The organism is Kribbella qitaiheensis (assembly GCF_042657745.1).
GTDB lineage: Bacteria > Actinomycetota > Actinomycetes > Propionibacteriales > Kribbellaceae > Kribbella > Kribbella qitaiheensis.
Genome location: NZ_JBHSKE010000080.1, coordinates 1 through 115,343 on the forward strand (window position 1 = coordinate 1; position 115,343 = coordinate 115,343).

Consider the following 115,343-nt stretch of genomic DNA (forward strand, 5'->3'; position numbering starts at 1 on the left):
GGGAACCCACGAGGAGCGGAGGCCCCGCTCCTTCATCGCATCAAGAGTCGGAACTTGTTCCGATCCCGCAGGGACGCCGAAGGCGCTCTTGACGCACACCGGCCCGACTAGCACCATCACGCAGCCCGGGGACGCAACCACCTCCACTGATGCCGGAAGCAACCACTCCAGCTGTTGCCGGAGGCGGCCACCCGCACTGATGCCGGAGCAACCACCGCAGCTGTTACTGGACGCCACCTGCGCTGGTGCGGAAGCAACCACCCGCGCTTGTTTCGACCCCACCTCGTCCCTCGAGAATCCGCCTGAGCGCCGCGGTCACGGTGCGGGCCGGGGGTTGAACCTGCTGGCTGGTCAGGGCTCGAGGAAGCTCTCGACGGCCTGGAGCCAGAGTTCTGGTTGATCGATGTGGGCCATGTGGCCGGCCTCTTCGAGGATGACCGGGGTTGCGGTGGGGATGAGAGCTGCGGCCTGGTCGGTGAGGTGGGCTGGGAAGGTCATGTCCTGGCGGCCGTGGAGGAGGAGCATCGGCAGGCCGAGGGTGGCGAAGCGCTCGGGGGCGTCGGGGTAGCGCGGCGAGGGGAGGATGCCGGCCAGATATGGAGCGTCCCAGTCGTCGGTGAAGTGGACCTGGTCGATCCGCTCGAGGTAGTCGTCCACGACATCGTCCCTCCACACGCCAGTGCGAGCGCCCGCGACCGCCTCGGCGCGATTGCGGTCTGGGCCTTGAAGATCGGCGGGGAGCAGGGCGGCAGCCTCCAGGTTGCGGGCGTCGCGTTCCGCCCAGCCTGAGAAGGCGTCGGCTGGGACCGGCAGGACGCTGCTGGAGGCAACGATCAGTCGCCGTACCCGGCCGGTCTTCAGCGCGAGGCGTTGCGCAATCATCCCGCCGTACGAGAAGCCGAGGACGTCGGCCTGCTCGAGTTCCAGGTGGTCGAGCAGGCCGACGAGGTCGTCGATGACCAGGTCCGGGGTGTAGCGGTCGGAGCCGAGGCCGCCAGTGGAGCGGCCGCAGCCGCGGAGGTCCGGGAAGACGAGTTGGTGATGAGGCGCCAGGCGGATGAGTGGTTCGCGGAGGTAGGTGTGGTCCCAGCAAGGGCCGCCGTGGATCACCAGCAGAGTGCGGTCGCGCGGACCGGGGGAGCGGGCGACGAACAACTCGACCTCGGCGGATACCCGGATGCGATCCTCACTCAGCACCCGGGTGAGTCTGGCATCGTCAGCCGACAGTTTCCTTCATCAGCCCGGCGGATTGAGCTTCCAGCCAGGGGAGAGCGGCCTGGCGGGACCAGCGGTTGACCTCGGTGGCGAGGGCTGCGGAGGCGGAGGGGTTGCCTTCGTCCTTCGCAAGTACTGCGAGGAGGGTTTGCTGCGCGAGGGTGCCTAGGAGGTGGCCGACCTTCTGGCGGAGTTCGGTGGAGCGTTCCCACTGGGTGCGGGCGAGGGAGAGGTTGCCGGCGGTGTGGGCGTGGTCGCCCAGGTGGCGAAGGGCCAGCGAGACGAGGAGGTCGTCGCCGGATCGCTCGCCGAGAACGAGTGCGGAGGTGTAGGCGGCGAAGGCGTCGGCGGGGAGCTCACGGAGGTTGTCGGCGATCACGCCTGCATAGAAGGCGGCGTGCCCGGCGCGCGCGTCGTCGGGTGCGGTATCGCGAAGTTGCTCGACGCGCTTCGCTAGGGCTTCGGCGTCAGCGCGCTTCGCGGGAGCTTCGGCGTCCGCGCGCTTCGCGAGGTCTTCGGCGGGAACGCGGTCATCTGTCCCGGACTGGACTTCCTCGCCGCCGGTGAGCAGCGCCGTCCCGTAGTCCTCCCGGAGGCGGAGGAAGTCGAGATCCCAGCCGAAGATCGCGTCGGGAGATCCAGCGAGCGCTTCCTCTAGTACTGCGAGGGCGTGGTCGGCGTTGGTGGTCTGCTGGGCGAAGTCCTGGTCGACGGCGACTTCGGCGAGAGCGGCGGCGATCGCCAGGCGTTCGGCGGGAGTGGCCGGGGTGACGGCCTGCAGCAAGGTGGTTGCCGTGCTCCACCTGCCTGCTCGCATCAGGGCGGTGCTGGACTCGAGTACGGGGGAGAGCGCGATCTCTGCCATCGGTCTGGCCTCACTTTCGACTCGGAGAATCACTGACGACTTGGAGAGCTGCAGAGTATTTCGACATCGAAACTTTTGACAACAAACCTTCAGCCGCTGAATAATCCAGTGCGTGAAGGACTCGATCGACGCGCACGTCGAGCTCTGGGCCCAGGAGCTCCCCGGGATGGATCTCCGGGTGGAAGGGATCGCGACCCGCCTGCAGGCGCTGGCGAAGTACCTCGACCGCCGGCGGGACGCAGTACTGGCTGAGCATGGGCTGCAGTGGTGGGAGTTCAAGACGTTGCACATGTTGCGGCGGGGCGGAGCGCCGTACCAGGCCACGCCCGGGCAGCTGGCAACTCAGCTCGGCCTCTCACCAGCTGCGATGACGAACCGCGTCGACGCTCTCGAGCGCCACGGCTACGTGGAACGCCACCACGATCGCGACGACCGGCGCAAGGTCGTCGCCACGCTCACGCCATCAGGACTCGAGCTCTGGCAGCAAGCACTCGGCGACATCACCCAAGTAGAGGTCGACCTGGTCGGCCAACTCTCGACCACCGACCAGGACAGCCTCATCACCCTCCTCCGCGGTCTGATGTTGGCGACCGAACCAGGGCCTCGCTGACAGCCGCAGCAGCCTCGCTGAAATTCGTAGCCCAGAAAATGTAAAGGCAAGCGAGCCGGCTCCGACGTACCTGTGAAAGCGCCCGAGAGGGAGGCGCCCACAGGGAGGAGTGCGGAGTCATGGAAGCGCTGAGTGTGATCGTGAACAGCAAGATCGTCGCCGACGACACCCGTCGGTCCGTGGCTGGGGACCTGCCGTTCGAGCGGCCGAGGCGTCACCCGTTGCGCGCTCTCCGGCGGAAGCTCAGCCGCCGCGCACTACCGGCGCAGCAGGGAGCCGGTCGCCCCCGGCTCGTGGCACAGTCCTCTGGTGACTGAACAAACGAGTGATGACCAGGTAGCTGTCCTGCTCGCGGCGTACGACGAGCAGCTCCGTGGCGGGAGTGAAGCCGCGGACGTGCCGACGAGTACCGATGGACCGCTGATCCGGGTGGAGTACCCAGGGCGCGGGTTCGTCAGCTATCGCTCTCTCGAGGGGATCGACGGGGCTGAGCTGGACGCGCTGATCGCTCGCCAGCGGGACTACTTCGCCGCCAAGGGCGAGCCCGTCGAGTGGAAGACACGGGGACACGACCAACCGGCTGATCTGATCGAACGGCTGGTCGCGGCCGGCTTCGTGCCGGAGGAGCGGGAAACGGTCGTGATCGCGGAGAGCGCTCACGTCGTGGAGCGCCTGAGCGGTCGCGACTCCGTGGAAGGCGTCACCATCCGCCGAACCACCGAGCGAGTCGACTTCGAGCGCATCGCCGCGATGGAGTCGACCGTCTGGCACCAGGACTGGTCCTGGCTCGCCGACGACCTCGTACGCCGGCAGGCCACCGGGCTGACCGACATCTTCGTGGCGGAGGCGGACGGCGAGGTGGTCTCGGCCGCCTGGGCGGTCTACAAGAAGAACACCGACTTCACCGGCCTGTGGGGCGGGTCCGCCCTCGCCGAGTGGCGGGGCAAGGGCATCTACAAAGCACTCGTCGCGGTCCGCGCCGCGCGGGCCGTGGAACTCGGCTACCGGTACCTCCAGGTGGACGCATCCGACGACAGTTCGCCGATCCTCCAGCGCCTGGGATTCGTCGCGGTCACCACCACTACGCCGTACGTTCACACGCCTGATAGCTGATACACAGGTGCCATGCACCAACTCCGCGCGCTGGGCATCTCCGCCGAGGCCGAGGCGATCTACGTCGACCTGATGGCGCGCGGAGCGCTGAGTGTCGAGGAGGTCGCTGACGGTACGGCGGGGTCGGTCGACGGGCCGTTGGACGAGCTGGCCGCGGTCGGTCTGATCGAGCGGTCCGACGGCAAGGTGCTGCCGCATCCTCCGCATCTCGCGATGGAGGCACTCGCCCAGCGGCATACGAAGGAGGCCGATCTCGCCCGGGAGAGCGCTGCCTTGCTCTCCGAGCTGTGGACAGCAGGCATCGGACAGCAGACGTACGTCGAGTTGCTGCCGTCGGCAGAGGCGGCGTGGTCGGTGCTCGGCAACGTGCAGGTCGATGCCCGTGAGCGGGTGCGGGCGATGACCGTGGGCAATCAGGCGTCGACGCAGCACCGGATCGTGGACGGCTTGTTCGACGCACTCGGCCGCGGCGTGACGTACGAGGTCATCTACGGCACCCAGGTGCTCCAGCATTCGGAGGCGCTGCGGATGGTGCAGCTGTGCGTCGACGCGGGGGAGCAGGCGCGGGTCTTCCCGCAGGTGCCGCTGAACCTGACCATCGTCGACGACCGCTGGGCCTTGCTCTCCGCGCGGACGACGGTCGGCGGGATCACCAGTACCGCGGCGATGGTGGTGCACCACTCGCCATTCCTGACCGGACTTGTCGGGGTGTTCGACGCGTTCTGGCGGATGGCGGTCCCGATCACCAGCGGGACCGAGCCGAGCGACATGACGGGTGCGCCCTCGCTGGAGACGAAGCGGTTGCTGACCTACTTGAGCGCGGGGCTGACCGACGAGTCGATCGCCCGCGAGTTCGGAGTCAGCGAACGGACCATCGCCCGCCGGATCAGCCGCCTGCAGGAGACCCTGGGCGCCCAGACCCGCTTCCAGCTCGGAGTACAGGCCTCTCGTCAGCAGTGGCTGTAGTTCAGATCTGGTGGTTGGGTGGGCCGTGTCGAGATCGGGAAGGCGGCTCCGACGTTGCTGATAGGCGACCCCGGTATGGAGTCGTAACGACGGATCAGAGGGAGCGGGATCGATGAAGTACATGCTGCTGATGCACGCGAACAAGCAGGGCTGGGACGACATGCCGAAGACCTGGTCGCAGCAGGACCTCGAGGTGATGGTCAAGTACATGCACGAGCTGGACCAGGACCTGAGAGACTCCGGCGAACTGGTCGAGACGCGCGGCCTGGCCGGCCCTGACCAGATGAAGACCCTGCAGGCCCAGGAGGATGGCGAGCCGATCATCACCGACGGCCCCTTCGGCGAGACGAAGGAGGTGTTGGCCGGCTACTGGGTCGTCGACGTCGCCTCGGAGGCGCGCGTCCTGGAACTGGCCGAACACATCTCCCGCACCCCCGGCCCCGGCGGTCGCCCGGTCAACCAGGCCGTAGAAATCCACCCCGAAGGCGTGGCCCCCGCCTGACCACTCACCTAGTCGAGCGCCCCTACCTCGCTACGCCCGTACGCCGGCGAGGTGGGCGGCGCGCCTCCGTGAGATTGAACTGGAGCCCGCGGAGAGCGCTCCCTGGCGGTCCTACTCGGAGCGGAGTTTCTGCAGGATCAGGTCGGCGACGGCAGCCATTCCGGCTGCGTTCGGATGGTACGGCGCTGCGCCTGGGCGCAGGGCGAATCCGGTGGTCCACGGTTCAACCGAACCGATCGCGTGCTCCCTGCTCGCGGCCGATGCGGCGATCAGGTCAGCGCCGGTCTTCTCGGCGGCGGTCGCGAAGGCCTGAGCTAGCCCGTCCGCGATGAAGCCGATGCTCGGGAGTTGCTCCTCGTTCAGCGGTACGTCGAGCCGCGGCCGAGTAGCCGGCCCCACCAGCGTCAGGTAGTCGACCAGCAGGATCCGGCTCTGAGGAGCGCGTTCCTGGACCTTCGTCACGACCTCCGTCAGCGAGGCGGCAGCCGCGTCGTACTCCGACTGCGCCTTGAGATAGCTGACCCGCGCCCGGATCCGGTTGGCGACGCGGCGGCCCAGCAGCATTGCCGGCTTGGCGAGGGTGTTCATCATGCTGCCGCGAAGGAAGGTGCCGATGTACTCGAGATCGTTGCCCCCGGCAGTGATGGTGACCAGCCGGGTCTCGGGCGCGACTGCCTCGATCTGTGGAGCGGCCCCGTTCTGCGGCTCGGACAGGAGGTTCGCCGTCGTCGCGCCGGAGTACGTGACATCCACCAACCGCAGGTCGAGCGCCGCGGCCACCAGATGCGCGTAGTTCCGCTCCGAACGCCCGGCGGCCTTGTCGACCAACGGCTTGATGCCGGGACCCGCCGCAAACGAACTGCCCATCGCGACATAGACACTGCCAGGTGAGATCACCGAACAGAACCTATCCCGCCCCACCACGATGAGCGAACGCCCCTCACAGCCGAACGACCTTCACAGCCGAACGACCCTGACGAGAACGGCACCTCCATACGTGGCGTTCGCGGGCCGGCTGACCGGCCTCGGCGGCCTGTCGTCAGCTCACCGGGCGGGGACGGCATACTCGCGGGGTGACTGATGTGTTTGGGAGTGGTGGGATTCGGGAGCGAGTGCTGGCCGGGTGGGTGGCGGCGCCTGTTCGGTTCCGGGAGGATGCCAACGCCGAGGAGGATCTGGCGCTCGGTGGATATCTGGACCGGGTGGTGGTCGAGCTCGCCCAGAACGCGGCGGATGCGGCCGCGCGGGCCGGCGTGCCCGGGCGGGTGCGGTTCTCGTTCCGGGACGGCACGCTCGTCGTCGCGAACACCGGTACGCCGTTGTCGGCCGAGGGGGTCGAGTCGCTGGCCACCTTGCGGGCGTCGGCCAAGCGGGACGACGCGGAGAGCGCTGTCGGGCGGTTCGGGGTCGGGTTCTCGGCCGTGCTGGCGGTGACCGACGAGCCGGTCATCCTGTCCCGCACCGGTGGCGTCCGGTTCTCGCGCGCCGACACCGCCGCTTCCGTTACCGAAGCCGGCCGGCAATCGCCTGGCCTCGAGACGGAACTCCGCCGTCGCGACGGCCAAGTGCCCGTACTGCGCCTCCCGTTCACGGCGGACGGCGAGCCGCCGGAGGGCTACGACACCGCGGTGATCCTGCCGCTGCGCGATGAGGCCGCCGCGGAGCTGGTCCGGCGGTTGCTCGACGAGGCGGATGACGCGCTGCTGCTCGCACTGCCCGGTCTCGACCGGATCGAGATCGAGGTGGACGGTTCGGTTCGCGCTCTCACGGACGCGGAGTCGCGGTGGTACGTGCAGCGGGCCGCCGGGATCCTCGACGAGAACGACAGAGAGCGCTTGCTCGCGGACCGCCCGACCGAGGAACGCTCCCGGCCGTTCTGGTCGGTGCTCTGGGCGCTCCCGCGGGACGCCGACACTCAACCGCCGCGGACCGTCCACGCGCCGACGCCCACCGATGAACCGCTGTCGCTGCCGGCGTTGCTGTTGGCAACTTTCCCGCTCGACCCCTCGCGCCGGCACGTCGCCCAGGGTCCGCTGACCGACCGGCTCGTCCAGGAGGCCGCGTCCGCCTATGCCGAGCTCCTGCGCACCCGCGCCGAAGACGGTGCCGATGTCCTCCCACTGGTTCCCACCGGCCTCGCCGCTGGTGCACTCGACCGGGCTCTCCGCGAGCTGATCCTGACCGAGCTCCCCAATACTCCGCTGCTGCCCGCCGTCGAGGACGGCACGCTGCTCAAGCCGCGCGACGCCGTGGTGGTCGAAGGCTCCGACGATGCGTTCAACACCGTTCTCGCCCCGATCGTCGGAGGCCTGGTCAGGTCGGCCCGTCAAGACCGGACCGCCCTGGACGCTTTGGCCGTCCGTCGCCTCGAGCTTGCGGACCTGGTCGATCAGCTCGGCACCGTCGCAGAAGCCGAATCGCCCGAGTGGTGGCGTGGGGTCTATGCCGCGCTCTCAGCCATGGTCATGGATCCCTTGCTCCGTGAGGCTCTCGGTACTCTGCCCGTCCCGTTGGCGGACGGCCGACTCGTCCGTGGAGTCCGTGGCCTGCTCCTGCCCGGCCACGAACTGCCGCCCGGAGTACTGGCGACCTTCGGCGAATACGGCGTACGGGTCGTGCATCCGGATGCGGTGCACCCGTCGCTGGAGAGGCTGGGAGCGCTCTCCATGTCCCCGCGGGCGTTGCTCGATGACAGCGCGGTTCGGACCGCGGTCGAGCATTCCGGCGAGGCCGACGACCCGGACGCGATCGCCGAAGCTGTCCTGGCCGTGGTCGCCGCCGACCCTTCCCATGCCGACGGCCTGTGGTGGCTCTCAGACCTCGTACTGCGCGACGCCGACGGCGAGCTGGTCCCAGCGAACGCGCTGGTGATTCCCGGGTCGGACGCCGAGTCTGTGCTCGACGAGGAGGAGGTTGCGCCGATCGATCGCGCGATCGTCGACCGGTTCGGCATCCCCGCGCTCGAGGCTGTCGGTGTACTGCGCTCGCTGGGAACGGTGTCGGCCTCCGACGTCGCGCTCGACGAGTTGCCAGAGGCCATGGCGGACCTGGACGGGATCCAGGACTGGGCGTACGACGTGGCGCCGGACGGGTCACGGTTCGGCGCGACCGTGGGGGAAGTGGCGGCCGTACGCGACCTCGACTGGATCGTCGACGATGCCTGGCCGCGAGTGCTCGAGATCCTCGGCTCGTCCCCGGAACTGCGTCGCGCTCTGGTCGAACCGGTGCGCGTGGTCGGCCCGGACGACCGGCCGCACGGCGCTCCGTCGTACACGGCGTGGTGGATCAGAGAGCGCGTTCTGCTGCCGGACGGTGAACCGCTGGCTGGTCGGGCGGATCCCGAGGCTGATCCCGTGCTCGCAAACTTCCTCGACCGGGCGCCGGAGTGGAGCGCACGGCTGGACCCGGCCGTTCGCACGGCAGTGGGTCTCGTCAAGGAGGTCGGCGACCTCGATTCCGAAGGAGTCGGGCTGCTGCTCGAACGGCTCGCGGATCCGGAGCGGGTGGTCGAGGAGAGCGCGATCTTGCGTCTCTGGAGCCAGCTCGGCTCGCTGACGGCGTACCCCGCGCAGACGCCGGAGCGAGTCCGCGTGCTCGGCGCCGGGGGAGCGACCCGCGTGGTCGCAGCCGGTGACGCGGTGGTCGCGGATGCGCCGATGTGGTTGCAGCGTGAGGATCTCGGCGGATTCGTGGTGGCGTCCGGGGTGGTCGCCGACGGGCTGAGCGATCTGCTCGACGTGCCGATGGCGCAGGAAGTTGCCGCAGGCAAGATCGACGGCGAGGGGACCGCGGCCGACGTACCGGAGATCGTGCGTGAACTGGTGCCTGAGGTCCCGGACGTTTGGTGGGAGCACGAGGAGCTGACCGTCGACGGCGCCGAGGTCTCCTGGTGGGTCGACGAGGAGGGCGAACCGCACGCCGCGACCTTCAACGGTCTGGCGAAGGCGCTGGCCTGGTCAGCCGGTCGCTGGGACCAGCGCCACGCGATCCTTGCCATCCTCAACGATCCCGCCCGCGCCTCCGAACTCCGCATCGACGCCACCTTCGACCACCCGGCCACTCCACCCGACTGATCCGGCAGGGTCAGTCGGCGAGCGGACGACCGTAGGTGATCTCCTTGAGGACCGCGGGCGGAGCGACCGACCTGTACTCCGCGTCCGGCCGCGCGCCGAGCGCGTCGTTGATCGTGGAGAACGCGATCCGCAGCGCCACGAACGCGGTGATCGCGAAGATCTGCCGGTCGGTCCACCCGGTATCCCGCAGCGCGCGCACGTCCGGAGCCGAAGTGCCGTTGGGATCACGAGCCACCTTCCGGGCCCACTCGGCGAGTGCGTGTTCGGCGGGGGACAGACCGAAGTCGTCCCCGCGCAGTACACCGGCCGCCAGATCCTCGTTCGCCACCCCGGCGAGCTTGGTGCCCCAGGCAACGGAACAGTACGAGTCGCCCAGCGCCGAAGCGCACGCGGTGACGAGGATCCCGCGCTCACGGTAGCTCAACCCGTGCTCGTGGACCAACTGGCGCAGGAGCTCGAACATCCCCTCATGCAGCGCCGGCTGATAAGCCCACAACCTCGACGCGTTCATCACGAACCCCACCTCCTCGAGGTCATCCGCGAACATCGCCTCGGACTTGGCGGTCGGCTCCGGCCAGTCGATCAGGCTCATCACCTACCCGCCTTCCGTGCCAGATACGCGGTCACCGCGAGCTCGGCCCGCAGCGGAAGCCCATCGCGCACCCGCTCCTGAGCCTGAGCAACCGCTCTCGCCAGGAACTCGGCCTCTCCTACGTTCTGGATCGCCTCGTACGCCGGTCCGGTGGACGCCAGCGCGCGGGCATAAAGCTCGGGATCGGCGAACTCCCAGGCGAACGGCAGGCTGACCCGTTCCACCTCGACGAATCCGAACCGCGGGAGCAGTTCCTCGCCGACCCCGGGCCGCCCGAGGGACACCATGTTCGCCTGGTTCTGCACCTTCGCCGTCGACGCGAGCCGGAACGGCTGCAGTGCCCACACCCCAGGGGACTTCTTGAGATGTCCCCAGACACTCAGTCCGACGCGGCCACCCGGTGCGAGCACCCGGTAGATCTCGGCCAGCGCGGCCGGCGTCGTACCCCAGACTCCGCGGAAGCTGGTGACGACGTCGAAACTGCCGTCATCCCAGGGCAGCGCGTGCATGTCGCCCACCCGTACGTCGGAGCCCGGGTTCCGGTCCTTGGCGACGGCAACGAGTCGAGGAGCCGCGTCGATGCCCGCGCAGCGAGCACCGCGAGCCCGAGCGAGTTCAATCGAAAGCCCTGCCCCACAAGCGATATCGAGCAACCTGTCGCCATCGGTGACGCCGAGCCGGTGGTGCAGAGCGACGTACTCCCGGCAGTTCGCGGGCTCGCTCAAAGTCGCGAAGTCGACTGCCCGACGGCCCCAGCCCTCGTCGACCAGCCTCCAGGCCGCCGCAGCGGTACTGGTGGTCATGGTGTCTCCCAAGATCAATGAAGTAGTGCGGTGAGGGCGGGATTGTCGATGCCGGCGGCAAGGAGCCGGGCGGAGCCGGCGGCCTGCTCATCGCCGAGGTTGGCCTGGTGCAACTTGGCCCGAACCACGAGCTCCCGCATGTCGCAACGCGCCGCCAAAGCAGCCAGCTGAGTCACCAGCGGCTTGGCCCGTACGTCGTCGTCGCGATCCAGCGCGGTCGTGATCGCCGCGTCGAGCACGTGCGCGTGGATCCATTGGTAGCGGTCGGGTTCGCGGCTGGACCGGCTGGCTGCTTGGTCGAGCCACTCGGTCGCGCCCGCGTGATCGCCGCGGCCGGCGCTGAGCATGCCGAGCCCGCGACCCGCCATACCTTCCCAGCAAGGGTCATTGAGCTGGCAGCCCAGCACCCACGCCTGCTCGAATCCGTCGACCGCGGCGTCGACGTCACCCGCCACCAGATCGAGCTCGGCCTTGAGCGCTTGCGGCCAAGGCAGGAAGGCGATCCAGCGTTCCTGCCGGACGAGATCGAGCGACTCCCGGACGATCGTGTTCGCCTGACTGTGTTCAGCCCGCAGCAGGTGTGCCCGCCCCAGCAACGACAGGGACCACGCTTGCTGGCGGCGATCCCCGCACCCACCGGCGAGCTCGGCGGACTCGGTGAGCTCCTCGAGTGCGGCCGGGTAGTCCCCGACGTCCGAAGAGTTCATCCCTCGTACTCCGAGGATCGCCGCTTGCTCCTCATCCGTCTCGGCCAGCGCCTGGGCTTTCGCCAGCCAGGTGGCCGCAGTACCGCGTCGGCCGGCCTGGACCTCCACGAAGCCCAGCTCGCGATGGGCGGTCACCGAGGTGACCCGGTCACCTGCCTGATCGGCGACCAGGATCGCTTCGTGCAGGACGATCGCGCCCTCTTCGTCATGACCGCGGATCGCGTGGACGAGGGCACCGCCGAGAGCGGCGAGAGCGCGACCTCGGAGGACGGTGTCGCGGCAGTGATCAGCCTCGGCGACCGCTCTCCGCAGACACTGCACCCCGGCGTCGACCGCACCCGCCACGATCGCCGCCCGGCCGGCCTCCAACTGGCTTGCCGCGGCGGCTCGGCCACTCAGTGGCGGACCCGACAGGGAGCCTGGTCCAACTGACGAAGCCTCTTTGAGAGTGGCAGAAGCAGACACCCCGAGCTCTCGCCGGAACAGGTCCTCGCAGACCGCGATCTGCCGCAGCGCGCCCTGCCGATTGCCTGAGATCGCGAGGCTCCGGACGAGCAGTTCATGGTTGCCCTGCTCGAGCGGATTGATCTCCACTGCCTTCGACGCATAGGGAATCGCGTCCTTCGCCCGCCCGCAGGCGACCAGCGAGACCGCCGTCTCCCGCAGCCGTGCCTCGATCGCGGCAGAGAGCCGCTGCCGCTCCACCAGCAACCACGAGGCGAATTCGGGGCACGAGGCAACTTCCACCCCTTCGAGAAGTTCCCCGCCCAACGTCAGCAGCGGCTCCGGATCGGCCGACTCCGCGGTGACCAGCAAGACATCCACGCTCGTCCGGTCGTCGAGTGTCGCGACGACCGGATCCCCGGTCAGGACGTCGTGCGCGTCCAGCGCGCGGCGAAGCTCGGCCAGCGTCCAGCGCAACGCGCCCAACGGATCGTCCGCGTCCGCGAACAGCAACTCGGCCAGCTTCTTGCGGCTCGGTGGGCGATCCGCCAGCAACAGGTAGGCGAGCAGAGCCCAGGCCTTGCGGCCGCGGGGCGGACGAACCGGACTGCCGGCATGCTCGATCGTCGGCGGTCCCAGCAGCCGGATCGTCCCCATGGTCACCCTCCCCCTGAATTTCCTCAGTGTGACCCGTCAGTGCCTGATGCCGACAGCTTCGAGGTACTCCGCGCGGGCGGCGACCGTGCCGTCGTCGGCCTTGTTGAACGCGCGCGGCACCTCGGCGAGATCGGCCGCGAACTTGGCCAGGTCGTCACCGGACAAGGTGCCCGCGAGCTTCGTGATCGGGCCGTAGAACTGCCGGAACCACTCGGAGAAGTGGTCGAGCGAGCGGTACCTGAAGACATACTCGCGCTTGGTCAGGCCGACCCACTCGACCCGGTCGCCGAAGAGCGACGCCAGGTGTTCCTCGGTTCCCCACAGCGTGGCGGGCTGGACGCCCGCCGGCGGCGGTGCCCACTTCGACACCGTCTTGAACAACTGACCGACCATCCCGGCCGGCGTCCAGCTGGCCAGCGCGATCTTGCCGCCCGGCGCGGTGACCCGCACGAGCTCGTCCGCGGCCTGCTGGTGGTTCGGTGCGAACATCACCCCGACCGTGCTGAGCACCAGGTCGAACTCCTTGTCCGGCACCGGCAGCTGCTCGGCATCGCCCTCGAGGAACGTGACCGGCAGATGCTCGGCGGCCGCCCGGTCACGACCCTGGGCGAGCAGGTTGGCCGCGTAGTCGACACCCGTCGCGTCGGCGAAGCGTCGCGCGGCGGCCATCGCGGCGTTGCCCTGACCGCAGGCGACGTCCAGGACCTTCTGGTCCGCGCGGACGTCGGCGGCTTCGACCAGCAGCTCGGCGATGATCTGCAGCGTGTTGCCGACTCGGGGATAGTCCCCGGTCTCCCAGCCGGCGCGCTGCTTGTCCTTGATGGCCTCGAAATCGACAGCCGTGCTCGTCATGCGTTTCCCCCTACCGATGTTGGTGCGTCCCCCAGCAACGCCACCGCCCCTTGCGGCGTTGGCTCGATCCAACCAGCTGGACGTGTGATCGACCGTGTGACGGCAGAGGCGAATCCATCGTCACAGAGAGCAAGGCAGCGTTGTCAGGGGTTGATATATCGACTGACCAGCGGGTTAGGCGCACAGATTGCAACGTTGGAGCCAAAGTCTTGCCAACGTTGTCATCGCTACTTATAGTCCGAGGAACATTCCGGGCCGTAGTCAGAGCCGAGGAGCAAGTGAAATGGAGGTGGCTTCCATCACACAGGTCGGCGCGCGAGGAAGCGCCGGGTGAGGGCGCGAAAAAGCGCCGAGTGAGGAGAGTCCCGCGGGGGACTCGGAACCGAAGGGATCCACATCGTGACCGATGCGCCGCGCCCACAGTTCGAAGACGTAGCAGACGTCCTCCGCCACCAGTTGAGCCGCCAGTTGAGCAGGCGCCTGGTGGTCGGTGGCGGAACAGCCGGCCTGGCCGCCTTCCTGGCCGCCTGTTCCGGTAACGGAGGGTCGTACTCCGACAAGCCCGCCAACCAACCCGCCGCGACCAAGTCGATCCAGATCGGCAAGGCCAACATCCCGACCCCACGGGACCAGACGGTCATCGTCGGCCAGGTCGAGTACACGGTCTTCGACAGTTTCAACGGGATGATCCCGAACGGCACGCCAGGCGGCGCCGGCGTGGAGCTGAGCACCGAGCCGATGTTCTTCCTCAGCTTCGCCACGGGCAAGCTGACGCCGTGGCTGGCGACGGAGTACAAGTACAACGACAGCCACACCGAGCTGACCATGAAGTTCGACCCCAAGGCGCACTGGAACGACGGCCGGCCGCTGGGCGCGAACGACTTCAAGTTCACCGTCATGCTGCTGAAGGATCGTCCTGACCTGTTCGGCGGCGGCGGTGACTTGAAGGAGTTCGTGAAGGACGTCGAGGTGACCGACGACCACACCGCGGTGGTCAAGTTGCTCAAGCCGACGCCGCGGCTGCACTACAACTTCATCGCCGCGATCGCCGGCGCGCCGATCAACCTCATGCCCGAGCACGTGTGGAAGTCGCAGGACCCGACGAAGTACAAGGACAACCCGCCGGCCCGGTCCGGACCGTACAAGCTGAAGCAGGCGATCCGGAACCAGAAGATGTTCATCTGGGAGAAGGACCCGAACTACTGGAACAAGGACAAGCTCGACCCCAAGCCGCAGTACGTGATCTTCCAGAGCACGTCGAAGCAGCTCGACCAGGCGTCGCTGGCGTTCGAGCGCGCCGAGTTCGACGTCGGCTCGGTCGACGAGCAGCACGCCAAGCAGTTGCGCAACACCGGGTACCCGAATCTGGTCACGACCCAGTTCCACGACCCGAACCCGCGGGTGATGTGGCTGAACTGCGACCCGGCCCGGGGCGTGGTCTCGGAGCCGAAGATGCGCTCGGTGATCAACTACTGCCTGGACCGGGAGAAGATCGGCAAGTCGATCTGGCCGATCCAGGTGCCGCCGGCCCAGTACCCGTGGGCGGACTACCCGACCAACGACAAGTGGAAGAACGACGAGCTGGCGAACAAGTACAAGTTCGAGTTCAACCTGGACAAGGCGACCGAGCTGCTCGACGAGATCGCGCCGAAGAACGCCGCCGGCAAGCGCACGTACAAGGGCAAGGAGATCAACCTCGAGATCATCACGGTCTCGCCGGTCGACGGACCCGAGTACGCGATGGCGAACGTGCTGAAGTCGGACCTCGCGAAGGTCGGCGTACCGGCCACCCTGCGCAGCCTGTCCGGCAGTGTGCACGACGAGAAGTTCCAGCGCGGTGAGTACGACATCGACTCGAACTGGGCCGGCTTCGCCATCGACCCCGAGCAGCTGTACTCCGACTGGGAGAGCGGCAAGGCGCAGCCGATCGGCAAGAACGCCGCCCAGAAGAACAAGATGCGGTTCCGGAACGCCGAGTTCGACGCGGTGTCGGCGCAGCTGGCCCAACTCGACCCGGAGTCCCCGGAGGCCAAGCCGCTGCTCGACAAGGCGCTGGAGATCTACTTCCAGCAACTGCCGTTGCTGCCGGTGATCCAGACCGGCTACCCGTCGTACTTCAACACGGCGTTCTGGACCGGCTGGCCGACCGACGACGATCTGTACGAGGTGCCGCTGAACTGGTGGCCGCATTTCATCTTCGTGCTCGCCAAGATCAAGGCCACCGGGCAGAAAGGACCGGCGTGACGGCGGAAGCGCCGCCGGTCGAAGCTGTCGACAGGCCGCGGGACTCCGCACCCTCGACGGGGGTGCGGGCCCGGCTGTCGCGGCATCCGCTCGCGGCGTACGCGATCCGCCGGTTCGGGCTCTACCTGGTCGAGCTGTGGGGCGCGCTCACCATCGCGTTCTTCTTCTTCCGGCTGATGCCGGGTGACCCGATCCAGACCCTGATCCAGACCCTGCAGCAGAACTACATCTACAACCAGCAGGCCAGTGCCGAGATCATCGCCCGGTACCAGCACGAGTTCGGCCTCGACGGCAACATCTTCTCCCAGTACCTCAAGTACATGGAGAAGCTGGTCCTGCACGGCGACCTGGGGCCGTCGTTGATCAACTACCCGACGCCGGCGCAGGACGTGATCCTGCGGGCGTTGCCCTGGACCATCGGTCTGCTCGGGATCTCCGCCGTCCTGGCCTGGGTGTTCGGCATCATCATCGGCGCGATCGCCGGCTGGCGGCGCGGCAGGCTCGGATCGTCGATCGCGACCAACCTGTCCATCGCGCTGTCACACGTGCCGTACTTCTTCGTCGCGCTGATCCTGGTCTACATCTTCGCCTACTCACTCGGGATGCTCCCGGCCAGATCGGCGTACGACTCCCGGATCGAGCCCGGACTCAACCTGGACTTCATCGGCAGCGTACTGAAGTACGGCCTGTTGCCGGGGTTGTCGATCGTGATCATCGGGACCTTCAGCTGGATCCTGTCCACCCGGATGCTGATGGTGCCGGTGCTCGGCGAGGACTACCTGGTGTACGCCGAGGCCAAGGGCCTGAAGGGATGGCGGATCCTGACCCGCTACGCGCTGCGGAACTGCTACCTGCCGCAGATCACCGCGTTCGGCATCTCGCTCGGCTTCATCTTCAACGGCAACGTGCTGGTCGAGCAGCTGTTCAACTATCCGGGTCTCGGGACGACGCTCGTCACGGCGATCCAGCAGCTCGACTTCAACACGATCCTCGGGGTGACGAACATCGCGATCTTCTCGGTACTGACCGCGGTCCTGATCCTCGACCTCCTGCTCCCGTTGCTTGACCCTCGCGTCAAGTACTGGAAGTGATCGCGATGAGATTTCTGGAAGCGGTGCTGCGAACGGTCCGGCACAGCCGGCGGCTGGCGATCGGACTGATGATCCTCGGGCTGATGGTGCTGCTGGCCGTGCTCAGTCCGTTGATCGTGAAGGCGATCGGTGGCAGCACCGATCCGCTCGAGCTGGCGGCGTACGAACGCTGGCTGGTACCGGGGCCCGGCCATCTTCTCGGCACGGACCAGTTCGGCCGGGACGTGTTCGCGATGGTGGTCAGTGCACTGGCGGTGTCGCTGCAGATCGGCGCGATCGCCGGCATCATCTCGACCGTCGTCGGTGTGCTCGTGGCGTTCGTGGCCGGGTACAAGGGCGGCTGGATCGACGGGGTGCTGTCGACGTTCACCGGGATCCTGCTGGTGATCCCGACGTTCCCGTTGCTGATCGCGCTGTCGGCGTACGCCAAGAACGTCACCCTGTTCCAGGTCGGGGTGATGATCTCGATCTTCAGCTGGCCGTTCGCGGCCAAGACGATCCGTTCGCAGGTGCTCAGCCTGCGCTCGCGGCCGTACGTCGACCTGGCCCGGGTGAACAAGGCCCGGGACCTGGAGATCATCGGCACCGAACTGCTGCCGAACCTGCTGCCGTTCATCGGCGTCGGGTTCGCGTCGTCGGCGCTCGGCGCGATCTTCGGGCTGGTCGGGCTGGAGGTGATCGGTCTCGGCCCCGGTGGCGTGATCGACCTCGGCCAGATCATCTTCAACGCGATCAACACCGGCGCCCTGACCCTCGGGGCCTGGCCGATGTTCGTCGTACCGATCGTGCTGCTGACGCTGCTGTTCGCCGCGCTCAACATGATCAACATCGGGTTGGAAGAGGTCTACAACCCACGGCTGAGAGGAGTGGCCGGTGAGTGAGCAGACCGTGCTGGAGGTGTCCGGCCTCGAGGTGACGTACTCGACGAACCGCGGCGACGTGTGCGCGGTGGAAGCCCTCGACCTGTCCGTACGCCGGGGCGAGATCCTCGGGGTCGCTGGGGAGTCGGGGAGCGGCAAGAGCACGCTCGCCGTTGCGCTGCTCAGGTTGCTCAAGCCACCGGGCAAGGTGACGGCCGGCTCCGCGATCTTCCATCCGAAGGGCAGGTCGCCGGTCGACCTGCTGAAGGTGCAGGGCGAGGAACTCCGGGTACTGCGGTGGAGCGCTCTCTCCTATCTGCCGCAGGGGTCGCAGAGCTCGCTCAACCCGGTGATGCGGGTCGAGGATCAGTTCAGGGACGTCATCCTGGAGCACGCGCCAGGACGCAAGGAAGCGCTCTCCGAGCTGATCCATCGGATGCTCGCGCAGGTCGGGCTGGATCCCCGGGTGGCCCGGATGTACCCGCACGAGTTGTCGGGCGGGATGAAGCAGCGCGTGCTGATGGCGATCTGCGTCGCGCTCGAACCCGACCTGGTGATCGCCGACGAGCCGACCACCGCGCTGGACGTGACGATCCAGCGGGTGATCCTGCAGAGCCTCGCGGACCTGCGGGACGACTTCGGCGTCACGCTGATGGTCATCTCGCACGACATGGGGGTGCACGCGCAACTGGCCGACCGGGTCGCCGTGATGTACGAGGGCCGGCTGGTCGAGGTCGGGAACGTGCACCAGGTCTTCAAGGACCCGCGGCACGAGTACACGCGGCAGTTGATCGAGTCGATCCCGCGGGTCGGAAGGAGAGCGTCATGACCGACGACAAGGTGATCGAGCTCCGGGGTGTTCAGCAACGGTTCCACGCCCGCGGCACCCCGGACGGCTACCTGACCGCGGTCCAGGACGCCAGTTTCACGCTGGCGGCCGACCCGCCGCAGGTGGTCAGCCTCGTCGGTCAGAGCGGCAGCGGGAAGAGCACGATCGCCCGCAACGTGCTGGGTCTGCAGAAGCCGACCGCCGGCACGGTGACGTATGGCGGCAAGGACATCTTCAAGCTCGACCGCGCCGGGTACGACGAGTACCGCAAGAACGTGCAGCCCGTCTTCCAGGACCCGTACTCGATCTTCAACCCCTTCTACCGAGTCGATCGGGTGCTCTGGAAGGCGGTGAAGAAGTTCTCGCTCGCGTCCACCCGGGCGGCGGGGGAGGCGCTGATCGAGGAGTCGCTCAAGGCGGTCAGCCTGGATCCGGGTCGCGTGCTCGGCAGGTATCCGCACCAGTTGTCCGGCGGGCAGCGGCAGCGGATCATGCTCGCCCGGATCCACATGCTGCGCCCGGCGTTCGTGATCGCCGACGAACCGGTCTCGATGCTGGACGCCCAGATCCGCAAGATGTTCCTGGACATCCTGCTGGACTTCCAGCGCGAGCACCGGATGACGACCCTGTTCATCACCCACGACCTGTCGACCGTCTACTACCTGGGCGGCCAGGTGATGGTGATCACCAAGGGAGTTATCGTCGAACGCGGCCCGGTCTCGTCGGTGATGCACGAGCCCAGTCACCCCTACACCCGCCTGCTGCTCGACTCCATCCCCCAACCCGACCCCGCGAACCGCTGGACCACCCGCATCAAGGTCGACGAGTCACCCGACGCGGACACCATCGCGGCCGAGGCTCCGGAACCACGACCGCTGCTCTAGGTGTTCAGGGCCGGACTCCCAGGCCATCAATCGCACGACGGCCGGCCTCGTGGACGGCTGGCTGGGCGCCTGCTCGGAGGTGCCGAGCGTCGATTGATGTACTGGAAGTCCGGCTCTCGGGTCAGTCGGTGATGATCGCGGGGTCGCTGAGGCCGGGGTCGCCGGTCTCGACGTGGCCGGCGAGCCTTCGGAGGAAGGCGTCGGCGGTCACCACCACGTCGTACCAGCGGCGGCTGTGGGCGAGGTCGACGGTGTACTTCGCATGGCTGCCGGCCCGGAGCTTGAGGGTCTTGGCCTTGCCGCCGTAGGTGTTCGTGATGGTGACCGTCGTGGTGGCGTCGCCGTTGTTGGTGATCGTCAGGTCGAGGTCGCCGCTGCGGGCGTTGTGCTTGGCGGTCACCTCGAGACCGGCGACGGGCTTGCCGTGGAAGGTGCGGAGGAACCCGTTCGGGCCGTGCACGGTCAGGTCGTACAGGCCGCCGGAGTACGCGGTGTTCCAGGTGTCGGAGATCGACTTGCCGGCCTCGGTCGTGTAGGTCCAGGGGCCGTCGGAGCGGTTCCCGGAGGTGACCAGGAACTGCCCGCCGGCCGCCGTACCGGACCGGAACGTCAGGCCGAACTTGCCACCGGCAACCACCTTGCCGTCCACGGTCGGTGCGTAGGGCAACGGCCTGGTACGCCGGGCGCCGCGTTCCTGGCCCGGCACGCTCCCGACCGCGGGAGGCGTCGGCCGGTAGTCCGGGTGCCGCTCGTTGTCCGGCGGCTCGTAGGCCGACGTGTCGGGCAGGCGCTCGGGGCGGTTCTCCTCGCGGCTGAAGTCGAAGGCCGACGTCAGGTCACCGCAGACCGCGCGGCGCCAGGGCGAGATGTTCGGCTCGTGTACGCCGAACCGGCGCTCCATGAACCGGATGATCGAGGTGTGGTCGAAGACCTCGGAGCAGGTGTAGCCACCCGTGCTCCACGGCGAGACCACCAGCATCGGCACCCGCGGACCGAGGCCGTACGGCCCGGCGGCGTACCGCGGTCCACCCGGGTAGAGGTCGGGGGCGACGTCGGTCGTGGACAGCCCCTGTGCCGCCGACGACGGCGGGTACGGCGGTACGACGTGGTCGAAGAAGCCGTCGTTCTCGTCGTAGGTGATGAAGAAGGCGGTCTTGCTCCAGACGTCCGGGTCCGACGTGAGCGCGTCGAGCACCTGCGAGATGTACCAGGCGCCGTAGTTCGACGGGAAGTTCGAGTGCTCGGTGAACGCCTCGGGCGCCGCGATCCAGGAGATCTGCGGGAGGTTGCCGCTCTTGACATCCGCGCGGAGGTGGTCGAACAGGCCGTCACCGGCCTTCGCGTTCGTGCCGGTCCGGGCCTTGTCGTAGAGCGGGTTGCCGGGGGAGGCGTTGCGGTACTGGTTGAAGTACAGCAGCGAGTTGTCGCCGTAGTTCCCGCGGTACGCGTCCTCGATCCAGCCCCAGCTCCCGTCGGCGTTCAGGCCGTCGCCGATGTCCTGGTAGATCTTCCAGGACACCCCGGCCTGCTCGAGCCGCTCCGGGTAGGTGGTCCAGCCGTAGCCGAGTTCGTCGTTGCCGAGCACCGGGCCGCCGCCCGTGCCGTCGTTGCCGGTGTACCCGGTCCACATGTAGTACCGGTTCGGGTCGGTGGCGCCGATGAAGGAGCAGTGGTACGAGTCGCAGATGGTGAACTTGTCCGCCAGCGCGTAGTGGAAGGGGATGTCGTCACGGGTGAGGTAGGCCATCGTCGGCGCGGTCTTGGCCGGCACCCACTGGTCGTACTTGCCGCTGTTGATCGCCTGGTGACCGTCCGGCCAGCTGTGCGCGAGGCCCTGCAGGAACTGCATGCCGAGATCGTCGGCCTCGGGGTGGAAGGGCAGAACCTCCTTGCCGCCGCCGGTCTGGTGGAAGACCGACTTGCCGCTCGGCAGCGTCACCGGCCGCGGGTCGCCGAAACCGCGGACCCCCTTGAGCGAACCGAAGTAGTGGTCGAAGGACCGGTTTTCCTGCATCAGAACGACGATGTGCTCGACGTCCTTGATGTTCCCGTGGCGTCGATGGGCCGGGATCGCGGCAGCTTGCTCGATGCTGTTCGACATCGCTGCGAAGGCCGCGGTACCACCGGCCAGCTGGAGGAACCTCCGGCGATTGAGCTCTGGCATGACTGGGTCTCCTCATCGGGGCGGACGGGTGGAGCGTTCAACACCAGCACTGCATCGCAGGCACCCTAACCGGAACACCCGATGGACGGATCATGAAGTTTCATGTTCACTACCCCCGACCTCCAAGCCGTACTGCGCGATGCTGTCCAGTCGTCCTCAGCTCGGAGGTGACCGCGTGTTGTCGGGGTCCGGCATCGGCGGCACACTCGGAAAGGGGGTCGCCGGTTTGTCCGGCGGTGGGAGGACACGATGGCCGAGCAGGCGCCGGCTGGGGGCGCCGTCACCGCAGTGGAGCACGAGCGGCTCCAACGGGATTTCACGGCCTTGACCGACCAGTTCGCCGCCGCCAACGAGGTGCTGTCCGCGATCGGCCGGTCGGCCGGTGACCCTGACAGACTACTGACCACCATCGTCGATAGCGCCCGCCGCTTGTGCCGATCGCAGGCCGCCCACCTCTACCTCCTCGAGAACGGCGTCTACCGGTTGATCAAGGGGGTCGGGCTGTCCGAGGAGTCGATCCGCTTCATCACCGAGCATCCGATGCCGATCGATCGCCAGACTCTGATCGGCCGCGTCGGCCTGGACCACACCACTCAGCAGATCGCCGACGTCCTCGCCGACCCCGACTTCGGCCGCCAGGACCTCCAACGGGTCGCCGGCTTCCGCACCACGATGGGCGCACCGATGCTGGTCGACGACGAGGTCGTCGGCGCCCTGACCGTCTGGCGCAACGAGGTCAACCCCTTCGATGACCGCGAGCAGGCCATTGTCACCGCCTTCGCCGGCCAGGCAGCGATGGCAGTCAACGGCGTGAAGCTGGTCCGTCAGCTCGAGGCCCGGGGTGCTGAGCTGTCGCGAAGGGTCGGGGAATTGGAGGCGCTCCGTGAGGTCGGCGAGGCGGTCAACTCCAGCCTCGACGTCGCCAACGTGCTCTCGACCATCGCCAAGCACGCGGTCAGGCTGTCTGCGACCGACGGTGGTTCGATCATGGAGTACGCCGAGGACGAGCGTTGCTTCCTGGTGCGTGGTGTCTACCGGACCGAGCCGAGCGTGGTCGAGCGTCTTCGGTCCACTCGGATCCACCTCGACGAGACGCTCGTCGGCCGGGCCGCCAAGCTCGGACGACCACTGGTGCTCGAAGACCTCAGCGCGGCCGACCTCGATCCACATCTCCAGGTTCTCTACGACGCCGGCTGGCGGTCTGTCGTCGCCGTACCGATGCTCCGAGAGGGGCAGATCGTCGGCGCCCTGGTGGTACGGCGTAAGCAGCCCGGCGAGTTCTCCGAGGAGTCGCTCGTCCTGCTGGAGATGTTCGCCGATCAGTCGGCGCTCGCCCTGCTCAACGCGCAGCTGTACCGCGAGCTGGAGGAGCGCAGCGCGGAGCTCGAGGTGGCCAGCCGTCACAAGTCGGAGTTCCTGGCGAGCATGTCCCACGAGCTGCGGACGCCGCTGAACGCGGTACTCGGCTTCTCCGAGGTGCTGCTGGAGCAGATGTTCGGCGAGGTCAACGAACGCCAGGAGGAATACCTGCGCGACATTCACAGCTCAGGCAAGCACCTGCTGGAACTGCTGAACGAGATCCTCGACCTGTCGAAGGTCGAGGCAGGGCGGATGGAACTGGCGTACTCGACCTTCGAACTGCACGCGCTGCTGGACAACACGGCCTCGATGCTGCGCGAGCGAGCGGCCTTGCACGGGATCGACGTCCGCGTGGAGGTCGGTACCGACGTCGGGCTCGTGTACGCGGACGAGCTTCGGCTGAAGCAGGTGGTGCTGAATCTGATGACGAACGCGGTGAAGTTCACCAGGGACGGCGGCTCGGTGGTGGTCCGTGCATCCCGAACCGGTTCCGAGATCGAGATCACCGTCACCGACACGGGGATCGGCGTACCGCTGGAGGACCGCGAGCGGATCTTCGAGTCGTTCCAGCAGGGCGGTCGGGGACCGTCGCAGGAGGAGGGCACGGGGCTCGGCCTGACTCTGTCCCGCCGCATTGTCGAGCTGCTCGGCGGCAAGATGTGGCTGGAGAGCGAGGTCGGCATCGGAAGCACCTTCGGGTTCTCGCTGCGAAGCCGCGAGGTCGTGGACCGGCCAGGCCCGACGCGTCAACCGGTCGGGGATGTCGTCGTGATCGAGGACGACCGGCCGTCGTTGGACCTGATGACGGCCTACTTGGCCGGTGCCGACCTCCAAGTCACTACGGCCGGGGATGGTCAGACCGGTCTCGACGCGGTTCGCCGGGTACGTCCGGCGGCTGTACTGCTGGACATCCGGCTGCCGGGCATCGACGGCTGGGCGGTGCTTCAGGCACTGAAGACCGAGCCCGAGACAAGGAGAATCCCGGTGATCGTAGTGTCGATCGTCGACGAGCAAGCTCGCGGTGCCGCGCTGGGAGCGGCCGCCTACCTGGTCAAACCGGTCAGCCGCGACGCGTTGCTGAACGCCCTCGTAGCCACGGGCGTCCTGGGCTCGGCCGAACCCGGGATCGAGGGGCCGCCGTCATGAGTCCCGGCCGGATTCTGGTGGTCGAGGACAACCCCAAGAACCTCAAGCTGGTCAGAGACGTGCTGCAGTACTCCGGGTACGAGGTGCTCGAGGCGACCTCAGGCGAGGAGGGGGTACGGCTGGCCGTGGAGGAGTCGCCTGACCTGATCCTGATGGATCTGCAACTCCCTGGGATCGACGGCGTCGAGGCGCTCCGGCAGATCAGGGCGAGCGACAGGACCCGCGGCGTACCCGTGGTCGCGGTGACGGCGTTCGCGATGGACCACGACCGCGAGCGCGCCTTCGACTCCGGCTTCTCCGGCTACGTCGAGAAGCCGATCAGTGTGCGTCGCCTTCCTCAGCAGATTCGCGATTTTCTCAGGCTCGGAGGCGTGACATGACCACTGCCAACTCCACGGTGCTCGTGGTCGACGACCAACCGCCCAACGTCCGGCTGCTCGAGGCGATCCTCGCCCCACGCGGGTACGACGTACGGACGGCGTCGTCGGGCGACGAGGCGCTGCGGAAGATCGCCGCGGACGACATCGACCTGGTCCTGCTCGACATCGTGATGCCGGGGATGGACGGATACGAGGTCTGCCGGCGGATCCGGGAGCAGGTTGACACCGCCTATCTGCCCGTCGTGATGGTGACCGCCAGCGGGGACGAGCAGAAGGTGAAGGCACTCGAAGCCGGAGCGGACGACTTTCTGACCAAGCCGGTCAACCAGAGCGAGTTGCTGGCACGGGTCGCCTCGCTGGCCCGGATCAAGCGCTACCAGGACACCATCAAGCGGCAGGCCGGGGAGTTGGCGGAGTGGAACCAGGAGTTGGAGTCTCGGGTCGAGACCCAGGTGACTCAGCTGCAGCGGATGAGCCGGCTGCGGCGGTTCCTCTCGCCGCAACTGGCCGAGCTGATCGTGGACTCCGGCGACGAGTCGTTCCTCGAGAGCCACCGGCGCGAGATCGTGGTCGTCTTCTGCGACCTGCGTGGCTTCACCACGTTCGCCGAGGCGAGTGAGCCGGAAGAGGTGATGGGCGTGCTGAAGGAGTACCACCAGGCGCTCGGCGACCTGATCTTCCGGTTCGAGGGCACCCTGGAGCGGTTCGCCGGCGATGGCCTGATGGTGTTCTTCAACGACCCGGTGCGTTGCGAGGACGGACCGCTGCGTGCCATCCGGATGAGCGTGGCGATGCGGACCCGGGTACGCGGGTTGGCGGAAGCCTGGCGCCGGCGCGGGCATGATCTGGGGCTGGGGATCGGGATCGCCCAGGGCTACGCCACCCTCGGCAAGATCGGCTTCGACAGCCGGCTCGACTACGCCGCGATCGGGAGCGTGACGAACCTCGCGGCCCGGCTGTGCGCCGATGCGGACCCGTGGCAGATCCTGGTGACCGAGCGGGTCTACTCAGCGGCGGGCGACCTGGTCGTCGGCGAGGACAGCGGCAACCGCGAGGTGCGTGGCTTCAGCCGGACCGTTCATGCCTTCAGCGTCAGGGGCATCGACAGTGCCAGGACCGTGTCATGACCGGCGACTTGTGGACCGCGGAGCCGGCCGCCGCGGTCACGCTTTCCGCACTCAGCGAGCAGGATCGTTACCGGTACTTCGACCGCCTGCAGGCGCGGATGGCCTCGGTGTGGGACGTGATGAAGCTCAACTACGAGGACGAGTCGGTCGTCATCATCCCGTCGATCTCACTGGACAAGGCGGAGACGGTCGGGACCGGGACGATCATGGAGGCCTATGAGGAGAGGTTCCTCTTCTTACTCATGCTGCTGCGTGAACCGCGGCTGCGGATGGTCTACGTGACCTCGATGCCGGTCGCTGCGGAGATCGTCGAGTACTACCTCAGCCTGCTGCCCGGAGTGATCCCAAGTCACGCACGAGCGCGGCTGTCGCTGATCGCGGTGAACGACGCCTCGCCGGTCCCGCTGAGCGAGAAGCTGCTGGACCGGCCCCGGCTGATGCAGCGCATCAGGGCGCTCATCCCGAATCCCGCGCGTTCCCATCTGGTGCCCTACAACACCACCGAGCTGGAGCGTGACGTGGCGCTGAGCCTCGGTATTCCGATGTACGGCGCGGATCCGCGGCTGGCGGATCTCGGGTCCAAGTCCGGGTGCCGCCGGTTGTTCGCCGAGGTCGGTGTGCCTCATCCGCTGGGCGCGGAGAATCTGCGCACTCTCGATGACATCGCGGACGCCTTGGTACGGATGCGGGCCGACCGGCCGTCGATGGACAGCGCGATCGTGAAGCTCAACGAAGGCGTCTCCGGGGAAGGGAACGCGGTGGTCCGGCTGAACGGGCTGCCTGCGCCGGGCTCGACGGATGAGCGGGCCGAGGTGATGAAGCGGCTGCAGGCGATGGAGCTGGAGTCGCAGACCACCCCACTCGAGGCCTACCTCGCCAAGTTCGCCGAGAACGGCGGAATCGTGGAAGAACGCATCGTGGGGGAGGAACTCCGCAGCCCGAGCGTTCAGCTGCGCGTTCTGCCGTCCGGCGAGGTCGAGCTCTTGTCCACCCATGACCAGTTGCTCGGCGGCGCCAGCGGGCAGAGCTACCTGGGCTGCGTGTTCCCCGCGGCCGCCGAGTACGCGCGCTTGATCACCGAGCACGCCGAGGCGATCGGGCAACGCGTCGCCCGCGAAGGCGCGCTCGGCCGGTTCGCGGTGGACTTCGTCGTAGTACGGGGCTCCGGCGGCGTGTGGACGCCGTACGCGATCGAGCTCAATCTGCGCAAGGGTGGCACAACGCATCCGTTCCTCACCCTGCAGTTCCTGACCGATGGCCGATACGACCCCGTTACCGCGCTCTTCATGACGCCGGGGGGACACGAGAAACACCTGGTGGCCACCGACCATCTCGAGTCCGACCTGTTACGGGGGCTGGTGCCGGCCGATCTGTTCGACATCGTCGCGCGGCATCGGCTGCATTTCGACCAGTCGCGCCAGGTGGGCATCGTCTTCCACATGATCAGCTGCCTGACCGAACTCGGCCGGGTCGGCCTGACGGCCGTGGGCGACACCCCGGCTGACGCGGATCGTCGCTACCGTGATGCCTCACGCATTCTTCTGGACGAGGCCCGCCTGGCCTTCGACGAACGTCCCCTACCGGTCTGAGAGGCTCGATGCAGCGAGTCTGGTACGTCGCCTACGGGTCGAACCTGGCACTCGAGCGGTTTCGTTGTTACCTCGCGGGCGGCCGTCCCGCGGGTGGGAGGCGGGAGTATCCCGGTTGCCGCGACAAGCGAGACCCCGAGCGGGTGGTGAGTCTCGACGTACCGGGTGGGCTGATGTTCGCGGGCGAGTCGCGGGCGTGGGGTGGCGGAATGGCCTTCTACGACGTGAAGGGCGCCGGGCTGGTCGCCTGCAGGGCATATCTGCTGAGTGGGGAGCAGCTGGGGGATGTGGCCGCGCAGGAGATGCGGCGGGAACCAGGCGGGGAGTTCGCGCGGGACCTAGCCGGGTTGCTGGGTGACGTCGAGTCAGTTCACACGATGGGCCCGGGCCGGTACGAGACGGTTGCGCGGCTGGGGACTCGGGACGGCTTACCGATGTTCACCGTGACCCACGGCGACGTGTCCGAGTTGGAGCCGGCCGCCCCGAGCGCGACGTACGTGGGCTGGATCGCCACCGGGCTACGCGAGGCCCACGGCTGGTCCTCAACCCAGATCGCCGACTACTTGCTGGCAGCACCAGGAGTGAGCAAGACCTGGACCAGAGACGAACTCACGACCCTGGCCGGAGAGGACTGACAGGCCGGGTTGCGACGAGAAGGAAGTCGTACTGCGCCGACCGGGGATAAACCGGTCGGCGCAGTACCTCAAGAGCGGGCATGCAGTTCTACAACAGCAGGCATGCAGCCCGTTCTTCGAACTCGACCCATCAGCAGCAAACGAATTTCGACTACTTCGCGATGGCGACGCAGGTGGTGGTGGACTTCTTGGTGGGGTCGCTTTCGGAGGTGGCGGTGAGGGTTACTCGGGCTACCTTCGCGGCCTCGGGGGTGGCTTTGGCCTGGACCGGGATCTTGATGGTCGAGCCTGCCTTGGCGGTGGCCAGGGCGTTCGGGAGGGCGACCGACCAGCCACGGCCGTCGATCTTGGCCGCGACGCGGTAGACGTCACCGTTCAGGTACTGCGTGACGTCCTCCGGGTGGCCGCCTGCGGGGGCGGTCTTCCCAGTGTTGGTGAGCGGGAAGGCGCAGGTGGAGACGCCGTCACCACCGGGCAGGCCGACGGTTGGCAGCATCCGGACGCCGCGCTTCTGGGGCCCGGCTCCGTCGAGGGACCGGACCGCCACCGTGTACGAAAGAACGCCGACCTTGTCGCGGCGCACGTTCGTCACGTAGAAATGCAGCCTGTTCGCCGCGTCGACGTACTCGAACTCGCTGCCGGAGTTGGTGCCGGCGTGGAAAAGCGCGTCCGACAGTTGGCGGTAGTCGCCGACCGTGATCGGGACCTCGGTGCCGTCGGGCAGCACGTAGTCGGTCATCCCGATGTCCTGCGGGTTCGCGTCGATGACCCACTCGAAGGGTGCCTGGTCCTGGTTCTTGGTCTTGGCCAGCAGGACGCCGGAGTCCGGAGTGAACGAGTCGGTGCCGACCCGGTCGACGACCTCGAGCGTGTAGTTGTTGTAACCGCCGCCGTCGCAAAGTGGGTCTGTGGTGGTGTTGCAGGCCGGGGACAGATCACCTGTGCCGAGCACGATGTTGATGCCCGACAGGCCGTTCGGCCCGGGCTGGTTCACCCGCGCGGTCACGTCGGCTATCACCACACCGGACTCGGCGAGGCCCTCGCGCGACAGCCGGAGTACGTTCTGCTCGTCGACCATCTGCAGCTTGATCTTGTTGCGCAGCATGTGTTGCGCGCCCATCGAGGCGCCACCCGTCGCCGGGATCATCCAGCGACTGTGTGGACCACCCGGGCCGTTGAACGTACCGCGGCTGAGCATCTCCCAGATCCCGCTGTACGCGCGGCGGGGCGGTACGCCGTACGGGTTGTTGTAGTTGTCGCCGATGCCGAGCACGTGGCTCAGTTCGTGCGCGAAGACCGACATGCCGGAACTCTCGGCCTGCGTGGTCGAACCGCCGCCGGCGTTCGGCCAGAGGGTCGAACCCGACGCCCAGGAGGTCCACTCGACGTACCGGGTGCGGGTCCAGTTCGGCAGGGCCGGGTCCGGCGGGCCGAAGGTGTCGGAGACGTCCTCCTTGGTCGGGAACTTCATCGGCCCGAACTCCTGCCAGGTGGACGATTCGTCCTGGCCGGCGCTCAGGTAGAAGACGAAGTCGAACCCGGCGGGCACCTCCGCTCCGACGTCGGCGACCCAGGCGGCTCGTGCGTCGGTGCGCAGGTTCTTGTTGCAGGAGTCGCCGGCCGGGCAGCCGGTGCCGGCCTGGAACTCCATCGCGTACTCGTACGACTTGCCGGGCATCTGGTAGGCGCCGAACGAGGTGAGGTCGACGCCGTACCGGCCGCCGGAGTCCTCCATCCAGTACTCGTGGATGGTGTGGCCGCGGTTCAGCGCGCCGGGCTTGTTCAGGAAGTCGCGGTAGAAGTCGGCGACCTGGTCCCGCGGTACTCCGTTGGCCTCGGCGCTCGGGTTGCCGAACGGGGTGGAGCCCTTCGGCTGGGTGATCACGAACGGCTGGTTCGCGTAGTCGACCAGCACGAGCGCGCCCTTGAAGGTCCGGACCGAGCCCTTCTTCGAGGGGTCGGCCCAGTTGGTTCCAGGAGGCTTCTTGTAGTCGGCCCACGTCATGTGGTCCGGATTGACCCAGTTCTGCGGGTCGATGGGCGCGCCGAAGCCGGGCTGGGCGAGCCGGTTCGCGATGAGCGGGGACGACTGCTGCCACGGCTGGGTCTGCGGCCAATGGTCGTACTGCCACGGGTTGGCCGGGTCGGGCTGGGCGGAGGCCGGCGCCGGATCGGCGGCGGCCGTGATCGGGGCGGGAGCGGCGAGTGCGACTCCGGCGATGGCGGCTGAACCCAGTACTGCGGCCAGCCTCAGGGCAAGGCGGGACTTCCGTTGAACGGGCACGGGCGGTATCCGATCGACGATGGGCGGACTTTCGTGCCCCCCAGCATGCCCCTCCGGTCAGCCGTGAAGCGACGGTTTTCCCCTGTCCGCTTCTGGCCACTACCGGCCAACGCCTGTCATCACCGCGCTGGACGAGGCAGTAAGAAAATTCCTGAGGTTGACGCAGGGTGGTGCATATATCACGGAGCGAGAGTACAACTGAAAGGACATGGGTCGATCCGCCCTGAGACCTAGGAGGAATTGTCATGGCTGGAGTGAACGGCGAGGTTTCGTGGTTCTGTTGCGGTAATTCGTGGGGCCCGTGCGGCAGCACGGGAAGAGGTGCCTGTGGCACCTGTCATTCAGGCAACTTCCAGCACGCGTGGCCGAACACGTCGGACGCGTGCTACTCGATCACCAGGCCGGACCGCTGTGGGGTCACCGCGATGTCGCGGCGGACCTGCGGGTTCCGGCACTCGACCACCAACCTGTGCAACGGCGCCCGGGTGGTCACCTCGATCGCGGACTGCGGTCCGCAGACGGATCTGTTCTGCGGCGAGCGGGCCTGCTGCGGCGGCACCTGCGCGTCGAACCGGATCATCGATCTGACGCCCGCGGCCTTCAGCGCGATCGCGAGCCTGAACGCCGGTCTGATCCCGTGCTCGGTCAACGTGGGTTGAGGGGAGTGACGGAGATGACTGGAACGATCGGACGTCGCACTCTGCTCACCAGCGCGGTGCTCGGCACCAGCGCAACGCTCGTCGGCGCGACCGCGATGGGCTCGCTTGCCCCCGAAACGGCCTTCGCCGCAAGGGCGCAACTGCCCGAGCCCGGCCAGCCGGATCCGAACTTCGCCGAAGGTCGCGTCGTCAGCCGCGACGGCAGTGTGGTGATGGCGTCCGGCTCGGACGGCCGCCTGCACCGGATCCAGCTCACCGGCGGGACCAGCGTCTGGAAGCTGCGGCCCACCACGGTCGACCAGGTGCTCGTCGGCGACGGCCTGTACGCCCGCGGCGTGCTGATGCCCGGCGGTCTGCTCGCCGCCGAGTCGGTCTGGGTGAACATCGTCAACCTCAAGGTGCACATCACCGCGATCGGCAAGAACGTGCTGCACCTGGACCACAACGGCCAGAAGGTGGTCGGCCACGTGGTGCCCGGTACCAGCGCGGCCGTCTACAACGGAACCGCGGCGATCTCGGACCTGTCGATGCTGAAGGTCGGCAAGCACGCCCAGGTGATCGGTGCCTGGCGCCCGGACACCAACGAGGTCGATCTCGCCACCATCTACGCGGCCGCCTGACCGGGGATTCGCAGATGCTGGGACAACTCGCGGCCGTCCAGCCGCTGGTGATCGGCCTGCTGCTGGCGTGGTCGTCGTACGGGAAACTCCATGGGCCGCACGTCGCCGCCAAGGCACGGCGTACGGCTCTGTCGAACCTGGTCGGCGATCGGTACGCCGCTCCGGCGTACCGCGCGGTCGGCGGAATCGAACTGGTGATCGCCGTGGCCTTGCTGCTGCCGCCTGTGTGGATGGTGGAAGCGCTGGCCGCGGTGGCACTCGCGGCGGGCTTCGTCGGCTATGTCGTTTATGCGCGCGTGGTCGTGCCCGAGTCGTCGTGCGGTTGCATGGGTTCGGCCGCTACGCCCGTGAGGTGGAGAGCCATCGCCCGAGCCGGGGTGCTGCTTGCCGCGGCGCTGGTGGCGCTCACTGCTGACATCGGCTGGTGGTCCGTTGAGCCGTGGTCGATCGCGCTGGTGGTCGTCGAGGGGATGGTGTTCGTCGGCTTGTCGGCCGAGCTGGACCGGTACTGGCTGATGCCGCTGCGACGCCTGCGCGTCCGGCTCACGCATCCGCTGGCCGGCACGGCGTCGTACGACGTACCGCTGGCGGCGACGCAGCAGCAGTTGCTGCGGAGCACCGCCTACCAGTCCGTCAACCCGTTCCTGCGATCGGACATCCGCGATCACTGGGACGAAGGCGACTGGCGCTTCGTCAGCTACACCGCGGCATATGGCGAACGCCCGGCGACGGCGGTCTTCGCAGTACCGAGGCTGAGGTACGAACCCGACGAGGTACGAGTCGCGATCGTCGACGAGTTGTCGGGGGAGACCCTCTACCGCCCGGCAACTCCGCTCGCATTGGTCGACTGAGACCTGTGGGGCCGGCCGCCCGCGCGGTCGGCCCTACGCGTGGAAGTCCTTGGCAGGGGAGACGTCGGCGAACCAGGACTCGGTCTCCTCCGGGGACAGCACCCGCTCGAGTGTCAGGGACCCGCGCATGCCGGGGAAGAACCGCCCCGCGTCCCAGCCGCGGCTGTACGGAGGTTTGTCCAGTACTACGAGCCGGGTGCCCCGGACGGGGGTGATGTCGCTAGGTGTGCCCTCGTTCCAGATCCAGGTCCCGTCGGCGGCGACCAGGTTGAAGGCGCCAGTCGTCTGGGTGAACCCGGGCGCGTCGCGGCAGACAGCAACAGCTTGCGCGCTGGGCGCGTCGCCCGGCACGTAACCTCGGCCGACCAGTTCACCGGCCAGCAGAGTCTGGGATCCCCGGGGTCGGAAGGTGGCTGAGGGTGAGATGAGTGTATACAGTATGTACCGTAGCGGTTAGCCTGTTCGCTTGCGCACTGTCGTAGAGAACGGAGGACTCGTCCCCCATGTACGCAGTCACCAACCCGGCGACGGGTGAACTCATCGAGCAGATCGAGAACGCGACCGACGAGGAGGTCCGCGCCGCGATCGATCGCGTGCACCGCGGCTACGACTCCTGGCGGCGTCGCACGGTCGCCGACCGCGCGAAGGTCGTCTCCCGGGCGGCCGAGCTGTTCGCCGAACGGGCCGACGAACTGGCCGCCATCATGACCCTGGAGATGGGCAAACGGATCAATGAGGGCCGCGGTGAGATCGGCATCGTGGTCGACATCTTCAACTACTACGCGGACAACGGCCCGGACCTGCTGGCCGACGAGCCGATGACGATCAAGGGCGGCGAGGCGGTCATCACCAAGGGCCCGATCGGCCCGCTGCTGGGCGTCATGCCCTGGAACTTCCCGATCTACCAGGTGGCCCGTTTCGTCGCGCCGAACCTGGTGCTGGGCAACACGATCCTGCTGAAGCACGCCTCGATCTGCCCGCGTTCGGCCGTCGCGATCGAGTCCGTACTGCGGGACGCCGGCGTACCGGACGACGTGTACGTGAACACGTTCGCGTCCTCGTCGCAGATCCCGGCGATCCTGGCCGACCTGCGGATCCAGGGCGTCTCCCTGACCGGCAGCGAGCAGGCGGGCATCTCCGTCGCCGCCGAGGCCGGCCGGAACCTCAAGAAGACCGTGCTCGAGCTGGGCGGGTCCGACCCGCTGATCGTGCTCGACACCGACGACCTGGACGAGACCGTCAAGGCGACGGCGACCGCGCGGATGCGCAACTGCGGCCAGTCCTGCAACGCGCCGAAGCGGATGATCGTGCTGGCCGACCTCTACGACGAGTTCGTCGATCGGCTGACCAAACGCGTGGCGGACTTCTACCTGCCCGGCGACCCGGCGGACCCCGAGACGAAGCTGCCGCCGCTCGCCTCCATCGCGGCGGCCGACGAGGTGGCCGCGCAGGTCGAGAAGGCCGTCGAACAAGGCGCCACCCTGCGCACCGGCGGCCGCCGGATCGGCCCCGGCGCCTTCCTCGAAGCCACCGTGCTGACGGACGTGACGCCGGAGATGGACGCGTACTACGATGAGATCTTCGGCCCGGTCGCGATCGTCTTCCGGGCGGAGACCGAGGAGCAGGCGATCGCCATCGCGAACGACAGCCCCTTCGGCCTCGGCGCCAGCGTCTTCGGCACCGACCGGGAACGCTCCAGCCGGGTCGCCCGCCAGATCGAGGCCGGCATGGTCTACCTCAACAGCGCCGGCGGCTCGCAGGCAGACCTCCCCTTCGGCGGCATCAAGCGCTCCGGCATGGGCCGCGAACTCGGCCCGGCCGGCATCGAGGAGTTCATGAACAAGAAGTCCATCCGGCTCTGACCGGCCCCTGGTACGGAGCCCGGCCGCGGGCTCAGTACCAGCGGGAAGGAATCCGGCGGTTGTGTTGCTGATCGTTGGTGGACCATTCAACGACCCGCGGGAGACCCCTGATGACCAAGCAAGCCGACCAGACCATCCAGGTACTGCGTGCCGGGCACGACGACCTCGACAGGCTGGTGGCGAAGTTCCGGGCGGAGGACCTCACTCGTGGGTCCGCCGCGTCGGAGTGGACGGTGGCGCAGGTCCTGAGTCACCTGGGCAGCGGCGCCGAGATCCACCTCGCCACCCTCGAGGGCGCGCTCGCCGGCACCGGCGCACCGGGCGGCGACTTCAACAAGGCGACCTGGGCTCGCTGGGACGCGATGTCGCCTGGGGAGCAGGCGGCCGGCTTCCGCGCTGCCAACGAGAAGCTGCTGCAGTTCTACGAGGGCCTGGACGAGCGTCAGCACAAGGACCTTCGGATCGACTTCGGCTTCCTGCCCGAGCCGGTTGACGTCGACACTGCCGCCCGGATGCGGCTCAGCGAGTTCACCTTGCACAGTTGGGATGTACGCGTCGCTTTCGACCCGGCCGCGGTGCTCGCCCCGGACGCGACGGAGGCATTGCTCGACGGCATCGGTCAGACGCTCGCCTGGGTCGGCAAGGCTGACCAGCTCGACGGCGCCGTCCGGATCGCCGTGAACACCGTCGAACCGGACCGGGCTTTCGGTCTGCTCATCGACGACACCGTCCGCCTGGCCGAGGTGCCGCAGCCCGCGGACGCCGTACTCACGGCACCGGCCGAGTACTTCGTTCGCCTGGTCACCGGCCGGCACGCGGCGCAGTACACGCCGGCCGCGGTGGAGTTCACCAGCGAGCGGCTGACCCTGGACGACCTGCGCAAGGTCTTCCCCGGCTTCTGACCGCGACGACCCGGTACGCCGCTACGGCGTACCGGGGATCCCGTCCGCGGCTGCCGGCGCGCAGTATTCGGTGTCAGTAGCCGGTGGGTGGGCGGGGGCTGTAGGAGTCCTCGAGGGCGGTGATCTCGTCAGGAGTGAGGTCGAGGTCGAGGGCGGCGACGGCGTCCGGCAGGTGGTTGGGCTTGGTCGGGCCGACGATCGGCGCGGTCACGACGGGGTTCTTCAGCACCCAGGCGAGGGCGACGTGCGCCATCGGGACGCCACGGGCCTCGGCGATGCGCTGGACGGCATTGGCGATCGGCTGGTCGTTGGCGGCGAAGAAGCGCTGACCGACGGGATCGGTGTCGGCGCGGTGGGTCTGGGTGCCCCACGGGCGGGCGAGCCGGCCCTTGGCGAGCGGGCTCCACGGGATGCTCCCCACGCCCTGGTCGGCGAGCAGCCCGAACATCTCGCGCTCCTCCTCGCGCTGCATCAGGCTGTACTGGTTCTGCATGGAGACGAAGCGGGTCCAGCCATGCAGGTCGGCGGTGTACTGGAGCTTGGAGAACTGCCAGGCCCACATCGACGAGGCGCCGAGGTACCGGGCCTTGCCGGCCTTGACGACGTCGTGCAGAGCCTCCATCGTCTCCTCGACCGGCGTCTCGGGGTCGAAGCGGTGGATCTGGTAGAGGTCGACGTAGTCGGTCCCGAGCCGCGAGAGCGAGGCGTCGATGTTCTCCATGATGGCCTTGCGCGACAGTCCCGAACCGCCCGGCCCGTCGTGCATCCTGAAGTACACCTTGGTCGCCAGCACGATGTCGTCGCGCTTGGTGTACTTGCCGATCGCCCGCCCGACGATCTCCTCGGAACTCCCGAACCCGTACACGTTGGCCGTGTCCCAGAAGTTGATCCCGAGCTCGACCGCCTGCCGGAAGATCGGCTCGGCCGCCGCGTCGTCGAGCGCCCACTCGCTGAACCCTCGCGACGTGTCCCCGAAACTCATACAACCCAGCGCGATCCGGCTGACCTTCAGCCCCGACCTGCCAAGACGTACATACTCCATCAGTAACTCCCGTGTCGCGTGGTCGGAAAGAAACAACATTTCAGTCGCGGGGCACAAGCCGCAGCGTCCCGGCGGCAGCCCGGTCTCCCACAACGGTACCGACGATCTGAGGCCCGTAGCGGTCGTACTTCGTGTGGTAGGCCGCATCGATCGCTGGATGAACCTGGCTCCCGGCCTCGGCGAACGTCACCCCGCGTTCGAACCGACCCGCGCGGATCCGGCCCGCTCCGCTCGCCTTGGCCCGGCGGTACCAGGGATTGTCGGTGCCGTAGGCGGATCGCACGTACAGCTCGTCCCCGACCCGGACGAGCCAGATGGTGACGTAGGGGCGAACTGTCCCGTCCGGTCGCTCGGAACTGACCTGTACCTCCGTCGAACCACCGATGCGCTGAAGCTCCTCAGTTGTCCAGGCTCTGGTCATTGGTCGGGATCGTCCTCGGGTGAGAACAGTTCCTTGGCGAGGACGATGGCGGACATGGCCTTGGGCCAGCCGGCGTAGAAGGCCAGGTGGATGATGACCTCCTTGAGCTCGGTCTCGGTGAGGCCGTTGTCCTTGGCCCGGGTCAGGTGGCCGCGGAGTTGCTCGGTGTTGCCGCCGGTGATGAGGCTGGCGACGGTGATGAGACTCCGGTCCCGCGGTGACAGCTCGGGCCGGGCCCAGACGTCCCCGAAGAGCGTGTCGTCGGTGAGGGAGACGAGCTTCGGTGCGAAGTCGCCGATGAGCTTCTGGGCCGGGGTCATTTGATCATCACCTTCAGGGCTTGGCGGGTATCCATGGCCTCGTACGCGGCCGGGGTGTCTTCGAGGGAGACAGTTCGGTCGAAGACCTTGCCGGGGTTGACCTTGCCGTCGAGGACGCCAGGCAGCAGGCGCTCGATGTAGGCACGGGCCGGCGCCGGTCCACCGGTGAGCGTGATGTTCTGGCCGAACAGGCTGCCGAAGCCGACCGGCGCCTCGTCGTACTGCGGTACGCCGACCCGGCTGATCACGCCGCCCGGGCGGATCACCCCGAGAGCCTGTTCGTAAGCAGGCATGTGACCGACAGCCTCGAGTACTACGTGGGTCCCGTCGCCGCGGGTGAGCTCGCGGACCTTGGTGATCCCTTCCTCGCCACGCTCGGCCACGACCTGGGTCGCGCCGAACTCGATCCCCAGGTCGGTGCGGTCCTTGTGCCGGCCCATCAGGATGATCTGATCGGCCCCGAGTTGCCTGGCCGACAGGACAGCCATGAGCCCGACGGCGCCGTCGCCGATCACGGTGACCGTCGTTCGCGGGCTGACTCCACCCTTGAGCGCGGCGTGGTAGCCGGTGCCGTAGACGTCCGACAGGGTCAGCAGCGACGGCAGCAGTTCGGAATCCTCGCCGACAGGTGCCTTGACCAGGGTGCCGTCGGCCAACGGCACGCGGATCGCCTCGGCCTGACCGCCACCGATGCCGTTGCCCGCCCAGAACCCGCCGTGTCGGCAGGAGGTCTGCAGGCCTTCGAGACACAGGTCGCACGTCCCGTCGGACCAGGCGAACGGCGAGATGACGAAGTCGCCCTTCGTCAGCGTCGAGACCTCGGCACCGATCTCCTCCACGACGCCGACGAACTCGTGGCCCATCGGCTTGCCCTCGGGCAGCACGGGCAGGTTGTGGTACGGGTGCAGGTCGCTGCCGCAGACGCAGGCGCCGACCACCCGGACCAAGGCGTCGGTCGGTTGCTGGATCACCGGGTCGGGTACGTCGATCACCCGTACGTCGCCGGCGCCGTACATGTAAGTGGCTCGCATGTACTCCAGTGAACGGGGTCGGAGGCAGGTATGGGAGTGCCTGGTGTTCCAGGTAATGCCAGTGCCTCCTTCGCCACCGGGGGCCGCCGTACGGTGGTAGGCATGGACCGACGAGCCGAGATCCGCGAGTTCCTCAGCTCCCGGCGTGCCCGTATCACCCCGGAGCAGGCCGGGCTCCCGGCGTACGGGGGTAATCGGCGGGTGACCGGACTGCGGCGCGAGGAGGTCGCGATGCTGGCGGGTGTCTCGGTTGACTACTACGTGCGGCTCGAGCGCGGGAACCTGGCCGGCGCCTCCGAGACCGTGCTCGACTCACTGGCCAGGGCGCTGCAACTCGACGAGGCCGAGTGCTCGCACCTGTTCGCGCTCGCCCGCGAGGCCACGCCTGGTCCGGCCTCCCGGCGGCGGAGCTCCACGGCGAAGCAGGTGCGCCCGGTCATCCAGCAGATCCTCGACGCGATCACGGACGCACCCGCCTGGGTCCGCAACGGGCGGCACGACCTGCTCGCCGCGAACCGGCTGGCCCGCGCCATGTACGCGCCGATGCTCGCCGATCCGCGTCGTCCGGCGAACACGGCGCGCTTCGTGTACCTCGATCCGGCGTCGCAGGAGTTCTTCGTCGACTGGGAGCGGGCCGCCACCGACATCGCGGCGATCCTCCGCTCGGAGGCCGGCCGCAACCCGCACGACAAGGCGCTGACCGAGCTCATCGGCGAGCTCTCCACCCGGAGCGAGGTCTTCCGCACCCGCTGGGCCGCTCACAACGTCCGCTTCCACCGGACCGGTAAGAAGAAGCTGCACCACCCGGTGGTCGGCACCCTCGACCTCGACTTCGAGGCGATGGAGTTCCCGTCCGACCCGGGCCTGGTCCTGCTCGTCTACACCGCCGCCCCCGATACCCCGACCGCCGACGCCCTGAAGCTGCTGGCCAGCTGGGCCGCAACTCAGGACGTCGGGATCTCGCGCGAGTAGTGCCCTGCACTAGCTCGCGACCGTGCTTGGTGTAGGCGGCGAGGTGGCGACGGGTGAGTCTGCTTCCGCGGTGGCCGCCCGGGAGTAGCCGTCGTTCACGAAGGCGTCCCGGGGGTGTTGCACGGAGGCCAGGGAGACGATGTCGCGGCCGTAGAAGAGGGCGGTCAGCCAGATGGCGAGCACGCGGATCTTCCGCTCCCAGGTCGGGACGGCCAGGACGTGGTAGCCGCGGTGCATCAGCCAGGCCGGGAACCCCTTGATCACGATCCGCCGGTATTGGAAGATGCCGCGCCCGAGCCCCAGGGTCGCGACGGAACCGAGGCTGTGGTGGACGTAGTTCTTCGTCCGACGGCCGCGCAGTGTCGCGAGCAGGTTGCGCGCCAGATGCTTGCCCTGCCGTACGGCGTGCTGGGCGTTCGGCACCGTCAGCACGTCGTGCGTCGGCGAGGCCAGGTCGGGCACCGCCGCGTCGTCGCCCGCGCCCCAGGCATCCGGCACCGGCTCGGTCTCGGTGCCGACCCGGAGATCGGCCCGGACCTGGAGCAGCCCGCGGTGGTCGACGGGCAGGTCGGTGTGCTTCTGGACCAGCGGGGTCGCGGCGTTGCCGGCCGTCCAGACGATCAGCTCGGACTCGAACTCCGTACCGTCGGACAGCACCACGTGGCCGTCCTTCGCCGACACGACCTGGGAGTTCAGGTGGACCTGCGCGCCGCGCTGCTCCAGCGTGCGCACGACCCACTCGCCCGGGCCGTCGGTGACCTCGGGCAGGATCCTGTCCTTCGCCTCCACCAGGTGGAAGGCGAGGTCCGCCGGAGACAGTTCGGGGTACGACTTGAGCAGGGTGGTCGCGAGCGAGAGCAGTTCGCCGAAGCCCTCGACGCCGGAGAATCCGCCGCCCACGAAGGTGACGGTCAGCAGGCGTTGCCGCTGCGGTCCGGGTTCGAGCACGGCCGCCTGGTCGAAGGCGGTGAGCAGGCGGTCCCGGATCGCGACCGCCTCCTCGACGTGCTTCATGCCGATCGCCTGCTCGGCCACGCCGGGAATGGCGAACTTGCGGGTCATCGCACCGGCCGTGACGACGATGATGTCGTAGCCGACGGCGAAGTCGGGACCGTGCGCGGGGTGGACCGTCACGGTCCGGTGCGCGTGGTCGATCGAGGTGACCGTCCCGGCGAGCAGCTTGGTCTTGCGCAGGTGCCGCCGCAGGGACACGGCGGCGTGCCGCGCCTCGATCGATCCCGCCAGTACCTCGGGCAGGAACGGCTGGTAGGTCATGTAGGGGCGCGGATCCACCACAGTCACCTCGGCCTCGCCGCGGCGGAGTTTCTTCTCCAGCCGCCAGGCCGTGTAGAAGCCGGCGTAACCGCCACCCACCACCAAGATCTTGCGCACTCGCGTCCTCCATCTCTTGCTGTTCACCAGCTAAGACCAGATAGCACCCGATTCTGTGACATCTCGGGGACACCTCGCGACCCTCGAGTCCACCACTGAGATGAGGCTTTCGCGGGGAACGTCGGGCGTTCTAGCCTCGGCACCATGGGTCGCCATGTCCGGGGATGAGGTGGGGTCGTGGTTACACGGCCGCCGCGCGGAGTGTGCCGTGCTGGACCGGGTGCTCGCGGCTGTCCGGGCGGGGCAAGGGCAGGTGCTGGTCGTTCGCGGTGAGGCCGGCGTCGGCAAGTCGGCGTTGCTGGATCGGCTGGTCTCCCGCTCCGACGGGTGTCGGGTGGCCCGGGCCTTGGGCGTCGAGTCCGAGATGGAGCTCGCCTTCGCGGGACTGCACCAGCTGTGTGCGCCGATGCTGGATCGCCGTGATCGGCTGCCGGCTCCGCAGCGGGATGCTCTGGATGTCGCCTTCGGTCTGACCGGAGGCAGTCGACCGGACCAGTTCCTGATCGGCCTGGCCGTGCTCAGCTTGCTGGCCGAGGCATCCGAGAGTGCGCCGCTGGTGTGCGTGATCGACGACGCACAGTGGCTGGACCGGGCGTCTGCTCAGACCTTGAGGTTCGTGGCGAGGCGGTTGCAGGCCGAGCGGATCGGATTGGTGTTCGGGGTCCGCGAGCCGGTGGACTCGCAGTGGCAAGGGCTGCCGGAGTTGCTGGTCGAGGGCTTGGCCGAAGCGGACGCCCGTACGCTGCTGGACTCGGCAGTCCCCGGACGCCTCGACAAGCGGGTTCGCGATCGCATGGTCGCCGAGACGCGCGGGAATCCGCTGGCGTTGCTCGAGTTGCCCCGCGGGTTGACGCCGGCGGAGCTGGCGGGCGGGTTCGGCCGTCCCGACGCGCGGCCGCTGGCGAGTCAGATCGAGCAGAGCTTCGTACGGCGGGTGCAGTCCCTCCCCAGCAACACGCAGCGGCTGTTGCTGACGGCAGCGGCTGAGCCGCTCGGTGAGGTGCAGTTGCTGTTGCGCGCGGTGGGTCGTCTGGGGATCGGCTTGGAGGCGGCGGCGCCGGCTGAAGCGGAAGGTCTGATCGAGTTCGGGTCCAGGGTGCGGTTCCGGCATCCGCTGGTGCGATCGGCGGCGTACCGGACGGCCGGCGCGGAGGATCGTCGGGAGATTCACGGGGCGTTGGCCGAGGCGACGGATCCCGTCCTGGACCCGGACCGGCGGGCCTGGCATCGCGCGCAGGCAGCGGCAGGACCTGATGAGGCTGTTGCCGCCGAACTCGTCCGGTCCGCCGATCGGGCCGAGGCCAGGGGCGGTGTGGCCGCGGCCGCCGAGTTCCTCCAGCGAGCGACTGAGCTCACCCCCGACGGCGCCCGGCGCGGCTTGCGAGCACTTGCCGCCGCGCAGGCGATGTTCGAGGCGGCCGCGCCGGACCCGGCGTACGAACTGCTGGCGGTGGCCGAGATGAGTCCGCTGGACGAGTTCAGGCGCGCCCAGCTGGAGCGGTTGCGGGCGCAGATCGTGTTCGCCCGGCGACGCGGCAGCGACGCTCCACCTCTGCTGCTCAGTGCGGCGAGACGGCTCGAGGCCATCGACAGCGGCCTCGCCCGGGAGGCGTACCTCGAGGCGCTCGGGGCGGCGATCTTCGTCGGCCGTCTCGGCAAGGGCCGCGGCGTACTGGAGGTGGCCGAGGCGACCAGGGCAGCGCCGCCCGGAGGCGAACCACCGCGAACGACCGATCTTCTGCTGGACGGCGTGACGAAGCGCTTCACGGACGGGAACGCAGCGAGCCAGGCGCAGCTGCGGCGGGCGTTGCACGAGTTCCGGCTCGAGGCGGACCGCGACGACGGGGACGTGATGCGTTGGCTCTGGATCGCCTGCCCGGTCGCGCCGGAACCCATCGCCCCGGAGCTCTGGGACGACGAGTCCTGGCACCAGCTGGCCACCCGCGCGGTCCGGGTGGCTCGCGACGGCGGCGCGCTCGCGGTCCTTCCGGTCGCGCTCAGCTATCGCGCCGGCGTGCACGTCCACGCCGGTGAGTTCGCCGAGGCCGCGGCGCTGATCGAGGAAGCCGACGCGATCACGGAGGCGACCGGGAACGCCCCGATGAGGTACACCTCGATGATGCTCGCCGCCTGGCGCGGCGACGAGAAGCAAACGCTGCACCTGGTCGAGACCGGTGTCCAGGACGCGAAGGCCCGCGGCGAGGGACGGGCGATCGGCCTGGCCGGCTACGTGACAGCTGTGCTGCACAACGGATTCAGCCGGTACGACGCGGCGCTGGCCGGCGCTCGGTGGGCCTGTGAGGACGAGGATCTGGGGTTCTACGGATGGTCGCTGGTCGAGCTCGTCGAAGGGGCCGCTCGCAGCGATGCCAGGGACGCGGCCGTCGAGGCGCTCGATCGGCTGACGGCGACGACGCGGGCGAGCGGTACAGACTGGGCGCTGGGCATGCTGGCCCGGTCCCGCGCACTCCTGGCTGCGGGCAGCGAGGCCGAATCCCTTTACCAGGAGGCGATCGAGCGCCTCGAGCGCAGCCGCATCGTGGTCCACCTCGCCCGCGCGCACCTGCTGTATGGCGAATGGCTGCGACGGGTGAACCGCCGCCAGGACGCCCGCGAGCAACTCCGCATCGCCTACGAGCTGCTCACCCGGATCGGTGCGAACGGCTTCGCCGAACGAGCCCGCCGCGAGCTCGAGGCCACCGGCGCATCGGTCCACGAACGTGCCGCGAGTCCCCGTGACCTCCTCACCGCCCAGGAGGCTCACATCGCGGCGCTGGCCGGGGACGGTCTGACCAATCCCGAGATCGCGGCCCAGCTCTTCATCAGCCCGCACACGGTCGAGTGGCACCTGCGCAAGGTCTTCACCAAGCTCGGCATCACCTCCCGCCGGCAGCTCCGCGTGCAGACGACCTGATCAGCAGGTCCGTGGCGCTCGGCCGGACCGGTCAGCGCCTGATGTCGTTGGCGAGGAGTTCTTCGAGCTCGGCCAGGTCGCCACCGCCGGCCGCGGCGACCAGTGCCTGCAGAAGACGCCGGTGGGTGGTCGTGGTCACCGGCTGACGACGGTCGGCGGTGAGGCGCTGACGGGCGCGGGTCACCAGCTGCCTCGTATTGGCCGCGCCGAGCTGGAGGATCTCCGCGATCTGCCGGTACGGGTACTCGAATCCCTCACGCAGCACGTAGGCGGCCCGCTCCGCCGGCGACAGCCGCTCCAGCAGTAGGTGCACCGCCTGCTCGACCGCCTCGCCTCGTTCGGCCTCGGTCTGCGGATCGACGCTGGTGCCCGCCCGGTCGGGGAGCCACGGGCCGACACAGGTCTCGTGCCGCCGGCGGGCCGACTTCACGACGTTGATCGCCAGCCGGGCGGTCATCGTCGCCAGGAAGGCCGGGGGATTGGCCACCACGGTCCGGTCGGTGCGTTGCCACCGGAGCCAGACGTCCTGCATGACGTCCTCGGCCTCGGAGACGTCGCCGAGCACCCGATAGGCCACCTTGAACAACCGAGGCCGCGCGGTCATGAAGACCGACGTGGCGTACTCGAGATCGTCGACTACGACGGCCGCGGCCGGTTGCTCCAACGTTGTGGTACTCACTCCGGCTCCTCCGCTCGTCGGTCGCCGGGTTCCGCGAAGGGCGACTGCAACCACCCTCGCCCGCGGGGTCGGTGGCCCGCGCCCTGGAAGTCCGTAGTGGACCCCGTGGTCCGCGCAGACCACGGACCGGAGGAGTGGTTCGACCGGTACTACGTGGTCTGGTCCCGCGCCGCTTGTCACAGCCACCCGGTCTGCCTGGTCATAGCCAGTACCGGCCCGAACCAGCCGGTGATCCGGAGCCGAGGAGCGCCATGACGACCATCGACAGCGAGCGCCTGGTGATCAGGCCCTGGGAGGACGAGGACGCGGCGGACGCACTGGCGATCTACGGGGACGAGCGGGTGACCCGCTGGCTCAGTCCGGTGATGAGCCGGGTCACCGATGTGACCGCGATGCGCTCGTTACTGCAGATTTGGCAGGAGAACGGCGATCCGGCGCCGGCGGGCCACTGGGCGGTCGTCCGTCGTGACACCAGCCAGCTCGTCGGCGGAGTGGGGCTACTTCATCTGCCGCCCTGGCAGGGGGATCTGGAGCTCGCCTGGCAGCTGGCCCCCGCCGCCTGGGGACACGGCTACGCCGCGGAGGCCGGCTCGGCTCTCGTGCGGTGGGCCATGCATGAAGGTGGCGTCGAAGAGGTCTTCGCGGTCGTCCGCCCGGACAACGCGCGCGGTGCGGCGACGGCTCAGCGGATCGGGATGGAGTGGATCGGCGAGACCGACAAGTACCACGACCTGAACCTTCACCTCTACCGCATCCGCCACTACGACCTCTCCTACCGCTAAGCCGGAAACGGGCACGAGCGGCAACGGGGAGGACATGCTGAAGGTCTCCGGTGGGGGTGACCGGAGACCGTCCAGTGGGTGCTTACCGGGTGGAGATCCCGAGCGCGTCGAGGATCGCGGCCGTCACCACCTCCGGGTTCGAGACGCTGAGGGCGTGAGAGGCGCCGGCCACCTCGCGGGTGCCCTTCGCGTCGGCGCGATTCGCCATGAAGCGGTGCAGGGTGACCGGGATGTTGAGGTCCTGGTCGCTGAACACGAACCAGGACGGCAGGGTCGTCCAGGCGGGTGTCGTGGTCGGTAGTCCTTCGGTGAGCGCGGCCTCGGTGACCGGTCGCTGGGTCGCCGCCATCAGGGCCGCCTGGTCAGCGGGCACATCGGCGGCGAACTGGTGGTGGAACGCGTCCGGCCGGATGGCGAACTCGTTGCCGCCGCTGGACACCGGATACGCGGCGAGCGCCTCGCCGAGCGTGCTGCCGGGGAACTTGCCCGACAGCTGCAACGCGCTCTCGCCGTTGTCCGGCGCGAAGGCGCAGACGTACACCAGCCCGGTCACGGACTCGTTGCCCGCCGCTGCCTCCGTGATCACCATGCCACCGTAGGAATGGCCGACCAGTACTACGGGTCCGCCGACGCCCGCGATCACGTCGCACACGTAGGCGGCATCACCCGCGAGGCTGCGCAGCGGGTTGGCGGCCGCGACGACTTCGATCGACCTCGCCTGCAACTGCTCGACCACGCCGTTCCAGCTGGCCGACTCGGCGAACGCGCCGTGGACCAGGACGACAGTGGGGTTCTGCTCACTCATGGCTTCTCCTTCGGGTGGACTGCTGCTTCATCCACAAGGACCGCACAGCGATCCCCGTTGTGACGCTGGTCTCGATGGCCTCGGAGCTGTCACACCGCCGGGCGCGGTCTTGTCCTTAGCTGTACGACCAGTCCCCGGCCCAGTACAGAAACGAGAGAGCGAACCGATGAACACAGCGGACCAACAGATCTCGACCTCGGTGCTGGTGATCGGTACGGGTGGCGCCGGCCTGCGGGCCGCGATCGAGCTGGCCGAACGAGGCATCGACGTCCTTGCCCTGGGCAAGCGCCCGCGGTCCGACGCGCACACGTCGCTGGCCGCCGGCGGCATCAACGCGGCGCTGGCGACGATGGACCCCGAGGACACCTGGCAGCAGCACGCCGCTGACACCCTGGCGGAGAGCTACCTGCTCGCCAACCCGGTCACGGTGCGGATCGTGACCGAGAACGCGGCTCGGGGTATCGACGACCTGGAGCGCTACGGGATGCCGTTCGCCCGCGAGGCCGACGGCCGGATCTCGCAGCGCTTCTTCGGCGCTCACACCTACCGGCGGACCGCGTTCGCGGGCGACTACACCGGCCTGGAGATCCAGCGGACGTTGATCAACCGGGCCGTGCAGCTGAAGGTGCCGATCCTAGACACCGTGTACGTCACCCGGATCCTGGTGCACGACAACACCGTCTTCGGCGCCTACGGCTTCGACGTCGAGACCGGGCACGGCTACGTCATCCACGCGGACGCCGTGATCCTCGCCGCGGGCGGGCACACCAGGATCTGGCGGCGCACCTCGTCGCGCCGCGACGAGAACACCGGGGACTCCTTCCGGCTGGCCCTGCTCGCCGGCGGGAAGATCCGCGACCCCGAGCTGGTCCAGTTCCACCCGTCCGGCCTGATCGAGCCGGAGAACGCGGCCGGCACGCTCGTCTCCGAGGCGGCCCGCGGCGAAGGTGGCCAGTTGCGCAACGCCCTCGGCGAACGGTTCATGGCCCGGTACGACCCGGAGCGGATGGAGCTGTCCACCCGGGACCGGGTCGCGCTCGCGGCGTACACGGAGATCAAAGAGGGACGCGGTACGACGAACGGGGGCGTCTGGCTGGACGTGTCCCACCTGCCGCGCGAGACGATCATGCGCCGGCTGCCGCGGGTCTACCAGACGCTGCTCGAGCTGCAGATGCTCGACATCACCCAGCAGCCGATCGAGATCGCGCCGACCGCGCACTACTCGATGGGTGGGGTGTGGGTGCGGCCCGAGGACCACGGCACCGGCGTCGAAGGGCTGTACGCGATCGGCGAGGCGGCGAGTGGCCTGCACGGCGCCAACCGCCTCGGTGGGAACTCCCTGATCGAGCTCCTGGTGTTCGGCCGGATCGTGGGGGAGGAGGCAGCGAAGTACTCGACCGAGCGGCAGGTCCAGCGACGGTCCGCCGAGGCGCTGGGTGAGGCCCGGGCCGAGGTCGACGGTCTGCTCGCCGCCGACGGACCCGAGAACGTCCGCGCGCTGCAACGCGCAGTTCGCGACACCATGACCAACCACGCCGGCGTCGTCCGCGATGAGGCGGGGTTGCTGGCCGGCCTGTCGGAGCTCGAGTCCATCGAGGCCCGGGCCCAGCAGGTCGGCGTCCATCCCGACCTCGCCGGCTTCCAGGACCTGGCCCACGCGTTCGACCTGAAGTCCTCGCTGCTGTCCGCCCGGGCGACGGTGGAGGCGGCACTTGAACGGCGGGAGACCCGCGGCTGCCACAACCGCTCCGACTACCCGGACCTCGACGAGTCGCTCCAGGTCAACCTGGTGTGGTCAGGCCCGGGCAAGCTCGAACGGGAAGAGATCCCGCCGATCCCGGAAGAGCTCACCAGTCTGATGCGCCACGACGTGTCCACCATCGGCAAGCTCGTCGAGTGACGGGCCTCTGGCAGGAGTTGCGCACCGAAGTGCACCGCGGCAGGTGTGCTGCTCGGGGTGATCTTGTCGCCCAGAAGGAGCAGCGCGTCGTGGTGGTCATGACCGGGGCGCCTTGGTGGATCGTGGGCGGCGACGGACCGTCGGTGCGGAGTCCGCGCCCAGCATGCGGCGCAGGCGACGCAGTACCTGGTCGGTGAAGAGGCCGGCCAGGCAGCCGGTCAGAACCAGGACGGCCACTCCCGCACTCGAGGTGGTCTCGTCGCCGATGCTGATCAGGCCGGTGTTCACCGCGATGACAGCCACGGCACCCAGGAGTGCCGACCACAGTGGACGCAGCAGGTACCACGAGACGTACCGGCGCTCCTCGGCCCCCGTACTGCGGGCGAAGGCCATGCTCTGGTGGATGATGCTGCCGACCGCACCCGCCGCGGCGCCGACGATCAGCAGGCTCATGTTCAACGTGGCCGAGAAGTCCGGCCCCCACCAGTGCACGGCGTGAACCGCAACGGTGCCTTCGACGGCTGCTTCCTGCGCGGCCACGAGGCGTTCGGCCAGACTGTAGGCGGCCAGCAGGCAGACCAGGCCGGCGACCGCTTCGACCACGTTGAGCGCGACGATCAATCGTTTGGTCGACCGTCTCAGCGCGGTCTCCCGTCGGCGTCGCGGCTTCGCTGGATTCGGTGTCCTGATCATCTCGAGCCTCCCCCGGGTGATGCACCTCTCCCTTAGGCGGAGGTCCCGGGACGCTCCGGAATACACGGCGAAAGTTCCTGTATCACGGCCGCCTCCACCCACTCCGCCTTTATGTGGGGCACATCCGGGGGGAGTGGGCTGACGCGGTGCGTGAGGACCTTGTCAGGGGGAGGCAACTCCGCACCGCGTCAGCCAGCCGGCCCCGACCGCTCTCGCTAGGGGCCGGCTGCCACAGCTAGATCGACGCCCCCGCGTCTCCCGGCCGCAGTACCGGGCCGACGCCTGGCGCTGGTTGCGTCAGCGAGTAGGCCAGGAGTGCATCCGCGGCCTGTCTGGCACTCTCGCCGGTCGCCGACATCCGTCCCGCAATCAGACCGGCTACCAGCGGTGTCGAGAACGATGTACCGCTCCAGCGTGCCATTTCGGTGAAGGTGCGCGTCGTGCCCGTGTTGGGCGGCTCGGTGCACACATAAGTGCCGTTCAGGAATGCGTTGACGAGATTCTCGCCCGGTGCGTAGACGTCGACCCAGGTGCCGAAGTTGCTGAAAGACGCCTTGTCCCGCCCGTTCTCCGCCAGCGCACCGACTGAGACAACCTCGGGAAACGCCGCGGGCCAGAAGTACTGGCGGCTGTTCTCGTTGCCCGCGGCAGCCACCAGGACCAGTCCGTTGATGCGGTTCACCCGCGTCTGGATGAAAACGTCCAGGCTCAGCGAAGGAAGGTTGTTCCGGGTCGAGGTTCCGGCCGACAGACTGATGATGTCGGGCGATTCGGCCAGCACCTCGTCGAGCCGCACGGCCAGATCGTCCTCGAAAGCCGCGCCTGCCTTGTCGAAATAGCTCTTCACCACCACTTCGGTATTGCGCGCGATCGAGCGCACGACGCCGGCGATGAAGGTCCCGTGTCCGGCGTACGGGCCGATCGTCTGCGTCGCCGGGTCGTATCCCGGCTCCGGCTCGCCGGTCACGCCGTTCAGCCAGTACGCCGCGGGCGCCGGTGTCCAGCCGACATCCAGCACCACCACCTTGACCCCCTGGCCGTCGGTCGCGCCGGTCGGCAGCAGCGGATCGGGCGGGATCCCCGGCGGTACCTCCTCCGGTTCTGTTGCGGGACATGGGCTCACGCTGCAGACGTAGAACAAGTGCAAGGGCGTGACGACGCCACGACCGAACAGCAGGTCCGCATACTCCAGGAAACGTTGGGTCGGGCTGAACGCCTGTGGCGCCTCGTCGGGTACGACGGACGGCAGGTCGAGGCGGGTGACACCACCGATGCCGCCCTCGTGCGGGGTGCCGCCTTCTTGCGGACGGCCACGACCGAAGGCCGTCATCACGCGGTCCAGATCGGTATCTCGGACAAGCACACTGCCGGCCCGGCACAGGTAACCGGCGCCCTCCCTGCGCCAGTCCTCCGGCCAGACCTCGACGACACCGTCGTCGAATTCACTCAGAATCAATTCGATCTGGGAGATGTCTTTTCTCTTCGGATCGTCCTTCGGTTGATTGGGTTCCGCCCCTGGTTTCGGCTTCTCCGCCATGAAAAATTCCTCCCCTGAGAATCACCGGCACGAGTGCTCGGCCAGTTAGCCTTTCACTGTGCCGACAACCGGGGGTGGTGTCGAGGTGATAGCGGCCCCGGAGGATCTGCTGCCGCTGGCTCTGTCGCGTCCGCACGATGCGATCGCCGGCGCGAAGTCGTTGCTCGAATCCGGTCCACCGGCGCTCATCGCGTCCATCGCGCACCAGGCGAGTGGGATCAGCCTGCGGCAGTTGGGACACGTCGACGCCGCGATCCGGGAGATGCGGATCGCGTTGCGGCTCGCGACGAAGTCGGGTCACCGCCGGCGCGAGGCCGACGTACTGGCGACGCTCGGCGCCACTCTGGGTCGGGCCGGCCATGGCAAACAAGGGTTGGCTTGTCTCGACCGTGCGGTGGCTGGAAGCCGGGGCGCGCTGGCCGGGCGGGTGCTGATCCGTCGCGCCGACGTTCTTCTGGTACTCGGGCGACACCAGGAGGCGCTCGACGATCTGCGGGGTGCCGTGACCCGACTCCGTCGAGCGGGAGATCAGGTGTGGGAAGCGCGATCGCGCAACTATCGCGGCTTCGCCCACCTCGCGCTCGGCAGCACCCGGCAGGCCGACGCGGACTTCGCCGTCGCCGAACGCCTGTACGCCGCGAGCGGGCAGGAGTTCGAGTACGCCGAGACCAGGCAGAACCGCGGCCTGGTGGCGTTCGCGCGCGGCGATCTTCCGCTGGCGCTGGAGTATCTCGGCGATGCCGGGCAACGGTTCGAGGCCGTCGGTGTCGTCTGGCCCGACCTCGCCATCGACCGGTGCCGGGTGCTGCTCGCGGCCGGCCTGACCACCGAGGCGCTGGATGAGGCGGACCGGGCCGTAGTACGGATGGAGACCGAAGGCGGTCAGGCGACGAAGAAGGCCGAGTTGTTGTTCACGGCCGCGACGGCGGCGCTGGGTGCGACGGATCCGCGGACCGCTCGCGAACGTGCCGAGCAGGCGCGTCGGCTCTTCTCCGCGCAGCGGCGCACATGGTGGTCGGCGCGGGCGACGTTGATCCAGCTCGAGGCTCGCCACCAAGAAGGTGAGCGAGGGCCTCTGCTGCTGCGCCGGGTGACTGAGACGGCCACGCGGTTGGATCGGTTGGCTGCGGCGGAGGCACCCGCCGCGCACTTGCTTGCGGGTCGGCTGGCTCTGGTCGAGGGGCGGCGGGTCGCTGCCGACCGGCATCTCGAACGTGCGGCGTGGTTGCGGCGAGGCGCACCACCGCTGGCGCGCGCGGCTTCCTTGCTAGGCAAGGCGTTGCGGTCGGAGGCCAGGGCGGACGTTCGCGGGATGCTGGCCGCCTGCGACCGCGGCTTGGATGCCTTGGACGAGCATCGGCTGACGATGGGCGCGACCGAACTGCGAGCCAGAGCAACCGCACATGGCGCCGAGCTGGCTGGGCTGGCGCTGCGGGAGGCCCTGCAGCGCAAGGACGCTCGGCAGTTGTTGCTCCGGAGCGAACGCTGGCGGGCGACCGCTTTGGCTGTTCCACCTGTGCGACCACCGGGAGATGAGCAACTGATCGCGGACCTCGCTGCGCTCCGGGATGTGGTCCGGCGGCTGGAGACATCCGGCGAAGACCTCAGTACTCCGGCTGGTGCGGCGCTCGGCCGGGAGCAGCGGCGGCTCGAGGACGCCGTGCGCTCGCAGACCTTGAAGGCGCGCGGCCACGATTCGACCGCGGGCGCGCCGCCGTTCGACGTTGAGGAGTTGCTCGACGAACTGGGCAGCACAGTGCTGGTCGAGCTGATCGAGGTCGACGACGTCCTGTACGCCGTGGTCGTCCGGGATCGCCAGGTCCGGCTTCATACCGTGGGTCCCTTGTCCGCCGCGGCGCACGAAGTGGAGCGAGCCCGGTTCCGCCTGCGGTGGTTGGCTCGCGGTCGGCCGCAGACCGGGCCGTCGCTGGAGGTCATCGGGGCACGGCTCTCGACGGCGCTGCTCGGAGACGCTGCCGCCGACCTGGGCGACGGACCTGTTGTGGTGGTTCCGCCGAGCCGGCTGCAGGCGTTGCCCTGGGCCCTGCTTCCTGAGCTGGCAGGCCGCGCGGTGAGCGTTGCGCCATCGAGCGCCACCTGGTTGTGGGCTCGCCGGTTGCGGCCGCCCCACGGCCGTCGCGTGGTGTTGGTGCTCGGCCCCGGCCTGACCGCGGGTCGTGCGGAGATCTCCCAGCTCGCCGAGCGCTACCCGGCCGCGACGGTCCTTGCCGAGGGCGCTGCGACTGCCGAGCAGGTATTGCGTGCGCTGGATGGAGCCTGGCTCGGGCACATCGCGGCGCACGGCACCTTCCGGTCGGACAACCCGTTGTTCTCGTCGCTCCGGCTCGACGACGGACCTCTGACTGTCTACGACTTCGAGCGGTTGCGACACGCGCCGTACCGGCTGGTGTTGTCGAGTTGCGAGTCCGGGCTGGCGAACCTGGTCGGCGCGGACGAGTTGCTCGGTCTCACCAGCAGCCTGGTGCCACTCGGCGCGGCCGGGATCCTGGCCAGCGTGGTGCCGGTGAACGATCCGGCCGCGGTACCGCTGATGACAGCGCTGCACGGCAACCTGCATGCCGGCCAGTCGCTCGCGGAGGCGTTCGCGGACGCCCGGACCGCGGGCGGTGACGATCCGGTCGCGCACGCGACAGGTTGCTCGTTCGTCGCACTCGGAGCCTGAAATTGGCCCTGAATCCGGAGGTATCAAAGCGGACCCGGCGCTCTCCGTACCAGTGAGAGACGTCCTTGGCGGTGAGGGAGGCGCGGCATGCGCGATGATCCAGCGGTGATCCGGCTGGTCACAGGCGCCAGGGACGGGGACAAGAGTGCCTGGGACGAACTGGTGGAGCGGTATGCCCCACTGGTCTGGGCGGTCAGCCGGCGCTACCGGCTGTCGGCCGAGGACATCGACGACGTGGGCCAGAGCGTGTGGCTGCTGCTGATCGAGCATCTGCCCGGGCTCCGGGAGCCGGCAGCGTTGCCAGGCTGGATCGCGACGACCACCCAGCGAGAGTGCCTGCGGGTACTGCGGGTCGGTCGCCGGGTCGAGCCGATCGATCCGGCGGATGCCGACCCGGACGTGCCCGACGCCGCGGTCGCGGTCGACGAGGAACTGCTTCTGCACGAACGCCGCGAAGCGCTCCGGGCCGCCTTCGGTCTGTTGGCGCCGCGTTGCCAGTTGCTGTTGTCCATGCTCACGCAAGACCCGCCCGTGCCCTACAGCGAGATCAGCCGGAAGCTGCACATGCCCGTCGGCAGCATCGGTCCCAACCGGGCCCGCTGCCTGGACCGACTGCGGCAGGCCCCGGCACTTGTTGCGCTGATCGACACCGGGAACGAGACCGCCCATCGAACCGGAGGAGGTGAGCAGCATGGCAGGCCAGTGGTGGACCGATGACGACCAGTTGCTCGAAGTGCTGCAGGATGCGTTGACGATCACGCGGGAGATGTCTCCTGACTTCGTCGACGTCGGCAAGGCCGCCTATGTGTGGCGCACGATCGATGCGGAGCTCGCCGCACTCACTTATGACTCGGTCTGGGACGGCGGGGAGCTCGCCCTCACCCGGGCGGACAGCGCGATGCTGCGGACGCTCACCTTCGGCTCGGACGCGCTGACCATCGAACTCGAGCTCACCTCGGACGAGGTGCTCGGCCAGATCAGCCCGCCCGAGGGGGGAACGGTGAGCCTGCGAACGGACACCGAGGAGCTCGGGCGGGCTGCCATCGACGACCTGGGCTTCTTCATCGTCCGGCCGGTTCCGGGCCGGCCGTTCCGGGTGCTGTGCCAGACGGACTCGGGTGCCACCGTGCTCACCGGCTGGGTGTCGCCCTGACGAAAGTTGATCATCATGGGGGGAAGTTCACGCCGGCCGGCCGGGATCCATCGGCTCGCCGGACAGCAAGAGGCCGGAACGCCGGCGCGGGTGCCTGCTCGTGTAGTGACGGGTGTGCTGCTTGGTGCGCTGGTGCTGCTCGGGCTCGCGACGACTGGTGCCGCGCACGCGACGAGTACCGCGCCGACAGTGAGTACTGCGCCGACGTTGTCGATCGAGCCGACCAGCGGCGCGCCCGGCAGCAAGGTGACCGCGGTCGCCCGTGGGTACCAGGAGTGTCGCGCCGCCCAGGAGTCTTCTGTCGACAAGCCTTCAGCAGAAGAGTCTCCGGACGGTGAGCCGGCTCTTGCCGACACCCCGGCTGATCGGGGTGCGGCGGGTGTTGTGGTCTTCGTCTGGGACGGCAGCGATGAGCTGAAGCGGATCCCGGTCTCCAAGGGTGGCTCGGCGACTGCCACCTTCACCATCCCCGAGTCCGCGACGGCCCGGCGCTACTGGGTCGAGTCGAGCTGTGATGGTGACAAGTCGATGACCCAGTCCGTCCGGTTCACGGTGACCGGCACCGACAAGCCGTCGGTCGTCGTTCCCAGCGTCACCGGCCTGACTGCCGATCAGGCCCGGAAAGCCCTGGCGGGCAAGGGATTGCTGCTCGGCAAGACGTCAGGTGACGGGGACAAGATCCAGAGCCAGCACCCAGCCGCAGGCAAGGAAGTGGCGTCCGGCAGCAGGATCGATGTCGACCTGGGCAAACTGCCACCGCTGGTGGCCGTGCCGAACCTGGTCGACGGCTCGCAGGAGAGCGCCAAGGCAGCCTTGGAATCGGCGGGTCTGAAGCTCGGGAGTGTCGAGGGCCACGGAGATGTCGTACAAGTGCAGAACCCGGTCGCCGGCCGGGAGGTGAGGCGCGGTACCACCGTCGACATCTCGGTCGTCTCGCAGCCACCGCAGACGGTCACCGTGCCCGACCTGGTCGGCGCGAGTGCCGCTGACGTCCCCACCATCCTGCGCGGTCGCTGGCTGGTGCTCGGCCAGGCGTCCGGCGATGGCGACGTGGTCCGTCAGCAGAGCCCGAAGGCCGGATCCAGGGTGCGGATCGGCAGCGCCGTCACGATCAGTACTGCGGTCGGGGTCGATCCACCTCGACTGGTTCGGGTCCCGGACCTGGTCGGTGGCAGGCTGGCCGCCGCTCGCTCGGCGCTGACCGCCGTCGGCCTGGTGCCCGGCGGAAATCAGGACAGTGACCGCGACATCGCCAGCCAGCAGCCGGTTGCCGGGACCCTGGTTCCGGTGGGGACCACGGTCACTCTGACCGTCGTACAGCCGCTTCCCTGGCGGGCGGCCGCGGCGGCGCTGGTTCTTCTGCTGGGGGTTGGCGCAGTCGGCTACCGCATCCTGCGGAAGCGCCTGGAACATCGATGGGTCCGCGGCAAAGTCCGCGTGGTGGCGCGGCCGACTCCGGCGGCCACCCCGACGATCACGGAGTCACGGACGTCGACGCCGATGCCGGTGGTGCGGATCGAACCGCATGCCGACGCCGGTCGCAGCATTCTCGAGGAGGTCTGACTGATGCCCACTTCCACTCTGTACGCACCGCTGACCGCGGGCGCGTTCCTGTTCGGCGACAGCCCGGGCGCGCACACCGCGGAGGCGGTCGCGCACGCGATCAGCCAGCAAGGCGCCGCGCGTTCCGCGCTGCGGTCCGTCCGCCGGCTGTCGGCCTCGTCAGTGGAGACCGTCGACCGGGAGATCGGCTCCGTGACCGGCCGGCTGCTCGACCTGGATCTCGGCGAGATCCTGGTGTCGAGCTGGCAGAAGTACTCGAAACTGATCGAGTCGGCGGAGCGGACGCTGGCCGTTCCCGGCACCGAGGAGATCGTCGAGCTCGTCACGCACCGGGTCAGCTCGACCTACTCCCCGCACGTCGACCTGACGGTCGAGCGAACGCTGATCCACTCCTTCGAGTTCGAGCTGGAGGTCGTGTTCGACGTGATCGGACTCGAAGCAGTGGTCCGGGACGGCGCCCTGGCGATGGTGCGCGCCGGCGAGTGCGTGGTCACGGCGACGCTGACGCTGGACGGCGCCCGGCTGGCGAAGAAGCATCACCTGGTCAACCTCGACCTGATGGTGCGGCTGGATCCGCCGCGCCGGCTGGTCTCCGAGTCCGACCCTGTCCGCACGCCGACAGTCGACTCCGCCGCCACGCCGATCGACACCCGGCCGAGCCGCTGGCCCGAGGCAGTGCCCCTCCGCAGCCGAGGCCGCGGCTGACCTCAGCCCCCTGGCTCAGGTGCCCGCGTCAGACGCTGCGGAGCACCGACACCACGATCCCGAGGACGACGGCGCGGTCGCCGTCGATCACGTCGTACTCCGGGTTGCGGGGCTCGAGGTACACGTGGCCGTTGCGGCGGTGGTAGACCTTGACGGTCGCCTCGTCGTCGATCATCGCGGCGACGATCTGGCCGCTGTGGGCCTCGGTCTGCTGCCGGACCACGACGATGTCGCCGTCGCAGATCGCGGCGTCGATCATCGACTCGCCCCGCACCCGCAGGCCGAAGACGGTGCCCCGGCCGGTCAGGCCGCGGGGGAGCGAGAGCACATCGTCGACCTGCTCCACGGCCGAGATCGGAGTACCGGCAGCGATGTCACCGACGACCGGCACCGAGACCGAGTCGTCCGACACCGACCGGTCCGGCGAGCCCTGCAGGAACGACCGCACGTCGATCGGCCGCGACATCGAGGAGCCGCGCCGGAGGAACCCCTTCTCCTCAAGGCTCGCCAGATGCTTCGACACCGTGGACGCCGACCGCAACCCGACCGCGTCCCCGATCTGCCGCGTGCTCGGCGAATACCCGTACTTGACCACCCAGTCCCTGATCGCCACCAGAATCCGCTGCTGCCGCTCCGGTAGACCCGCCGCGTTGAGGTGTTCGAAGGGATCGAGATCGTCATAAGTCACCCGCGAATGCTAGAGCCAGCCATCCCCATTCCCGCGACCGGGGAGCTGTGGCGGAACTACAGATCGTAGCGCGGCACATCGCGCCTCGAGCGTCCCTGGGCCTGCCCCGTTTTGACGGACATCCGAGATCAGGAGCTTGTGCTCCGGAAGGATGTTCATCATGGAGTCCACGGGCAAGAAGAAGCCGCGGCCTCGTCGTTCGTTCACGCCTGAGTTCAAGGCCGAGATCGTGGAGTTGTGCCAGCGCGGCGACCGGTCGGTGGGTCGCGAAGGACTTCGATCTGACTGAGACCTCGGTGCGGGAATGGCTGAAACAGGCCGAGCGTGATGCCGGCACCGGTGATGGCGGGTTGACCACGAGCGAGAAGGCTGAGCTTGCGCAGTTGCGGCGGGACAACCGCCGGCTGCGCGAGGACGTCGAGATCCTCAAGCGGGCCGCGGCTTTCTTCGCGAAGGAGACCCGGTGAACTGCTACCCGTTCATCGAGGCGGAAAAGCAAGGCGACCACAACGTGAAGCGAGCGTGTGAGTTGCTGCAGGTCTCCCGCTCCGCCTACTACACCGACCGCGCCGGCGGCCCGTCCCGCCGCGAGCAGCGCGACGCCGAGCTGACGGCGAAGATCATCGAGATCCACGACGAATCCACCCAGACCTACGGCTCACCGCGGGTGCACCGCGAACTGCTCGACCAGGGCCACAGATGCTCTCGTAAGCCGGTGGTGCGGCTGATGCAGGCCGCCGACCGGCACGGTCGGGTCCCGCGACGATGGAAGAAGACCACGATCCCTGACCCCGACGCCGCACACCGCCCGGACCTGATCGGCCGCGACTTCGGCATCGACCCCGACCACCCCGGTCAGCTGGACCGCCGCTGGTGCGGCGACATCACCTACATCCACACCTGGCAAGGCTGGCTCTACCTGGCCACCGTGATCGACCTCGCCTCCCGCCGCGTGGTCGGCTGGGCGACAGCCGACCACCTGCGCACCGACCTGGTCGCCGAGGCGCTCACCGACGCCGTCAACCGGCGCCGCCCCACGCCCGGGGTGGTGTTCCACTCCGATAGGGGGCTGCCAGTACACCTCGGCCCAGTACGCCAACCTGGCAACCGATCTGGGCGTGACCTTGTCGGTCGGCCGCAAGGGCCAGTGCTGGGACAACGCCGTGGCCGAGTCCTTCTTCGCCACCGTGAAGACCGAACTCATCCACCGCCGCGCCTGGCCGACCCGCAAGGCCGCCACCAGCGCGCTCTTCGACTACATCGAGGGCTGGTACAACACCCGCCGACGCCACTCCACCCTCGGCTACCTCAGCCCCACACAGTACGAATCCACCATCACGGCCACCGCCGAACAGGTAGCCTGACCACCCCACATCAACCCTGTCCGTCGAAACGGGTCAATCCCCACGGTGGTTCTGCCCGGCAGCCTGCCTATGGGATCCCGTGGTCGGCCCACGGATCGAATCGTGCATCAGCGTCGGCCTCGACGGCCAGTGTCGGGCCCGCGATACGATCCCGGACCTGATCAGCCGCGGTGACTCGTGGCCGGTTGTCGGCGTGGCAACAGTCCCGGTCATCGGTGGTGACCGGTGCTGAATTGTTGGCGTGGTGCAGGGCCCGACGACCCGGGGACGGGTCGTCGGGTGGACGGGTGTGGTTGCCGGAGCCTGGTTTGGGTGGGTCAGTGTCGGCCCAGGGGTCGAACTGCGCGGCAGGGTTGTTCACGGTGGTGGTGTGGGCGCGGTTTCGGGCAGGGCTGTCCGACGCTCCGCGGCCGCGGTAACTGGTGGTGGGTGTGCGGTAGCGGGTTCGGGTGGGGTTGGGGTCGGCCCAGGCGGGTCTGGCGACGGTGACGGTGCCGTGGTGGAGGGTGATGTGCCAGTGGCCGTGGTGGGTGTCGATGTGGTGGCGGCGGCACAGCAGGACGAGGTTGGTCAGGGCGGTGGGGCCGTTGTCGATCCAGGAGATGAGGTGGTGGGCGTCGCAGAAGATGGGTGGTGCTTTGCACACGACGCAGCCTTTGTCGCGGGTGTTGAGGGCGCGGCGCATGGCGCGGTTGACGAAGCGTTGGGCCATGGCGACGTCGAGGGGTTCGGAGTTGGCGCCGAGCACGATCGGGATGATCTGCGCCTCGCAGGCCAGCCGCCGGATCGCGCCGGCGGACAGTCCTTCGCCGTGGACCAGGGTGCCGACCGCGTGGGCGCCTGCGTCGGTGAGGTCTTTGAGGTCGATAGTGATCGTGATGTGCGCCTTCGGGCCGTGCCCGGCCACCTCCGCAGCACCAGTCGCGGCGGCGCCGGTGACGGCGGCGCCGTTGACGACGGCATCGGTCTCGTTCGCGCTGCCGGCGGTGGTGGTGCTGCCGGTGGTTCCTCCGGTCGTCCCGGTGCTGTCGAGGGTGGCTCCGGCCGTGTCGGCTGGAGCGGCGGGATCGGCTGGGCCGGCTGCGGTGGTGATGGCGTTGGAGGCGACGTTGAGGACGTCGGTGAGGGCGTCGGCGCGGCGCTTGTCGGGGCCGCGCGGGTCGAGTTCGCCGGTGACGGTCTTGCGGGGCTTCGAGCCCTCCAGGATGAGGGCCTGGAACAGTTCGGCGTTCTCGTTGGCCAGGTAGCCACTGAACTTCACCCCCCGATCGGCCGTCCTCACCCGTAGCTCTTCGCGGGCGTAGGCCTTGTCCTCCTCCGGCGCCGGCCCGTCGGCGTCCAGCAGGTCCCGGACCCGACGCGCCGCCTTACGCAGTTCCGACGGGTTGAAGTGGCGGCCCAGGGCGACGAGTTGTTCCTCGGCGACGGCGAGGTCCTCGACCGCGACCGTGTCGGGAACGTTCTCCAGCTCGGCCACGATCACCGCGGCCTGCGCCGGAGACAACACCACCCCTGCACTCGTACCGGCATCTGCCTCTGCGTCCGTCGCGTCGGTGTCGGGCTCGGGGTCGGGGTTGACCGGCGGGAGGGCGTCGGCCACGGCGGGATACTTCTTGAGGGCCTTGGCCAGGGCCAGGTCACGCTTGATCACACCGGGGTCGAGGCGGTGGCGGAATGCGAGGAGGCGGGCGGTGTCGCCGGCGCCGAGGGTGGCGGCGTGGCCGGTGGCGTCGTAGGCGGCCAGGAGTTGCAGGTGGTAGGTCTGCAGCCGGGAGATCTCGGCGTGGAGCGCGTCGAGAGTCGCCAGCTGTTCGCTGTCGCTCATCGACCACACCGGTCGCTCGCCCAGGATCTCCATACCCGAGACTCTAGACATCGCCTCGGACAGTTTCTGGTCCGGAAGGCCCTTATTTGTAAGGGATTCCGAAGATTGACCGAAATTCGACGCAGGCATCGGATTCGGTCAGGTTGTCCACAACCCATCGAACCCTGTGGACCCTCGAGGGACAGCGGAACAGGACCGGCCGACTGGAACAACCCGAGGCGGCGAGGTCACGCGAGGCGGGCCAGACGAGGCGCGTCAGGCGAGGTGAGACCCGAGTCGGGCCAAGTTAGTGCACACCTTTTCAGGTCATCTGGGCGAGTGCGTCTCGTAGGTCGGCCGGGAGTGGGTCGTCGGCGGTGACCAGGTGCTGGCCGACGCAGATCTGTACGTCCGGCCGCGCCAGAGGTCAACACCCCTCAAAGGCTCAATGTGGACCAGTGTCTCCAGGACTGAGGTGTGCGCGGAGGCTGCTGACGTCCAGGCGCGGAAGCGCGATGGCACTGGACTTGACGCCGATTCCGTTGGTGGCCAGGACGTGGGCGAGCTCTGGGCCGTCGACGAGGCGAACCTGCGGTCGGTCCGATCGGTTGGCCTCCTCTTGTGCGGACTTGGTGAAGTGGCCTGTCGTGATCACCATCCCATAGGTGCCGGGGCCGAGACTCCCGCGCAATTGCGTTACAACGTTGGGTCCCACACCACCACTAACGCGTTTCGCCTGCACTGCCAGTCGTATGGCAGGAAGTCCCGGACGATCGAGCGTGCCGATGACGTCGATGCCTCCATCGCCGAGCGTGCCGGCAGTAGCAGCGCCGACGACCAAGGCGTCGTCACAACCGAGAACCTGCAGGTATAGAGCGCAAATCTCCTCGAACTCAAGCGGGCTTAGGGATTGCAGTTCGTGCAAGAGGTCACGCTCGACCTGCTCGGTGAGGCGTACGATGTCCAGGTTGATCTTGCGTTCGAGCAGTCTGCCCCCGAGGGCGACTCCAGAAACGGGGATGAGACGGATCGCTGTCAGTTCTTCGAGTCGAGCATCAGCTTCGGTGGCCAGAGAGAGGTTTGTGCCCATAAGCCCACTCAACGCGGTGACCGAGCCGAGGAGCGGGTCAGCGTCGGATTCTGACCGAAGCAGTGGTGGCTCAACCTTGGATTCGATGTCGACGTCGACGATCCAGTCTCCGAACTCGCTCGACTCTTCACGGGGCAGCGAGGTGACCCGTCCAACTGCGTAAACGCCTGCCTGCTGGCCTGTTATTCGGAACCACACCCGATCACCCGGCTGGACACTCTGGCGGTGTTGGTTGACCGCCCACGTCTCTTCCCTGCCCTGCTCGATAGACGTGAGGAGGTCATAGCGCTTGGGATTGGCTTGGAACACCCAGGCGCCTGAACGGTCCTCACCACCACTGTCAGGGCCGGGGTCGTGGCCCGACTCCAGGACCTCTCTAAGTCGTCGCTCGGCAGCGATAGGCCGCGGACGAAACACGGTCATAATCGACCCGAGAGCATTGCGGAAGTCTTCGGCCAAAGACGTGGACGCGACCGAATCGTGTAGCCACTCGACGTCGCGGACGGCGCAGAGCGTCGCCAAGTTGACTCGCGACTGAGCCTTTCCCACCACCTGCCCAACACGGAACGCTTTTGAGCGCTCCAGCGGAACGATAACCAAGTCGCCGAGGGCCATCGTGTTGATGAAGTTCCACACTTGGCCGACATAGTTGTTCAATCTGCCGGGCGACGCACCCGCGTAGGTCTCGGCCATCAGCGTCGCCAGTTGGGTACGCGTCAGCCCGACCGGCGACTCTGGCAACTCGTGCCAGCCGATCCCGACAATCGTCTCCTTCTCGAACACCGGCAACGAGCTCAGATCCTCACCGGCGCGAACCACCCAAACCGCCACCTAGGGGTCCTCCTCAGGGCCAGGACAGAGGTCGCAAACCGTCTGCAATCTACTCGTCGAGAAGGGCTCGCTGTACGAGCAGGGTAGGAAGCACCTTGTGGAGAGCCGTCATCCGCCTGCACCCAGCCCATTCAGGTGCCGCACGGCCGTCGACGACCGTAGTTTGCGTATCAGGCACGCGTGTTGCAGCAGATCCGTATGGACAGGGGATCCACTCCGGCTGTCACCGCCGATGATCGATATCTCGCTGCGTGGCCGTCCTGCCGACTCGTCGACGCCGACAGGTGCTCGATATCGCGGGAACCTTGCCGGGAGGAGTACACGATCTGGACCGCCGTCGCTCCCGACGCCGTCTTCACCGTGTCCACGTACGACACGACCAAAGACCACGAACCCGATTAGTGCGCAAATCTCGACGTCCTGATCCGCAAACCCGCAGGTCACAGCTCCGCGCCCCCGCCAGGCCCGAAAACGTGGCCCGAGTCAGGTCACGCGAGGCGGGCCAGACGAGGCAGGCCAGGCGAGGTGAGATGGGGTGGGGGATCGGGCGGCGTCGGTTGGTCAGTTGAGGATGCGGGAGATGCCGACGCCGCTGCGGGCGTCGCGGCCGTACTTCGCGAGCTCGGCGGCGAGGTCCAGCGGCGCGACGCCTGCCTTCTGGCGGTCCTCGTCGGTGAGCAGGTCCGCCGGGATGATCCAGACGATCTCGAACTCCAGCCCGCTCGGATCCTTGCCGTACAGGGACTTGGTGGTGCCGTGGTCCGACGCCCCGACCAGGGCGCCCGCGTCGCTCAGCGTCTTCGCCAGGTCCTCGAGGTCGCCGAGGGTGTCCACCTCCCAGGCCAGGTGGTAGAGCCCGACGGTGGTCCGGCCGGCGCCGGACGGCCCGGCCTGGGCGCCGAGCTCGAACAGCCCGAGGTCGTGGTCGTTGGTCGATCCCGGCGCGCGCAGGAACGCGGCTCCCTGGAAGGAGTCCCCGCCGTCGGTGTACCCGAATCCGAGCACGTCGCGGTAGAAGGCGACACTCTCGGCCAGGTCGCGCACGTACAGCACCGCATGGTTCAACCGGAAGATCGCCATGACCCACCTTCCCTTGTCGTTTCGGTTTCAACACTAGTTGAGGACTCAACTGGGGGGTAGTGGCAGGCTAGCCCGCGGTTGTCAGCAGCGGGCCGAGAGGCCCGGCGAAGGGACGGAAGCATGGAAGAGCAGGGCAGCTACTCGCTCAGTGCGCAGGAACGGCTGATCCTCACGCGGCTGGCGGAGTTGGCGGTGCCACGTGATGAGTTCCCGTCCGCGGTCGACGTCGGAGCGGTGGCGTTCGTCGAGCGGGTTCTCACCGAGGACCGGCCGGACTGGAGGCCCCGGGTCCTTCGTGCGTTGGAGGTGGCCGGTGCCGAACCCGACCTCGACGCCGTGCTCGCCGACCTCGATGGAGCCTGGCTCGTTCGCCTGGTGGCACAAGGCTTCTACGCCGGCGACGGCCACAGTTCGTACGGCGAGCGGCCGCCGGCGTGGGGGATGGTGGGCTGGCGGCCCGACGCGGCCGGGACCTGGCAGACGACCCAGACCCAACTGACCGTCACGCCACGGTCAGCGCTGGCCGGCCGCTACGACTGCGTGATCATCGGGTCGGGCGCCGGCGGGGGAGCGGCAGCCCAGGTGATCGCCGAATCAGGCCGATCGGTGCTGGTGGTCGAGACAGGCCGCTACCCGTCCACGGAATCGCTGACCCGTGATCACCTGCGCAACCCCCGGTCCTCGGTCGGGCTGCCGGCCCTCACCGACCCGGATCCGCAGGGACGCCCGAGGGTCTCTGTCGTCGACGGCGAGGCGCAGGTTGTCCTGCCACCCGACGGCGGCTGGGGCAACAATGCGTTCACCGTCGGCGGTGGCACCCGGGTGTACGGCGCGCAGGCCTGGCGGTTCGCGCCACGGGACTTCGCCATGGCCAGCACCTACGGCGTCCCCGAGGGCAGCGCGCTCGCGGACTGGCCGATCTCGTACGCCGACCTGGAGCCGTACTACAGCCTGGCCGAGCAGCGGTTCGGGGTGAGCGGTGGTGGGGTGGACCCGTGGCACGGGGCGCGCTCGATCCCGCTGCCGATGCCGCCACTGCCGCGAGCCGGCTCGGCGCAGCGGTTGGCAGATGCGGCCGACCGACTGGGCTGGGGCACCCTCGACGTACCGCTGCTCATCAACTCGGTCGACTACCAAGGGCGGGCTGGTTGCGTGCGTTGCGGACAGTGCGTCGGTTTCGCGTGTCCGGTCGACGCCAAGGCAGGAACCCACAACACCGCGCTGCCGGCCGCACTGGCGACCGGTCGCTGCACGCTGGTCACCGAGACAACGGCCGAGCGACTGGTCACCGATGCCCGAGGCCGAGTCACCGGCGTCGCGTTGGTCGCCGCTGACGAGGCCGGGCGGATCTGGCGTCGTACGGTCGACTGCGCTGAGGTCGTGGTCGCAGCCGGCGCTACCGAAACCCCGCGGCTGTTGCTCAACAGCGCGCATGACCAGGAACCACAGGGACTCGGCAACAATCGCGACCAGGTCGGCAGGTATCTCCAGGCGCACGTGTACGCCGGTGCGACCGGGGTGTTCGACGACGAGGTGGTCGACCTGCTCGGCCCGGGGGCTTCGATCGCGACCTGCGACTTCCGGCATGGCAACGACGGGATCGTGGGTGGCGGGATGCTGGCCAACGAATTCGTCGCCACTCCGGCAGCGACGTACGGTTATCTGACCGGGGCGGGTCTGATCCCGCCTGCCGGAGCGGCCGGGAAGCAGGCAATGCGCCGTGAGGCGCTCCGGACGTTGCGGGTGGTCGGGCCGATTCAGGAGGTCACATCGGCGGAGTCCAGGGTGCGGGTCGATCCGGACGTCACCGACCGGTTCGGCAACCCGGTGGTGCGGATCAGCGGGTCGATCCACCCCGAGGACGTCCGCACGCAGGCGTACATGAGCGAGAAGGCAAGGCAGTGGCTGCTCGAAGCCGGCGCAGCCCGTACTGCGATCGGCGGCGCCAGTACTGCGCGGCAAGCCAGTGTCGGTCAGCATCAAGCCGGAACGTGCCGGATGGGCGACGATCCGGCGCGCTCGGTCACCGATCCGTACGGCCGGGTCTGGGGGCACGACAACGTCCGGATCGTCGACGGCTCGGTGCACGTGACGAACGGGGGAGTGAACCCGGTGCTGACCATCCTGGCCGGCTCCCTGCGGATCGCCGAGCGCCTCACCGGCGTCACGCGCTGATGGGGCCCGGGGATCGACCCCGGGCCCCATGCTTCACCAGCTGTTGTTGGAGATGTCCAGGCCGAGGATCACCTGGTCGAACGTGTTGCCGTCGTTGTCGTCGGTGTAGGCGACGGCCACTTCGGACCACGGTGACACGGCGACCGCCAGCTGCTCCTGCCGGCCGACCGTGACCTGGCTGAGTTGCTGCGCCGACAACCGGCCGGTGTCCGTCCCGTCGGTGCCGAACCCGCGGACCCAGACGTCGAGGTCGGTGGCTTGGACCGTCCACCCGACGACGCTGTTGCTCTGGTCATCGATGCCGACATCCGGGTCCTTGCCCCCGGCAGCGACCTGCACGTCCGCGAAGCGCGGAGTGCCCGCCCCGTCGAAGGTGCGGGTCCACGCCCCCGCGGTACCGGTGTGGTCGGACTCCCAGGCGACGGCGAAGTCGCCGTTGAAGTTCGCCGCCACCGAGGCGTGCGTCTGCTGGCCGCCGCCGTTGGCGTTCGCCGTACGGCGGGACAGGGTGACCGCGCCGTTGGTCCGGGCGAACCCGACCAGGCCGATGTTGTACGACGCGTTCGCGTCGCCGTCTTCGTCCCAGACGACGATCGCGTCGCCGGAGGCCGATACCGCCACATCCGGGTTGTGGTGCTGACCGGTGGTCTGCGAAGCAGTCACTTGCCACGCCCGGGTTGTCGGGCCGGTGAACCCGGCCGCCTTGATGAGCGGCTGGGCCCCGGTCTGGATGTCTTCCCACACCACGGAGAACGCGACCGCCCCACCAGCCGGCGCGCCGTCCGGGTCGACGGCCACCCGCGGATTGATCTGCTGACCGGTCGAGCTGTTGTTCGCGTTGCCCGAGGCGGTGACGGTGCCCGCGGTGTTCACCACCCGGTACGGGACGTTGTAGAAACCGTTGCCGTCCGGGTCGTCGGCCCAGACCACGACGGCGTTGCCCTTGTCGTCGAGACCGACGTCCGGGTGGAGGTGGCGCCAATTGGTGACGCCGCTGCTGCCGCCCGCGGACAGCTTCTTCTCGTAGACCGCCGTGCCGTTGCGGAACAACCGCAGGAAGATGTCGCTGTGGACGTTGTCCGTCGCGGCGGTGGTGTCCCGGTCGTCCTCCCACACCACGGCGACGTAGCCGTTGCGGTTGGTCGCGATCGAGGGAACGTCCTGGTCCCCGGTGGCCACGCTGTTCGCGGTCAGCCAGGTCGGTGTCGCCACGGCGGCCTGGGCCGGGGTGGCGATGGTTGCGCTGAACAACAAGGACGACGCGGCGGCGCCGATGGCGAAGAGCTTCTTCATGTCCGGTCCCCTCAGACGGCCTGAAGGCCGGGCCGGCCCTCTTCGATCACGAACGACTTCACCGTGGACGCCGCGGCGTCGTGCTCCGACACCTTCGCCACGGCCCGGAAGTCGGCCCGCAGCTGGGTCGGGCTGATCGTCGTCCGGACGTAGCCGCGCCGGTTGTTGTAGAACTTCAGCCACGGGTTGGTGCCGACGTCGGGGATCGCGGTGGCGCCATCGCCGTCGCCACTGGAGGTGACCGAGGTGGTCACCAGTTCGCTGCCGATCACGGCCGAGGCGGGATTGTTGTAGTCGGCAACGAGGTTGCTCGCCCAAGCGCGGTGGACGTCACCGGTGAGGACCACCGGGTTCCGGGTGGCGCGGTCGACCCAGCCCTGCTGGATCCGGGCCCGGGAGGCGCGGTAGCCGTCCCACGAGTCCATGCTCGCGCCGGTCGAGTTGAACCGCCGCGCGAAGAACACCTGCTGGCCGATGATGTCCCACGTGCCGGAGTGCTGGGCGAGTCCGTCGAGCAGCCAGGTCTCCTGAGCGTTGCCGGGCAGGCTGCGGGACGCCAGATCCGCGTCCGAGCAGATCTTCCAGCCGTCGCCACACGCCTGGTCGTTGCGGTACTGCCGGGTGTCGAGCATGTGGAAGGTGGCGAGGTTGCCCCACCGGAGCGTGCGGTAGAGCGGGATGCTGTTGCCGCTGTTGGCCTGCGCCGGGCGCAGCGGCATGTTCTCGTAGTACGCCTGATAGGCGGCGGTCCGCCGGGCGGTCCACTGGGCCGTGGTCAGCGACGGGGTGCTGTCCGCCCGCACCATGTTGGCGTAGTTGTTCTCCACCTCGTGGTCGTCCGGTACGACGATCCACGGCGCGACCGCGTGCGCGGCCTGCAGATCCGGGTCCGACTTGTACTGCGCGTAGCGGCGCCGGTAGTCCGCGAGCGACACGATCTCCGTGGCGCCAAGGTGGAGGCGCGTGCGGCCCGCCGTGGCCGGGTACTCGTAGATGTAGTCGCCCAGGAACAGGATCAGGCCAGGGTTGTCCTCTGCCATCCGGCGGTACGCGGTGTAGTAGCCCTCCTCGTAGTGCGCGCACGAGGTGAAGGCCATCACGAGATCGCGGCCGTTGGTGCCGCTGGCCGGAGCGGTACGGGTCCGGCCGACGGGGGAGAGGTGGCCCTGGGCGCGGAAGCGGTAGTAGTAGTCCGAGTCGGGGTTGAGGCCGTTCGCGACCACGTGCACGGAGTGGGCGGCCCCGTAGGTCGCCGTCACGGATCCCTGCGCGACGAGCGTGGTGAAGCGGTCGTTGGTCGACACCTGCCAGTCGACAGTGACGTTGGTGTTGGCCATGCCACCTTGGCCGTCGGCGTTGAGTGGTGACGGGGCCAGCCGGGTCCACAGCACGACACTGCTCGCGTCGGGTTCACCCGAGGCGACGCCGAGCTGGAACGGGTACGGAACTGCTGCAGTGGCGGTGATGATGCTCGAGTGGGCGGGCAGTGCGGTGGCACCGGCCGCCGCTAGTCCACCGAGGACAAGGGTTCGACGACTGATCGGTCTCATGGGCCTCACCTTCAGAAATGCGCATGGCGGCAGGCCCCTCGGACAGATGAAACGGGCGGAAACATCCGGGAACCTCCAGGGCGGTGGTAGTTCGTTCCCATAGTCACCGGAATTGCGTAACTTTTCTACGGCGCGTGACCGTGCAGTACCTCTCTGGCGCCGAAAGCGCCGGCCCGGTCAGGGTGTGAAGCCGTCAGGTGTTGTCCGGGCCCTGGTTCTCGCGCAGGTTCTCGACCCGGCCCTCGTCCTCGCCGGCGTCGAGCAGGTTGTCCTTCGACGCACCGCTGTCGGGGTACTCCGACAACGCGACGTCCGGGTGGTGCAGGTCGAACGCGGGGCTCTCGGACCGGATGCGTGGGAGGGTGACGAAGTTGTGCCGTGGCGGCGGTGACGAGGTGGCCCACTCCAGCGACCGGCCCCAGCCCCACGGGTCATCCACACCGACCAGCGGCGATCTACGGGACTTGTAGACGTTGTAGAAGAACGGCAACATCGACAGCCCGAGGATGAACGCCCCGATGCTAGAGACCTCGTTCAGCGTGGTGAAGCCCTCGTTCGCCCCGTACGTCGCGTAGCGGCGTGGCATGCCTTCCGCGCCGAGCCAGTGCTGGACGAGGAAGGTGGTGTGGAAGCCGATGAACAGCAACCAGAAGTGCAGCTTGCCGAGTCGCTCGTCGAGCATCCGGCCGGTCATCTTCGGCCACCAGAAGTAGAACCCGGCGAACATCGCGAACACCACGGTGCCGAAGACGACGTAGTGGAAGTGCGCGACCACGAAGTACGAGTCGGTGACCTGGTAGTCCAGCGGGGGTGACGCGAGGATCACGCCGGTGAGTCCGCCGAACAGGAACGTCGTGAGGAACCCCACGGCCCACAACATGGGCGTCTCGAAGGACAGGGAACCGCCCCACATCGTGCCGATCCAGTTGAAGAACTTCACCCCCGTCGGCACCGCGATCAAGAATGACATGAACGAGAAGAACGGCAGGTTCACTCCGCCGGTCGCGAACATGTGGTGCGCCCACACGGCGGCGGACAGCGCGCCGATCGCGAGCGTCGCGGCGACCAGGCCGATGTAGCCGAAGATCGGTTTGCGGCTGAAGACCGGCAGGATCTCGGTGATGATGCCGAAGAACGGCAGCGCGATGATGTAGACCTCGGGGTGCCCGAAGAACCAGAACAGGTGCTGCCAGAGGAGTGCGCCGCCGTTGGCGGCGTCGTAGACGTGCGCCCCGAGGGCTCGATCCGCCTCCAGCATCAGCAGCGCGCCGGCCAGGATCGGGAAGGCGATCAGCACCAGGATCGACGTGACCAGGATGTTCCACACGAAGATCGGCAGCCGGAACATCGTCATCCCCGGCGCGCGCATCGTGATGATGGTCGTGACGAAGTTGACCGCACCCAGGATCGTGCCCAGACCCGCCATCCACAGGCCCATGATCCACAGGTCACCGCCGACGCCCGGCGAGCGGACCCCGTTGGACAAGGGTGAGTACGCCGTCCAGCCGAAGTCGGCCGCGCCACCCGGCGTCAGGAACCCGGCCAGCACGATGAGCCCGCCGAACAGGAACAGCCAGTAGCTGAACATGTTGAGCCGCGGGAAGGCGACATCCGGGGCGCCGATCTGGACCGGCATGATCACGTTCGCGAAGCCGACGAACAGCGGCGTCGCGAACAGCAGCAGCATGATCGTGCCGTGCATCGTGAACAGCTGGTTGTAGACCTCTTCGTTCACGATCTGCAGGCCCGGATTGGCGAGCTCGGCGCGCATCACCAGCGCCATCAGGCCGGCGGCCAGGAAGAACGCGAACGAGGTGATCAGGTAGAGATGACCGATCACCTTGTGATCGGTGGTGGTGAGCAGCCGTACGGCCACCACGCCGAGGCGCCGCCGGGGGACCGTCAGGGACGGACCGATCGTCGTCGAACGACGTTCGTCGAGGCTGGTCACTGAAACCCTCCCGTCAGATCGGTGACCGGGCAACGGTCCGGCCGGGGAGGACCGCGGCTGCCCAGGATCCTTGCCCCTACTCAGACTGCGCGCTTACCGCCCAGTTGTGAAGGGTCAGCCGGACAGCCGGGCGGCGTGGTCGGGGACCTGGGTCTGCATCTCGCGCGGGGTGCGTTCGTAGCCCTTCGACGGGGGCCGGGGCGGGAGCGCGAGCGGCGGGCGCTGGACCTCGTAGTACGGGACGGTGGCGAGCAGGTGGGCGATCATGTTGATCCGCGCGGCGCGTTTGTCCTCGCTCTCGACGACGTACCACGGGGCCTCGGGGATGTCGGTGTGCACGAACATCTCGTCCTTGGCGCGGGAGTAGTCCTCCCAGCGGGCGATCGACTCCAGGTCCATCGGCGACAGTTTCCAGCGGCGCATCGGGTCCTCGAGGCGTTTGCGGAAGCGGTTCTCCTGCTCGTTGTCGCTGACGGAGAACCAGTACTTGCGCAGCAGCACGCCGTCCTCGACCAGCAGCCGCTCGAAGATCGGGGACTGGTGCAGGAACCGGCTGTACTCCTGGTTCGTGCAGAAGTTCATCACCCGCTCGACCCCGGCGCGGTTGTACCAGCTGCGGTCGAACAGGACGATCTCGCCGGCCGCCGGAAGATGCTCGATGTAGCGCTGGAAGTACCACTGGGTGCGCTGCCGCTCGGTGGGCGCCGGCAGGGCCACGATCCGGGCGACCCGGGGGTTGAGGAACTCCGTGACCCGCTTGATCGTGCTGCCCTTGCCGGCCGCGTCGCGACCTTCGAAGACCACCACGACCCGCGCGCCTTCGACCCGGACCCACTCCTGCAGCTTGACCAGCTCTGCCTGCAGGCGGATCAGCTCCCGCTCGTACAGCTTCTTCGGTACCCGCTTGACCTTCTGCGGGCTCTTCTCCTTGTCGCGGCTCATCCTCCGACGGTAATCGTCAGCCGGCCGGAACGGCGGCCGGGATCGGCCGGCGGGGTGTCGAAAGTTGCGTCAGCTGCCGGTGGACTTCAGCCGCTCGGCTTCCTTCTGGACCTCGGCCTGGGTGGCGCGCTCGCGCTGGAGCCACTCGGGGTCCTCCGCCCGCAGGGCCTGGATCTGGTCGGTGGTGAGGGGTTCGGTGATCCCGCCACGGGCGAGGCCGGAGATGGAGATTCCCAGCCGGGCGGCGACGACCGGGCGCGGGTGCGGGCCGGTACGGCGGAGCTCCCGCAGCCACTCGGGCGGGTCGGCCTGCAGGGCGTTCAGCTCGTCGCGCGAGACGACACCCTCCTGGAACTCCGCGGGGGTGGCCTCGAGGTACACACCCAGCTTCTTCGCCGCGGTCGCGGGCTTCATCGTCTGGGTGGTCTTGTGCGACGTCATACCGCCCAGGGTATCGACTGCGGGCCGGGCTCCCGACCACGCCGGATAGCCTGGGCCGGTGACAGCCCCGGACGAACGGCCCTCCTTCCGGCTCGCGTACGTCCCCGGTGTCACGCCGGCCAAGTGGGTGCGGACCTGGAACGAGCGGCTGCCCAAGGTGCCGCTGACCCTGATCGGGGTGACCGCGCCCGAGGCGGCCGACGTCGTACGGGCGGGTGGCGCCGACGCCGGGCTCGTGCGATTGCCGATCGATCGGACGGGGCTGAGCGCGATCCCGCTCTACACCGAGACGACGGTGGTCGTGGTGCCGAAGGACCACCTCGTGACCGCGGCCGAGGAGATCACCGCGGACGACCTCGCAGACGAGTTCGTGCTGCATCCGCTCGACGACGCCCTCGAGTGGGACCGGTTGCCCGGGCAACCGGCGTTCGAGCGTCCCGCGACGACCGCGGCCGCCATCGAGCTGGTGGCGGCGGGAGCAGGGGTCCTCATCGTCCCGCAGTCGCTCGCCCGGCTGCATCACCGCAAGGACCTCACCTACCGGCCGATCACGGACGCGCCACAGTCGCGCGTCGCGCTGACCTGGCTGGAGGAACAGACCACTGACCTGGTGGAGCAGCTCATCGGGATCGTCCGCGGCCGCACCGTCAACAGTTCGCGCGACCAGCCGACTCCACCCCAGCCCAAGCGCAAGCGCCCTGAGTCGGAGGGGCGAAAGCCAGCTCCCGGCCAGCGCAGAGTGTCCGGCGCCCCCAAGTCCGCCAAACGGGGCAAACCTCGCCGCTCCCGCTGAGGGGTCGTCCGAATAGGGTGATGTGTGTCCGCTGAGCGGGTCCTAGGTTCGGGTGCGCGCTCGACATCGAGTCGAGGCGCTGGACCGGGGAGGCCGGACAATGACTCAGAACCAAACCACCGGGCGGCAGCCCGTCTCGGACTGGGCGGTGGGCGGCGTCGTGTTCGCAGCCGCCATGATGCTGATGAACGGCCTGTTCCAGGTCATCGCCGGACTCGCAGCGCTGATCAACGACGAGTACTTCGTTGTCGTCCGAGGCTATGCGTTCGACCTCGACATCACCGCCTGGGGCTGGATCCACCTGATCCTGGGCCTCCTCGTCGTCGGGGCCGGCATCGGCCTGCTCGTCAGGGCGAGCTGGGCCCGCGTGGTCGCTCTGATCGTCACCGCGCTGAGCGCGATCGACAACTTCTTCTTCATCCCGTACGCGCCGTTCTGGTCGTTGCTGGTGATCGCGCTCGACGTGTGGATCATCTGGGCGCTGACTCGCCCGAACGTGCTCCAGCAGTAGCGGTCAGGTTGGTTCTACCCTCAGGTAACCGGGAGGTGGCGACGGGGAGGTCGGATGAGCGTCGAGGTCGTGTTCTGGGCTGTGGTGCTGGCGAGGTTCGCGCTGCCGTTGCTGATCCCGCGCTACCCACTGCCCGCGGTGGTCGGCTGCCTGTTGCTCGACGGTGTGGACCAGACGATCTTCCAGACGTTCGGCTACGACCCGCCGTTCTACCAGAGCTACGACAAGGCGATGGACGTCTTCTACCTGTCCGTGGCGTACCTGGCCAGCCTGCGCAACTGGACCAACCAGGGAGCGGTCAGCATCAGCCGTTTCCTGTTCTTCTTTCGGCAGGTCGGCGTCGTGGCGTTCGAGCTCACCGGTCTGCGGTGGCTGCTGCTGGTCTTCCCCAACACCTTCGAGTACTTCTTCATCGCCTACGAGGCGATCCGCGCCCGCTGGAACCCGGCCAGGTTCGGGCTCAAGTTCTGGCTGCTGGTCGCCGGCGCGATCTGGATCTTCATCAAGCTGCCGCAGGAGTACTGGATCCACATCGCCCAGCTCGACCTGACCGACACGATCAGAGATGTCTCCTGGTTCCTTCCGCTTCTGATCGCCGCAGCGCTCGTCCTGGCCGCGATCCTGTACTTCGTCGTCCGTCCCCGGCTGCAGCCGGCTGACTGGTCCTGGCGATTCCGCGCGGACCCGCTGCCGGTCGAGATCGACGAGGCCCACGAGCGCGCCGCGCACCAGGCCGCACACCGCAAGGTCTTCGACACGGCGGCGCTGGAGAAGACCTTCCTGATCGGCCTGATCAGCGTGATCTTCGGGCAGGTGCTGCCGGGGGTCGAGGCGAGCGAGCTCGAGGTGTTCCTCGGCATCGCCGTCTTCGTCGTGATCAACTCGGCGATCGGTCTGTGGTCGGCCAAGCGGGGCTACTCGTGGGATTCGGCCGCGAAGTCGTTCGGCGTCGTCTTCGCGACCAACGTCGGGCTGGTCGTCGTCGCGAACCTGCTGCTGATTCGGCGTGACGGCGACCTCCGGCTGGTCGACACCCTGTTCTTCGTCTTCCTGTTCAGCATCCTGACGATGCTCTACGACCGCTACCGCCCGGTCTACGAGTACCGCCGAGCCGCCGCGAAGCAGGCCGCCACGGAGAGGGCTCAGTAGCGGACATCGCTCTGCAGCAAGGGCGGATACACGGCCGATGGCTCGCCGTCGACCGTGGCACCCGCGAACTGCAGCATCGAGTTCTGAGCACCGTGCATCGGTGCCGGGTAGTTCAACGTCGGGGCGGAGACCTCGTCCAGCAGTTGAAGATGTTCAGTGCTCAGCTCCACCTCGAGCGCGGCGACATTGGTCTGCAGGTGTTCGAGGCGTCGCGCGCCGATGATCGGTACGACGGTGCCGCGCCGAGCGCGCAACCAGGCCAGGGACACGGCCGCGGAGGTGGTCCCGAGTTCCTCGGCCACGTCGGCGACGGCCTCGATGACGGTGTACTCGTCGTCGCTGGGCCCGCCGACGAACGCAGTACGGGCTGAGTCGGTGACCTGGGTGTCCCGCCGGTACTTGCCGGACAGGAAGCCGTTCTTGAGCGGACTCCACGGGACCAGCGCCATGCCTTGGTCCAAGGCCAGCGGCGCGAGTTCACCCTCGACCGTGCGGGCGAGCAGCGAGTACTCGACCTGCAAGGCGCTCAACGGGGTCCAGCTCTTCAACAGCGCCGTGGTCTGGGCCTGAGCGGTGAACCAGGCCGGGGTGTTGGAGAAGCCGAGGTAGCGGATCTTGCCTGCCCGGACCAGATCGTCGAGAGTACGCAGAGTCTCCTCGATCGGGGTACGCCTGTCCCAATTGTGCAACCAATACAGGTCCAGATAGTCGGTCTGCAGGCGGCGCAGGGTCTCGTCGAGCTGGGCGATGATCGCGGTGCGGCCGGCGCCACCTCCGTTGGGATCGCCGGGGAAGAGATTGCCGAAGAACTTCGACGCCAGGACCACGTGCTCGCGCCGGCCGGGGTGGGCGGCGAACCAGTCGCCGAGGATCTTCTCCGAGTGCCCGTTGGTGTAGAAGTTCGCGGTGTCGATGAAGTTCCCGCCGAGATCCAGGTAGGTGGCCAGGATCTTCTCCGACTCCTCGACGCTGGTCCCGGCGGCGCCCGGATCCTCGCCGAAGGTCATCGCGCCGAGCGCGAACGGGCTGACCCGCAGGCCGGACCGGCCGAGGGTGACGTAGTGGTCGAGTGACATGAGATGGCTCCGATCAGTGCTGGAAGTCGGTCATTTCCATCGAATCGCGAACCGCCGGTCCGAGGTAGACCGATCCACTTCAGCTCTTGCACGATCCTGCCAACCTTGCGCCGATCGGGTTGCAGGTGGTCGTCGCGGGTGCTTCGCTGAGGGCGTGGACACCACTGTCGATCTGCTGGCTGAGCTCAGGTGCGTCATCGCGACCCACGCCCGATCGGATCTGGGGACGTCGATCGACGGACTGCTGCTGTCCAAGGTGGAGACGGCCGAGCCGGACTACTCGCTCACCGAGCCGTTGCTGGTCGTCATGGCCCAAGGCGGCAAACGCCTGCTGCTCGGCGACCAGGTGTACGAGTACCGAGCCGGCCAGTGCCTCGTGGTCACAGCCGACCTACCCGTCACCGGTCACTTCCTCGAGGCCAGCCCGCAGGTCCCGGCTTTGGGCATCGGCCTGGTACTGCGCCCGGCGGTGATCGCCCGGTTGTTGCTGGAGGCACCGGCAGGCCCCTGGTCCCGCAGTACGGCGGATCTGCCTGCGATGGCGATCGGCGACGTGGACCTCGAGCTGCTCGACGCCGTGACCCGCATGGTGCGACTGCTCGACCACCCGGCGGACGTGCCGGTCCTGGCTCCGCTGGTGGAGCAGGAGATCCTGTGGCGGCTGCTCACCGGCCCGCACGGCGGGATGATCCGTCAGATCGGGTTGGCGGACAGCAGTCTGTCCTACCTCAGCCGGGCGATCCGCTGGATCCGCGACAACTACGCCGAACCGATGCGGGTGGAGGACCTCGCCCGCTTGGCCGGGATGAGCACCTCCGCGTTCCACCGTCACTTTCGCGCCGCCACCGCCATGAGCCCGCTGCAGTTCCAGAAGCGCATCCGGCTCCAGGAGGCCCGGTCGCTGCTGGTCTCCCGCGCGGGAGACATCGCGGGCGTCGGACATCTGGTCGGCTACGACAGCCCTTCGCAGTTCAACCGCGAGTACCGCCGCCTGTTCGGCGCCCCGCCAGGTCAGGACGCCGTTCGCCTGCGCACGACCATCACCCCGTCCGCCACCCCACACCTCCCGTAACGCCGGTCACCCCGGTCCTACGTCGAGGGTGGCGTCGGTCAGGTCTCGGCGGGAGCGGATGCCGAGTTTGGTGAAGACCTTGCGCAGGTGCCACTCGACGGTGCGGGGGCTGATGAAGAGCCGGGTCGCGATCTCCGGGTTCGAGAAACCGTCGCGGGCCAGCCGGGCGATCTGAGACTCCTGGGCGGTCAGTTGGTTCTTCGCCGCGCGGGTCCGTTTGCGTGCCGTCTCGCCGGTGGCCAGCAGTTCGCGGCGGGCCCGGTCGGCGAACGCCTCCATGCCGATCGAGGTGAGCAGGTCGTACGCGATCCGCAGCCGCTCGCGGGCGTCGACGCGCCGGGCCTCACGGCGGAGCCACTCCCCGTAGAGCAGGTGCGCACGGGCGATCTCCGGGCGGGGGTGGGTGCGGCTCAGCCTGTCGATCGCCTCGAGGTACAGGTCTTCGGCGGTGTCGCCGTCGCTGAGCAGGGCCCGCGACCGCGCCTCCAGCCCGAGGCCGAAGTCGGTGCCGGCCGGCTGTGTCGTCGAAGCCAGCCTGTCGAGCGCGGCCCGGGCGACCCCGAACCGGCGGCTGTGCACCGCCGCTTCGACCAGTTCGGGCAGCGCCCACATCGAGGAGAACAGCTCGACCTCGTCCGACGCGGCTCGCTCGGCGGCCGCCAGCGCGTCGTCGTACCGGCCGAGGCCGTTGTAGAGGACGGCGGCGACCCAGTTCGCGCGGGTGAGCACGACTCCCGGGCCGCCGTCCGTGGCTTGGTCGATGGTGTCCTGGATCAGGGCGGAGGCGTCGGGCTCCCGGCCTCGGAGCGCCAGCAGCAGGAGCGCGGCGAAGGGTGCGGCGGGCGTGCCGGTGGCCGCGGCGACCTGATCGGCTTCCGCGATCAGGTCCTCGGCCGCGCGGAAATCGCCGCTCCAGGCGGCCGCCGTGCCCAGCGAGGCGAGGTAGATCGGCAACTGTTCGAGTGCACCGGTGTCTCTGGCGACCTGGATCTGCCGTTCGTAGATCGCCTGCCAGGCCCGGACATCCCAGATGGCCATGCCGGCCGGTGCGGCCAGCCAGCCCCACCGCAGCCCCTCTTCGAGCGACACCTCCCCGTCGGCGAAGGCCCTCGATGCCTGCAGCAGCACAGGTGCTGCCGCGGCCCGCCCCTCGATGGTCAGACACGAGAGACCGTCCAGGAGCAGGTCGGTCGGGTGCGGATCCCCGGGTCTCGGCGGAAGTGCCCGCGCGGCCGCGGAGACCTCTCGCAGCCGGCTCGCAGAGCCGGTGAGCACGGCGGCACCCCACGAGTTCAGGTACACGTCCCGCGCCAGGTCGAGGTCGAGCGGTTCCAGCCGTTTGGCGGCCTTGAGCAGCAGCGGGGTGGCGTCGCCTCCGGCGCGGGAGACGAATGCGATCTCCCCGCGCAGCATGTCCACCCGGGCGCCCTCCAACTCGTCGAGCGCCCCGGACTCCGCTACCTCCAGGAGCTGGAGAGCCTCGGGGAACGCGCCCGCCTGGAGGCTCGCTTGCGCGGCGGCGAGGGCGCGCTCGGCGCGGAGTACGGGCTCTTGGGTCAGCGCGACCGCGCGTTGCAGGAATGCGGCCGCGGAACTGAACCCGCCGCGCGCCTGCGCCCGACCCGCCGAGCGTTCGAGGTCCGCGGCCACCTTCTCGTCCGGACCCGGGGTGGCCGCTGCGAGGTGCCAGGCGCGGCGGTCGGGATCGGTGTCCGGATCGGTGACTTCCGCCAGCGCCAGGTGGACGGTCTGACGTTCCTCCGGTGACGCGGCCTCGTAGACGGCCGAGCGCACGAGCGGATGCCGGAACCGGATACGGCGGCCGAACTCGATCAAGCCTGACGCCTCCGCCACGGCCGATGCGGCGGCGTCGGTCCCGAGCCCGAGCCGGTCCGCCGCGCGCCACAGCAGCGTGGCGTCGCCGAGTGGTTCGGCCGCTGCCGTGAGCAGCAGCCGGCGGGTGTCGGACGGCAAGGGTTGGAGTCGGCGGAAGAACCCGTCCTCGATCCGGCCGGAGAGCGCGGTCCTGTCGTGTACTCCGAACCCGTCGGCGAGCTCCGCGGTGGTCCACGCCCGCGGCAGCTCGACCAGCGCGAGCGGGTTGCCGCGGGTCTCTGCCACGATCCGGTCGCGCACGCGGTCGTCGAGGGGGCCGTTGACCACTGACGCCAGCAACGTCCGCGCGTCCGCGTCGCCGAGGCCGCTCACCGTGAACTCCGGCAGGTCCGCCAGGTCGGGAACGCTGCTCGGCTCGCGGACGACGATCACCAGGGCGATCCGCTCGGCCACCAGTCTGCGCGCGAGGAAGCCGATGGCCTGCGAAGTGGTGCCGTCCAGCCATTGGGCGTCATCAACGAGACAGAGCAGCGGTTGACGGGCGCTCGCCTCGGCAAGCAGGCCGAGCGCCGCGAGCGCGATGAGGGATCGGTCCGGCGGCTTGCCGGCGGTCAGGCCGAAGGCCGCCGCGAGCGCCTCCTGCTGGGGCGTGGGCAGGCGGTCGAGCCGGTCGAGGAAGGGTGCGCAGAGCTGATGCAGTCCGGCGAACGCGAACTCCATCTCGGACTGGACGCCCGCAGACCGCACGACCCGGAATCCCGGGGCTCGAGCGGACAGGTACTCCAGCAGGGCGGTCTTGCCGACGCCGGCCTCGCCGCGCAGTACCAGCGCTCGGCTCCGACCGGTGCGCGCGGCAACAAGCAGCCGATCGAGCGAATCGCATTCGCTGCGTCGACCCAGCAACCTCGTCCCAGCACCGCGATTCGGCATCGTGCACCCAGTCGCAGGCTAAGTACTGCGAACGGCCGCTCGCAACGGGCTTCCCACCCGTCGGGCAGCGGGTCTCGCCGGAGTTGTTCTTGAATGATTCCAGAAAATGCGACAGACTCCGGGACGTGCCAACACCGTCGGAGTACGAGCGCATGTTGCGAGGGGCCGAACTGCGGGTCACCCGGCCCCGGGTGGCCGTGCTCGCCGCGGTGCACGACCGTCCGCACGCCGACACGGACTCGATCATCGGCGCCGTGCGCGAGGATCTCGGCGAGGTCTCCCACCAGGCTGTCTACGACGTACTCCGCGCGCTGACCGCGGCGAGTCTGGTGCGGCGCATCCAGCCGACGGGGTCCGTGGCGCGGTACGAGTCGCGGGTCGGCGACAACCACCACCACGTCGTGTGCCGGTCCTGCGGTGCCATCGCCGACGTGGACTGTGCCCACGGCTCCGCGCCCTGCCTGACCGCCTCCGACGACCACGGCTTCGCGATCGACGAGGCCGAGGTCGTCTACTGGGGCCGCTGCCCCGACTGCTCCACCGCATCCAGTTCTTGAGTACCCCCTAGTCTCCGGAAGGTTTTCCCGTGTCTGACAAGCCTGACGCCGTTGTTGGAGAGATGAATGAGGAGAGCGAGGCCCAGTGCCCGGTCGCGGGTGGGCATTTCAAGCACCCGACCGAGGGTGGCAGCAACCGTGAGTGGTGGCCGAACCAGCTCAACCTGAAGATCCTTCGCAAGCACCCCGCGGTGGCGAACCCGATGGGGGAGGAGTTCGACTACGCGGCCGCCTTCGGCACTGTCGACCTCGACGCCCTGGCCCGCGATGTCGACGAGGTACTGACCACGTCGCAGGACTGGTGGCCCGCGGACTTCGGCCACTACGGGCCGTTCATGATCCGGATGGCCTGGCACAGCGCGGGCACCTACCGCATCCACGACGGCCGCGGCGGCGCGGGCGCCGGCATGCAGCGCTTCGCCCCGCTGAACAGCTGGCCGGACAACGGCAACCTCGACAAGGCGCGCCGGCTGCTGTGGCCGGTGAAGAAGAAGTACGGCGCCTCGATCTCGTGGGCCGACCTGATGATCTTCACGGGCAACCGCGCCCTGGAGACGATGGGCTTCAAGACCTTCGGCTTCGCCGGTGGCCGCCCGGACGTCTGGGAGCCCGACGAGGACGTCTACTGGGGCCCCGAGACCACCTGGCTCGGCGACGAGCGCTACACCGGTGACCGGGAGCTCGAGAACCCGCTGGCCGCGGTACAGATGGGTCTCATCTACGTGAACCCGGAAGGCCCGAACGGCCACCCCGACCCGCTCGCCTCGGCGCGCGACATCCGCGAGACCTTCGGCCGGATGGCGATGAACGACGAGGAGACCGTCGCGCTGATCGCCGGTGGGCACACGTTCGGCAAGACCCACGGTGCGGCCGACCCGGAGCAGTACGTCGGGCCCGAGCCCGAGGGCGCCCCGCTCGAGGAGCAGGGCCTCGGCTGGAAGAACAGCTTCGGCACCGGCAAGGGCCGGGACGCGATCACCAGCGGCCTCGAGGTCACCTGGACGGCCACGCCGACGCGGTGGAGCAACAGCTTCTTCGAGAACCTCTTCGGCCACGAGTGGGAGCTGACCAAGAGCCCGGCCGGCGCGCACCAGTGGCAGCCGAAGGACGGCGCCTCGGCCAACACCGTCCCGGACCCCGAGGACGGCTCGCTGACCCGCCCGCCGACGATGCTGACGACCGACCTGGCGCTGCGGGTCGACCCGATCTACGAGCAGATCTCGCGGCGCTTCCTGGAGAACCCGGACCAGTTCGCGGACGCGTTCGCGCGGGCCTGGTACAAGCTGACGCACCGCGACATGGGCCCGATCCAGCGCTACCTCGGACCGCTGGTCCCGCAGGAGACGCTGATCTGGCAGGACCCGGTGCCCGCGGTCGACCACGAACTGGTCGGGGCCGAGGACGTCGCCGCGCTCAAGGGTCAGGTCCTGGACTCGGGTCTGTCGGTTTCGCAGCTCGTCGCCACCGCCTGGGCGTCGGCCTCGACGTTCCGGGGCAGCGACAAGCGCGGTGGGGCGAACGGTGCCCGCATCCGCCTCGAGCCGCAGTCGGGCTGGGAGGTCAACGAGCCGGACGCCCTGGCGCAGGTGCTGCGCACGCTGGAGGGAATCCAGGAGTCCTTCAACAGCTCCGGGAGCAAGAAGATCTCGCTCGCCGACCTCATCGTGCTTGCTGGCGGGGCTGCCGTGGAGCAGGCAGCCAAGACGGCCGGCTTCGACGTACAGGTGCCCTTCACTCCGGGGCGCACAGACGCGTCGCAGGAGCAGACGGACGCCGACTCCTTCGCCCCGCTCGAGCCGGTGGCCGACGGGTTCCGGAACTACCTCGGCAAGGGCAACCGGCTGCCGGCGGAATACCTGCTGATCGACCGCGCGAACCTGCTGACCCTGAGCGCGCCCGAGCTGACCGTCCTGGTGGGCGGCCTGCGGGTCCTGGGCGCGAACTTCCAGCAGTCGTCGCTGGGCGTCCTCACCTCGACGCCCGGGTCGCTGACGAACGACTTCTTCGCGAACCTGCTCGACCTGGGCACGACGTGGAAGCCGACGTCGGAGGACGCGGAGACCTTCGAGGGCCGTGACGCCAGTGGCGCGGTCAAGTGGACCGGCAGCCGCGTCGACCTGGTCTTCGGCTCCAACTCCGAGCTGCGCGCCGTCGCCGAGGTCTACGCCAGCGACGACGCCAAGGAGAAGTTCGTCCGGGACTTCGTCGCCGCCTGGACAAAGGTGATGGAGCTCGACCGCTACGACCTCGCCTGATCCACCCCGTTCAGGTCGGCGGGCCTGGACACGACAGCCAGGTCCACTCGCAGTGGACCTGGCTGTCGCCGGTTCGGTACTGATCCGGCCCGAGCGCATACGTGCCGTCGGCAACCGTTCTCGTCAGGAAACTTCGGCGGGAGCGGGGCCGTTGGTAGGAATATGAGCAACCTCACGAGCGAATATGAACAGCTGGCCGACGTGTACCACGGCACGGTAGATCCCGAGGGGGCTGGTCTGGAGGATCCGACGTTCGACGGGCTGGTGGGGGACGTGCGGGGGCAGCGGGTCGCCGCGGTGGCGTGCGGGCAGGGGCGGGATGCGCGGCGGCTGGCTGATCTCGGGGCCGAGGTGGTGGGGATCGATGCCTCGGAGTCGCTCCTCGCCCACGCGCGCAGGCTCGAGCAGGACACTCCTCGCGGGATCGAGTACGTCCACGGGGATGCTCACGATCTCCGTGGACTTCCCGACGCGTCGTTCGACGGAGTCGTGTGCCACATGGCGCTGATGGACATCCCCGAGCTGGAGCCGGCGGTGCGGTCGATCGTGCGGATCCTGGTGCCTGGCGGGTGGTTCGTGGCGTCGATCGTGCACCCGTGCTACAAACCGCCGGCCCACGGGGAACTGGTCGATCACGTCGACGGCTTCACCAGGCGGATCACCGGCCGCTACTTCGAGGAAGGTCCCTACAACAGCGTGACCCGCTGGGAGATCCTGCCGCGCGTCTCGTACCACCGGACCCTGTCGACGTACGTGAACACCCTGGTGGCGGCCGGCCTCCCCATCACCCGGATGGCCGAGCCCGTCGGCGACCGCCCGGTCTGGAAGGAGGCTGCCGGAATCCTCTACTTCCGCTGCGAGCTTACGGATCCAGCCTGACAGCGCCAGGCCGGACCAGTGAAAAATGGACTCACAAGTCCATTCCGTCGAGCCCCGACCGGAACGGCCTCGGCGGCGTAGCCTGGAGGTATGGGTGGGGGCGGGCAGGGCTTTCGCGCCAGCGTTCGGTCGTTGAACAAGTTCTTCGGCGTGAGCGTGCTGGCCGGCGCCCTGGCCGCCGGACTGGTGGTTCCCTTCGCCGGGCTGGCCGAGTTCGGCACCAAGAAGGCCTCGGAGTCGGTCGAGAGTCTGCCGCAGGAGCTGGAGACTGAGCCGCCGGCGGTGCGGAGCAGGATCCTCGCGTCCGACGGCAGCTTGATCGCCACCCTGTACGAGCAGAACCGCGTCCCGGTACCGCTGAGCCAGATCAGCCCGATCATGCGCAAGGCGATCGTGGCGATCGAGGACTCGCGCTTCTACGACCACGGCGCGCTGGACGCGAAAGGCACCCTGCGCGCGCTGATCCGGAACCAGTCCGGCGGCTCGGTGCAGCAGGGTGGTTCGAGCATCACCCAGCAGTACGTGAAGATGAGCCTGATCGAGAAGGCGCAGACCGCCGAGCAGCGCCAGGCCGCCACGGAGGTGACCTACCAGCGCAAGCTGACCGAGCTGCGCTACGCGGTCGCCTTCGAGAAGGAGTTCTCCAAGGACCAGATCCTCGAGCGGTACCTGAACCTGGCGAACTTCGGCGACGGCTCGTACGGCGTACAGGCCGCCGCCCAGCACTACTTCAGGACCACCGCCAAGAAACTCACGCTCCCGCAGGCCGCGCTGCTGGCCGGGCTGGTGAAGAACCCGACCGGCTATGACCCGACGAACAACCTCAAGCGCTCCAAGGATCGTCGCGACGTAGTGCTCCGCAGGATGCAGGAGCTGGGCGTGATCACCGCGAAGCAGGCCAACGACGCGATCAAGGCGCCGGTGATCGACGAGAAGAAGATCCTGAAGGTCCGCAACGGCTGCGCCAGCTCCCGCTATCCGTTCTACTGCGACTACGTCGTCTCCAAGCTGCTGGACAACCCAGCCCTGGGCCGCACGCCCAAGGACCGGGACCACTTCCTGAAGACCGGCGGCCTCACCGTGAAGACGTCGCTGGACCCGAGGATCCAGAGGGCCGCGCAGGCGTCGATCAAGGAGCACAGCAAGACCACCGACACCGCCATCGCGGCCATCACCGTGGTCGAGCCCGGTACCGGGCTGGTCAAGGCGATGGTGCAGAGCAAGCCGCACGGGAACGGCAAGAACCAGACGGCGTACAACTACAACGTCGAGAAGTCCTACGCGGGTGGCTACGGCGGGTTCCAGAACGGGTCGACGATGAAGGCGTTCGTGCTCGCCGCCGCGATCCAGAAAGGCCTGCCGCTGACCTACCGGATCAACTCGCCGGCCCAGATCAACCTCAGCGGGAAGAAGTTCCGGACCTGCACCGGCTTCACGCGGGACCCGGACTACAGTCCGCAGAACTCGACCCGCAGCGGCAACCTGACCATGGTAGAGGCGGCCAGGTACTCGACGAACACCTACTTCCTGCAGCTGTCCCAGCGGACCGGCCTGTGCGCGCCGGCCACGATCGCCGCCGACCTGGGCATGTACAACGCGCAGACCCTCCAGCCGCTCGACCAGGTGGTGTCCTTCACGCTGGGCGTCGGCTACGTGACGCCGTTGATGCTCTCGAACGCCTATGCGACGTTCGCGGCGCGGGGCAAGTACTGTTCGCCCGTCGTCGTCACCACGCTGCTGGACAAGACCCGCAAACCCATCAGGACACCCAGCATCGACTGCCGGCAGGCCATCGCACCGGAGGTCGCCGACGGGGTCAACCGGGTGCTCAGCGCCGTGATGGAGCCCGGCGGCACCGGTGGTCGACTCAACTTCGGCCGCTGGGACCTGGCCGGCAAGACCGGCACCATCCAGGACAACCGTGCCGTCTGGTTCGCGGGGTACGCACCGAACCTGGCAGCGGCGGCAGTGGTCGCCGACGCGAACCTTCCGTACACCAACCTGATGTACGGCCACACCCTGGACGGCAAGGACATCTCTGACCCCACCGGTTCCGGTACTGCGGGTCCGCTGTGGCAGACCGCGATGGAGAAGGCCCTGGACGGTATGCCGCTGCGCCGCTTCGTCCCTCCGAGCAACCGCGTGGTCAAGGGTGACGCGGCTGAGCTCCCGCCGGTCAGCGGCAAGAGCCCGGACGAGGCCGCCAACGTACTCCGGCAGGCCGGGTTCGACGTCGTCATCTCCGACGAGCCGGTGGACTCCCCGGAGGCCGAGGGCAGCGTGGCCTACACCGACCCGCGCAGCCGCGATGGCGCCCCCGAGGGCTCCCTGGTGACGATCTACGTCTCCAACGGCCAGAACTAGCCGCCCGCAGCCGGGTCGGGGGACCGTGCTGGGCCCGATCTGAGGGCCCGACTCGACGGTAGGCCCGGCTGCCTGGGAATGTGTGCGGTAACAGACTCGTCAACGACAGGAGTGCCGCCCGGTGTTCAACCGCATCGCCATCGTCAACCGGGGAGAGGCCGCGATGCGGCTGATCAACGCGGTCCGCGAGCTCAACGCCGAGACGGGGAGCCAGATCGAGACGGTCGCCTTGTACACCGATGCGGAGCGTGCGGCGACGTTCGTGCGCGAGGCCGACCTGGCCTACCCGCTCGGCCCGGCCGCCGACCGCCCGTACCTCGACCACGCGAAGCTCGAGCAGGCGCTGACCGAGACGAAGGCGGACGCCGCCTGGGTCGGCTGGGGGTTCGTCGCCGAGGACCCGGCGTTCGCGGAGCTGTGCGAGCGGATCGGCGTGACGTTCATCGGGCCGAGCGCGGAGGCGATGCGCAAGCTCGGCGACAAGATCGGCTCGAAGCTGATCGCCGAGGAGGTCGGCGTACCGGTCGCGCCGTGGAGCCGCGGCGCGGTCGAGTCCCTGGACGCGGCGCTCGTGTCGGCGGGCGAGATCGGCTACCCGGTGATGCTGAAGGCGACCGCGGGCGGCGGTGGCCGCGGCATCCGGGTGGTCCGCGACGACGACGAGCTGCGCGAGGTCTACCAGCGGACCAGCGACGAGGCGGCCCGCGCGTTCGGCAGCGGCGTGGTCTTCCTGGAGCGCCTAGTCACCGGCGCCCGGCACGTCGAGGTCCAGGTGATCGCTGACGGTCAGGGCACGGCGTGGGCGCTGGGCGTGCGGGACTGCTCGGTGCAGCGTCGCAACCAGAAGGTGATCGAGGAGTCGGCCTCGCCGGTGCTCGCGCCGGACCAGGCCGCCGAGCTGAAGGCGTCCGCGGAGCGGCTTGCGCTGGCCGTCGGCTACCGCGGCGCCGGCACGGTCGAGTTCCTGTACCACCCGGGGGACAAGCTGTTCGCCTTCCTCGAGGTGAACACCCGCCTCCAGGTCGAGCATCCGATCACCGAGCTGACCACCGAGGTCGACCTGGTCAAGGCGCAGCTGCACGTGGCCGCCGGCGGCCGGCTCGAGGGCCCGCAGCCCGCCGAGCACGGCCACGCCGTCGAGGCCCGGCTGAACGCGGAGGACCCGGACCGCGAGTTCGCGCCGTCGCCCGGACGGATCGCGCGGCTGCGGTTGCCCTCCGGCCCCGGCGTACGGGTGGACACGGGGGTCAGCGAGGGTGACACGATCCCGGCAGACTTCGACTCGATGATCGCCAAGATCATCGCGTACGGCCGGACCCGTGACGAGGCGCTCGGCCGGTTGCGCCGCGCGGTGGCCGACACGACCGTTGTCCTGGAGGGCGGCGCGACCAACAAGAGCTTCGTGCTCGACCTGCTGGACCAGCCGGAGGTGATCGACGGGAGCGCCGACACCGGCTGGATCGACCGGGTCCGCGGTGAGGGACGCCTGGTCTCGCGCCGGCACTCCGGCATCGCCCTGGTGGCGGCGGCGATCGAGGCTTACGAGGAGGCCGAGCAGGTCGAACGGCAGCGGCTGCTGGAGACGGCCCGTGGCGGCCGCCCCCAGGTCCAGCACGAGGTCGGCCGGGCCATCGCGTTGAAGCTGCGCGGCGCGGCGTACAAGGTGAGTGTCGCGAGGATCGGGCGGCAGCGGTACCGGGTGGGTGTGGGCGCCGGCGACGAGCTGCAGTACCTCGACGCAGAGCTCGACCGGCTGGACGCGTACGACGCGCGGCTGGAGGTCGCGGGCCGCCGGTTCCGGCTGGTCACCGCGACGCACGGTCCGGTGCACCTCGTCGAGGTCGACGGTGTCACCCACCGGGTCAGCCGCGACGAGGGCGGCGTACTGCGTGCCCCGAGCCCGGCCCTGGTGGTCGCGACTCCGGTCGCGGCGGGTGCCGAGGTGGAGGCCGGGGCGCCGGTGCTGGTCCTCGAGAGCATGAAGATGGAGACGGTCTTGTACGCGCCGTTCAAGGCGATCGTGCGCGAGCTGCCGGTGTCGACCGGTAGCCAGGTCGAGACCGGCGCACCGCTGGTCCGGTTGGAGCCGGTCGGTGACGCCGACGTCGAGGTCGAGGCGTCCGAGGGCGTCGAGCTGGAGCTGCCCGAGCCGGCGGCCCCGCCGACCGCGGCGGAGCGCGCGGCCCGCGGGCTGGACGACCTGCGCAGCATGCTGCTCGGGTTCGACATCGATCCGCGCGACGAGGGCCGGACGCTGACCGGCTACCTCGCCGCCCGCGCGGAGCTGGCCGAGCCTCCGGTCGCGGAGGAGATCGGCGTACTGCGGCTGTTCGCCGACTTAGCCGAGCTGAGCCGCAACCGGCCGGCCGGCGAGGACCTGAACACCGAGCTGCGGGTGCACAGCCCGAAGGAGCACTTCCACACCTACCTGCAAACCCTGGACGCCGAGCGCGCCGGGCTGCCGGCGGAGTTCTGCGACCGGCTGGCGCGGGTGCTCGGCCACTACGGCGTCACCGGGCTGGAGCGCAGCGACGAGCTGACCGACGCGGTGTTCCGGATCTTCCTGGCCCAGCAGCGCACGTCTCCCGACGTACTGCTGATGACGTCCCTGCTGCAGCAGTGGCTGGCCGAGCCGATGCCCGAGCCGCCGCTGGACGCCGAGGCGCATGCGGTGCTCGACCACCTGGTGCTCGCTACCCAGCTGCGCTTCCCGGTGATCGGCGACCTGGCCCGCAGCGTGCGGTTCCGCTGGTTCGACCAGCCGCTGGTGGACCAGGCGCGGGCCGAAGTACTGTCCGGCGTCAGCGACGAACTGGCGGCACTTGCGCTGGATCCGGACGCGCCAGACCACGTCGCGCGGGTGGAGGCGCTGGCGACGATCCCGGAGCAGATCGTGCGGTTCCTCGCCGAGCGGCTCGAGCGCGGCGTCAACGGCACCGAGCCGATGCTGGAGGTGCTGGTCCGCCGCCACTACCTCGAGTACGAGCTCCACGACCTGCGCAACGCGACCGTGAGCGGCCGCGCGTTCACCGCGGCCGACTACACGCTGGACAAGCGCCCGACGCACCTGGTCAGCACGATCGGGACCGTCGACGAGTTGGCCGATCCCAGCAGCGCGCTGGTCCGCGACCTTACCGCCGAGATCGACGCCCGCCCGGCCGGCCACGAGGCGGTCACCGATCTGTACCTGTCGTGGCCGCAGACCCCCGCGACCCAGCAGGAGGCGTCCGACCGCCTGCGCGAGATCGTCGCGGCGCTGCCGTTCATGCAGCGCGTACGCCGGGTCGCGGTCGCCGTGGCCCCGGGTGGTGGCCGCGAGGTCTGGTACTTCACCTACCGCCCGTCGGCCGAAGGCGTGGTCGAGGACGACAACGTGCGCGGAGTACACCCGATGGTCGGGCGACGGCTCAACCTGTGGCGGCTGCACGACTTCCGGATCACCCGGCTGGACGCGCCCGAGGACGTTCTCCTCTACCACTGCGTCGCCCGCGACAACGAGGCGGACGAGCGGCTGGTGGCGCTGGCCCAGGTCCGGCAGTTCGCCGTCGTGCGCGACGAGGACGGCAAGGTCACCTCGCTGCCGCACGTCGAGCGGGCGATCGCGAACTGCCTGGAAGGCATCCGCCGGGCGCGGACGGCGCGCGGCGCTGCTGGAGCCCGGCTGGAGATGAACCACGTCTGGGTGACGATCTGGCCGGTGGTCGACGCGCAGGTCGCCGAGCTCACCGCGCTGCAGCGCAACATCGCGCCGTTGACGGCCGGAGCCGGGATCGAGGAGGTCGTCGTCACGGGCCGCGTGATCGGCTCGAACGGCAACCCGTTCCCGGCCGTCGGCCGGTTCTACTACCAACCCGGCGCGGGTGTCATCGCGGCGGTGGAGCGACCCGCGACCGAACGACTCAAGCCGCTCGACGACTATGCCCAGAAGGTCCTCCGCGCCCGTCGGCGCAACACTGTCTATCCCTATGAGGTGGCGGGGATGGTCGCGGGTGCGGGCGGCAGCTGGGTCGAGTACGACCTGGACGACACCGGCACGCTGGTCCCGGTCGAGCGGCCGCGCGGGCTGAACAAGGCCGGCCTGATCGCCGGCGTGATCAGTACGCCGACCCGCCGGCACCCCGAAGGCGTCTCCCGGGTGGTGCTGAGCGGCGACCCGACCAAGGCGCTCGGCGCCGTCGCCGAAGCGGAGTGCGCGCGGATCATCGGCGCCCTCGACCTGGCCGAGAGGCTGGGCGTCCCGGTCGAGTGGTTCGCGGTCTCGGCCGGTGCCCGGATCTCGATGGACTCCGGTACCGAGAACATGGACTGGGTCGCGAAGGCGCTGAAGCGGATCGTCGAGTTCACCCAGGCCGGTGGCGAGATCAACATCGTCGTCGCGGGCATCAACGTCGGCGCCCAGCCGTACTGGAACGCCGAGGCGACGATGCTGATGCACACCAAGGGCATCCTGGTGATGACGCCGGACTCGGCGATGGTGCTGACCGGCAAGCAGTCCCTGGACTTCTCCGGCGGTGTCTCGGCCGAGGACAACCACGGCATCGGCGGCTACGACCGGGTGATGGGCCCGAACGGGCAGGCGCAGTACTGGGCGCCCGACCTGGCCGGAGCCCGCGACATCCTGCTCGCGCACTACGACCACACCTACGTCGTACCGGGGGAGACCGGCCCGCGCCGGGCGCCGTCCACCGACCCGCACGACCGCGACGTCACGTCGTACCCGCACGACCCGGTGGACGGCGGGTTCAGCACGGTCGGGGAGATCTTCTCCGCCGCGACGAACCCGGATCGCAAGAAGGCGTTCGACATCCGCACCCTGATGCGCGCCGTGGCCGACCAGGACCACCCGCTGCTGGAGCGCTGGGCGGGGATGGCCGACGCGGAGACCGCGGTCGTGGCCGACACCCGGCTGGGCGGACTGTCGGTGTGTCTGGTCGGGATCGAGTCCAAGCCGGTACCGCGGCGCGGCTTCCCGCCGACCGACGGGCCGGACGTCTACACGGCCGGCACGTTGTTCCCCCGGTCGTCGAAGAAGGTGGCCCGCGCGATCAACGGGGCCAGCGGCAACCGTCCGCTGGTGGTGCTGGCGAACCTGTCCGGGTTCGACGGTTCGCCGGACTCGATGCGCAACCTCCAGCTCGAGTACGGCGCGGAGATCGGCCGGGCGATCGTGAACTTCGAGGGCTCGATCGTGTTCTGCGTGGTGTCGCGGTACCACGGCGGCGCGTTCGTGGTGTTCTCGAAGGCGCTGAACGACCGGATGACCGTCCTCGCGGTGGAAGGATCGTTCGCCTCGGTGATCGGTGGCGCGCCCGCGGCGGCGGTGGTGTTCGCCGGCGAGGTGAACAACCGGACGTCGGCTGACCCCCGGGTCACGGCGGTGTCGGCCCGGATGGCCGAGGCCGATGGCGCCGAGCGGGCCGCCCTGGCCAACGAGCTGGCCGAAGTACGGTCGGCGGTCCGGGCGGAGAAGCTGGGCGAGGTGGCCTCCGAGTTCGACCGGGTGCACAGCATCCAGCGGGCTGTCGCGGTCGGCTCGGTGGACGCCGTGATCCGCCCCGAAGAACTCCGCCCGCAGCTGATCGCCGCCCTGGAGGCCCGGCTGCCGATGTGAGGCTCAGCCGCGTGGTGGCCCGCGGTTAGGCGCGTTCAGCCGGGCGGCGACGGCTTGACCGCCAAGGCGATCGTGAGGTCCAGGACGGTCTGCGGGTCGTCGAGGCGGGCGCCGTAGAGGTCGCGGAGCTGGCCCATCCGGTACCGCACGGTCTGCGGATGGACGTGCAGTGCCGCAGCGACCTCGTCGCGCCGGCCGAGGTGGAGCAGCCATTCGCGCAGGGTCTCGGCCAGCCGCTCGGCGGTGGCGGGACGGAGTGCTTCGAACGGCGCGAGCACCTGCCGGCGGAGATCGTCGAGGGCCGCGGCGTCGGACGTCACGACGAAGGTGGTCAGGTGGCGCTCGGTGTCGACCGGCGCGTCGGGTTCGGCGGTCAGCTGGAGCTGCCGCGCGCGGAGGGCCCGCAGGTACGACGTGCGCACGGCCGTCCACGGCTGGGTCGGGCCAACCCACGCCTGATACCCGCGCAGGTTCCGCAGGAGAGCCGGCCGCGCGGATCCATCGGCGTCGGGGACGAGCAATACCGCTACCTCGGCCGGGTCCTCGTCGACGTCGCCGAGTTCGGTGAGGTCGTCCTCGGGCCGTAGCGTCCGTGGATCCAGGGCGCCGAGAATCCCGCGCACGTGGGCGCTCGGCAGGATCACCGCCGTCAAAGTGCGGGGCGGCTCCCAGTCGGCGAGTTCCGCCCGGCCGGCCAACTGATCCGCAGGGTCGCCCAGCAAGAGTCCTCGGCCTAACTCCTGGAGGTAGCGCTCCCGGACCCGGCCCGTGGTCGCGAGCTCGTCGGTGTGCCCGGACACGCTGGCCGCGGACAACTCGTCGATGTAGGCGAAGACCAGCTCGGCGAACTTGGCCAAAGTCTCAGCCGCGAGACCGGCCTCCACAACGGTGCGGGACAGTTCGCGCCAGGCCACCCGGGCGCCGACCCGGTAGGCGGCGAGCAACGCGTCCATGCTTCGGCCGCTGCGTGCTTCGCCGCGGCCCAGGACATAGGCACCCTCGAGTGCGGGAGCGAGCGGAGACCCGGGGTCGCCGCTGCCGGTCAGGCGGAGGAATCCACCGAGGGCGAGCTGGACGGCCCCTTCGATCTTGGCTCCCATTGGTCCGGCCAGCGCGTTGGTGTAGCCGGGGACCTCGGCGATGATCGCGGTCACGGTGTTCCCGGCGATCTCCGGGAGGCGGGAGCGCAACAGCTCGATCGCGGCCTCACCGAGCTCCAGCTCGGCGGCCCCTCGAGCCGTCCGGCTGGCGTGGCGGGTGGGATCAGCGTCGGACAAGATTGTTCCCTCCGAACAAATACGCGTGACAGATTCACCGCTGCTGGTCATGAAACTACACCTCGTGTCGAGGATGCTGGACAGCATGACCACCTTCGCGTCAGACCAAGACGCTCCGGCGACTCTTCGTAGCCGGCTGCGCGACCGGGTCTGGCAGGTCGCGGCCGCCGCCACCCATCCGCTCGATCCGGCCGACTATCTCGACATGTTCCGCCCGCTGCGGGCCGGCGCCGACCTCCGTGCCCGGGTCGTCGAGGTGCACCCCGAGACCGCCGACGCGGTCACCGTCGTACTGCGACCCGGCGCCGCCTGGCGCGGCCACCAGCCCGGCCAGTACGTCCGGATCGGCCTCGACATCGACGGCGTACGGCTGTGGCGCTCGTACTCGCTGACGTCCGCTCCGGGGAGCGAGCTCCTCACCATCACGGCGAAGGCGGTCCCGGACGGCCTGGTCAGCGCCCACCTCGCGCAGGAGTTGCGCCCCGGTCAGTTGGTGCATCTCGATCAGGCGGTCGGCGACTTCGTCCTTCCGGACCAGGCCCCCGGCAAGGTCCTCTTCGTCACCGGCGGCAGCGGCATCACGCCCGTGATGGGCATGCTGCGGTCCGGCCTCGACCGGCTCGGCGATGTCGTCCTCGTGCACTCCGAGGCCTCCGCCGAAGACGTGATCTTCGGTGCCGAGCTGCGCGCGTTCGCGCGCGAGGGCCGGCTCCGGCTGGTGGAGCAGCACACCGACACTCGCGGCCGGCTCGACGTTGCGGAGCTGGCGGCTCTCGTGCCCGACCTGGCTGAGCGGGAGACCTGGGCCTGTGGGCCGGCCGGTCTCCTCGACGCACTCGAGGAGCAGTGGGCTGACCTCGACCTTCCCGACCGCCTGCACACCGAGCGGTTCCGGACCGCGCTCGCCGAGCCTGGCGAGGGTGGCACCGTCCGGTTCACCGGTGCGGGAGTCTCTGTCGAGCTCGACGGCACGACCCCGATCCTCGATGCGGGCGAGCAGAACGGAGTACTGATGCCTTCCGGCTGCCGGATGGGCATCTGCTTCTCGTGCGTGCTGCCGCTGCGCTCGGGCTCGGTGCGCGACCTGCGCTCCGGGGACGTCACCACCGCCGCTCCCGGCGACGGCGTACTCATCCAGACCTGCATCTCGGCCGCGGCCGGTGCCTGCGACATCGACCTGTGAGCCTGCGACATCGACTGGTAGGAGAAGGACCCCTGTGACTGTGCTGCAGAAGAAGGCCGACAACCCCATCGGTCACCTGACTCCCGACGACATCGAGGAGATCGGCCGCCGGCTCGACGCGATCCGCGCCGACATCGTCGCCGCCCGCGGGGCGTCCGACGCGGCATACATCCGCAAGGTCATCAACGTGCAACGGAAGCTGGAGCTCTCCAGCCGTGCCGTGCTGCTGTTGTCGCTGTTCCCGCCGGCCTGGCTGATCGGTACGGCGGGTCTCTCGGTGGCCAAGATCCTCGAGAATATGGAGATCGGCCACAACGTGATGCACGGCCAGTGGGACTGGATGCGTGATCCCAAGATCCACTCGACGAAGTGGGAGTGGGACCACGCCTCGCCGTCGGAGCAGTGGAAGCACTCGCACAACGAGCTGCATCACAACTATACGAACGTGGTCGGCAAGGACAACGACCTCGGCTACGGCATCATGCGCGTCGACGAGGACCAGCGCTGGTACCCGCTCTACCTCGCGCAGCCGCTGTGGAACTTCATCAACGCCTGCTTCTTCGAGTACGGCATCGCGGCGTACGACCTCGAGCTCGGCAAGAACCTGGCGACGAAGAAACGGCGCAAGGACCCCGAGTTCAAGGCCCGCGCCCGGCAGGTGCTGAAGAAGATCCGCGGCCAGATGACCAAGGACTACGTCGTCCACCCGCTGCTGTCCGGTCCGTCGTTCCTGCACACCCTCGCCGCCAACGCGACCGCCAACGTGGTCCGCAACGTGTGGGCCCACTCCGTCATCATGTGCGGTCACTTCCCCGAAGGCGTGCAGACCTTCGAGCGGCGCTCGATCGAGGGCGAGACGCGCGGGGAGTGGTACCTGCGCCAGATGCTCGGCTCCGCCAACATCAGCGGCGGGCGGGCCATGCACCTCATGACCGGCAACCTGTCGTACCAGATCGAGCACCACCTCTTCCCCGATCTGCCGAGCAACCGCTACCAGGAGATCGCGCCCCAGGTGCAGGCGATCTTCGAGGAGTACGGCCTCACCTACACCACCGGCCCGCTCCCGAAGCAGGTCGCGTCCGCCTGGTCCAAGGTCTTCCGGCTGTCGCTGCCCAACGACTTCGCCGAGAAACTGACGGCCAGGTTGACTCGCGGGACGCCGCGGCCGCTCACCTCCTGAACCTGATTCAGCGGGCGGCGACGGCTAGGAGGAACCAGCCTGTGTGCTTCCAGCTAGTCGGTGAAGGACGAACGCCGGTTATCGCAGGTCTTCGGAGAGGGCCTTGCCGGCCTGGGTGAGCAGAGGGACCGCGCGTTCGACCAGTTCCTCGGTCATGCGGCCGGCGGGACCCGAGATCGACATCGCCAGCCGGGACGGTACGTCGGGTACGGGCACCGCGACGCAGCGGACGCCGACCTCCTGCTCGCCCTCGTCGATGGCGTAACCCTGCTCCTGGGTGGTGCGCACCTGGGCCATGAAGGCGTCCGGGTCGGTGATGGTGTTCTCGGTGTGCTTCGGCATGCCCGTGCGCTGCAGCAGTTCGCGCACCTCGGCCTCCCGCAGCTGGGAGAAGATCGCCTTGCCCACAGCTGTGCAGTGGGGGAGCACCCGGCGCCCCACCTCGGTGAACATCCGCATCGAGTGGCGGGAGGGGACCTGCGCGAGGTACACGATCTGGTCGCCGTCGAGCATCGCCATGTTGGCCGATTCACCGAGCTCGTCGACCAGCCGGGCCAGGTGGGGGCGAGCCCAGACGCTCAGCATGTCGGAGGAGCTCTCGCCGAGCCGGATCAGCTTGGGGCCGAGGACGTACTGCCGCGACGGCTCCTGGCGCACGTAGCCGAGGTCCACGAGCGTGCGGACGAGTCGGTGGATCGTCGGCAGCGGCAGACCTGAGGCGGTGGCCAGCTGGGACAGGCCCATCATGCCGCCCGCGTCGGCCATCGTCTCGAGCAGCCCGAAGGCCCGCCCGATGGACTGGACGCTGCCGGAACGGCCCTTGCCGCTGTTCTCTTCCGCCACTGGGGCCTCACTCTGGTCGGTACTTCCGGATGACGGAAGTTTAGCGCCAGATCCCGGAATAGGACGCCGTTGCAGCTTCCGCAGAGTAGATATTAGTATCCGCAATACGAAATCTGAAGAAGGTGGGTTCGGTCATGAGTGAGCTCGATGCTCTCGTCGACGAGCTGGATCGGCGGTTGGCCGATGCCGACGCGGCGCTGGCCGCGTTCTACCCGGGCGATCGCGGAATCCGGCAACCAGTCCACACTGTCTACGTTCCGGCCGACCAGTACAACGCCGGCACGGTGCGCGAATGGGCCGAGGAGGCCAAGGCCGCGCTCGGCCAGTACGGCGCGTCCGCGGCGGAACTGGCTGATGCGCTGGAGTTGCCGGCCGGCCTGGCGGTCGAGGTGTATGAGCGGGTTCGCGCAAAACTCGACCGCGAGCCGATCGAGGACCTGCGCATCGATTTCGAGGACGGCTACGGAACCAGGCCTGACGAGCAGGAGGACGCGGCTGCGCTCGATGCCGCCCGTTCGCTGGCCGAGACGGTCAAGGCCGGCGCGGCCCCGCCGTACCACGGCCTTCGGATCAAGTCTCTGGAGGCGCCGACCCGTCGGCGCGGCGTCCGCACGCTCGATCTCTTCGTCCGCGAGCTCTCAGGCGCCGGGGCGCTGACGGATGGATTCGTCGTCACGCTCGCGAAGGTGACCTCGGTCGAGCAGGTCGAGGCGATGATGCTCGTGCTGTCGGCGATCGAGCAGGCGCATGCGGCGCCCACGGGCTCGCTGAAGTTCGAGATCCAGATCGAGACGCCCCAGGCGATCCTCGGCGCCGACGGCACCGCTCTGGTGGCTCGGATGATCAGGGCGGGCGCGGGGCGCGTCACCGGTCTGCACTACGGGACCTACGACTACTCGGCTTCGCTAGGGGTCGCCGCGGCGTACCAGAGCATGGATCACCCCGTTGCCGATCACGCCAAGGACGTGATGCAGCTGGCTGCGGCGGGCACGGGAGTCTTCGTCTCCGACGGCTCCACCAACGTTCTTCCGGTCGGCGAACGCGACGCCGTGCACGCAGCCTGGCGTCTCCACCTGCGACTGGTACGGCGTTCGCTTGCCCGCGGCATCTACCAGGGCTGGGACATGCATCCGGCCCAGTTGCCGAGCCGATTCGTTGCGACGTACCTGTTCTACCGCGAGGGTCTGGACTCCGCTGGTGCTCGGCTGCGCGCCTATGTCGGCAAGGGGGAGTCGGGGTACCTCGACGAGCCGGCAACAGCCGCCGCCCTGGCCGGCTACCTGCTGCGTGGAGTGGAGTGTGGTGCCGTCGAGCTGGCGGAGCTCGACAAGCTGATCGGCGTGGATGCCGCCGGGCTGGCGAAGTTGGCCCGCCGTCCGCTGCGGTCGTGACCGTTCCCGGTGGCGGCGGCTAGCCTCGCGACATGCGATTGGTAGCGGAATTCACGACGGAGCCCTTCGAGGTCGAGGGGCAGCCGCCCGCCCACGCCACTGAGGCGCTGCGCGTGGCCGAGGAGGCCGGCCTGGAGTGCGACTTCGGGCCGCTGGGCACGCTCGTGCGCGGCGAGCAGGAGTTGCTGCTGCCTGCACTGACAGGGGTGTTGGAGACCGCGTTCGCGCACGGCGCCAGCCGAGTGACCTTGCAGGTGCGCAGCGATGACTGAGCACGCGCATCCACTCGTCGTGGCGATCTCGCCGCTGGTGGAGCGGCTGAACGCGGAGGTGGTGGCTCCCGACGAGGCGCGCGCCGACGACGTACCGCTGGTCTGGGAAGGGAAGCGGGTGGCGGCCGTCCGCCTTCCCCGCAAGGCTCCGGCCGGTGGCGAGGGTGGTGTGAATGCGCTGCTCGAGGAGGTCGCCGAGGAGCTCGGTGGGCCGTTGCGCGAGTTGGCGCGTACTGACAAGCAGCGGGCGGTGCTGCTGCTCGAGGCCAAGGGTGCGTTCGACTACCGCAAGTCGGCGGAGATCGTCGCCGAGGCGCTCGGTGTCACCAGGTTCACGGTCTACAACTACCTCAACCGGGCTCGCGACTGACTCTCGCCTGTAGCGCCGGCCAGCAAAATTCAACAAACTGTTGACGGAGTGCCGGGCTCATGCCACCCTCTCGTCATACGGAAATTCGATTTCGGGATTCGAGAAGGTGTGATCCGTGGATCTGCAGGAGTTCAACTCCGCTCCGGCCGGCCGGCTACGTCCGATGCTGGCGGCCTGCTGCGACGTCCCCCGCTGGGTCGACGGCATCCTCGCCGGACGCCCGTACGGCGATGTGGTGGCGCTGACCCAGGCCGCGGACGGTGGCGTGCGGGAGCTGGACGACAAAGAGGTCGACCAGGCACTGGCAGCCCACCCGCGCATCGGGGACCGGCCGGAAGGTGCCGCCACCGAGGCCGCTTGGTCGCGCAACGAACAGGCGGGAGTCGGCGACGACTCCGAGACCAGGGCGGCACTCGCGGCGGGCAATCGCGAGTACGAGCAGCGTTTCGGGCGGGTGTTCCTGATCTGCGCCACCGGCCTGTCAGCACAGGAGATGCTCACCAGCCTGCGCGAACGGCTCACCCATGACGAAGCCGCCGAGGCCACCGTCGTACGGGACGAACTGCGCAAGATCGCCTTGCTCCGCCTCGCCAAAGTCGTCGAGCGGGACGCGGCTGACAAGGAGGCGCGGGCATGAGCTCAGTCAGCACGCACGTTCTCGACACCGGGCTCGGGATACCCGCTCACGGTGTCCCGGTCCGGCTGTCCCGGATCACGGCCGACCAGACCGTCCTCCTCACGGAGGGCGCCACGGACGAGGACGGCCGGATCACCAAGTGGGAGCCTGGACTCGAGGCCGGCACCTACCAGCTCCGCTTCGACGTCGCCGCCTACGCGGCCGCGTCCGGCCAGAGCATCTTCTTCCCCGAGGTCACCGTGACCTTCACGATCACCGACGAGCGGCACTACCACGTTCCACTGCTGCTCAGTCCGTTCGCCTTTTCCACCTACCGAGGGAGCTGATCCCATGGCGATCCACCTGGGAGCCAATCAGTACGGCAAGGCCGAGAGCCGGGTCGTCCGCATCTACCGCGACACGCCCCGCCACCAGATCCGCGACCTGAACGTGTCGTCCGCCCTGCGGGGACGGTTCGAGGACGCGCACACGACCGGCGACCAGCGCGACGTGCTGCCGACCGACACCCAGAAGAACACCGCGTTCGCCTTCGCCAAGGAGAAGGGCATCGGCGCGATCGAGGACTTCGCACTCACGCTGGGCGGTCACTTCATCGACTCCGCTCCGGCGGCCGACGGCGCGCGGATCGAGATCGAGGAGTATCCGTGGGAGCGGATCAGCGTCGACGGCGCGGGCCACGACCACTCCTTCGTCCGGGCCGGCAGCGGCATCCGGACGACGGTCGTCAACGTCGACGGGCGCGGCGCGGAGCGCAAGGCGCACGTCGTTTCCGGCGTCCACGACCTCACTGTGCTCAAGTCCACCGGTTCGGAGTTCCACGGCTTCCTCAAGGACAAGTACACGACGCTGCCGGAGACGGACGACCGCGTGCTCGCGACGTCCCTGGTCGCCCGCTGGCGCTACGACCATACCGAGGTCGACTGGGACAAGTCGTACGACGAGATCAAGGGCCTGCTGCTCGAGCAGTTCGCCCGGATCCACAGCTACGCCCTTCAGCAGACGCTCTACGGGATGGGCGAGGCGGTGCTCCAGCAGCACCCCGAGGTCGCGGAGATCAAGTTCTCGGCGCCGAACAAGCACCACTTCCTGGTGGACCTGAGCCCCTTCGGCGTGGAGAACCCGGGCGAGGTCTTCATCGCCGCGGACCGGCCGTACGGACTCATCGAGGCGACCGTCGTCCGTGACGACGCCAGCGATCCGGGCAGCGCCTGGCACGGTGTCCCGGGCTTCTGCTGACACGGGGTGTGTCTGCCGTGTCGCGCGGCAGACACACGCTAGGAGGAACCTCCAACCCGCAGTGCCAGGACGGGCTGAAGTTCGTGTCTCCTGCCGGTTACGGCCCCTCGACCGGCGGAGTTGACTGACCTCACTGGGGTGGCATCGGCCGCCTTTCCGTGAGGAGCAGGACGGTGGTCCGATGAGCACAGCCCGTATCGTGATCGACGGAGCGGCCGTGGTCACGCTCGACCGGGAGCGCCGCGAGCTCGCCACCGGACATGTCGTTGCCGACGGCAACCGCATCGTCGCCGTCGGTGCCGGACCCGCCCCGCCGTACGAGGGAGCGCGGGTGATCGACGGACGTGGGTGTCTGCTCACGCCCGGCTTCGTCAACACCCATGAGCATCTGTTCCAGTGGGCGACCCGTGGGCTCGCAGCCGACTCCACGCTGTTCGGCTGGTTGACCACGCTCTACCCGGTGTGGGCCGGCATCGATGAGGAGTGCGTTCACGTTGCCGCACAGGCCGCGCTGGCCCGGCTCGCCCGCACAGGCTGTACCACGGCGGCCGATCACCACTATCTCTTCCCGCGGGCGGCGAAGGATCTGCTCGGGGCGGAGATCCTCGCCGCCGCGGAGGTGGGACTGCGGTTCCACCCCGCGCGCGGCTCGATGGATCTCAGCGAGAAGGACGGCGGACTGCCGCCGGACTCGGTAGTCGAGGACCGCGACGAGATCCTGGCCGCGACCGAGGCCGCGATCGACCGCTGGCACGATCCGGCTCCCGGGTCGATGCTGCGGATCGTGGTCGGGCCCTGCTCGCCGTTCACCGTCACCGGCGAACTGATGCAGGAGGCCGCCGAACTGGCCCGTCGCAAGGGCGTCAGGCTGCACACCCACCTGGCCGAGACTACCGACGAGGCGGACTGGTGCCACGAGAAGTTCGACTGCACCCCGTTGGAGTACGCCGCCCGCCTCGGCTGGACTGGTCCGGACGTGTGGTTCGCGCATGGCATCCACTTCGACGACGCGGAGATCAAGCAGCTGGGCCAGACGGCGACCGGTGTCGCGCACTGCCCGAGCTCCAACGCTCGCCTCGGCGCCGGGATCGCGCGGGTCGCGGATCTCCGGGCGGCGGGTAGTCCCGTCGGCCTCGGCGTGGATGGTGCCGCCAGCAACGAAGCCGGCAGTCTGGTCGAGGAGCTGCGCCATGCCTTGCTGTTCGCCCGTGCCCGGGGTGGTCCGCGGGCGCTCGACGTCCGTGCTGCGCTGGAGATGGCGACGCTCGACGGTGCCCGCATCCTGGGCCGTGACGACGAGATCGGCTCGGTGGAGGTGGGTAAGCTCGCCGACCTCGCACTCTGGCGAATCGACACCCTCGCGCACGCAGGCATCGCCGACCCAGTAGCCGCCCTGGTCCTCGGCACCCCACCGCCGCTAGAACTCCTCCTCGTGAACGGACGGCCCGTAGTCGAACACGACACCGTCATCACCGTAGACGAGCCCGCCTTGGCGAAGCAGGTGACAAAGGCCCAGCTCAACCTCCTCGCAAAGACCGGCTGACACCCACTCGCAAAGCCAGCGTGCCCTCTGAGGGGCGCGGCTGGCGGGGTCTACGGCTACTGGCGGCTTGTTGGGCGCCAGCGGTCGGATAACCCGCCATCGGACGTCCGCGCTGGCCGCCGGGGAAGTGGTGGCGGGTGTGGCTGTGCGATTCGGCGGGGTCAGCCGGTGGTGGTCTGGTGGGCGGGGCTGTTCGAGGATTCATCGTGCAGCAGTTGGCCGTTGATCCAGACGGCGCGGACGTCGGCGGGGGTGCCTAGGGTGAAGATGCGGGCCAGGACTTCCTCGGCGTCGGCGGCGTGGGCGACTCCGACGGCCAGTGGTGAGCCGTCTGCGGGGCGCAGGAGTTGGGCGTCGAATCGTTTGCCGACGCTCAGATCGCCGACCTCGGAGCTCAGGCCGAGCGCCTCGGCGCCCGCCGTCGTTGCCAGGTGCAACAGGTGGGCCGCAGTGAGCGAACACCCCTGCTCGCCGAGCAACTGCTGGGCGAAGTACGCCTGCAGTCCTTCCTTCAGCAGCGAGAAGCCCGTGCCAGCGCCGACGTCCGAGCCGAGCGCAACGCGTACGCCGGCCTGGAGGTGCCGGTCCAGTGGGAACAGGCCGCTGCCCAGGGCGGCGTTGCTGGTCGGGCAGTGGGCGACCGATGCACCGCTCTCGGCGAGCATCTTGAGCTCCACGTCGGTCGGGTGGACGTTGTGGGCGAGCACGCTCCGGCGGTCGACCAGCCCGTGCCGGTCGTACGTCGACAGGTAGTCGCTCCCGCCGAAGAGCTCGGCGACAGTGGCGATCTCCGTCTCGTTCTCGTTGAGGTGCGAGGTGAACAGCGCGCCCGGGATCTCCTCGAGCACGGTATGGCAGGCCGCGAGCAGATCGTCCGTGCAGGACAGGGAGAACCGCGGCGTCACGGCGTACCGGTTGCGGCCGACGCCGTGCCACTTCTCTGCCAGGGCCAGCGATTCGGTGTACGCCCGCGCCGGGGTGGTGAGTAGGTCCGGCCGCAGCAGGCGATCGCTCACGACCAACCCGCTGGTGATCCGCAGTCCGACCCGGGTTGCCGCAGTGAACAGCACGTCCACCGCGTCGGCGTAGTGCGCCCCGAAGACCAGAGCGCTCGTAGTACCGGCGGCCGCGAGGCCACGGACGAACTCGGTGGCGACCCCCGTGGCGTAGCCGACGTCGGCCATCCGGGCTTCCTCGGGCAGTGCGTACTTGTCGAGCCACTCCAACAAAGGCAGACCCAGCCCACCGACAGCGCGGATCTGCGGGAAGTGGACGTGCGTGTCCACGAAGCCGGGGAGTACCAGACCGCCCGTCAGGTCGACGATCTCCTCGGCCGGATGCGCGCGGCGGAGGTCCGAAGCGGGGCCCCGGGCAACGATCACGCCGTTCTGGACGAGCAGCGCGGTGTCGGTGGCGACCCGTAGGCCGCCGCCGGTGAACGGGTTGTCCGGAGTGTCGAGGAACGTGCCTCGGAAGATCGTCATGCCTTCGCCTCACGATGGGCCGGCGCGGAGTTGCGCTCGGCAGAGAAGAGTTGGAGCAGCCAGGCCGCCACGCTGACCGCGATGGTGGCCGGCTCCTTGCCGGACAGTTCGGGTACGCCGATGGGCGTGGTGATCCTGGCGATCGCTTCGTCCGAGTGGCCGTCGTCGGCCAGCTTGCGGCGGAACCGCGCCCACTTCGCGCTCGACCCGATCAGCCCGATGGTGGCCATCCGGCCGTCGCGCAGGGTGGCGTCGCACAGGGCGGCGTCCTCGGCGTGGTCGTGGGTCATGACCAGCGCATGGGTACCCCGCGGCAACTCGCCGATCACCAGTTCCGGCAGTACCGGCACGTGGTGCACGTGCACTCCCGCCACCGCGTCATCAAGCACGGACAACCGCTCGCGCTCCAGCTGCTCGGGTCGCGAGTCGACCAAGTGCAGTTCGAGGTCGTGCCGGGCGAGGATCCGTGCGAGCTCGAGGCCGACATGTCCGACACCGAAGATCGCCACGGACGGAACCACCGGCAGAGGTTCGAGCAACAGCTTCACCTCGCCGCCGCAGCACTGGACCCCGTGCTGGTACGGCGCCTTGTCCGACAGCGCGAACTCGAGCACCTCCGGCTCGGTGCCGCCGGTCGTGAGCAGTTCACGCGACCGGTCGATCGCGACGGACTCCAGATTGCCGCCGCCGACGGTGGCCCAGACCTGGTCCGCCGCGACCACCATCTTGGCGCCGGCCTCGCGGGGCGCATGCCCGCGGACCGACAGCACGGTGACCAGTACGCCGGGCCGGCGCTGCTCGCGCAGCCGGGTTACTGCCTTCATCCACTCCATCTCGAACGTCACACTCCACTCAATCCGGCGGGGGAGGGCTCAAGCTCCACCCCGTCCAGCAACTCCGCGCGGTGACCGGACGACCGGGCCCCGTCCAGCGCCCAATAGACGGCCTCGGGTGTCGCGGGCGAGCGCAGTACGACGCTTGTCCCGGGCGGGCCGAACGCCGCCGCGGCCTGTCGCAGCGCCTCTCGCACGGAGAAGGCCAGCATCAGAGGCGGTTCGCCGACCGCCTTCGAGCCGTAGACCGCGCCATCCTCGTGGGCCTTCTCCAGCAAGCGGACGTTGAAGACCTCCGGCATCTCGGAGAAGCTGGGCAGCTTGTAGGTGCTGGCCGCCTGGGTGGCCAGCCGGCCGCGGTTCGGGCCGTCGCTCTCGTCCCAGCGGAGATCCTCGAGCGTCAGCCAGCCGGCGCCCTGGACGAAGCCGCCCTCGATCTGGCCCAGGTCGATCAGCGGGCTGAGGCTGTCGCCGACGTCGTGGACGATGTCGACCCGGCGCAGGGTGTAGGCGCCGCTGAATCCGTCCACCTCGACCTCGGCGGCGGCCACGCCGTACGCGAAGTACTTGAAGGGTTCGCCGCGCATGGCGACGGCGTCCCAGTGCAGTCCTTCGGTGCGGTAGAAGCCGGAGGCCCACAACTGGACCCGTTGGTGGTAGGCATCGTCGACGAGTTCCTCCCAGCGCAGCGTGTCGCCGTCAAAGGTCAGTCCGTGGACCGTGCCCTCGGTGAACCGCACGTCGCGCGGGCTGATCCCGAGACGACCGCCGGCGACCTGCTCGAGGCGCTCGCGGATCTGCTCGCAGGCGTTCTTGATCGCCGCGCCGTTGAGGTCGGCGCCGGAGCTCGCCGCGGTGGCGGAGGTGTTGGGCACCTTGTCGGTACGGGTCGGCGCCAGCCGGACACGCTCCAGCGGTAGGCCGAGCGTGGTGGCCGCGACCTGCAGCATCTTGGTGTGCAGCCCCTGGCCCATCTCGGTGCCGCCGTGGTTGATCAGCACCGAGCCGTCCTTGTAGACGTGCACGAGCGCGCCGGCCTGGTTGAACGCGGTGAGGTTGAACGAGATGCCGAACTTCACCGGCGTCATCGCCAGTGCCCGCTTCGTGTCCGGGTGGGTCGCGTTGAACCGCTCGATCTCCGCCCGCCGGCGTTCGACCTCGCCGGTCTCGACCACCTCGCTCCAGCAAGCCTCCAGCCGCTCCGCGTGGCGGACCGGCTGCCCGTACGGCGTGGTGTCGTGCGGCCGGTAGAGGTTGCGGCGACGCAGGTCCATCGCGTCGCGCCCGAGCAGCGGCGCGCAACTGCCCAGCACCTCCTCCACGACCAGCATGCCCTGGGGGCCGCCGAAGCCGCGGAAGGCTGTCTGGGAGGTCTTGTTCGTCTTGGCGATCCGGCCGTCGACGCGGACGTTCGGGATCCAGTAGGCGTTGTCGATATGGCACATCGCGCGCGCGAGGACCGGCTCGGACAGGTCGAGGCTCCACCCACCGTCGGAGGTGAGGGTGGCATCGAGCGCCACCAGGCGGCCGTCGTCGTCGAAGCCGGCCTCCCACTCGGAGTGGAAGCCGTGGCGCTTGCCGGACATCGTCATGTCCTGTGTGCGGTTGAGCCGCAGCCGTACCGGCCGACCGGTCAGGGTCGCGCCGAGCGCTGCGATGGCGGCGAACCCGTGGGGCTGCATCTCCTTGCCCCCGAAGCCGCCTCCCATCCGCAGGCACTGCACGGTCACCGCGTGGCTGGGTACGTCCAGAACGTGCGCGATGATCTCCTGGGTCTCCGACGGGTGCTGGGTGCTGCTCTGCGCGAAGATCTGGCCCGCCTCGTCGACCAGGGCCAGCGCGGCGTGGGTCTCGAGGTAGAAGTGCTCCTGGCCTGCGAACTCGAACTCGCCGCGGAACACGTGGGTCGCCTGGGACAACGCCGTACCGACGTCACCGCGGTTCAGGTGTCGCCCGGTGCCCTGGAAGCTGCCGGCGTCGATCGCCTCGCGGACCGTCACCAGCGAGGGGAGTGGCTCGTACTCGACTTCCACCGCCGCGGCGCCGAGCCGCGCAGCTTCCAAGGTCTCCCCGAGAACCCAGCAGATCGCGTGTCCGTGGAACATCACCTCGGTCGGGAACAGCGGCTCGTCATGCTTCACCCCGGCATCGTTGACCCCGGGCACGTCCTCGGCGGTCAGCACGCGGACCACCCCCGGTACGTCGTACGCGGGCTTCACCTTCAGGGAGGTGATCAGGGCGTGGGCATGGGGTGACTGGACGGGCCAGGCGTGCAGCGGGTCGCGGGTGCGGACGACGAGGTCGTCGGTGTAGAGGGCGTTGCCGGTGACGTGCAGTGCGGCGCTCTCGTGCGGCAGCGGCAGGCCGACCACGGCCTGCCGGGGGCGTTCGGACAGCTGACTCATGCGCCTACTCCTTCCGGTGCGCGGTGTTCGGCGTAGAACCGGAGCAGCGACTGCCCGAGCATCGCGGAGCGGTACGACGCGCTCGCGCGGTGGTCGTCCATCGGCGTGCCCTCGGTGGCCATCACGGCGGCCGCCTCACGCACCGTCCGTTCGGTCCACGGCCGGCCGGCGAGCGCTTCCTCGGTAGCTAGGGCGCGCAGCGGTGTGGCAGCCACCCCGCCGAGTCCGATCCGGGCGCTGCGGATGGCGCCGTCCACCACCTCGACGGCATAGCCGATGGCGACGCTCGAGATGTCGTCGAAGCGTCGCTTGGCGATCTTGTGGAAGGCGGTCAGCGGTGCGAGCGGCAGTGGAACCAGGACGGCCCGGATCAGCTCATCGGGAGCCTTGAGCGTCTGCCGGTACCCCGTGAAGTAATCCGCGAGCGGCACTACTCGATCTCCGCGGCGGGACGCCAGGACGAGCGAGGCATCCAGGGCCAGCAGCGCCGGCGGTGCATCGCCGATCGGTGACCCGGTGCCAAGGTTGCCGCCGATGGTCGCGCCGTTGCGGATCAGGCGGGAGGCGAACTGCGGGAACATCTGCGCCAGCAGCGGAACCCGTCCGGCGAGCAACCGCTCGATCTCACTCAACGTTAGAGCAGCGCCAATGCGTACCTCGTCGGCTCCCAACTCGAACTCCCGCAGCTCGGCAAGCCGGTCCACGGCGACGACCAAGGCAGGCCGGGCGCCGCGCAGGTTCACCTCCACGCCGGTGTCGGTCGACCCCGCGACGACTTGCGCGTCGGGTCGGTCGGCCAGCACCTCGAGTACGTCGTCGAGGTTCGCGGGCCGGAGGAACTCTGACCCGGCGACCTCCATCGCGGTGCGCGCCGGCGGGGGTGGCGGGGCCAACCTCCGCGCCGCGAGGGCGTCGTCCGCGGCCGGAGCACCGAGCGCGTACGCCGCGTCCCGGATCGGGCGATACCCCGTGCACCGGCACAGGTTTCCGCTGAGCGCGTGGATGTCGAAACCGTTGGGGCCGTGCTCGTGGTCGCAGGCCTCGGCCGCGGGCGCCGTACGGGCGGGACGGTAGTACTCGGCGGCCATGCTGCACACGAAGCCCGGGGTACAGAAGCCACACTGGGATCCGCCCCGGACGGCGAGCTCCGCCTGCACTGGGTGCAGGGCGGCGGGAGAGCCCAGTCCCTCTGAGGTGACGATCTCCTGACCGTCGAGGCCCGCGACCGGAACCAGGCAGGCGTTCACCGCGGTCCACTCGGTCGGGGTGTCGGTGCCGGGGCGGGCGACGAGCACGGAGCACGCGCCGCACTCACCCTCGGCGCAACCCTCCTTGGCTCCCGTCAGGCCACGGTCGCGGAGCCAGTCCAGCACGGTTGTGTGGACGGCCACCTCGCCGATGGCGGTGTCCTCGCCGTTGACCTTGAGCGCGGGTGCGCTCAGGGCCACGGGCCGGTGGTTGGCGGTGGTAGTCATCGGTTGCTGCTCCAGCGGGTTCGTGCACTGTGGATGGGGTTCGCGTCCTGGAGGAAGTCGTCGAACCGGTAGCCGGCGATCTTCGCGATCTCGAGCAGCGCGGCGGCGTGCTCCTGGTTCTCGCAGTTGCCCAGTCGGTCGCGGCCCTGCTCGACGATCCGGTCGAAGGAGTCCGCGTCCCGCACCGAGATGACCAGCGGGAACCCGAAGCGCTCGCGGTACGCCGCGGTGATCTCCTCCAGTTCATCGCGTTCCGGCTCGGCAAGGAAGGTCAGACCGCGTGCGGCCTGGTCCCGCAGCGACGCCTCACCGCTGAGGCCGTCGGCGACGAACTGCGAGCCGAGTTGCGGGTAGGCCTCGATCAGTTGGCGCTGCTCGTCGTGCGACCCGGAGAAGAGCGCCTCCTGGAACGACCGGCGCAAGGCGTGGGTGTCGGCGAAGGGCCGCATGTCCCAAGCGCGTTCGACCATCCAGCGCGGTCCCTGGAACAGGCCGGCGAAGGTCTCCACGAACTCCTCGCGGCTCATCTCGTTCACCTGGTCCAGCCGGATCGTGTCGCCCGGCTGCCCGGCAACCGCGGGGCCGAAGTCCTTGCCCACGTGGTGGAAGAGAATGTTCAGCCCGATCGCGGTCAGGCTGCCGAGGGTGATGCCGCTGCCGAAGATGATCTCGGCCCAGCCCGGCACTGCCTGGGCGACCTCGGGCTGCGCCGTGACGTACATGGCGAGGCCGACACTGGTCGCCACGATCACGACGTTGCGGTGGTCGTGGAAGTCGACCTTGGCCAGCGTCTGGAAGCCGACGACGGCCACGGTGGCGAACATCGCGAGGGCAGCGCCGCCCAGTACCGGGTGCGGGATGCCGGCGACGATGGCGCCTGCCTTGGGCACCAGGCCGAGCAGGATCATGATCGCGCCGGCCGCGGCCACCACCCAGCGGCTCCGGACCCGGGTGAGCCGGACCAGGCCGACGTTCTCCGCGAAACACGTGTAGGGGAAGGAGTTGAAGACACCGCCGATGGTGGTGGCCAGGCCGTCCGCGCGGAGCGCCCGGGCGATGTCCTCGCGGCCGATCCGCTTCTCGACGATCTCGCCGGTCGCGAACACGTCACCGGTGGTCTCGACCGCGGTGATCAGCATGACCACGACCATCGAGATGATGGCGGCGACCGAGAACTGCGGCCAGCCGAAGTAGAACGGCGTGGTGACGCCGACCCAGCCCGAGTCACTCACCGCGCCGAAATGCGCGTCGCCGAAGGCCCACGCGGCCAGGGTGCCGGCGACCAGGCCGACGAGCACGGCGATCGTGGCCATGAAGCCCTTGAAGACCCGCTGGATCAGCACGATGAGCGCGAGCGTTCCCAGCGCGTAGGCCAGGTTCTTGCCGCTGGTCGGGTCCGACGTCGGCCCGGCGCCACCGGTGGCGTCACCGGCCGCGACCGGCAGCAGCGCCAGGCCGATGATCGTGATCACCGAACCGGTGACCACCGGCGGGAAGAACCGGATCAGCCGGCTGAAGTACGGCGCGATGAAGAAGGTAGCCAGACCGGCGACCAGTACTGCGCCGTAGATCACCAGCAGGCCGTCTGTGCCGCCGCCTGCGGCGAGGCCGATCGCGATCATCGGCGACACCGCCGTGAACGTGACGCCCTGCAGCAGCGGGAGTCGTACGCCGACCTTCCAGAACCCGACTGACTGGATGATCGACGCGATGCCACAGGTGAACAGGTCCGCGTTGATCAGGTGCACGAGTTGCTGCGTGCTCAGTCCGATCGAGTTCGCCAGCAGGATCGGCACGATCACCGCGCCGGCGTAGAACGCCAGGACGTGCTGGGTGCCGTAGACAACGAGCTTGCCAGGGGGCAGGACCTCGTCGACGGGGTGCCGGCCGGCAGTGCGGCTCGGTCGCGGGATTGCCTTCATCGGGCACCTTCCTCAGGGGCTCGGGAGGTCGCGGCGTTGTGTGACCTGCACGACAGCATCGGCTCAGGACGGCCGCGAGGGCACCCGGTGAACCTCCGAAAGTCGGCCCGCTGGAGCGTCCAGATCTGTGCGATCACCCAAACCGGGTGGTTCAGAGCGACTTGAGCGCCAGGAACACGTCGACCTTGTCCTCGAGCTTGGACAGATCGCGACCGGTCAGTTGCTCCACGCGTTCGATCCGGTACCGGACCGTGTTGACGTGCAGGTGCATCGCCTCTGCGGTCCGCGACCACGAACCCGAGCAGGCGAGGAACTCCTGCAGGGTGGCGAGCAGGTCGGACTGGGTACGGCGGTCGTGCTCGAGCACCGGCCCGAGGACCCGGTGGGTGTAGGTCCGCCGAACGTCGTCGGGCAAGGTCGCGAGCAGGAGCACGTGTGAGGTGACCTCGTCCGACGTCACCACCGCCACCGGCGTACTGCCGGAACTGGCCACCCGGTGCGCGAACCGTGCCTCCTCCAGCGCTCCCGCCAGCGCCTCGATCCCGGTCTCGCCACTGACCCCGACGGCAAGCCTCGTCCGCACGAGCCCGGGCGAGAGCCGACTGAATGCCCGGCGCAACTGGTCCGGCAGTTCGGGGGAGGACGGCAACAACGCGACCAGTACGCCGTCTCGCCCCGGTGCGACCACCGCCGGGCCGACCGTAAGAGCAACATCCTCGAGCACCGTGACCGCCACCTCGCCCGGCCCGTCCTCGCGGAGACCGTGACCGGGGCGGCCCGGTGGAATGAGAATCAGCTCCACGACTGCGACCACCATCGGACGATCCGAGTGCGCACCGGCTTGGCGGAGCCGCGTGGCGACATCCGTGTGCGGAGCGCCGGACGCGACCAGTTCCAGTGCCTCGGCCACCAAGGGGCGTAGCGCGCGCCGCCCTTCATCTCGGCGCGCACGGTCCAGGGCGGCGATCGTGCACAGCTCGTGCACGGCCTCCACATGGTCGCGAGACCACTGCGTGTGGTCGCCGTCGATGACCAGCACCCAGGAGGTCAGCCGGTTGCCGAGGCCCGATCCGACCGGGAAGAGGCTGTACGACGCGTCGCCGGTGCTGGCGACGGCAGGGGTGCGAGCCGCGGTGAGGAACGTGCGGGTGACCGCGTCGAGCGTCTCGTCGTCCAGCTCACCAGGACCCGGTACGACGTGGCGTCCCGTGGGCGTGACCACCCGGCAGTCGTGGCCGATCTCGTCGGAGATCCGGGCAGCGAGTTCGTCGAGGCTCCGGCCGGAGGCGATCGAGGACAGCAGTTGGCGCTGGCGGACGAGACTCGCGGACAACCGGGCGCCGGTCTCGGCCGATCCCGCGGCCGCCACATGCTCGGTCACATCCGCGAACGCGACCTCGGTGGGTACCTCGACGAGCGTGACCTGGTGCCGACGGCAAGCTTCGAGCAGGTCGTCGGGGACGGTGCCGAACAACGCCTTGCCGGCCAGGATGGTGGCGGCGCCCCGCCCGGCCACCGAGGCCACGAAGACCTCGCTGTCGGTGTCGCTGCGGCGCCAGACCAGACCGGTGAGGACCAGTTCGCCGCCACTGAGATAGCGGCCGGGCTCGAGCAGGTCGGTGGTCACGAGGCGGCCGATCGGGCGCTCCAGCGCACCAGGAGCCGCGTGCAGGAGCCGAAGCCGCAGTTCCGGCGCGTCGAGCAGGTCGGGAAGCAGCACGGCGCACCTCCTCTGGCCGATCCGATGGCTGAAGCCGGCCCTTCAGAGGAACGTATAACGCCCGGACGCGCGCCTGATACCTCGACTCGGCTCCCCGGCGAAAGCCTCAGCCCCGTACTCCGCGGGTGCTTGACGCATTCGCCGCTGTCAATCTATGGTGCTTTCGCAGAACAGAATTGTATTTCCGCAATGCGGAATTCTCAGAAGGGATGCCATGAGCCACGAGCCGCGCTACACGGTGAACTGCTCGATCCTGTTCACCGAACTGCCTTTGCTGGAGCGCCCCGCAGCGGCCCGGCAGGGTGGCTTCGGCGCTGTCGAGTTCTGGTGGCCGTTCGCCGAGGCGGTGCCGTCGGACGCCGACGTCGACGCGTTCGTGACCGCCATCGAGGACGCCGGCGTGCAACTGACCGGTCTCAACTTCTTCGCCGGGGACATGCCTGGCGGCGACCGCGGCCTGGTGTCCTCGCCCAAGCGATCCAGCGAATTCCGGGACAATCTCGACGTCACCGTCGGCATCGGTGAACGGCTCGGCTGCCGGGCCTTCAACGCCCTCTACGGCAACCGCGACGACCGCCACTCCGCGGGCGAACAGGATGACCTCGCCGTTGAGAACCTCGGGCTCGCTGCCCAGGCCGCCGCCCGCATCCGGGGCACCGTGCTTGTTGAGCCGGTCAGCGGCGCGCCGCAGTACCCGCTGCTGACCGCGGCCGATGCGCTGACCGTGATCGATCGGGTGCAGGCGTCGTACGCCGTACCGAACCTCGGCCTGCTCGCCGACCTCTACCACCTCGCGGTCAACGGCGACGACGTCGATCGGGTGATCGCAGACCACGCCGATCGGATCGCGCATGTCCAGATCGCCGACGCCCCAGGGCGCAACGAGCCCGGCACCGGCACGCTTCCGCTCGAACGCCAACTGGGCGACCTGGCGACCAGCGGCTACACCGGCTGGATCGGCCTGGAGTACAAGCCGTCCACCACCACCCTCGAGAGCTTCGGCTGGCTGCCGCGCGAGCATCGCGCCGTCGCCGGCTGACCCAGCATTGGAGATTCAGACATGACGAACATCGCCTTCATCGGCCTCGGCATCATGGGCAGCCCGATGGCAGTCCACCTCGCCAACGCCGGGCACCGGGTCGCCGGCTACAACCTCGACCCCGAGCGGGCCAAGCCGCTGGTCGAAGCAGGTGGCCGGACCGCGGACTCGATCGCCGACGCCGTGCAGGACGCCGACGTGGTCTGCGTGATGGTGCCGGACTCACCGGACGTGGAACTGGTGCTCACCGGTGAGGGCGGCGTGTTCCAGCGCGCCAAGTCCGGCGCGCTGATCATCGACTTCTCCAGCATCCGGCCCGACGTCACCATCGAGCTGGCCGCCCAGGCCCGAGAGCAGGGCTTCCGGGTGCTCGACGCCCCCGTCTCCGGTGGTGAAGCCGGTGCCAAGAACGCCGCGCTGTCGATCATGGTCGGCGGCGAGGCGGGTGACTTCCAGACTGCGAAGCCGCTGTTCGACGCCGTCGGCAAGACCGTCGTCCATGTCGGCGCCAGTGGGTCCGGGCAGACGGTGAAGGCCGCGAACCAGCTGATCGTCGCCGCGAACATCCAGGCGCTGTCCGAGGCGGTCGTCTTCCTGGAGGCGTACGGCGTCGACACCAAGGCGGCCCTCGAGGTGCTCGGCGGGGGACTGGCCGGTTCGGCGGTACTGAACCAGAAGCAGGAGAACATGCTGTCGCGGTCCTTCCAGCCGGGTTTCCGGATCGACCTGCACCACAAGGACATGGGCATCGTCACCTCGGCCGCCCGCGAACGCGGGGTCGTCGTACCGCTCGGCTCGCTGGTGGCCCAGCTCGTTGCCTCCGCCCGCGCGAACGGTGACGGCGGCCTCGACCACTCCGCGCTGCTCCGAGGTGTCGAACGTCTTTCCGGCAAGACTCAGGACTGAGGGGAACAACGATGACACGCATGCGCGCGGTCGACGCCGCGGTCCTGATCCTGGAGAAGGAAGGTGCCGTCCAGACGTTCGGTCTGCCCGGCGCCGCGATCAACCCCTTCTACAGCGCGATGAAGAAGCACGGCGGAATCAAGCACGTGCTCGCCCGCCACGTCGAGGCCGCCTCCCACATGGCTGAGGGCTACACCCGCGCCAAGGCCGGCAACATCGGCGTCTGCATCGGTACGTCGGGTCCCGCCGGCACCGACATGATCACCGGCCTGTACTCCGCGTCGGCCGACTCCATCCCGATCCTCTGTATCACCGGACAAGCGCCGGTGGCCAAGCTGCACAAGGAAGACTTCCAGGCCGTCGACATCACCTCGATCGCCAAGCCGGTCGCCAAGTGGGCCGTCACGGTGATGGAGCCGGCCCAGGTGCCGGGTACGTTCCAGCGGGCGTTCCACCTCATGCGTGAAGGGCGTCCGGGGCCGGTGCTGATCGACCTGCCGATCGATGTGCAGCTGGCCGAGATCGACTTCGACATCGCCACCTACGAGCCGCTGCCCGTGGCCAGGCCGGCCGCGACCCGGGCTCAGGCGGAGAAGGCGCTCGGGCTGCTCAACGACGCCGACCGGCCGCTGATCGTGGCCGGCGGCGGGGTGATCAACGCCGACGCGGCCGACCTGCTCGTCGAGTTCGCCGAGCTCGTCGGGGTGCCGGTCGTGCCGACGCTGATGGGCTGGGGCACGATCCCGGACGACCATCCGCTGGCCGCCGGCATGGTCGGCCTGCAGACCTCGCACCGCTACGGCAACGCCACCCTGCTGGCCTCCGACCTCGTGCTCGGCATCGGCAACCGCTGGGCCAACCGGCACACGGGATCGGTGGCGACCTACACCGACGGCCGGAAGTTCGTCCACGTCGACATCGAGCCGACCCAGATCGGCCGGGTGTTCGCACCGGACTACAGCATCGTCTCCGACGCCCGCGCCGCCCTCGAGGTCTTCGTCGAGGTCGCGAGGGACTGGGCAGCCGAGGGCAGACTGGCCGACCGCTCCGCCTGGGAGGAGGAGTGCCGCCGGCGCCGGACGACTCTGCAGCGCAAGACGCACTTCGACAACGTCCCGATCAAGCCGCAGCGCGTGTACGAGGAGATGAACCGGGCGTTCGGACCCGACACCCGCTACGTCAGCACGATCGGTTTGTCCCAGATCCAGGCCGCGCAGATGCTCCACGTCTACCGCCCGCGGCACTGGATCAACGCCGGCCAGGCGGGTCCGCTCGGCTGGACCGTGCCCGCCACGCTGGGCGTCGCCACCGCAGACCCGGACAGCACCGTCGTGGCGCTGTCGGGTGACTACGACTTCCAGTTCCTGATCGAGGAGTTGGCGGTCGGCGCACAGTTCAACATCCCGTACATCCATGTCGTCGTGAACAACTCGTACCTGGGGCTGATCCGGCAGGCGCAGCGGGGTCTGGAGATGGACTACTGCGTGCAACTGTCGTTCGAGAACATCAACAGCCCTGAGCTCAACGGGTACGGCGTCGACCACGTGAAGGTCGCCGAAGGCCTTGGCTGCAAGGCCCTGCGAGTGTCCGAGCCGGACGAGATCCTGCCGGCGCTGGAGCAGGCCAAGAAGCTGATGGTCGAGTTCCGGGTGCCGATCGTGGTGGAGATCATCCTGGAGCGGGTCACCAACGTTGCCATGGGCACCGAGATCGACAACCTCGTCGAGTTCGAGGAACTGGCCGAGCGCCCTGAGGACGCCCCGACCGCGATCGCGCTGCACGGCTGACGATGACTCCCCGGGTGGTCGTTGCCTCTGACAAGTTCAAGGGCACCCTCAGTAGCGACGAGGTCGCAGCCGCGGTCCGCATCGGCGTACTGCGAGCCCGGCCCGAGGCGACCGTCGAGTCGGTGCCCGTGGCCGACGGCGGCGACGGTACGCTTGCCGCCGCCGTGGCCTCGGGGTTCGAGCTGGTGCCGGTGACCGCGACCGGCCCGACCGGTGAGCCCGTCCGCAGTGGCTTCGCCCGGCGCGGTGAGGTTGCTGTGGTGGAGCTGGCCGATGTCTCCGGGCTGATCCGGCTGCCCGGCGCGAGCCTGGCTCCGATGACGGCGACCTCGCGCGGTACGGGCGAGCTGGTGGCCGCGGCGATCGACAGCGGCTGCACTCGAGTGATCCTCGGCATCGGCGGCAGCGCCTGTACTGACGGCGGAGCCGGGCTGGTCCGCGCACTCGGCGGTCGGTTGCTCGACGGCAACGGGACTGGCCTAGCCGAGGGTGGCGCAGCCTTGACCGCGGCGGCATCCCTCAACCTGACCGCACTCCACGAGCGGCTGGCGGGAGTCGCGATCGTCGTAGCGTGCGACGTGGACAACCCGTTGACCGGGCCGGGCGGCGCGGCGGCGACGTACGGGGGTCAGAAGGGCGCCGACCTCAAGCAGATCGAACAGCTCGACACCACTCTCACCCGGTGGGCCGACCTCGTGGCTCGGGAGACCGCGCGCGACCTCCGGGACACCGCCGGTGCGGGCGCCGCTGGGGGAGTGGGCTTCGCGGCGCTGGCGCTGCTCGGCGCGGAGCTACGCCCGGGCATCGACCTCATGCTCGACCTGGTCGGGTTCCACCAGCAGCTCACCGGCGTGGATCTGGTGGTCACCGGCGAGGGTGCGCTCGACGAGCAGACGCTGCACGGCAAGGCGGCCGCCGGAGTAGCCGCCGCGGCCGGAGCGGCAGGCATCCCCGTGGTCGCCGTCTGCGGGATCAACCGGCTCGATCCTGATCAGTTGCGCGAGGCCGGCATTGCCGCGGCGTATGCGCTGACGGATCTCGAGCCCGACGTACGACGGTGCATCGCCGACCCCGCTCCACTGCTGCGACAGCTCGGTGAACGGATCGCGGCCGACCACCTCCCGATCGTGAGCTTCCCGTGAGCCGACCAGGAGTAGACCTACGATGACAGCAACCGAGAGGGGCGTCGCATGACCGCGCTGGACCTCGTGATCCGGGCTCGCCGGGTGGTGAGCACTGCCGGCGAGGTGGCGCGCGTCGTCGGTGTCCGGGACGGCCGAATCGTTGCCGTCGAGCCCTACGACTCCGCGCTCTGGAGCGAGCGCGCGGACCGGGTGGACCTGGCCGACGACGAGGTGCTGTTGCCGGGGCTGGTGGATTCCCATGTCCACGTCAACGATCCCGGGCGTACCGAGTGGGAGGGCTTCACCACCGCGACCAGAGCGGCAGCGGCCGGTGGCATCACCACGATCATCGACATGCCGCTCAACAGCATCCCCCCGACGTGCGACATATCGGCACTCGAGGTGAAGCGGAAGACAGCGCAGACCCAGGCGTACGTCGATGTCGGGTTCTGGGGTGGCGCGATTCCCGGCAACGTCTCGCAGTTGCAACCGCTGCACGAGGCCGGGGTGTTCGGGTTCAAGTGCTTCCTGCTGCACTCGGGTGTCGACGAGTTCCCGCCGCTGGATCCCGCCCAGCTGGAACTCGCGATGCGTGAGATCAGCTCATTCGACGGACTGCTGATCGTGCACGCCGAGGACGCGCACAGGATCGACACAGCTCCGGCGGCGCACGGTGGGAGCTATCTCGGGTTCCTGCGCTCGCGACCGCGCGAAGCGGAGTACGCCGCCGTTGCCGATGTCATCGGCCTCGCCGCCCTGACCGGCTGCCGGGTGCACATCCTGCACGTCTCCAGCGCCGACGTCCTGCCGCTGCTGGCCGAGGCTCGCCACGACGGTGTCCGGATCACCGCGGAGACCTGCCCGCACTACCTCACGTTCACCGCCGAGGAGATCCCCGACGGCGCCACGCAGTACAAGTGCTGCCCACCCATCCGTGAGGCCGAGAACCGCGAGCTGCTCTGGGAGGGCTTGCGCGACGGCGTGATCGACCTGGTCG

Annotated in this window: 95 protein-coding genes and 1 pseudogene (1 of these 96 running past the window's edge); 57 read left to right on the forward strand and 39 right to left on the reverse strand. The window is 68.9% G+C overall.

All coding sequences use genetic code 11. The features are described 5' to 3' along the window. Positions 1–351 precede the first annotated feature (351 nt). Together ACFPJ1_RS41640 and ACFPJ1_RS41645 are read right to left on the reverse strand one after the other, a co-directional pair. On the reverse strand, positions 352–1,197 hold the full coding sequence (locus ACFPJ1_RS41640; protein WP_380111934.1) for an alpha/beta fold hydrolase: 846 nt from the start codon (positions 1,195–1,197) through the stop codon (positions 352–354). A 19-nt stretch (positions 1,198–1,216) separates the two neighbouring features. After that, positions 1,217–2,080: a hypothetical protein gene (locus tag ACFPJ1_RS41645; RefSeq protein WP_380111935.1), complete on the reverse strand. Its 864-nt coding sequence runs from the start codon at positions 2,078–2,080 to the stop codon at positions 1,217–1,219. Between the two features lie 112 nt (positions 2,081–2,192). On the opposite strand from ACFPJ1_RS41645, the gene ACFPJ1_RS41650 reads away from it, so the two are divergent. The 5 genes from ACFPJ1_RS41650 (at position 2,193) to ACFPJ1_RS41670 (ending at position 5,271) form a co-directional block, all read left to right on the forward strand. Next, the gene (locus tag ACFPJ1_RS41650; RefSeq protein ID WP_380111936.1) at positions 2,193–2,690 is read left to right on the forward strand and encodes a MarR family winged helix-turn-helix transcriptional regulator; all 498 of its coding nucleotides are present in this window, start codon (positions 2,193–2,195) and stop codon (positions 2,688–2,690) included. A gap of 119 nt (positions 2,691–2,809) precedes the next feature. Then, positions 2,810–3,007, forward strand: coding sequence for a hypothetical protein (locus ACFPJ1_RS41655; RefSeq protein ID WP_380111937.1), 198 nt, complete (start codon positions 2,810–2,812; stop codon positions 3,005–3,007). Then, positions 3,000–3,803, forward strand: coding sequence for a GNAT family N-acetyltransferase (locus tag ACFPJ1_RS41660; RefSeq protein ID WP_380111938.1), 804 nt, complete (start codon positions 3,000–3,002; stop codon positions 3,801–3,803). Before ACFPJ1_RS41655 ends, ACFPJ1_RS41660 begins: the two co-directional genes overlap by 8 nt. Positions 3,804–3,815: 12 nt before the next feature. Further along, positions 3,816–4,769, forward strand: a complete 954-nt coding sequence (locus tag ACFPJ1_RS41665) for a hypothetical protein (RefSeq protein WP_380111939.1) — start codon at positions 3,816–3,818, stop codon at positions 4,767–4,769. 112 nt (positions 4,770–4,881) lie between these two features. Then, positions 4,882–5,271: a YciI family protein gene (locus ACFPJ1_RS41670; RefSeq protein ID WP_380111941.1), complete on the forward strand. Its 390-nt coding sequence runs from the start codon at positions 4,882–4,884 to the stop codon at positions 5,269–5,271. A gap of 111 nt (positions 5,272–5,382) precedes the next feature. Here ACFPJ1_RS41670 and ACFPJ1_RS41675 read toward each other — a convergent pair whose 3' ends face one another. After that, on the reverse strand, positions 5,383–6,168 hold the full coding sequence (locus ACFPJ1_RS41675) for an SGNH/GDSL hydrolase family protein (protein ID WP_380111942.1): 786 nt from the start codon (positions 6,166–6,168) through the stop codon (positions 5,383–5,385). 176 nt (positions 6,169–6,344) lie between these two features. Between ACFPJ1_RS41675 and ACFPJ1_RS41680 the strand changes: the two genes are divergently transcribed. Continuing rightward, a complete protein-coding gene (locus tag ACFPJ1_RS41680) occupies positions 6,345–9,344 on the forward strand; it encodes a sacsin N-terminal ATP-binding-like domain-containing protein (protein WP_380111943.1) in 3,000 nt (999 codons plus the stop codon). Between the two features lie 10 nt (positions 9,345–9,354). Here the strand turns inward: ACFPJ1_RS41680 and ACFPJ1_RS41685 are convergent, their stop codons facing one another. The 4 genes from ACFPJ1_RS41685 to ACFPJ1_RS41700 are packed head-to-tail and all read right to left on the reverse strand — an operon-like array spanning position 9,355 to position 13,399. Next, on the reverse strand, positions 9,355–9,936 hold the full coding sequence (locus tag ACFPJ1_RS41685; protein ID WP_380111944.1) for a carboxymuconolactone decarboxylase family protein: 582 nt from the start codon (positions 9,934–9,936) through the stop codon (positions 9,355–9,357). Continuing rightward, the gene (locus tag ACFPJ1_RS41690; protein WP_380111945.1) at positions 9,936–10,739 is read right to left on the reverse strand and encodes a class I SAM-dependent methyltransferase; all 804 of its coding nucleotides are present in this window, start codon (positions 10,737–10,739) and stop codon (positions 9,936–9,938) included. The genes ACFPJ1_RS41685 and ACFPJ1_RS41690 overlap by 1 nt, the downstream gene beginning before the upstream one ends. A 14-nt stretch (positions 10,740–10,753) precedes the next feature. Next, positions 10,754–12,547 carry a BTAD domain-containing putative transcriptional regulator gene (locus ACFPJ1_RS41695; RefSeq protein ID WP_380111946.1) on the reverse strand — a complete coding sequence of 598 codons (1,794 nt, stop codon included), beginning with the start codon at positions 12,545–12,547 and terminating at the stop codon, positions 10,754–10,756. Between the two features lie 36 nt (positions 12,548–12,583). Further along, positions 12,584–13,399, reverse strand: coding sequence for a class I SAM-dependent methyltransferase (locus ACFPJ1_RS41700; protein WP_380111947.1), 816 nt, complete (start codon positions 13,397–13,399; stop codon positions 12,584–12,586). A 399-nt stretch (positions 13,400–13,798) separates the two neighbouring features. Here ACFPJ1_RS41700 and ACFPJ1_RS41705 point away from each other — a divergent pair, with 399 nt between their 5' ends. Genes ACFPJ1_RS41705 through ACFPJ1_RS41725 form a run of 5 tightly spaced genes read left to right on the forward strand, consistent with a single transcriptional unit; the run spans position 13,799 to position 19,307 of the window. After that, positions 13,799–15,643, forward strand: coding sequence for an ABC transporter substrate-binding protein (locus ACFPJ1_RS41705; RefSeq protein ID WP_380111948.1), 1,845 nt, complete (start codon positions 13,799–13,801; stop codon positions 15,641–15,643). Further along, the gene (locus tag ACFPJ1_RS41710; RefSeq protein WP_380111949.1) at positions 15,640–16,734 is read left to right on the forward strand and encodes an ABC transporter permease; all 1,095 of its coding nucleotides are present in this window, start codon (positions 15,640–15,642) and stop codon (positions 16,732–16,734) included. The genes ACFPJ1_RS41705 and ACFPJ1_RS41710 overlap by 4 nt, the downstream gene beginning before the upstream one ends. 5 nt (positions 16,735–16,739) lie before the next feature. Then, positions 16,740–17,615, forward strand: a complete 876-nt coding sequence (locus ACFPJ1_RS41715; protein WP_380111950.1) for an ABC transporter permease — start codon at positions 16,740–16,742, stop codon at positions 17,613–17,615. Beyond that, the gene (locus ACFPJ1_RS41720; RefSeq protein ID WP_380111951.1) at positions 17,608–18,423 is read left to right on the forward strand and encodes an ABC transporter ATP-binding protein; all 816 of its coding nucleotides are present in this window, start codon (positions 17,608–17,610) and stop codon (positions 18,421–18,423) included. Before ACFPJ1_RS41715 ends, ACFPJ1_RS41720 begins: the two co-directional genes overlap by 8 nt. Continuing rightward, positions 18,420–19,307 (forward strand): ABC transporter ATP-binding protein, encoded by an 888-nt coding sequence (locus ACFPJ1_RS41725; RefSeq protein ID WP_380111952.1) that lies wholly within the window; start codon positions 18,420–18,422, stop codon positions 19,305–19,307. Before ACFPJ1_RS41720 ends, ACFPJ1_RS41725 begins: the two co-directional genes overlap by 4 nt. A gap of 121 nt (positions 19,308–19,428) precedes the next feature. Here ACFPJ1_RS41725 and ACFPJ1_RS41730 read toward each other — a convergent pair whose 3' ends face one another. Next, positions 19,429–21,471, reverse strand: a complete 2,043-nt coding sequence (locus ACFPJ1_RS41730) for a phosphocholine-specific phospholipase C (protein ID WP_380111953.1) — start codon at positions 21,469–21,471, stop codon at positions 19,429–19,431. A 249-nt stretch (positions 21,472–21,720) separates the two neighbouring features. Between ACFPJ1_RS41730 and ACFPJ1_RS41735 the strand changes: the two genes are divergently transcribed. From ACFPJ1_RS41735 to ACFPJ1_RS41755, 5 genes are read left to right on the forward strand one after another with little or no spacing between them, the layout of a single operon-like run. Further along, positions 21,721–23,976 (forward strand): GAF domain-containing protein, encoded by a 2,256-nt coding sequence (locus ACFPJ1_RS41735; RefSeq protein WP_380111954.1) that lies wholly within the window; start codon positions 21,721–21,723, stop codon positions 23,974–23,976. After that, entirely contained in the window at positions 23,973–24,356 is a 384-nt protein-coding gene (locus ACFPJ1_RS41740; RefSeq protein WP_380111955.1) for a response regulator, read from the forward strand. The genes ACFPJ1_RS41735 and ACFPJ1_RS41740 overlap by 4 nt, the downstream gene beginning before the upstream one ends. Next, positions 24,353–25,483: an adenylate/guanylate cyclase domain-containing protein gene (locus ACFPJ1_RS41745; protein WP_380111956.1), complete on the forward strand. Its 1,131-nt coding sequence runs from the start codon at positions 24,353–24,355 to the stop codon at positions 25,481–25,483. The genes ACFPJ1_RS41740 and ACFPJ1_RS41745 overlap by 4 nt, the downstream gene beginning before the upstream one ends. Beyond that, a complete protein-coding gene (locus ACFPJ1_RS41750; protein ID WP_380111957.1) occupies positions 25,480–27,072 on the forward strand; it encodes a peptide ligase PGM1-related protein in 1,593 nt (530 codons plus the stop codon). Before ACFPJ1_RS41745 ends, ACFPJ1_RS41750 begins: the two co-directional genes overlap by 4 nt. Before the next feature lie 8 nt (positions 27,073–27,080). Next, positions 27,081–27,707, forward strand: coding sequence for a histone deacetylase (locus ACFPJ1_RS41755; protein WP_380111958.1), 627 nt, complete (start codon positions 27,081–27,083; stop codon positions 27,705–27,707). Positions 27,708–27,858: 151 nt separating this feature from the next. On the opposite strand, the gene ACFPJ1_RS41760 is transcribed toward ACFPJ1_RS41755, so the two are convergent. Then, on the reverse strand, positions 27,859–29,991 hold the full coding sequence (locus ACFPJ1_RS41760; RefSeq protein WP_380111960.1) for a M6 family metalloprotease domain-containing protein: 2,133 nt from the start codon (positions 29,989–29,991) through the stop codon (positions 27,859–27,861). 385 nt (positions 29,992–30,376) lie between these two features. Beyond that, the gene (locus ACFPJ1_RS41765) at positions 30,377–30,640 is read right to left on the reverse strand and encodes a hypothetical protein (protein ID WP_380111962.1); all 264 of its coding nucleotides are present in this window, start codon (positions 30,638–30,640) and stop codon (positions 30,377–30,379) included. Positions 30,641–30,664: 24 nt separating this feature from the next. Between ACFPJ1_RS41765 and ACFPJ1_RS41770 the strand changes: the two genes are divergently transcribed. Beyond that, entirely contained in the window at positions 30,665–31,270 is a 606-nt protein-coding gene (locus ACFPJ1_RS41770) for a cell wall protein (protein ID WP_380111963.1), read from the forward strand. A 14-nt stretch (positions 31,271–31,284) separates the two neighbouring features. Continuing rightward, complete coding sequence (locus tag ACFPJ1_RS41775; RefSeq protein WP_380111964.1) at positions 31,285–32,121, forward strand: MauE/DoxX family redox-associated membrane protein; 837 nt, start codon at positions 31,285–31,287, stop codon at positions 32,119–32,121. Positions 32,122–32,154: 33 nt separating this feature from the next. On the opposite strand, the gene ACFPJ1_RS41780 is transcribed toward ACFPJ1_RS41775, so the two are convergent. Continuing rightward, positions 32,155–32,472 (reverse strand): hypothetical protein, encoded by a 318-nt coding sequence (locus ACFPJ1_RS41780; protein ID WP_380111965.1) that lies wholly within the window; start codon positions 32,470–32,472, stop codon positions 32,155–32,157. Positions 32,473–32,624: 152 nt separating this feature from the next. Here ACFPJ1_RS41780 and ACFPJ1_RS41785 point away from each other — a divergent pair, with 152 nt between their 5' ends. Further along, positions 32,625–33,983, forward strand: coding sequence for an NAD-dependent succinate-semialdehyde dehydrogenase (locus tag ACFPJ1_RS41785; RefSeq protein WP_380111966.1), 1,359 nt, complete (start codon positions 32,625–32,627; stop codon positions 33,981–33,983). Positions 33,984–34,093: 110 nt separating this feature from the next. Next, positions 34,094–34,885 carry a maleylpyruvate isomerase family mycothiol-dependent enzyme gene (locus ACFPJ1_RS41790; protein ID WP_380111967.1) on the forward strand — a complete coding sequence of 264 codons (792 nt, stop codon included), beginning with the start codon at positions 34,094–34,096 and terminating at the stop codon, positions 34,883–34,885. Positions 34,886–34,958: 73 nt separating this feature from the next. Here the strand turns inward: ACFPJ1_RS41790 and ACFPJ1_RS41795 are convergent, their stop codons facing one another. From ACFPJ1_RS41795 to ACFPJ1_RS41810, 4 genes are read right to left on the reverse strand one after another with little or no spacing between them, the layout of a single operon-like run. Continuing rightward, on the reverse strand, positions 34,959–35,927 hold the full coding sequence (locus tag ACFPJ1_RS41795; RefSeq protein WP_380111968.1) for an aldo/keto reductase: 969 nt from the start codon (positions 35,925–35,927) through the stop codon (positions 34,959–34,961). Between the two features lie 40 nt (positions 35,928–35,967). Continuing rightward, positions 35,968–36,348 (reverse strand): DUF2255 family protein, encoded by a 381-nt coding sequence (locus ACFPJ1_RS41800; protein WP_380111969.1) that lies wholly within the window; start codon positions 36,346–36,348, stop codon positions 35,968–35,970. Further along, entirely contained in the window at positions 36,345–36,668 is a 324-nt protein-coding gene (locus ACFPJ1_RS41805; RefSeq protein ID WP_380111970.1) for a carboxymuconolactone decarboxylase family protein, read from the reverse strand. Before ACFPJ1_RS41805 ends, ACFPJ1_RS41800 begins: the two co-directional genes overlap by 4 nt. After that, positions 36,665–37,699, reverse strand: a complete 1,035-nt coding sequence (locus ACFPJ1_RS41810; RefSeq protein ID WP_380111971.1) for a zinc-binding dehydrogenase — start codon at positions 37,697–37,699, stop codon at positions 36,665–36,667. The genes ACFPJ1_RS41805 and ACFPJ1_RS41810 overlap by 4 nt, the downstream gene beginning before the upstream one ends. A 102-nt stretch (positions 37,700–37,801) precedes the next feature. On the opposite strand from ACFPJ1_RS41810, the gene ACFPJ1_RS41815 reads away from it, so the two are divergent. Then, a complete protein-coding gene (locus ACFPJ1_RS41815) occupies positions 37,802–38,671 on the forward strand; it encodes a helix-turn-helix domain-containing protein (protein ID WP_380111972.1) in 870 nt (289 codons plus the stop codon). Positions 38,672–38,680: 9 nt separating this feature from the next. On the opposite strand, the gene ACFPJ1_RS41820 is transcribed toward ACFPJ1_RS41815, so the two are convergent. Beyond that, on the reverse strand, positions 38,681–40,063 hold the full coding sequence (locus ACFPJ1_RS41820; protein WP_380111973.1) for an NAD(P)/FAD-dependent oxidoreductase: 1,383 nt from the start codon (positions 40,061–40,063) through the stop codon (positions 38,681–38,683). Positions 40,064–40,217: 154 nt separating this feature from the next. Here ACFPJ1_RS41820 and ACFPJ1_RS41825 point away from each other — a divergent pair, with 154 nt between their 5' ends. Beyond that, positions 40,218–42,977 (forward strand): helix-turn-helix transcriptional regulator, encoded by a 2,760-nt coding sequence (locus ACFPJ1_RS41825; protein WP_380111974.1) that lies wholly within the window; start codon positions 40,218–40,220, stop codon positions 42,975–42,977. Positions 42,978–43,008: 31 nt separating this feature from the next. Here the strand turns inward: ACFPJ1_RS41825 and ACFPJ1_RS41830 are convergent, their stop codons facing one another. Continuing rightward, positions 43,009–43,656, reverse strand: a complete 648-nt coding sequence (locus ACFPJ1_RS41830) for a sigma-70 family RNA polymerase sigma factor (protein ID WP_380111975.1) — start codon at positions 43,654–43,656, stop codon at positions 43,009–43,011. A gap of 251 nt (positions 43,657–43,907) precedes the next feature. Between ACFPJ1_RS41830 and ACFPJ1_RS41835 the strand changes: the two genes are divergently transcribed. Continuing rightward, positions 43,908–44,438 carry a GNAT family N-acetyltransferase gene (locus tag ACFPJ1_RS41835; RefSeq protein WP_380111976.1) on the forward strand — a complete coding sequence of 177 codons (531 nt, stop codon included), beginning with the start codon at positions 43,908–43,910 and terminating at the stop codon, positions 44,436–44,438. A gap of 82 nt (positions 44,439–44,520) precedes the next feature. On the opposite strand, the gene ACFPJ1_RS41840 is transcribed toward ACFPJ1_RS41835, so the two are convergent. Continuing rightward, on the reverse strand, positions 44,521–45,243 hold the full coding sequence (locus ACFPJ1_RS41840) for an alpha/beta fold hydrolase (protein WP_380111977.1): 723 nt from the start codon (positions 45,241–45,243) through the stop codon (positions 44,521–44,523). A gap of 166 nt (positions 45,244–45,409) precedes the next feature. On the opposite strand from ACFPJ1_RS41840, the gene ACFPJ1_RS41845 reads away from it, so the two are divergent. Beyond that, on the forward strand, positions 45,410–47,143 hold the full coding sequence (locus ACFPJ1_RS41845) for an L-aspartate oxidase (RefSeq protein WP_380111978.1): 1,734 nt from the start codon (positions 45,410–45,412) through the stop codon (positions 47,141–47,143). Between the two features lie 96 nt (positions 47,144–47,239). On the opposite strand, the gene ACFPJ1_RS41850 is transcribed toward ACFPJ1_RS41845, so the two are convergent. Beyond that, positions 47,240–47,836, reverse strand: coding sequence for a hypothetical protein (locus ACFPJ1_RS41850; RefSeq protein WP_380111980.1), 597 nt, complete (start codon positions 47,834–47,836; stop codon positions 47,240–47,242). Positions 47,837–48,071: 235 nt separating this feature from the next. Further along, positions 48,072–49,373 carry a S8 family peptidase gene (locus ACFPJ1_RS41855; RefSeq protein ID WP_380111981.1) on the reverse strand — a complete coding sequence of 434 codons (1,302 nt, stop codon included), beginning with the start codon at positions 49,371–49,373 and terminating at the stop codon, positions 48,072–48,074. Positions 49,374–49,431: 58 nt separating this feature from the next. On the opposite strand from ACFPJ1_RS41855, the gene ACFPJ1_RS41860 reads away from it, so the two are divergent. From ACFPJ1_RS41860 to ACFPJ1_RS41880, 5 genes are all read left to right on the forward strand, one after another. After that, on the forward strand, positions 49,432–52,056 hold the full coding sequence (locus ACFPJ1_RS41860) for a CHAT domain-containing protein (protein ID WP_380111983.1): 2,625 nt from the start codon (positions 49,432–49,434) through the stop codon (positions 52,054–52,056). Positions 52,057–52,143: 87 nt separating this feature from the next. After that, entirely contained in the window at positions 52,144–52,773 is a 630-nt protein-coding gene (locus ACFPJ1_RS41865; protein WP_380111985.1) for an RNA polymerase sigma factor, read from the forward strand. Further along, the gene (locus ACFPJ1_RS41870) at positions 52,748–53,209 is read left to right on the forward strand and encodes a hypothetical protein (RefSeq protein ID WP_380111986.1); all 462 of its coding nucleotides are present in this window, start codon (positions 52,748–52,750) and stop codon (positions 53,207–53,209) included. Before ACFPJ1_RS41865 ends, ACFPJ1_RS41870 begins: the two co-directional genes overlap by 26 nt. A 90-nt stretch (positions 53,210–53,299) precedes the next feature. Further along, positions 53,300–54,772 (forward strand): PASTA domain-containing protein, encoded by a 1,473-nt coding sequence (locus ACFPJ1_RS41875; RefSeq protein ID WP_380111987.1) that lies wholly within the window; start codon positions 53,300–53,302, stop codon positions 54,770–54,772. 3 nt (positions 54,773–54,775) lie between these two features. Continuing rightward, entirely contained in the window at positions 54,776–55,477 is a 702-nt protein-coding gene (locus tag ACFPJ1_RS41880; protein ID WP_380111988.1) for a hypothetical protein, read from the forward strand. Positions 55,478–55,505: 28 nt separating this feature from the next. Here the strand turns inward: ACFPJ1_RS41880 and lexA are convergent, their stop codons facing one another. Beyond that, positions 55,506–56,165 (reverse strand): transcriptional repressor LexA, encoded by a 660-nt coding sequence (gene lexA / locus ACFPJ1_RS41885; protein ID WP_380111989.1) that lies wholly within the window; start codon positions 56,163–56,165, stop codon positions 55,506–55,508. 160 nt (positions 56,166–56,325) lie between these two features. Between lexA and ACFPJ1_RS41890 the strand changes: the two genes are divergently transcribed. From ACFPJ1_RS41890 to ACFPJ1_RS41905, 4 genes and pseudogenes are all read left to right on the forward strand, one after another. Next, a complete protein-coding gene (locus ACFPJ1_RS41890) occupies positions 56,326–56,454 on the forward strand; it encodes a hypothetical protein (protein ID WP_380111990.1) in 129 nt (42 codons plus the stop codon). Between the two features lie 7 nt (positions 56,455–56,461). After that, positions 56,462–56,632 carry a transposase gene (locus ACFPJ1_RS41895; RefSeq protein ID WP_380111991.1) on the forward strand — a complete coding sequence of 57 codons (171 nt, stop codon included), beginning with the start codon at positions 56,462–56,464 and terminating at the stop codon, positions 56,630–56,632. Positions 56,633–56,676: 44 nt separating this feature from the next. After that, a pseudogene (locus ACFPJ1_RS41900) lies at positions 56,677–57,177 on the forward strand (IS3 family transposase); the annotation flags it as partial. Between the two features lie 106 nt (positions 57,178–57,283). After that, positions 57,284–57,529, forward strand: a complete 246-nt coding sequence (locus tag ACFPJ1_RS41905; protein ID WP_380111992.1) for an integrase core domain-containing protein — start codon at positions 57,284–57,286, stop codon at positions 57,527–57,529. Between the two features lie 67 nt (positions 57,530–57,596). Here ACFPJ1_RS41905 and ACFPJ1_RS41910 read toward each other — a convergent pair whose 3' ends face one another. The 3 genes from ACFPJ1_RS41910 to ACFPJ1_RS41920 all read right to left on the reverse strand — a co-directional run bounded on the left by ACFPJ1_RS41910 (position 57,597) and on the right by ACFPJ1_RS41920 (position 62,334). Then, a complete protein-coding gene (locus ACFPJ1_RS41910; protein WP_380111993.1) occupies positions 57,597–59,387 on the reverse strand; it encodes an HNH endonuclease signature motif containing protein in 1,791 nt (596 codons plus the stop codon). 391 nt (positions 59,388–59,778) lie between these two features. Continuing rightward, positions 59,779–61,254, reverse strand: coding sequence for a restriction endonuclease (locus ACFPJ1_RS41915; protein ID WP_380111994.1), 1,476 nt, complete (start codon positions 61,252–61,254; stop codon positions 59,779–59,781). Positions 61,255–61,815: 561 nt separating this feature from the next. Beyond that, complete coding sequence (locus ACFPJ1_RS41920; protein WP_380111995.1) at positions 61,816–62,334, reverse strand: VOC family protein; 519 nt, start codon at positions 62,332–62,334, stop codon at positions 61,816–61,818. 120 nt (positions 62,335–62,454) lie between these two features. On the opposite strand from ACFPJ1_RS41920, the gene ACFPJ1_RS41925 reads away from it, so the two are divergent. Continuing rightward, positions 62,455–64,509 (forward strand): GMC oxidoreductase, encoded by a 2,055-nt coding sequence (locus ACFPJ1_RS41925; protein ID WP_380111996.1) that lies wholly within the window; start codon positions 62,455–62,457, stop codon positions 64,507–64,509. A gap of 33 nt (positions 64,510–64,542) precedes the next feature. Here the strand turns inward: ACFPJ1_RS41925 and ACFPJ1_RS41930 are convergent, their stop codons facing one another. From ACFPJ1_RS41930 to ACFPJ1_RS41950, 5 genes are all read right to left on the reverse strand, one after another. Beyond that, the gene (locus ACFPJ1_RS41930) at positions 64,543–65,802 is read right to left on the reverse strand and encodes a hypothetical protein (RefSeq protein ID WP_380111997.1); all 1,260 of its coding nucleotides are present in this window, start codon (positions 65,800–65,802) and stop codon (positions 64,543–64,545) included. Between the two features lie 11 nt (positions 65,803–65,813). Then, entirely contained in the window at positions 65,814–67,352 is a 1,539-nt protein-coding gene (locus ACFPJ1_RS41935; protein WP_380111999.1) for an alkaline phosphatase D family protein, read from the reverse strand. A gap of 193 nt (positions 67,353–67,545) precedes the next feature. Further along, on the reverse strand, positions 67,546–69,270 hold the full coding sequence (ctaD, locus tag ACFPJ1_RS41940) for an aa3-type cytochrome oxidase subunit I (RefSeq protein ID WP_380112231.1): 1,725 nt from the start codon (positions 69,268–69,270) through the stop codon (positions 67,546–67,548). A gap of 147 nt (positions 69,271–69,417) precedes the next feature. Continuing rightward, positions 69,418–70,245 (reverse strand): polyphosphate kinase 2, encoded by an 828-nt coding sequence (ppk2, locus tag ACFPJ1_RS41945; RefSeq protein WP_380112000.1) that lies wholly within the window; start codon positions 70,243–70,245, stop codon positions 69,418–69,420. A 69-nt stretch (positions 70,246–70,314) separates the two neighbouring features. Further along, a complete protein-coding gene (locus ACFPJ1_RS41950; protein ID WP_380112001.1) occupies positions 70,315–70,686 on the reverse strand; it encodes a DUF5997 family protein in 372 nt (123 codons plus the stop codon). Between the two features lie 58 nt (positions 70,687–70,744). Between ACFPJ1_RS41950 and ACFPJ1_RS41955 the strand changes: the two genes are divergently transcribed. The 3 genes from ACFPJ1_RS41955 to ACFPJ1_RS41965 all read left to right on the forward strand — a co-directional run bounded on the left by ACFPJ1_RS41955 (position 70,745) and on the right by ACFPJ1_RS41965 (position 73,139). Next, positions 70,745–71,479 (forward strand): LysR family transcriptional regulator substrate-binding protein, encoded by a 735-nt coding sequence (locus ACFPJ1_RS41955; protein ID WP_380112002.1) that lies wholly within the window; start codon positions 70,745–70,747, stop codon positions 71,477–71,479. 100 nt (positions 71,480–71,579) lie between these two features. Next, positions 71,580–71,990, forward strand: coding sequence for a DUF7144 family membrane protein (locus ACFPJ1_RS41960; RefSeq protein WP_380112003.1), 411 nt, complete (start codon positions 71,580–71,582; stop codon positions 71,988–71,990). Positions 71,991–72,044: 54 nt separating this feature from the next. Next, positions 72,045–73,139 carry a hypothetical protein gene (locus ACFPJ1_RS41965; RefSeq protein ID WP_380112004.1) on the forward strand — a complete coding sequence of 365 codons (1,095 nt, stop codon included), beginning with the start codon at positions 72,045–72,047 and terminating at the stop codon, positions 73,137–73,139. On the opposite strand, the gene ACFPJ1_RS41970 is transcribed toward ACFPJ1_RS41965, so the two are convergent. Then, complete coding sequence (locus ACFPJ1_RS41970) at positions 73,133–74,215, reverse strand: aldo/keto reductase (protein WP_380112005.1); 1,083 nt, start codon at positions 74,213–74,215, stop codon at positions 73,133–73,135. The genes ACFPJ1_RS41965 and ACFPJ1_RS41970 overlap by 7 nt on opposite strands. 154 nt (positions 74,216–74,369) lie before the next feature. Between ACFPJ1_RS41970 and ACFPJ1_RS41975 the strand changes: the two genes are divergently transcribed. Then, positions 74,370–75,287, forward strand: coding sequence for an AraC family transcriptional regulator (locus tag ACFPJ1_RS41975; protein ID WP_380112006.1), 918 nt, complete (start codon positions 74,370–74,372; stop codon positions 75,285–75,287). A 6-nt stretch (positions 75,288–75,293) separates the two neighbouring features. Here ACFPJ1_RS41975 and ACFPJ1_RS41980 read toward each other — a convergent pair whose 3' ends face one another. Then, entirely contained in the window at positions 75,294–78,053 is a 2,760-nt protein-coding gene (locus ACFPJ1_RS41980; protein ID WP_380112007.1) for an ATP-binding protein, read from the reverse strand. A 152-nt stretch (positions 78,054–78,205) separates the two neighbouring features. On the opposite strand from ACFPJ1_RS41980, the gene ACFPJ1_RS41985 reads away from it, so the two are divergent. The 5 genes from ACFPJ1_RS41985 to ACFPJ1_RS42005 all read left to right on the forward strand — a co-directional run bounded on the left by ACFPJ1_RS41985 (position 78,206) and on the right by ACFPJ1_RS42005 (position 89,719). Further along, a complete protein-coding gene (locus ACFPJ1_RS41985; RefSeq protein ID WP_380112232.1) occupies positions 78,206–78,610 on the forward strand; it encodes a Fur family transcriptional regulator in 405 nt (134 codons plus the stop codon). 62 nt (positions 78,611–78,672) lie between these two features. Next, a complete protein-coding gene (gene katG / locus ACFPJ1_RS41990) occupies positions 78,673–80,865 on the forward strand; it encodes a catalase/peroxidase HPI (protein WP_380112233.1) in 2,193 nt (730 codons plus the stop codon). Positions 80,866–81,027: 162 nt separating this feature from the next. Continuing rightward, positions 81,028–81,744: a class I SAM-dependent methyltransferase gene (locus ACFPJ1_RS41995; protein WP_380112008.1), complete on the forward strand. Its 717-nt coding sequence runs from the start codon at positions 81,028–81,030 to the stop codon at positions 81,742–81,744. Between the two features lie 132 nt (positions 81,745–81,876). Continuing rightward, complete coding sequence (locus tag ACFPJ1_RS42000) at positions 81,877–84,108, forward strand: penicillin-binding protein (protein ID WP_380112009.1); 2,232 nt, start codon at positions 81,877–81,879, stop codon at positions 84,106–84,108. Positions 84,109–84,229: 121 nt separating this feature from the next. Beyond that, a complete protein-coding gene (locus ACFPJ1_RS42005) occupies positions 84,230–89,719 on the forward strand; it encodes an ATP-binding protein (protein ID WP_380112010.1) in 5,490 nt (1,829 codons plus the stop codon). 35 nt (positions 89,720–89,754) lie between these two features. On the opposite strand, the gene ACFPJ1_RS42010 is transcribed toward ACFPJ1_RS42005, so the two are convergent. Then, complete coding sequence (locus ACFPJ1_RS42010; protein ID WP_380112011.1) at positions 89,755–90,996, reverse strand: PucR family transcriptional regulator; 1,242 nt, start codon at positions 90,994–90,996, stop codon at positions 89,755–89,757. 85 nt (positions 90,997–91,081) lie between these two features. Here ACFPJ1_RS42010 and ACFPJ1_RS42015 point away from each other — a divergent pair, with 85 nt between their 5' ends. Further along, the gene (locus ACFPJ1_RS42015) at positions 91,082–92,179 is read left to right on the forward strand and encodes a ferredoxin reductase (protein ID WP_380112012.1); all 1,098 of its coding nucleotides are present in this window, start codon (positions 91,082–91,084) and stop codon (positions 92,177–92,179) included. Positions 92,180–92,213: 34 nt separating this feature from the next. Then, positions 92,214–93,359, forward strand: coding sequence for a fatty acid desaturase family protein (locus tag ACFPJ1_RS42020; RefSeq protein ID WP_380112014.1), 1,146 nt, complete (start codon positions 92,214–92,216; stop codon positions 93,357–93,359). A gap of 78 nt (positions 93,360–93,437) precedes the next feature. On the opposite strand, the gene ACFPJ1_RS42025 is transcribed toward ACFPJ1_RS42020, so the two are convergent. Continuing rightward, entirely contained in the window at positions 93,438–94,202 is a 765-nt protein-coding gene (locus ACFPJ1_RS42025; protein WP_380112015.1) for an IclR family transcriptional regulator, read from the reverse strand. A gap of 134 nt (positions 94,203–94,336) precedes the next feature. Here ACFPJ1_RS42025 and ACFPJ1_RS42030 point away from each other — a divergent pair, with 134 nt between their 5' ends. The 7 genes from ACFPJ1_RS42030 (at position 94,337) to ACFPJ1_RS42060 (ending at position 99,651) form a co-directional block, all read left to right on the forward strand. Next, complete coding sequence (locus ACFPJ1_RS42030) at positions 94,337–95,593, forward strand: DUF6986 family protein (RefSeq protein WP_380112016.1); 1,257 nt, start codon at positions 94,337–94,339, stop codon at positions 95,591–95,593. A 32-nt stretch (positions 95,594–95,625) separates the two neighbouring features. Further along, complete coding sequence (locus ACFPJ1_RS42035; RefSeq protein WP_380112017.1) at positions 95,626–95,865, forward strand: thiamine-binding protein; 240 nt, start codon at positions 95,626–95,628, stop codon at positions 95,863–95,865. Continuing rightward, a complete protein-coding gene (locus ACFPJ1_RS42040) occupies positions 95,858–96,235 on the forward strand; it encodes a helix-turn-helix domain-containing protein (protein WP_380112018.1) in 378 nt (125 codons plus the stop codon). Before ACFPJ1_RS42035 ends, ACFPJ1_RS42040 begins: the two co-directional genes overlap by 8 nt. Positions 96,236–96,350: 115 nt before the next feature. Next, complete coding sequence (gene uraD, locus ACFPJ1_RS42045; protein ID WP_380112019.1) at positions 96,351–96,872, forward strand: 2-oxo-4-hydroxy-4-carboxy-5-ureidoimidazoline decarboxylase; 522 nt, start codon at positions 96,351–96,353, stop codon at positions 96,870–96,872. Next, entirely contained in the window at positions 96,869–97,198 is a 330-nt protein-coding gene (uraH, locus tag ACFPJ1_RS42050; RefSeq protein ID WP_380112020.1) for a hydroxyisourate hydrolase, read from the forward strand. The genes uraD (ACFPJ1_RS42045) and uraH overlap by 4 nt, the downstream gene beginning before the upstream one ends. A gap of 4 nt (positions 97,199–97,202) precedes the next feature. Continuing rightward, positions 97,203–98,108 (forward strand): factor-independent urate hydroxylase, encoded by a 906-nt coding sequence (pucL, locus tag ACFPJ1_RS42055; RefSeq protein WP_380112021.1) that lies wholly within the window; start codon positions 97,203–97,205, stop codon positions 98,106–98,108. 181 nt (positions 98,109–98,289) lie between these two features. Further along, positions 98,290–99,651: an 8-oxoguanine deaminase gene (locus tag ACFPJ1_RS42060; protein ID WP_380112022.1), complete on the forward strand. Its 1,362-nt coding sequence runs from the start codon at positions 98,290–98,292 to the stop codon at positions 99,649–99,651. A 161-nt stretch (positions 99,652–99,812) separates the two neighbouring features. On the opposite strand, the gene guaD is transcribed toward ACFPJ1_RS42060, so the two are convergent. The 6 genes from guaD to ACFPJ1_RS42090 form a co-directional block, all read right to left on the reverse strand. Then, positions 99,813–101,135: a guanine deaminase gene (gene guaD, locus ACFPJ1_RS42065; RefSeq protein ID WP_380112023.1), complete on the reverse strand. Its 1,323-nt coding sequence runs from the start codon at positions 101,133–101,135 to the stop codon at positions 99,813–99,815. Then, the gene (gene xdhC, locus ACFPJ1_RS42070) at positions 101,132–101,980 is read right to left on the reverse strand and encodes a xanthine dehydrogenase accessory protein XdhC (protein ID WP_380112024.1); all 849 of its coding nucleotides are present in this window, start codon (positions 101,978–101,980) and stop codon (positions 101,132–101,134) included. The genes guaD and xdhC overlap by 4 nt, the downstream gene beginning before the upstream one ends. Further along, positions 101,977–104,373 carry a xanthine dehydrogenase molybdopterin binding subunit gene (gene xdhB / locus ACFPJ1_RS42075; protein WP_380112025.1) on the reverse strand — a complete coding sequence of 799 codons (2,397 nt, stop codon included), beginning with the start codon at positions 104,371–104,373 and terminating at the stop codon, positions 101,977–101,979. Before xdhB ends, xdhC begins: the two co-directional genes overlap by 4 nt. Beyond that, positions 104,370–105,848 carry a xanthine dehydrogenase small subunit gene (locus ACFPJ1_RS42080; RefSeq protein WP_380112026.1) on the reverse strand — a complete coding sequence of 493 codons (1,479 nt, stop codon included), beginning with the start codon at positions 105,846–105,848 and terminating at the stop codon, positions 104,370–104,372. Before ACFPJ1_RS42080 ends, xdhB begins: the two co-directional genes overlap by 4 nt. Then, positions 105,845–107,770, reverse strand: a complete 1,926-nt coding sequence (gene uraD, locus ACFPJ1_RS42085; protein WP_380112027.1) for a 2-oxo-4-hydroxy-4-carboxy-5-ureidoimidazoline decarboxylase — start codon at positions 107,768–107,770, stop codon at positions 105,845–105,847. Before uraD (ACFPJ1_RS42085) ends, ACFPJ1_RS42080 begins: the two co-directional genes overlap by 4 nt. A gap of 151 nt (positions 107,771–107,921) precedes the next feature. After that, positions 107,922–109,490 (reverse strand): PucR family transcriptional regulator, encoded by a 1,569-nt coding sequence (locus ACFPJ1_RS42090; protein WP_380112028.1) that lies wholly within the window; start codon positions 109,488–109,490, stop codon positions 107,922–107,924. Positions 109,491–109,704: 214 nt separating this feature from the next. Here ACFPJ1_RS42090 and ACFPJ1_RS42095 point away from each other — a divergent pair, with 214 nt between their 5' ends. The 5 genes in view from ACFPJ1_RS42095 to allB are tightly spaced (at most 48 nt apart) and all read left to right on the forward strand, a layout consistent with a single transcriptional unit that may run on beyond the window. Beyond that, positions 109,705–110,529, forward strand: a complete 825-nt coding sequence (locus ACFPJ1_RS42095) for a hydroxypyruvate isomerase family protein (protein WP_380112029.1) — start codon at positions 109,705–109,707, stop codon at positions 110,527–110,529. Positions 110,530–110,550: 21 nt separating this feature from the next. Further along, a complete protein-coding gene (locus ACFPJ1_RS42100) occupies positions 110,551–111,435 on the forward strand; it encodes a 2-hydroxy-3-oxopropionate reductase (RefSeq protein ID WP_380112030.1) in 885 nt (294 codons plus the stop codon). 11 nt (positions 111,436–111,446) lie between these two features. After that, positions 111,447–113,222, forward strand: coding sequence for a glyoxylate carboligase (gcl, locus tag ACFPJ1_RS42105; protein WP_380112031.1), 1,776 nt, complete (start codon positions 111,447–111,449; stop codon positions 113,220–113,222). A gap of 14 nt (positions 113,223–113,236) precedes the next feature. Further along, the gene (locus ACFPJ1_RS42110; RefSeq protein ID WP_380112032.1) at positions 113,237–114,364 is read left to right on the forward strand and encodes a glycerate kinase; all 1,128 of its coding nucleotides are present in this window, start codon (positions 113,237–113,239) and stop codon (positions 114,362–114,364) included. Positions 114,365–114,412: 48 nt separating this feature from the next. Further along, on the forward strand, positions 114,413–115,343 hold the 5' portion of the coding sequence (gene allB, locus ACFPJ1_RS42115; protein ID WP_380112033.1) for an allantoinase AllB. The gene runs 419 nt beyond the window's last position; only the first 931 of its 1,350 coding nucleotides appear in the window; its start codon is at positions 114,413–114,415; its stop codon lies off the right edge, out of view.

What these genes read in the sequence shown, in the direction of transcription:
- katG (WP_380112233.1), top strand. Translation starts at nt 78,673, where the DNA reads ATGAATGAGGAGAGCGAGGCCCAGTGCCCGGTCGCGGGTGGGCATTTC.
- ACFPJ1_RS41670 (WP_380111941.1), top strand. Translation starts at nt 4,882, where the DNA reads ATGAAGTACATGCTGCTGATGCACGCGAACAAGCAGGGCTGGGACGAC.
- uraD (WP_380112027.1), bottom strand. Translation starts at nt 107,770, where the DNA reads ATGAAGGCAATCCCGCGACCGAGCCGCACTGCCGGCCGGCACCCCGTC.
- ACFPJ1_RS41870 (WP_380111986.1), top strand. Translation starts at nt 52,748, where the DNA reads ATGGCAGGCCAGTGGTGGACCGATGACGACCAGTTGCTCGAAGTGCTG.
- gcl (WP_380112031.1), top strand. Translation starts at nt 111,447, where the DNA reads ATGACACGCATGCGCGCGGTCGACGCCGCGGTCCTGATCCTGGAGAAG.
- ACFPJ1_RS41815 (WP_380111972.1), top strand. Translation starts at nt 37,802, where the DNA reads ATGGACCGACGAGCCGAGATCCGCGAGTTCCTCAGCTCCCGGCGTGCC.
- ACFPJ1_RS41700 (WP_380111947.1), bottom strand. Translation starts at nt 13,399, where the DNA reads ATGACGAGCACGGCTGTCGATTTCGAGGCCATCAAGGACAAGCAGCGC.
- ACFPJ1_RS41800 (WP_380111969.1), bottom strand. Translation starts at nt 36,348, where the DNA reads ATGACCAGAGCCTGGACAACTGAGGAGCTTCAGCGCATCGGTGGTTCG.
- ACFPJ1_RS42035 (WP_380112017.1), top strand. Translation starts at nt 95,626, where the DNA reads ATGCGATTGGTAGCGGAATTCACGACGGAGCCCTTCGAGGTCGAGGGG.
- pucL (WP_380112021.1), top strand. Translation starts at nt 97,203, where the DNA reads ATGGCGATCCACCTGGGAGCCAATCAGTACGGCAAGGCCGAGAGCCGG.
- ACFPJ1_RS41645 (WP_380111935.1), bottom strand. Translation starts at nt 2,080, where the DNA reads ATGGCAGAGATCGCGCTCTCCCCCGTACTCGAGTCCAGCACCGCCCTG.
- guaD (WP_380112023.1), bottom strand. Translation starts at nt 101,135, where the DNA reads ATGACGATCTTCCGAGGCACGTTCCTCGACACTCCGGACAACCCGTTC.
- ACFPJ1_RS41840 (WP_380111977.1), bottom strand. Translation starts at nt 45,243, where the DNA reads ATGAGTGAGCAGAACCCCACTGTCGTCCTGGTCCACGGCGCGTTCGCC.
- ACFPJ1_RS41810 (WP_380111971.1), bottom strand. Translation starts at nt 37,699, where the DNA reads ATGCGAGCCACTTACATGTACGGCGCCGGCGACGTACGGGTGATCGAC.
- ACFPJ1_RS41745 (WP_380111956.1), top strand. Translation starts at nt 24,353, where the DNA reads ATGACCACTGCCAACTCCACGGTGCTCGTGGTCGACGACCAACCGCCC.
- ACFPJ1_RS42060 (WP_380112022.1), top strand. Translation starts at nt 98,290, where the DNA reads ATGAGCACAGCCCGTATCGTGATCGACGGAGCGGCCGTGGTCACGCTC.
- ACFPJ1_RS41785 (WP_380111966.1), top strand. Translation starts at nt 32,625, where the DNA reads ATGTACGCAGTCACCAACCCGGCGACGGGTGAACTCATCGAGCAGATC.
- ACFPJ1_RS41880 (WP_380111988.1), top strand. Translation starts at nt 54,776, where the DNA reads ATGCCCACTTCCACTCTGTACGCACCGCTGACCGCGGGCGCGTTCCTG.
- ACFPJ1_RS41805 (WP_380111970.1), bottom strand. Translation starts at nt 36,668, where the DNA reads ATGACCCCGGCCCAGAAGCTCATCGGCGACTTCGCACCGAAGCTCGTC.
- ACFPJ1_RS41920 (WP_380111995.1), bottom strand. Translation starts at nt 62,334, where the DNA reads ATGGCGATCTTCCGGTTGAACCATGCGGTGCTGTACGTGCGCGACCTG.
- ACFPJ1_RS41950 (WP_380112001.1), bottom strand. Translation starts at nt 70,686, where the DNA reads ATGACGTCGCACAAGACCACCCAGACGATGAAGCCCGCGACCGCGGCG.
- ACFPJ1_RS41715 (WP_380111950.1), top strand. Translation starts at nt 16,740, where the DNA reads ATGAGATTTCTGGAAGCGGTGCTGCGAACGGTCCGGCACAGCCGGCGG.
- ACFPJ1_RS41755 (WP_380111958.1), top strand. Translation starts at nt 27,081, where the DNA reads ATGCAGCGAGTCTGGTACGTCGCCTACGGGTCGAACCTGGCACTCGAG.
- ACFPJ1_RS41910 (WP_380111993.1), bottom strand. Translation starts at nt 59,387, where the DNA reads ATGGAGATCCTGGGCGAGCGACCGGTGTGGTCGATGAGCGACAGCGAA.
- ACFPJ1_RS41985 (WP_380112232.1), top strand. Translation starts at nt 78,206, where the DNA reads ATGTTGCGAGGGGCCGAACTGCGGGTCACCCGGCCCCGGGTGGCCGTG.
- ACFPJ1_RS41665 (WP_380111939.1), top strand. Translation starts at nt 3,816, where the DNA reads ATGCACCAACTCCGCGCGCTGGGCATCTCCGCCGAGGCCGAGGCGATC.
- ACFPJ1_RS42040 (WP_380112018.1), top strand. Translation starts at nt 95,858, where the DNA reads ATGACTGAGCACGCGCATCCACTCGTCGTGGCGATCTCGCCGCTGGTG.
- ACFPJ1_RS41775 (WP_380111964.1), top strand. Translation starts at nt 31,285, where the DNA reads ATGCTGGGACAACTCGCGGCCGTCCAGCCGCTGGTGATCGGCCTGCTG.
- ACFPJ1_RS41695 (WP_380111946.1), bottom strand. Translation starts at nt 12,547, where the DNA reads ATGGGGACGATCCGGCTGCTGGGACCGCCGACGATCGAGCATGCCGGC.
- uraH (WP_380112020.1), top strand. Translation starts at nt 96,869, where the DNA reads ATGAGCTCAGTCAGCACGCACGTTCTCGACACCGGGCTCGGGATACCC.
- ACFPJ1_RS41890 (WP_380111990.1), top strand. Translation starts at nt 56,326, where the DNA reads ATGGAGTCCACGGGCAAGAAGAAGCCGCGGCCTCGTCGTTCGTTCACG.
- ACFPJ1_RS42015 (WP_380112012.1), top strand. Translation starts at nt 91,082, where the DNA reads ATGACCACCTTCGCGTCAGACCAAGACGCTCCGGCGACTCTTCGTAGC.
- ACFPJ1_RS41970 (WP_380112005.1), bottom strand. Translation starts at nt 74,215, where the DNA reads ATGTCACTCGACCACTACGTCACCCTCGGCCGGTCCGGCCTGCGGGTC.
- ACFPJ1_RS41795 (WP_380111968.1), bottom strand. Translation starts at nt 35,927, where the DNA reads ATGGAGTATGTACGTCTTGGCAGGTCGGGGCTGAAGGTCAGCCGGATC.
- ACFPJ1_RS41845 (WP_380111978.1), top strand. Translation starts at nt 45,410, where the DNA reads ATGAACACAGCGGACCAACAGATCTCGACCTCGGTGCTGGTGATCGGT.
- ACFPJ1_RS41740 (WP_380111955.1), top strand. Translation starts at nt 23,973, where the DNA reads ATGAGTCCCGGCCGGATTCTGGTGGTCGAGGACAACCCCAAGAACCTC.
- ACFPJ1_RS41790 (WP_380111967.1), top strand. Translation starts at nt 34,094, where the DNA reads ATGACCAAGCAAGCCGACCAGACCATCCAGGTACTGCGTGCCGGGCAC.
- ppk2 (WP_380112000.1), bottom strand. Translation starts at nt 70,245, where the DNA reads ATGAGCCGCGACAAGGAGAAGAGCCCGCAGAAGGTCAAGCGGGTACCG.
- ACFPJ1_RS41930 (WP_380111997.1), bottom strand. Translation starts at nt 65,802, where the DNA reads ATGAAGAAGCTCTTCGCCATCGGCGCCGCCGCGTCGTCCTTGTTGTTC.
- ACFPJ1_RS42100 (WP_380112030.1), top strand. Translation starts at nt 110,551, where the DNA reads ATGACGAACATCGCCTTCATCGGCCTCGGCATCATGGGCAGCCCGATG.
- ACFPJ1_RS41935 (WP_380111999.1), bottom strand. Translation starts at nt 67,352, where the DNA reads ATGAGACCGATCAGTCGTCGAACCCTTGTCCTCGGTGGACTAGCGGCG.
- ACFPJ1_RS41925 (WP_380111996.1), top strand. Translation starts at nt 62,455, where the DNA reads ATGGAAGAGCAGGGCAGCTACTCGCTCAGTGCGCAGGAACGGCTGATC.
- ACFPJ1_RS41750 (WP_380111957.1), top strand. Translation starts at nt 25,480, where the DNA reads ATGACCGGCGACTTGTGGACCGCGGAGCCGGCCGCCGCGGTCACGCTT.
- ACFPJ1_RS41730 (WP_380111953.1), bottom strand. Translation starts at nt 21,471, where the DNA reads ATGCCAGAGCTCAATCGCCGGAGGTTCCTCCAGCTGGCCGGTGGTACC.
- ACFPJ1_RS41995 (WP_380112008.1), top strand. Translation starts at nt 81,028, where the DNA reads ATGAGCAACCTCACGAGCGAATATGAACAGCTGGCCGACGTGTACCAC.
- ACFPJ1_RS42095 (WP_380112029.1), top strand. Translation starts at nt 109,705, where the DNA reads ATGAGCCACGAGCCGCGCTACACGGTGAACTGCTCGATCCTGTTCACC.
- ACFPJ1_RS41690 (WP_380111945.1), bottom strand. Translation starts at nt 10,739, where the DNA reads ATGACCACCAGTACCGCTGCGGCGGCCTGGAGGCTGGTCGACGAGGGC.
- ACFPJ1_RS41655 (WP_380111937.1), top strand. Translation starts at nt 2,810, where the DNA reads ATGGAAGCGCTGAGTGTGATCGTGAACAGCAAGATCGTCGCCGACGAC.
- ACFPJ1_RS42080 (WP_380112026.1), bottom strand. Translation starts at nt 105,848, where the DNA reads ATGACTACCACCGCCAACCACCGGCCCGTGGCCCTGAGCGCACCCGCG.
- ACFPJ1_RS41960 (WP_380112003.1), top strand. Translation starts at nt 71,580, where the DNA reads ATGACTCAGAACCAAACCACCGGGCGGCAGCCCGTCTCGGACTGGGCG.
- ACFPJ1_RS42030 (WP_380112016.1), top strand. Translation starts at nt 94,337, where the DNA reads ATGAGTGAGCTCGATGCTCTCGTCGACGAGCTGGATCGGCGGTTGGCC.
- ACFPJ1_RS41725 (WP_380111952.1), top strand. Translation starts at nt 18,420, where the DNA reads ATGACCGACGACAAGGTGATCGAGCTCCGGGGTGTTCAGCAACGGTTC.
- ACFPJ1_RS41965 (WP_380112004.1), top strand. Translation starts at nt 72,045, where the DNA reads ATGAGCGTCGAGGTCGTGTTCTGGGCTGTGGTGCTGGCGAGGTTCGCG.
- ACFPJ1_RS41825 (WP_380111974.1), top strand. Translation starts at nt 40,218, where the DNA reads ATGTCCGGGGATGAGGTGGGGTCGTGGTTACACGGCCGCCGCGCGGAG.
- ACFPJ1_RS41835 (WP_380111976.1), top strand. Translation starts at nt 43,908, where the DNA reads ATGACGACCATCGACAGCGAGCGCCTGGTGATCAGGCCCTGGGAGGAC.
- ACFPJ1_RS41865 (WP_380111985.1), top strand. Translation starts at nt 52,144, where the DNA reads ATGCGCGATGATCCAGCGGTGATCCGGCTGGTCACAGGCGCCAGGGAC.
- ACFPJ1_RS41850 (WP_380111980.1), bottom strand. Translation starts at nt 47,836, where the DNA reads ATGATCAGGACACCGAATCCAGCGAAGCCGCGACGCCGACGGGAGACC.
- xdhB (WP_380112025.1), bottom strand. Translation starts at nt 104,373, where the DNA reads ATGAGTCAGCTGTCCGAACGCCCCCGGCAGGCCGTGGTCGGCCTGCCG.
- ACFPJ1_RS41855 (WP_380111981.1), bottom strand. Translation starts at nt 49,373, where the DNA reads ATGGCGGAGAAGCCGAAACCAGGGGCGGAACCCAATCAACCGAAGGAC.
- ACFPJ1_RS41735 (WP_380111954.1), top strand. Translation starts at nt 21,721, where the DNA reads ATGGCCGAGCAGGCGCCGGCTGGGGGCGCCGTCACCGCAGTGGAGCAC.
- ACFPJ1_RS41770 (WP_380111963.1), top strand. Translation starts at nt 30,665, where the DNA reads ATGACTGGAACGATCGGACGTCGCACTCTGCTCACCAGCGCGGTGCTC.
- ACFPJ1_RS41980 (WP_380112007.1), bottom strand. Translation starts at nt 78,053, where the DNA reads ATGCCGAATCGCGGTGCTGGGACGAGGTTGCTGGGTCGACGCAGCGAA.
- ACFPJ1_RS41685 (WP_380111944.1), bottom strand. Translation starts at nt 9,936, where the DNA reads ATGAGCCTGATCGACTGGCCGGAGCCGACCGCCAAGTCCGAGGCGATG.